The 115,343-nt window shown below is 42.2% G+C and carries 81 protein-coding genes, 1 tRNA gene and 1 pseudogene (2 of these 83 running past the window's edge); 39 read left to right on the top strand and 44 right to left on the bottom strand.

Translation table 11 applies throughout. From position 1 onward, the window contains the following. Together IPM47_07180 and IPM47_07175 are read left to right on the top strand one after the other, a co-directional pair. Window positions 1–1,374 carry the final stretch of a right-handed parallel beta-helix repeat-containing protein gene (locus IPM47_07180; protein ID QQS30704.1) on the top strand. It extends 1,923 nt beyond the left edge of the window, so 1,374 of the gene's 3,297 nt are visible here — the last part of the coding sequence; its start codon lies off the left edge, out of view; it ends in the stop codon at window positions 1,372–1,374. A gap of 86 nt (window positions 1,375–1,460) precedes the next feature. Next, complete coding sequence (locus tag IPM47_07175) at window positions 1,461–3,362, top strand: T9SS type A sorting domain-containing protein (protein ID QQS30703.1); 1,902 nt, start codon at window positions 1,461–1,463, stop codon at window positions 3,360–3,362. 256 nt (window positions 3,363–3,618) lie between these two features. Here IPM47_07175 and IPM47_07170 read toward each other — a convergent pair whose 3' ends face one another. Then, window positions 3,619–6,291 (bottom strand): valine--tRNA ligase, encoded by a 2,673-nt coding sequence (locus tag IPM47_07170; GenBank protein ID QQS30702.1) that lies wholly within the window; start codon window positions 6,289–6,291, stop codon window positions 3,619–3,621. Between the two features lie 245 nt (window positions 6,292–6,536). Here IPM47_07170 and IPM47_07165 point away from each other — a divergent pair. The 4 genes and pseudogenes from IPM47_07165 to IPM47_07150 all read left to right on the top strand — a co-directional run bounded on the left by IPM47_07165 (window position 6,537) and on the right by IPM47_07150 (window position 9,281). Further along, a pseudogene (locus tag IPM47_07165) lies at window positions 6,537–7,651 on the top strand (site-specific DNA-methyltransferase). Between the two features lie 92 nt (window positions 7,652–7,743). Then, on the top strand, window positions 7,744–8,169 hold the full coding sequence (locus IPM47_07160) for a hypothetical protein (GenBank protein QQS30701.1): 426 nt from the start codon (window positions 7,744–7,746) through the stop codon (window positions 8,167–8,169). A 92-nt stretch (window positions 8,170–8,261) separates the two neighbouring features. Continuing rightward, a complete protein-coding gene (locus IPM47_07155; GenBank protein QQS30700.1) occupies window positions 8,262–8,783 on the top strand; it encodes a DUF2480 family protein in 522 nt (173 codons plus the stop codon). A 72-nt stretch (window positions 8,784–8,855) separates the two neighbouring features. After that, entirely contained in the window at window positions 8,856–9,281 is a 426-nt protein-coding gene (locus IPM47_07150) for an SCP2 sterol-binding domain-containing protein (protein QQS30699.1), read from the top strand. A 94-nt stretch (window positions 9,282–9,375) separates the two neighbouring features. Here the strand turns inward: IPM47_07150 and IPM47_07145 are convergent, their stop codons facing one another. Both IPM47_07145 and IPM47_07140 read right to left on the bottom strand, forming a co-directional pair. Continuing rightward, entirely contained in the window at window positions 9,376–10,035 is a 660-nt protein-coding gene (locus IPM47_07145; protein ID QQS30698.1) for a hypothetical protein, read from the bottom strand. 57 nt (window positions 10,036–10,092) lie between these two features. After that, entirely contained in the window at window positions 10,093–10,884 is a 792-nt protein-coding gene (locus IPM47_07140) for an alpha/beta hydrolase (protein QQS30697.1), read from the bottom strand. A 246-nt stretch (window positions 10,885–11,130) separates the two neighbouring features. On the opposite strand from IPM47_07140, the gene IPM47_07135 reads away from it, so the two are divergent. Then, window positions 11,131–11,712 (top strand): sigma-70 family RNA polymerase sigma factor, encoded by a 582-nt coding sequence (locus tag IPM47_07135; GenBank protein QQS30696.1) that lies wholly within the window; start codon window positions 11,131–11,133, stop codon window positions 11,710–11,712. 2 nt (window positions 11,713–11,714) lie between these two features. Continuing rightward, window positions 11,715–12,380, top strand: a complete 666-nt coding sequence (locus IPM47_07130) for a hypothetical protein (protein QQS30695.1) — start codon at window positions 11,715–11,717, stop codon at window positions 12,378–12,380. A 192-nt stretch (window positions 12,381–12,572) separates the two neighbouring features. Here the strand turns inward: IPM47_07130 and IPM47_07125 are convergent, their stop codons facing one another. The 5 genes from IPM47_07125 to IPM47_07105 form a co-directional block, all read right to left on the bottom strand. Next, window positions 12,573–13,361, bottom strand: coding sequence for an alpha/beta hydrolase (locus tag IPM47_07125; protein QQS30694.1), 789 nt, complete (start codon window positions 13,359–13,361; stop codon window positions 12,573–12,575). A gap of 381 nt (window positions 13,362–13,742) precedes the next feature. Next, window positions 13,743–14,987 (bottom strand): ATP-dependent Clp protease ATP-binding subunit ClpX, encoded by a 1,245-nt coding sequence (clpX, locus tag IPM47_07120; GenBank protein ID QQS30693.1) that lies wholly within the window; start codon window positions 14,985–14,987, stop codon window positions 13,743–13,745. A 143-nt stretch (window positions 14,988–15,130) separates the two neighbouring features. Next, window positions 15,131–15,832, bottom strand: coding sequence for an ATP-dependent Clp protease proteolytic subunit (locus IPM47_07115; protein QQS30692.1), 702 nt, complete (start codon window positions 15,830–15,832; stop codon window positions 15,131–15,133). A gap of 320 nt (window positions 15,833–16,152) precedes the next feature. Continuing rightward, window positions 16,153–17,601 carry a hypothetical protein gene (locus IPM47_07110; GenBank protein ID QQS30691.1) on the bottom strand — a complete coding sequence of 483 codons (1,449 nt, stop codon included), beginning with the start codon at window positions 17,599–17,601 and terminating at the stop codon, window positions 16,153–16,155. A 109-nt stretch (window positions 17,602–17,710) separates the two neighbouring features. After that, window positions 17,711–17,795: transfer RNA gene (locus IPM47_07105), tRNA-Leu, on the bottom strand. A 273-nt stretch (window positions 17,796–18,068) separates the two neighbouring features. Here IPM47_07105 and IPM47_07100 point away from each other — a divergent pair. Genes IPM47_07100 through IPM47_07090 form a run of 3 tightly spaced genes read left to right on the top strand, consistent with a single transcriptional unit; the run spans window position 18,069 to window position 20,157 of the window. Beyond that, window positions 18,069–18,338: a hypothetical protein gene (locus tag IPM47_07100; GenBank protein ID QQS30690.1), complete on the top strand. Its 270-nt coding sequence runs from the start codon at window positions 18,069–18,071 to the stop codon at window positions 18,336–18,338. A 53-nt stretch (window positions 18,339–18,391) separates the two neighbouring features. Further along, window positions 18,392–19,177, top strand: a complete 786-nt coding sequence (locus IPM47_07095; protein QQS30689.1) for a diaminopimelate epimerase — start codon at window positions 18,392–18,394, stop codon at window positions 19,175–19,177. A gap of 17 nt (window positions 19,178–19,194) precedes the next feature. After that, window positions 19,195–20,157, top strand: coding sequence for a magnesium transporter CorA family protein (locus IPM47_07090; protein ID QQS30688.1), 963 nt, complete (start codon window positions 19,195–19,197; stop codon window positions 20,155–20,157). On the opposite strand, the gene IPM47_07085 is transcribed toward IPM47_07090, so the two are convergent. Then, window positions 20,149–21,612, bottom strand: coding sequence for a hypothetical protein (locus IPM47_07085; GenBank protein ID QQS30687.1), 1,464 nt, complete (start codon window positions 21,610–21,612; stop codon window positions 20,149–20,151). The two genes, IPM47_07090 and IPM47_07085, sit on opposite strands and share 9 nt — an antisense overlap. 283 nt (window positions 21,613–21,895) lie before the next feature. Between IPM47_07085 and IPM47_07080 the strand changes: the two genes are divergently transcribed. After that, a complete protein-coding gene (locus IPM47_07080) occupies window positions 21,896–22,390 on the top strand; it encodes a hypothetical protein (GenBank protein QQS30686.1) in 495 nt (164 codons plus the stop codon). Between the two features lie 106 nt (window positions 22,391–22,496). Here the strand turns inward: IPM47_07080 and IPM47_07075 are convergent, their stop codons facing one another. The 5 genes from IPM47_07075 to IPM47_07055 form a co-directional block, all read right to left on the bottom strand. After that, the gene (locus IPM47_07075) at window positions 22,497–23,117 is read right to left on the bottom strand and encodes a hypothetical protein (protein ID QQS30685.1); all 621 of its coding nucleotides are present in this window, start codon (window positions 23,115–23,117) and stop codon (window positions 22,497–22,499) included. Continuing rightward, window positions 23,114–23,728, bottom strand: coding sequence for a response regulator (locus tag IPM47_07070; GenBank protein QQS30684.1), 615 nt, complete (start codon window positions 23,726–23,728; stop codon window positions 23,114–23,116). Before IPM47_07070 ends, IPM47_07075 begins: the two co-directional genes overlap by 4 nt. 10 nt (window positions 23,729–23,738) lie before the next feature. Next, complete coding sequence (locus tag IPM47_07065; protein QQS30683.1) at window positions 23,739–25,865, bottom strand: sensor histidine kinase; 2,127 nt, start codon at window positions 25,863–25,865, stop codon at window positions 23,739–23,741. Continuing rightward, a complete protein-coding gene (locus IPM47_07060) occupies window positions 25,855–26,934 on the bottom strand; it encodes a DNA cytosine methyltransferase (protein QQS30682.1) in 1,080 nt (359 codons plus the stop codon). The genes IPM47_07065 and IPM47_07060 overlap by 11 nt, the downstream gene beginning before the upstream one ends. Before the next feature lie 130 nt (window positions 26,935–27,064). Then, the gene (locus IPM47_07055) at window positions 27,065–27,562 is read right to left on the bottom strand and encodes a hypothetical protein (protein QQS30681.1); all 498 of its coding nucleotides are present in this window, start codon (window positions 27,560–27,562) and stop codon (window positions 27,065–27,067) included. A gap of 382 nt (window positions 27,563–27,944) precedes the next feature. On the opposite strand from IPM47_07055, the gene IPM47_07050 reads away from it, so the two are divergent. The 3 genes from IPM47_07050 (at window position 27,945) to IPM47_07040 (ending at window position 32,742) form a co-directional block, all read left to right on the top strand. Then, window positions 27,945–28,142 carry a hypothetical protein gene (locus IPM47_07050; protein QQS30680.1) on the top strand — a complete coding sequence of 66 codons (198 nt, stop codon included), beginning with the start codon at window positions 27,945–27,947 and terminating at the stop codon, window positions 28,140–28,142. A 53-nt stretch (window positions 28,143–28,195) separates the two neighbouring features. Beyond that, window positions 28,196–29,587: a hypothetical protein gene (locus IPM47_07045; GenBank protein QQS30679.1), complete on the top strand. Its 1,392-nt coding sequence runs from the start codon at window positions 28,196–28,198 to the stop codon at window positions 29,585–29,587. A gap of 197 nt (window positions 29,588–29,784) precedes the next feature. After that, window positions 29,785–32,742 (top strand): PKD domain-containing protein, encoded by a 2,958-nt coding sequence (locus IPM47_07040; protein ID QQS30678.1) that lies wholly within the window; start codon window positions 29,785–29,787, stop codon window positions 32,740–32,742. Window positions 32,743–32,953: 211 nt separating this feature from the next. Here IPM47_07040 and recQ read toward each other — a convergent pair whose 3' ends face one another. The 6 genes from recQ to IPM47_07010 form a co-directional block, all read right to left on the bottom strand. Next, the gene (gene recQ / locus IPM47_07035) at window positions 32,954–35,170 is read right to left on the bottom strand and encodes a DNA helicase RecQ (protein ID QQS30677.1); all 2,217 of its coding nucleotides are present in this window, start codon (window positions 35,168–35,170) and stop codon (window positions 32,954–32,956) included. A gap of 352 nt (window positions 35,171–35,522) precedes the next feature. Beyond that, window positions 35,523–37,196, bottom strand: coding sequence for a urocanate hydratase (gene hutU, locus IPM47_07030; GenBank protein ID QQS30676.1), 1,674 nt, complete (start codon window positions 37,194–37,196; stop codon window positions 35,523–35,525). Window positions 37,197–37,236: 40 nt separating this feature from the next. Next, window positions 37,237–37,656, bottom strand: coding sequence for a hypothetical protein (locus tag IPM47_07025; protein ID QQS30675.1), 420 nt, complete (start codon window positions 37,654–37,656; stop codon window positions 37,237–37,239). A 136-nt stretch (window positions 37,657–37,792) separates the two neighbouring features. Then, window positions 37,793–38,374, bottom strand: coding sequence for a DUF4411 family protein (locus tag IPM47_07020; protein QQS30674.1), 582 nt, complete (start codon window positions 38,372–38,374; stop codon window positions 37,793–37,795). Next, window positions 38,371–39,528, bottom strand: coding sequence for an ImmA/IrrE family metallo-endopeptidase (locus IPM47_07015; GenBank protein ID QQS30673.1), 1,158 nt, complete (start codon window positions 39,526–39,528; stop codon window positions 38,371–38,373). The genes IPM47_07020 and IPM47_07015 overlap by 4 nt, the downstream gene beginning before the upstream one ends. Before the next feature lie 177 nt (window positions 39,529–39,705). After that, window positions 39,706–40,359 (bottom strand): hypothetical protein, encoded by a 654-nt coding sequence (locus IPM47_07010; GenBank protein ID QQS30672.1) that lies wholly within the window; start codon window positions 40,357–40,359, stop codon window positions 39,706–39,708. A 208-nt stretch (window positions 40,360–40,567) separates the two neighbouring features. Between IPM47_07010 and IPM47_07005 the strand changes: the two genes are divergently transcribed. The 4 genes from IPM47_07005 (at window position 40,568) to IPM47_06990 (ending at window position 45,503) form a co-directional block, all read left to right on the top strand. Further along, entirely contained in the window at window positions 40,568–41,593 is a 1,026-nt protein-coding gene (locus IPM47_07005) for an SPASM domain-containing protein (GenBank protein QQS30671.1), read from the top strand. Window positions 41,594–41,682: 89 nt separating this feature from the next. After that, a complete protein-coding gene (locus IPM47_07000; GenBank protein QQS31411.1) occupies window positions 41,683–42,279 on the top strand; it encodes a DUF3109 family protein in 597 nt (198 codons plus the stop codon). A gap of 296 nt (window positions 42,280–42,575) precedes the next feature. Beyond that, window positions 42,576–44,369: a gliding motility-associated C-terminal domain-containing protein gene (locus IPM47_06995; GenBank protein ID QQS30670.1), complete on the top strand. Its 1,794-nt coding sequence runs from the start codon at window positions 42,576–42,578 to the stop codon at window positions 44,367–44,369. Window positions 44,370–44,441: 72 nt separating this feature from the next. After that, the gene (locus tag IPM47_06990; protein ID QQS30669.1) at window positions 44,442–45,503 is read left to right on the top strand and encodes a PorP/SprF family type IX secretion system membrane protein; all 1,062 of its coding nucleotides are present in this window, start codon (window positions 44,442–44,444) and stop codon (window positions 45,501–45,503) included. 10 nt (window positions 45,504–45,513) lie between these two features. Here IPM47_06990 and IPM47_06985 read toward each other — a convergent pair whose 3' ends face one another. From IPM47_06985 to IPM47_06930, 12 genes are all read right to left on the bottom strand, one after another. Next, complete coding sequence (locus IPM47_06985; protein ID QQS30668.1) at window positions 45,514–46,254, bottom strand: hypothetical protein; 741 nt, start codon at window positions 46,252–46,254, stop codon at window positions 45,514–45,516. A 9-nt stretch (window positions 46,255–46,263) separates the two neighbouring features. After that, window positions 46,264–47,544, bottom strand: a complete 1,281-nt coding sequence (locus tag IPM47_06980) for an AAA family ATPase (GenBank protein ID QQS30667.1) — start codon at window positions 47,542–47,544, stop codon at window positions 46,264–46,266. Between the two features lie 129 nt (window positions 47,545–47,673). Then, entirely contained in the window at window positions 47,674–48,420 is a 747-nt protein-coding gene (locus IPM47_06975; protein QQS30666.1) for a methyltransferase domain-containing protein, read from the bottom strand. A gap of 114 nt (window positions 48,421–48,534) precedes the next feature. Continuing rightward, window positions 48,535–49,044, bottom strand: coding sequence for a transposase (locus IPM47_06970; GenBank protein QQS31410.1), 510 nt, complete (start codon window positions 49,042–49,044; stop codon window positions 48,535–48,537). A gap of 130 nt (window positions 49,045–49,174) precedes the next feature. Further along, window positions 49,175–49,555 carry a helix-turn-helix domain containing protein gene (locus tag IPM47_06965; GenBank protein QQS30665.1) on the bottom strand — a complete coding sequence of 127 codons (381 nt, stop codon included), beginning with the start codon at window positions 49,553–49,555 and terminating at the stop codon, window positions 49,175–49,177. A 151-nt stretch (window positions 49,556–49,706) separates the two neighbouring features. Further along, entirely contained in the window at window positions 49,707–50,393 is a 687-nt protein-coding gene (locus IPM47_06960) for a hypothetical protein (protein QQS30664.1), read from the bottom strand. A gap of 278 nt (window positions 50,394–50,671) precedes the next feature. After that, a complete protein-coding gene (locus tag IPM47_06955; GenBank protein ID QQS30663.1) occupies window positions 50,672–56,137 on the bottom strand; it encodes a PKD domain-containing protein in 5,466 nt (1,821 codons plus the stop codon). A gap of 284 nt (window positions 56,138–56,421) precedes the next feature. After that, window positions 56,422–57,726, bottom strand: coding sequence for a kynureninase (kynU, locus tag IPM47_06950; GenBank protein QQS30662.1), 1,305 nt, complete (start codon window positions 57,724–57,726; stop codon window positions 56,422–56,424). A gap of 102 nt (window positions 57,727–57,828) precedes the next feature. After that, window positions 57,829–58,347 (bottom strand): 3-hydroxyanthranilate 3,4-dioxygenase, encoded by a 519-nt coding sequence (locus IPM47_06945; GenBank protein ID QQS30661.1) that lies wholly within the window; start codon window positions 58,345–58,347, stop codon window positions 57,829–57,831. A 56-nt stretch (window positions 58,348–58,403) separates the two neighbouring features. Then, window positions 58,404–58,925 (bottom strand): hypothetical protein, encoded by a 522-nt coding sequence (locus IPM47_06940; protein ID QQS30660.1) that lies wholly within the window; start codon window positions 58,923–58,925, stop codon window positions 58,404–58,406. Between the two features lie 159 nt (window positions 58,926–59,084). Next, a complete protein-coding gene (locus IPM47_06935) occupies window positions 59,085–60,185 on the bottom strand; it encodes a tetratricopeptide repeat protein (protein QQS30659.1) in 1,101 nt (366 codons plus the stop codon). Window positions 60,186–60,278: 93 nt separating this feature from the next. Beyond that, window positions 60,279–60,815, bottom strand: coding sequence for a hypothetical protein (locus tag IPM47_06930; protein ID QQS30658.1), 537 nt, complete (start codon window positions 60,813–60,815; stop codon window positions 60,279–60,281). A 727-nt stretch (window positions 60,816–61,542) separates the two neighbouring features. Here IPM47_06930 and IPM47_06925 point away from each other — a divergent pair. Further along, complete coding sequence (locus IPM47_06925; GenBank protein ID QQS30657.1) at window positions 61,543–62,031, top strand: hypothetical protein; 489 nt, start codon at window positions 61,543–61,545, stop codon at window positions 62,029–62,031. 157 nt (window positions 62,032–62,188) lie between these two features. On the opposite strand, the gene IPM47_06920 is transcribed toward IPM47_06925, so the two are convergent. The 5 genes from IPM47_06920 to dprA form a co-directional block, all read right to left on the bottom strand. Beyond that, a complete protein-coding gene (locus IPM47_06920; protein ID QQS30656.1) occupies window positions 62,189–64,279 on the bottom strand; it encodes a PD40 domain-containing protein in 2,091 nt (696 codons plus the stop codon). A gap of 558 nt (window positions 64,280–64,837) precedes the next feature. Then, entirely contained in the window at window positions 64,838–66,298 is a 1,461-nt protein-coding gene (locus IPM47_06915) for a T9SS type A sorting domain-containing protein (GenBank protein QQS30655.1), read from the bottom strand. Window positions 66,299–66,360: 62 nt separating this feature from the next. Further along, complete coding sequence (locus tag IPM47_06910) at window positions 66,361–67,059, bottom strand: ComF family protein (GenBank protein QQS30654.1); 699 nt, start codon at window positions 67,057–67,059, stop codon at window positions 66,361–66,363. 154 nt (window positions 67,060–67,213) lie between these two features. Continuing rightward, on the bottom strand, window positions 67,214–68,029 hold the full coding sequence (locus IPM47_06905; GenBank protein QQS31409.1) for a 2,3,4,5-tetrahydropyridine-2,6-dicarboxylate N-succinyltransferase: 816 nt from the start codon (window positions 68,027–68,029) through the stop codon (window positions 67,214–67,216). Between the two features lie 51 nt (window positions 68,030–68,080). Beyond that, entirely contained in the window at window positions 68,081–69,193 is a 1,113-nt protein-coding gene (gene dprA / locus IPM47_06900) for a DNA-protecting protein DprA (GenBank protein ID QQS30653.1), read from the bottom strand. A 199-nt stretch (window positions 69,194–69,392) separates the two neighbouring features. Here dprA and IPM47_06895 point away from each other — a divergent pair, with 199 nt between their 5' ends. From IPM47_06895 to IPM47_06885, 3 genes are read left to right on the top strand one after another with little or no spacing between them, the layout of a single operon-like run. Then, window positions 69,393–70,829 carry a metallophosphoesterase gene (locus IPM47_06895; protein ID QQS30652.1) on the top strand — a complete coding sequence of 479 codons (1,437 nt, stop codon included), beginning with the start codon at window positions 69,393–69,395 and terminating at the stop codon, window positions 70,827–70,829. A gap of 39 nt (window positions 70,830–70,868) precedes the next feature. Beyond that, a complete protein-coding gene (locus tag IPM47_06890) occupies window positions 70,869–71,765 on the top strand; it encodes a hypothetical protein (GenBank protein ID QQS30651.1) in 897 nt (298 codons plus the stop codon). A 30-nt stretch (window positions 71,766–71,795) separates the two neighbouring features. Next, on the top strand, window positions 71,796–73,649 hold the full coding sequence (locus IPM47_06885) for a BamA/TamA family outer membrane protein (protein QQS30650.1): 1,854 nt from the start codon (window positions 71,796–71,798) through the stop codon (window positions 73,647–73,649). Between the two features lie 129 nt (window positions 73,650–73,778). On the opposite strand, the gene IPM47_06880 is transcribed toward IPM47_06885, so the two are convergent. Then, window positions 73,779–79,541, bottom strand: a complete 5,763-nt coding sequence (locus tag IPM47_06880; protein ID QQS30649.1) for a proprotein convertase P-domain-containing protein — start codon at window positions 79,539–79,541, stop codon at window positions 73,779–73,781. 93 nt (window positions 79,542–79,634) lie between these two features. Beyond that, on the bottom strand, window positions 79,635–80,036 hold the full coding sequence (locus tag IPM47_06875; GenBank protein QQS30648.1) for a hypothetical protein: 402 nt from the start codon (window positions 80,034–80,036) through the stop codon (window positions 79,635–79,637). Between the two features lie 427 nt (window positions 80,037–80,463). Here IPM47_06875 and IPM47_06870 point away from each other — a divergent pair, with 427 nt between their 5' ends. The 4 genes from IPM47_06870 (at window position 80,464) to IPM47_06855 (ending at window position 83,622) form a co-directional block, all read left to right on the top strand. Continuing rightward, window positions 80,464–81,621: a cytochrome-c peroxidase gene (locus IPM47_06870; GenBank protein ID QQS30647.1), complete on the top strand. Its 1,158-nt coding sequence runs from the start codon at window positions 80,464–80,466 to the stop codon at window positions 81,619–81,621. A 176-nt stretch (window positions 81,622–81,797) separates the two neighbouring features. Beyond that, window positions 81,798–82,379: a sigma-70 family RNA polymerase sigma factor gene (locus IPM47_06865; GenBank protein ID QQS30646.1), complete on the top strand. Its 582-nt coding sequence runs from the start codon at window positions 81,798–81,800 to the stop codon at window positions 82,377–82,379. Window positions 82,380–82,407: 28 nt separating this feature from the next. Next, window positions 82,408–82,836 (top strand): hypothetical protein, encoded by a 429-nt coding sequence (locus IPM47_06860; GenBank protein ID QQS30645.1) that lies wholly within the window; start codon window positions 82,408–82,410, stop codon window positions 82,834–82,836. Window positions 82,837–82,869: 33 nt separating this feature from the next. Beyond that, window positions 82,870–83,622, top strand: a complete 753-nt coding sequence (locus tag IPM47_06855; protein QQS30644.1) for a hypothetical protein — start codon at window positions 82,870–82,872, stop codon at window positions 83,620–83,622. Window positions 83,623–83,632: 10 nt separating this feature from the next. On the opposite strand, the gene IPM47_06850 is transcribed toward IPM47_06855, so the two are convergent. Then, a complete protein-coding gene (locus IPM47_06850; GenBank protein QQS30643.1) occupies window positions 83,633–88,609 on the bottom strand; it encodes a fibronectin type III domain-containing protein in 4,977 nt (1,658 codons plus the stop codon). 974 nt (window positions 88,610–89,583) lie between these two features. Between IPM47_06850 and IPM47_06845 the strand changes: the two genes are divergently transcribed. The 7 genes from IPM47_06845 to IPM47_06815 all read left to right on the top strand — a co-directional run bounded on the left by IPM47_06845 (window position 89,584) and on the right by IPM47_06815 (window position 100,529). Further along, window positions 89,584–92,382, top strand: coding sequence for a choice-of-anchor B family protein (locus tag IPM47_06845; GenBank protein ID QQS30642.1), 2,799 nt, complete (start codon window positions 89,584–89,586; stop codon window positions 92,380–92,382). A 65-nt stretch (window positions 92,383–92,447) separates the two neighbouring features. Further along, window positions 92,448–93,950, top strand: a complete 1,503-nt coding sequence (locus tag IPM47_06840; GenBank protein ID QQS30641.1) for a hypothetical protein — start codon at window positions 92,448–92,450, stop codon at window positions 93,948–93,950. Between the two features lie 88 nt (window positions 93,951–94,038). Continuing rightward, window positions 94,039–94,539, top strand: a complete 501-nt coding sequence (locus IPM47_06835) for a T9SS type A sorting domain-containing protein (GenBank protein ID QQS30640.1) — start codon at window positions 94,039–94,041, stop codon at window positions 94,537–94,539. A gap of 207 nt (window positions 94,540–94,746) precedes the next feature. Beyond that, window positions 94,747–95,703, top strand: a complete 957-nt coding sequence (locus tag IPM47_06830) for a DMT family transporter (protein ID QQS30639.1) — start codon at window positions 94,747–94,749, stop codon at window positions 95,701–95,703. A 50-nt stretch (window positions 95,704–95,753) separates the two neighbouring features. Then, window positions 95,754–96,791, top strand: a complete 1,038-nt coding sequence (locus IPM47_06825) for a DUF4340 domain-containing protein (protein QQS30638.1) — start codon at window positions 95,754–95,756, stop codon at window positions 96,789–96,791. A 12-nt stretch (window positions 96,792–96,803) separates the two neighbouring features. Beyond that, window positions 96,804–97,796: a hypothetical protein gene (locus IPM47_06820; protein QQS30637.1), complete on the top strand. Its 993-nt coding sequence runs from the start codon at window positions 96,804–96,806 to the stop codon at window positions 97,794–97,796. 117 nt (window positions 97,797–97,913) lie between these two features. Further along, on the top strand, window positions 97,914–100,529 hold the full coding sequence (locus IPM47_06815) for an AAA family ATPase (protein QQS30636.1): 2,616 nt from the start codon (window positions 97,914–97,916) through the stop codon (window positions 100,527–100,529). Window positions 100,530–100,626: 97 nt separating this feature from the next. Here the strand turns inward: IPM47_06815 and IPM47_06810 are convergent, their stop codons facing one another. From IPM47_06810 to IPM47_06795, 4 genes are all read right to left on the bottom strand, one after another. After that, the gene (locus IPM47_06810; protein ID QQS30635.1) at window positions 100,627–101,601 is read right to left on the bottom strand and encodes a M48 family metallopeptidase; all 975 of its coding nucleotides are present in this window, start codon (window positions 101,599–101,601) and stop codon (window positions 100,627–100,629) included. Between the two features lie 147 nt (window positions 101,602–101,748). Then, window positions 101,749–105,660 (bottom strand): fibronectin type III domain-containing protein, encoded by a 3,912-nt coding sequence (locus IPM47_06805; GenBank protein QQS30634.1) that lies wholly within the window; start codon window positions 105,658–105,660, stop codon window positions 101,749–101,751. 143 nt (window positions 105,661–105,803) lie between these two features. Continuing rightward, window positions 105,804–106,586 carry an amidohydrolase gene (locus IPM47_06800; protein QQS30633.1) on the bottom strand — a complete coding sequence of 261 codons (783 nt, stop codon included), beginning with the start codon at window positions 106,584–106,586 and terminating at the stop codon, window positions 105,804–105,806. A 19-nt stretch (window positions 106,587–106,605) separates the two neighbouring features. After that, window positions 106,606–107,769, bottom strand: a complete 1,164-nt coding sequence (locus IPM47_06795) for an aminotransferase class I/II-fold pyridoxal phosphate-dependent enzyme (protein ID QQS30632.1) — start codon at window positions 107,767–107,769, stop codon at window positions 106,606–106,608. Between the two features lie 211 nt (window positions 107,770–107,980). Here IPM47_06795 and IPM47_06790 point away from each other — a divergent pair, with 211 nt between their 5' ends. From IPM47_06790 to IPM47_06770, 5 genes are all read left to right on the top strand, one after another. Continuing rightward, window positions 107,981–108,454 (top strand): hypothetical protein, encoded by a 474-nt coding sequence (locus tag IPM47_06790; protein ID QQS30631.1) that lies wholly within the window; start codon window positions 107,981–107,983, stop codon window positions 108,452–108,454. Between the two features lie 58 nt (window positions 108,455–108,512). Further along, the gene (locus IPM47_06785) at window positions 108,513–109,175 is read left to right on the top strand and encodes a DUF2461 domain-containing protein (protein ID QQS30630.1); all 663 of its coding nucleotides are present in this window, start codon (window positions 108,513–108,515) and stop codon (window positions 109,173–109,175) included. A 237-nt stretch (window positions 109,176–109,412) separates the two neighbouring features. After that, entirely contained in the window at window positions 109,413–110,009 is a 597-nt protein-coding gene (locus tag IPM47_06780; protein QQS30629.1) for a DUF445 family protein, read from the top strand. 60 nt (window positions 110,010–110,069) lie between these two features. After that, the gene (locus IPM47_06775; GenBank protein QQS30628.1) at window positions 110,070–110,699 is read left to right on the top strand and encodes an ATP-binding protein; all 630 of its coding nucleotides are present in this window, start codon (window positions 110,070–110,072) and stop codon (window positions 110,697–110,699) included. Between the two features lie 648 nt (window positions 110,700–111,347). Beyond that, window positions 111,348–115,343, top strand: partial view of a choice-of-anchor J domain-containing protein gene (locus IPM47_06770; GenBank protein QQS30627.1) — the 5' portion only. The gene runs 102 nt beyond the window's last position; 3,996 of the gene's 4,098 nt are visible here — the first part of the coding sequence; the start codon lies at window positions 111,348–111,350; its stop codon lies off the right edge, out of view.

Raw genomic sequence — 115,343 nt, 5'->3', positions numbered from 1 at the left:
GCTTTTCCTAATGTCCATATCATCAACAACCAATTTATTGGTTGCAACACTGCCGTACAAACACAGGGCAGCAATGCCAGAGTATTTAGCAATACCATTAGCAATGGTAACGGGCTGTCAAGTGTAGGCATACTGATGATGGGGTCAGCTTACAGTATAGCCCGAAACAATCAATTGTCCAACGTTTCGCGCGGCATTGTAAATATAGATACCGATGTATTAACAGGGGTGATACATGGTAATACCATTCTAAATACTCAAGTTGCCATACCAAATATTGGAGATAATACAACGGTACAAATCCTATGCAACACATTGGGCAACTACCAACTTGCTGCCATTTCAGTCGCCCCTTGGTTGACTACCACGCAAACCGGTATTTTGGGTAACCAAGGTAATTGTCCACTTTTCGTTACTCCGCTCAACACTTTTATTCCGCCTGCCGGCGGGGTGCTGTTTAACGATATATATTTGTTTCCAGCCAATACCAATCTTTTTCAGTATAGCGAATATCCGGCTTTTCTGCCTGCCGGTTTCACCGCCTCTCCGGGAGTGTTAAATCCTTGTGGTGGTGGCACCCCTCCTGGTTGGGATCCAGTTGCGATTTGTACCCAAAGTTCGCCGCGCATTGCTGACCCGGAGAATGTTAAGCATCTCACCGACCAAAAAGAACAGGAAATGCAAACTGCCTTATGGATACAGCATTATGCAGACCAAGCCGATACGGCAGCACTTATTGATTTTCTGTCCGAATTAAACAACCGCGTTGCTTTGCGCTACCGCATTCAGAAACATGAACAAGATGCAAACAGTGCCGCCCTTCTATCCCTTCTAAATGCCTTGACCATAGAACGGGAAGAAGACGAGCATTACGAATACTTCTATCGCTTACTGCTATCGCTTCATGAAACTAACCGAACAATCTTTGACATAACTTCCGAAGAAGAAGCCCAATTGCTTATCGTTGCCCATAGCCGTACCGCTACCGCCTACAAAGCGCAAACGTTCCTGTATGTAACGCGCGGACATGAATTTGTCGTCAACCTGCCGGAATTAGATTTTATCAATTGGGACAATTGGCAGACGAGCTTTAAAACCCAGACCGGCACTACGGTTTCGAAATTCTATCCCAATCCGGCACAAAATGTCGTACAATTGAGCTACCATATTGCCGACCCTAATCATACCAACCCTACTGCCGGCATCTACCTGTACAATGCTGTGGGAAAAGCAGTATGGCATGGCGTTTTATCGGGGACAGGCGAGTTAACTCTGCGTATAGATGATTTCGAAGAAGGGCTTTATTACTACGAAATATGGAGCGATACAGAGCAAAAGTATTTGGCAAAAGACAAGCTCGTTATTATAAAATAGTGAAACTACCACTTGCCCTTACCTGTCGTGCTCAAATTTAAGTTTGGCAGGTAAGGGTATTTTTGCTAACGGTAAAAAACTATAACATGAAATCTGTTTCGATCTCCATATTTCCTGCTTGGCTGCTTTTGTATTGTTTGTTCAACTTCCATCCAATTTTTGCGCAAACCCCCAAATACTTTGCAAAAACCCCAATTTGGGAGAATAATTTAAACTGTAACGGCTACAGCATCAGCATGACAAACGACAGTACGTATGTCATAAGCGGTTCAACCTTGAGTCCCGATAATCTTAATTTCAGGATATTTTTAGCTCTGATTAACAAGTCGGGAAATTTCATCAATTTTAAGGAGTTTATAAAACCCGACACGGCCACTTATACGATGGGCATGGCAATCAACCATCCCTCCGAAAGAATACTTGTTGCAGGGGCAATTTCGGATACTGCCAATACAAGTTGGCAGGCCAATTACATACTCGCCGACTTTAATAGTGACGTATTCAAAGAAGGTATTGCAAGTAACGGATTGGCAGGATATGTAACGCAAGTTTATGCCGCATGTTCTGCTTCCGACGGGGGATATATATTGGCAGGGTACAGTACCCCGACCCCGTCTATTGGGATAAGCGGGGTGCCGTGGCATCCATATATGGTAAAATTGGATTCTTCAGGCAATCGGGAGTGGGAGCGTTTGTACACCGAATACGGACCGCCTTGGTATGCCTGGTTTTATGACGTAAAACCCGCCCTTGACGGCAGCGGATATTTTTTGGCAGGCGCCAACACAGCCGGTGCCTCGGTAGGTGATATTTTGGTCATGAAAACCGATTTAGAGGGAAACGAAATATGGACTTCCAATATTGATTTTACAACGGCGCCCGATGAATATTTAATTAAAGAATGGGGCATGTCTGTTTTACCGACATCTGACGGCGGGGCAGTTGTAACTGCCGCCTATGGCGATCCCGACCCGTTTGAAGGGTGCTGTTCTCCGTTTATTTCGGGCTACAAAGGCGTATTTTTAAAATTGGATGGTGCCGGCAATGTGCTATGGAATACAATCCGGCTAATGGAGAGCGATGAAAGCGATGAAATTATATCGTTTTTACCCGAAGCCTGTCTGGTCGAAACCACCGATGGTGATTATGTGGCAGCCGGGCATCGGTATCCTATGGTAGGCGATTTAGATGGCGAATTGGTGAAAGTTAGTAAAAATGGAGAAATACTTTGGCGGCGCACTTACGATGCTAACAATTTTAACGATTATTTTTACGATATGATAGCCACCCCCGATGGCGGCTTTATTGCCTGCGGCCGCAGCGAAACCTACCTCCCGCCCTGGGGCATGATAGCCCGTTTGTATATCGTCAAAACCAACTGTATGGGTCTGCTCACCGAGCCGGAGGCGGTCTTTACCTACTATCCCTTAGATAATCACGCGATACAGTTCATCAATCAAAGCCAGTACGTCTATCCCGACAGCATAGACGGGGGGCATTTTATCTGGGATTTTGGCGATGGTACTCCGCCTTTTGTTTGCGGACGGGGGTTTGCACCTTGTCCCGCAACGCTGACGCACCAATACGATGCAATCGGCAGTTATGCGGTAACCCTTACCGCCGTCGTTTGTTCCGATACGAGTACGATTCAGCAAACTGTAGTAACACAAACGGTAGGAAACCCGCCCCTGCCCCTCTCGAGAGGGGAAACAGCCGTATCAGTCTATCCCAACCCCGCCCGAAACACGCTGACCTTTGCAATTAACAACGGCTTAACTCCTCCTTCAGGGGGCTGGGGGGTAGAGGGGGATTTAGGGGTAAAACTCCTCTCCCTCACCGGTCAAACCGTGCTGCAAACAACGCTCGGTGCGGGGGAAACTCATAAAACCGTTTCGGTGGCGCATTTGCCGGAGGGGATGTATTTGTATTCCGTTGAGCATTCAGGCAGCGTTTTGGCACGGGGTAAGGTGGCGGTGGTTGGGAAGTGAAAAGTGAAAAACTAAAAGTGAAAAACTAAAAGTGAAAAACTAAAAACTAAAAGTGAAAAGTGAAAAACCCTGTATGTAGCTTTCTTTAAAACCTCATAGTTTTGGCAAAACTATGTGGTTTGACAAAGGAACACCGACAATAGCGGCAGTACCTTGTTGGTCTGGGACAAGGTGCCGGTGCTGCGATAGAAAAGCAGGAAAACAATTGGTTTTGCTGAAAAAAGTCAGATGCGACAAGACAAAATGATTTCAAAGCTTATCCCAGTTTGATAAGTGCTTCCTGAAGTGTGTTTAGTTTTTGTTCGGCATCGGCCAATTTTTGTTTTTCTTTGTTAACCACAGCTTCGGGAGCAGAACCTACAAATTTTTCATTGCCGAGTTTACCCATTACCGACCTTACAAAACCTTCAAAATAAGCAATTTCCTTTTGAAGTCGTTCGCGCTCGGCAGATGTGTCAATCTGATGTAGTGCTTCGACATAAAAAGTATCGGTGTCAATTAGAAACGACACTGAATTAGGTACGTCAGAATCGGTAAAGCTGAACGAAGACAAGCAGGCTTTTTTCTCAATCAATGCTACAAAAGAGGCGTAAAAGACTGTATCAGCCACCTTGGCATGTAGTGCTACGGGTTCGCGCTGTTTGAGTTGAAGATGGTTTCTGATATTGCCGATTTTATTGAGCAGCTCTTTTAATTTTTCCCCTTTCAATATATCGGTTTGAATGATGTTGCCTGAAACAGGGTAATTGCTGATGCAGATACTGTCTTTTTCACTTCGTGGAGCAAGGTGCTGATAAATTTCTTCGGTAATAAAAGGCATAAAGGGGTGGAGCAGTTTGACAAGCTGCTCAAAAAATCCGATGGTAGATTGAAAGGTATGCCGGTCAATAGGTTGTTCAAAATCCGGTTTTACTAATTCTAAATATACCGAGCAGAAATCATCCCAAACAAAACTATAAAGCGTTTTTAGGGCTTCCGACAACCGGTATTGCTCAAACAATGTGTCGAGGTCCTTAATGGTTTGATTCAGTTTGCTTTGAAACCAATCAATTGCAGGCTGTAGATTGGGGTTCTGCCCTTCGGCAATTTGCCAACTGCTGACGAGCCTCAGCGCATTCCATATTTTATTGGTAAAATTCCTGCCCTGTTCGCATAGTTTCTCATCAAAAGGCAAATCGTTTCCGGCAGGTGAAGAAAACAACATCCCCACCCGCACTCCATCAGCACTGTATTTTGCTATCAGTTCGAGTGGTTCGGGGGAATTGCCCAGCGATTTCGACATTTTTCGGCCTTGTTTATCGCGGACTATTCCGGTTAGATAAACATCTTTAAAAGGTCTTTTCCCTGTATATTCATAGCCCGATATAATCATGCGCGCCACCCAGAAAAACAAGATTTCGGGAGCAGTTACCAACACATCGGTGGGGTAATAGTAGTTTAAGTCGGCATTGGGAGCGGTAAACTGTCCGGATTTCAGGTCATATTCTTCAAATCCGTCAAAAACGGCAATCGGCCATAGCCAACTCGATGCCCAGGTGTCGAGAACATCCTCGTCCTGACGCAGGTTTTCCGGGGTTAAGTTCTGATTGCCGCTTTTGATTTTTGCAAGCGCAAGGGCTTCTTCATCCGATTCTGCCACTACAAAATCATTTTCCCCCTCGCCAAAATAATAGGCGGGAATGCGATGCCCCCACCAAAGCTGCCTGCTGATACACCAATCCCGGACATTTTCCATCCAATGACGATACGTGTTTTTGTATTTGGAAGGTATCAGTTGCACTTCATCATTTTCCACAGCGGCCAAAGCTCTTTGCGAAATATCTTTCATTTTGATAAACCATTGAAGCGAAAGTTTAGGCTCAACAACACTTCCGGTACGCTCAGAACGCCCAATTCGGGCAACGTAATCTTCCCTGCCAACGAGATGCCCTTTTTCTTCTAACTCTATGATGATGCGTTTGCGCACTTCAAAACGGTCTAATCCCACATAGTGAGGCAGTTCGCAAAGTTCATTGAGGGTGCCATTCAGGTTGATGGTATCAATGACCTGAAGTTGATGGCGCAATCCTATCTCATAATCGTTGGGGTCGTGCGCAGGGGTAACTTTCAGGCATCCGGTTCCAAATTCTATATCTACATAATCATCCGCAATGATTGGGATAGGACGGTTAATAAGCGGTACTAAGGCGGTTTTTCCAATCAGGTGGGTAAACCGTTCATCTTTGGGGTTAACCGCAATTGCCGTATCGCCCATAATAGTTTCGGGGCGTTGGGTAGAAATGATGATATATTCACCGGGGCTGTCTTTTACCTCATACCGGAAAGAATACAAAAAAGATTTTTCACCGTTTTCGGCATATTGAACCTCTTCGTTCGACAGGGCGGTCAGGGCTTCACAGTCCCAGTTGATCATGCGAAGTCCGCGATAGATAAACCCTTTGTTATACAAGTCAACGAACACTTTAATTACAGCGCGGTAATAGTTAGGGTCCATGGTAAAACGGGTTCTGGTCCAATCGCAGGAAGCCCCTAATTTTTCAAGTTGTTTCAAAATAATACCGCCGTATTTTTTGGTCCAATCCCAGGCATATCCAAGAAACTCTTCCCTTGATAGGTCTGACTTTTTGATGCCTTGTGTCCGGAGCATCTGCACCACTTTCGCTTCGGTAGCAATACTGGCATGGTCGGTACCCGGAACCCAAAGGGCATTAAATCCCCTCATTCGGGCACGCCGGATAAGGATGTCCTGAATCGTATTGTTGAGCATGTGTCCCATGTGCAAAACACCGGTTACATTGGGCGGAGGGATGACGATGGTAAAAGGTGGTCTGTCGTCAGGCTTTGAAATAAAATACCCCTGTTCATTCCATTTATCAACCCATTTTTGCTCTACATTTTCGGGAAGATAGGTTTTGCTGAGTTCCTGCATATTAAAAAAGTCGCTGATTAACTTTTGAAAATAGTTTTAAAAATTTCGCAAAGGTACAAAATGGATTGGGTAAAGCAGACAACTGCCTTCATTATTCCAGTATATGAAGCGACCGTCCGGGTTTCTTGGGATGGAGTTGTTGGTTCAAGCGGCTTATGCTTTAACCGTTTGCCGTTTTTTTCCCTATCTTTCAGGAAATTTTAAATCTCCCCTATATAACCGGAAATTTTTTTGTTACCTGAACTATGCCCGCTATTCTTCAACAATATATCAATCAGATTTTACAGGGCGATTGTATTCAATGGCTAAATCTATTGCCCGAAAATTCAGTTGACCTGATTTTTGCAGACCCCCCGTATAACCTGCAGCTTCAAAACGACCTGTACCGCCCTAATCAAACTAAAGTGGATGGGGTTTTTGACGAATGGGATAAGTTTGAGTCCTTAAAGGCCTATGACATATTTACTGAAAACTGGCTGAGTGCTTGCCGGCGGGTACTAAAACCTGACGGAACAATATGGGTCATTGGCAGTTACCATAATATTTTCAGAGTAGGCACAATTTTGCAGAATTTGGACTTTTGGTTGCTCAACGATGTGGTGTGGATAAAAACCAACCCCATGCCCAATTTTAAGGGTACACGATTTAACAACGCCCATGAAACCCTGATTTGGGCATCCAAAGACAGGCAGTCTAAATTTACGTTTCATTACAAATCGCTCAAAACTTTTAACGATGACCTTCAGATGCGTTCCGACTGGTATATCCCTATCTGTTCGGGTGCTGAACGGGTAAAGGTAAACGGACAAAAGGCACATGCCACCCAAAAACCAGAAGCCTTGCTCTACCGCATTATTTTAGCAACTTCAAACAAGGATAGCCTTATTTTAGACCCTTTCAGCGGAAGCGGTACCACTGCGGCAGTTGCAAAAAAACTGAATCGCAGGTTCATAGGAATTGAGCAGGATGAATTTTATGTGCAGGTTTCCCGCCAACGTTTGTCGGCAGTTATTCCTCTTTCAGATGAAGCGCTTGATTATGAATCCACTTATAAACAACCTCGTGTACCTTTTGGAACCCTGATAGAAACAGGTTTAGTGATTGCAGGTGAAACTTTGTTTTCAGAAAACCGGAAAAATGAAGCGATGACCCTTGCAGATGGCACTTTAGTTTGGGAGGATATTCGGGGATCTATTCATAAGGTCAGTGCTGCAATACTCGAAAAAGTGCCAACAACGGGTGGATGTTCTGGCATGTTGACCGTAACGGGCAATTGGTCAGTATTAACCAACTACGACAAGAATATTTAAAGGCTAACACAGGATTGCAAATCGGCAATTCTGCACTGTTTGACCAATAAAAAACATATCTTTGCCCAATACAACTTCTTCTAAAAAGCAGTTACCTGAATTCAAAAGGCTACCATAAACATTTTTCATTTTAGCATTCCTGATGACAACGAATACCCCTCAATCAGATAAATCCACGCCGACAAGTTCAATATATACCAAATTGCTGTTGTTTTCAGTAATGGTAGGGCTGGCAACAGGAATGCTTCATGTTACCGGAAAACTGGGTGATTATCCCGGTTTTGCATGGTTATGCTATGGGTTCTTTACGCTTTTGTCGTTTTTCATTATTTATCTGATTGCGATGACTAACCAAAGCAGCACACCCGGTCGTGCAGTCAATCTGGTTTTGGGAGCTATGGGGTTAAAATTTTTGTTCAGCATTCTCATGGTATTGGTCTATATCCTTGCAGCAAATCCGCAGACTGTCTATTTCATTATACCCTTTTTTGTTTTATATACCCTATATACGGTTGTTGAAACCCGTTTTTTGATGATGGTAGTCAACACCAAAAATAAAAAAAACTAATCAAAATTCACCTGCATTGACCGGGTTAAACATTTCCTTTGAAACCTTTGTTTCTAAGTCGTAATCTTAACCGTTCTAATACATTTTAGATCATGTCAGAACTTATTGTCAACCGCGTAGCCCAAAGCGGAATTATCACCCTCAACTTAGAAGAATTTTTACCTCAACAACCAATCGTTGTGTTTGACCTCAAAGAGTTTTTATTCCGTGGGTTAATTTTACGTGAAAAAGATTTTCGTCTTTCCATGAAGGAACATAACTGGGAAGTTTATTCCGGCAAACAGGTAGCCATCACTTGCAGTGCCGATGCAATTGTACCTAAATGGGCATATATGGTTGTAGCCAATTACCTTCATCCCATAGCCGACGGCTTTATTTTTGGAACCGAAGAAACCCTGCAAACCCATTTAATGCTTCAATCTTTATCTAAAATCAATCCGGAGGATTATAGCAACAAAAGAGTGGTGATAAAAGGATGTGGTGAAAAAGAAATACCTGTATCGGCTTATGTTGAAATTACCCGTTTGCTAAAACCGGTGGTTAAATCCCTGATGTATGGTGAACCCTGCTCCACCGTTCCTATTTACAAGCAAAAAGAAACAGATAGTCAATAGCAAATGTAAATTGTTGCCGGGCATAGGGCAACTTTTTAGTCATTACATATTCCTCTACAACCAAATTTCATTATGACCATTTTTACCCCCGAATGGATATCCGCTCTTCACCAAAGCCTGAACGACAATAAAGCCTATCAACAGTATGCAGCAACCTGGGAAGGTTCCCTGCTGATGGTGTTTATGCGAGAAGGGCAGATTGACCCGGAAAGCTCGCCTGCCGTATTTTTAGACCTTTTTCATGGTGAATGTCGTGATGCCAAAGTTGCAGGGCCTGAAGATTTTGAACAAGCCGATTTTATTCTTGCAGCCGGAGGTAAAGAATGGAAACAAGTATTAGACAGGGAGATAGCCCCTCTGATGGCCATCATGCGAGGCAAACTAAAACTTAAAAAAGGGAGTATAGTTACTCTTGCCCGTTATGCCGATGCAGCCAAAGAAATTGTCAATTCTGCAGCAGACTTAAATGCCCATATTCCCGACTTTTGGCTGGAATAATACATTTAAGAAATATAAATGGTAAATTAAAGTTCTTTCACTTTTAGTTTTTCACTTTTCACTTTTAGTTTTTCACTTTTCACTTAGTAAATGGTCAGTATTTGATATAATGATCCATTACTTTTCCGCCCGATTCCACGAAGTCCATTAAATTGTATTCCATCGTAATGGTATTTCCTTCTTTGACCGTAACCGGGGTAACTCCTTTAATTTTAGTCTTTTTGATTTTGGATGGAAAGTGGTAAACTACCCGGTATTTTGGTTTATCGGTCATTGAAAAAAGCTCCATGTATTCATCCATCCCATGTTCATCGTGAGCATCAGTTGCCGTAAACTCTGTTTGACGGTAAACTTTTCCTTTTTTAGCCTGATATTTTGTTGCCATTTTGCCCAACCCTGTTTCGCTTTCAGTATTTGATTCCAGCACTTTGTTTAATACATCAATACTCGAAAAATCATAAGAGATGGCATACTTGTATTCGTCCAACCGCTCAGAGCGGACATTAGAAATGCCGTTCATCTTGCTATATTTACTCATGTCGCCTCCCATAATTTGATTAACATCCATATTTTCCTTTACAGAGTCCGGCATAAACATGCTAAACATACTCATCATATTAGTCAAATCAACAGTGATGCGTGTAGTGCCTGAGCCATTCTTGTTAAATGTAATTTCTTCTGTGATGTCAAAACAGCCGCTAAAAATCAACAGGATTCCCAATAAAAAAGTAAGAATCAGATTTTTCATTTTCATACACATTTCTGCCGGTTTCGGCTTGTTAATTAAAAAGAATGAGGCAAGATACGTTTTTTAGACCATCTCATAACAGAACTGTGTAAATTCTTTGACCATCTTCAAGGTTTCAGCACTACGCTCAATCATGCCGGCATGACCAACATCAGACAAGATGTTTAATTTGCTGATTTGGGGCAAATAGCATTCTGACAAGGTGTTTTTCAGAGGTATTTGTTTGTCTATTTCGCCCGCAATAAAACCAACAGGGCAGGTTAATTCTTTCAACAAAGGGGTTCTGTCAGCCCGGCACATCATTGCTTTAAGGGCGCTGGTCAGCCCTGTTTCAGTAAACATAGCTGCATGGTCTGTAATTTTTTGGACAATTTCGGGAGATTGACCGGCAAACTCTTCGGTAAACATTTGACTTTGAACAAAATTTCTGACAAATGATTTTGCACCATTTGCTTTTATAGACTGAATTGCAAACTCCCTTTCTTTGTGTTTTTGTTCACAATCAGCCAGAGCGGTCGAATGAAACAACATTAACCCTTTAACTACTTCGGGATGCTTTTCAGCTAAAGCTAATCCTAAAACCCCACCTATTGAATGTCCTACAATCACTGTTTCAGTAATCCATGTTTTTTGCAGAACCTTACAGATTTCTTTAGCCATTTCTTCAATGGTATCAATGTTTTTATGCGTTGAATTGTTTAACCATTTCAAGTCAAGGGTTAATACAAAATAATTCTGGCTTAAATTTGAAAATAACGACTCCCAAACTCTTGAATCTGTAAACAAGCCATGCAAAAGTAAAAGAGTCGGGCCGTTTCCGGCACAATGAAAACCGTTTGAACTAATCTTTTTCATAAACAGGTATTATTGAGATTCAATTTTTAATTGCGGTTTATTAAAATTTGTATTGAACTGAATAGTATAAGTTAGATATTTACAAATCGCTTTTATTTTATAAAGTCTGTAAACTTCATAGATTGTTAGGGGGAACTATTCGTATTTTCTGAATTTTCTGATATTTTTGCATTTGATAGGTTTTTCAAGCTCAAAAGAATCCCAATACGAAAATCTTTAGAGGAGAAAAAATCTTTTTTAAAAATATTGACCATTCACACTAACATAACTACTACATTTAAGAGTATGGGTATTGGGGAAATTGCAGAAGGACTGCGTAACGGTGATAGTGATACTATTGTTTTTGTGTTTCGCAAGCTTTTGCCTAATATTGTAAGTATGTTATCAAAAAATAACGCTCAATCCTGGGCGGAAGAGTTGACATGGACAGGCATTTCAATTTACTGGGAAAAATGCCAAAATCCGGAATTTGTCATCCAAGGCTCACCCATTGCATATATATTTAGAATATGCCGCAATAAATGGGTTGACCATCTAAAATCAAACAATAAATTATTGGAAACCCTGGTAGTTGATTATCCAGAACTGCCTTTTAATTACCACAATCCCTTTGATGAGTACCCCGAATTGTGGGAATTAGTCGAAACTGAATTAAAACAAATGCGGAAATCTTGTCAGGACATTATTCGTTTAAGACGTGAAACCGATAAATATGACATAATTATCAGTCAATTGAACATCAGTTATGAAAACGCCCGTTATCGTTATTCAGTTTGTCTTGCTGAACTAACTAAACGAATTCAAAAAAACAAAAAAACAACAAATTAAACATGCTTTCTGTTGAAGAACAAATTCTAATAAACGACTATTTCAGCCATCAGTTGAGCGAAAATGTACGCTCATTATTTGTTGAAAAGTTGTTAGAAAATAACGGAAACAATCCTTTTGCCCGAGCTTTAAAACTGCAAAATACAGTAGCGCAAATCATTGAGCAAAATCCGGTGATGAAAGCCCGTATAATTGTGGAAAAACTGGGGTTAAACCAAATTGAGCATGAAAAGACTTCCACCTTCTCTAATGTTCTTAGTTCGGAAGAAGTAACTTATACATTGGAAGAGTTAAGTCAAATGTTTGCTCCAATTGCTGGTTATGAAGAAGTTGTTTTTACCCGATCTTATGCAGGCGGAGCCGTTGAAAACAAACTACAGGAAATTATAGTTTTACCGGAATCAGGAATTGATTGCAATGATAGTTTGTTTTTCGCTTTTGGTGAGCCGGTTAATTCAAGCCTGTTGTTGGGAATTTATGATAATAGCCAACATGGGGTTTTAAAAAAGGAAATTCCCCCTTTAGAACTGATGTTCGATTTAAAATTCACTTTGCCACCCGGGAGATACTATTGGAAACTAACCCCAACAGACCGAAATCTGCGCCGTCAGTTGGGAATAGCTACCGGAATATTGTTTGTCCATAGCCATTTAATGCCTCCTAACTGATTCCGAAACTAAAGATGTTGAATCCTTATGTCTTTTCACTGAACACAAAAATTTAATCTTGTTGTTTTGGGGAAACTGTCAAAAGGGCTGCCACAAGGAAAATCGCCCCTATAATCAGTGCAAAAAGTAATTTTTTCATAGTCGTTGTTTTAAAATTCTGTCTAAAAATGTTAAACAGAGGAGGTTAAAATTTTATGCAACTTCATAACAGAATTTTGTGAAATTGCTAACCATTTTTAGAGTTTCATCGTACTGCTCAAACATGCCTGCATGTCCGGCTCCACGAAGAATATGAATAACGCTGGTATCAGGATATGAACTTTCCTCAATTGTTTTCGACAAAGGCAAAAACTCGTCCTGATCGCCTGCTATAAATCCAATCGGGCAAGTTAAATGTTTTAACAGACAACTTCTATCTGGCCTTATCATCATTGCATTAATCGCATTGATAATGCCTTCAGCAGGAAGTTCCATCGTTCGGCTTTTTAACTCATCTTTTATTTTGGTAAAATTTGGGGTGTTATTTTCTCTGAACAGTTTATTAAAAAATCCGGATAAAAACGGACGGGTTCCATATTGCTTTATGGAACCAATCGCAGTTTCCCGATCCTTACGTTTCTGATCGCAATCTGACAATGAGGTGGAATGAAATAACATAAGACCTTTAATAGCATCGGGGTGCTTTTCTGCTAAGGCTAAAGCCACATAACCTCCCATTGAGTGCCCTACAACTACAAATTGGCTTGCCCCCATTTTTTGCAATACTAAACAGACCGAATCGGACATTTCTTCGATACTGCTACTTTTTAAGTATTCGGAATTCCCAAAACCAGGGAGGTCCGGAATAATTACGCAATAGTTACGACTTAGTTCAGGTATAAAATTGTTCCAAATTGTAGAATCTTCACAAAAACCATGAAGCAATAACAAGTTAGGTCCCTTGCCTGCAAATTGAAAATTGAGGATTGATTGTTGTAGCATTGTGTTTTGATTGTAGGAGGTGATTTTTTAACTTCTGCATAGTATATTTTCTAACTGTTTGGCTAAACTTGTTAAAAAGCGTTTTTTGTTTCGAGATTTATGAAACGCTACAACTTCTATATTCCTTTTTCCAGAAAAAAATCAGCTAAAATTGAGAATTTTTTTTGAAAATTTAGGAAATTTAACAATTACAGGCTGTGATAGGTATTAAACAGCGTTCTTAACATTGAATTAAGAATAAAAAACCTGATTAAATGAAAAAAATTTTTTGTGAGAAAGTGAAAAGACAAGGGTTTACCCAATAGAAAATGCCCGATAATTTAAATCATATCGGGCATTGCAATTTGTCAATAAAGGATTATAACCGTATATCGAAACTTTTCAGGAAGCGATGCGCAAAGTTTTAATTTTTTCCTGCGAAAGACGTTCTTCTACATATTTGGCAGTTACCTCAAAAGCTTTTATATTTGGTTCAGACGGTAGTTCAAACATGGCATCCGTCATAATGGCTTCGCAAATAGAGCGCAACCCTCTTGCACCCAACTTAAATTCTACCGCCTTGTTGACAATCAGGTCAATTGCTTCGTCGGTAAATGTCAGTTTAATGCCTTCCATTTCAAATAGTTTTTGGTATTGTTTGACGAGTGCGTTTTTGGGAGTTACCAAAATTTCATGTAATGCTTTTCTGTCTAAAGGTTCGAGATAAGTAACAATTGGTAACCGCCCGATTAGTTCCGGAATTAACCCAAAGGTTCTGATATCCTGAGGGCTGACATAACGGAGAAGGCTTTCGTCGGTTTCATTGCTGCCAATTAGCTGATCGCTTTTAAAACCAACAATATTTTTTTGTACCCTTCTGGCAATAATTTTATCGAGCCCTCCAAAAGCACCTCCACAGATAAAGAGTATTTTTTCGGTATTGATTTTAATCATTTTTTGTTCCGGATGTTTTCTGCCCCCTTGAGGTGGCACGTACACTTCGGAGCCTTCGAGAAGTTTAAGCAGTGATTGCTGAACACCTTCGCCCGAAACATCTCTGGTAATAGAGGGATTGTCTCCTTTCCGGGCTATTTTGTCAATTTCGTCAATATACACAATTCCTTTTTCGGCTGCTTCAGTGTCATAGTCGCAAACCTGTAACAAACGGCTCAAAATGCTTTCTACATCTTCGCCCACATAACCGGCTTCCGTAAAAACTGTGGCATCTACAATTGCAAAGGGTACGTTTAAGAAACGGGCAATAGTTCGTGCTAACAGGGTTTTACCTGTTCCGGTATGTCCAACCATGATGATATTGGATTTTTCTATCTCCACCTCCGAAGCAGAGGGTTGATTTAGCCGCTTATAATGGTTGTAAACCGCAACCGACAGAATTTTTTTGGCCTCCTCCTGACCAATGACATACTGGTCAAGGAATGCCTTTATTGCCATGGGTTTGAGCAGTTTAGGCAACTCGAATTTAAACTTCTTTTTGGTGTGTTTCAACTCATTTTCTATGATTTCCTGAGCTTGTTCAACACAGGATTCACAAATATTTGCTTCCGGCCCGGTAATCAGCATGATGACCTCCGATCTTTGTCGTCCGCAAAAGGAACAATGCTGTTCGTGTTTTTGACGTGGGGGCATGTTCTTAAAATAAACAGGTTAACAATATCTGAATAAACTCAGAATTTAAACAAATTAAGAATGGTTAATGTTTTCCGCCTTATGTTTCAGTAAGTCCTTAAGCGGGCAACATTAACCATTAATTATAAACTGCAATCGAAAATTTATTGCTCTTTACTTCTTTTTGATCGAATCAATACTTCGTCCACTATACCGTAAGCTTTGGCTTCCTCTGAAGTCATCCAACAATCCCGGTCGGAGTCTTTGGTAATCTGCTCATAGGTTTGTCCGGTGTGGTGGCTTAGGATATTATAAAGGTCTTCCTGCATTTTTTTAACAAGTTTGTACGAAATTTCCATATCGCTTACTTGTCCCTGCATACCACCCATAGGTTGATGTATCATTATACGGGCATGTTTCAAGGCTGTTCTTTTACCTTTAGTTCCTGCAGCAAGTAAAACTGCACCCATCGAAGCGGCCAACCCTGTGCATATTGTTGCTACATCGGGTAAAATATAGTGCATGGTATCATAAATTCCCAAACCGGCCGTAACTGAACCACCGGGACTGTTCATATACATATATATATCTCTCTGCGGGTCAGTTGACTCTAAAAATAACAACTGCGCCTGAACAATATTTGCCGTATAATCAGTTACCTGCACGCCAAAGAAAATGATGCGGTCCATCATAAGACGGGAAAACACGTCCATTAAGGCCACATTCATGTTTCTTTCTTCTATAATGTTTGGAGTAAAGTTTACGGGTAACCCGGCAAGTGAGTTTTCCATGTACTTTTCTACGTGCATGCCGCTTAAACCAATATGTTTAGTGGCATATTTTTTAAATTCGTTGCCAAAGTTCATAGCTTAATTCAATTTAATTGTTAAAAACAAACTTGTTTTGTGTGTAGTTTGATGTAAACACACTTTAACCCTCAAAGGTTGTGTTACCATTTCAGGGAGTATAATTTTAACAGTTAAAATTTATTTAGATTTTAACAGCAACACAATTTTATCAAAAACCATCTACTCAAAACCTGCCTCAATTTGATTGTGGTTTTGCAGATTAGCGTTTGTGAGGCTATTGAGAAGCTATTTTTCTGATGATTCTGAAGAATGGGTAAAAAAACAAAGGAATCCAGTGTTAAAAGGCTACTATCCTTTAAACTAAAACGTCTTTTACTCTATATATTTTCTTCAACAGCGGCAACTTCGGTAGTTGAGTTTGTTTCGTCAGATTCGGGATTAGTCAGAGGGTTTTTTCTGAACTTATACGTTTGCAACATAACGAAATATTCTTCTGTTGATATAGTTTGATTTTTTACAGGCAAAACACTTATCAGATAGTTTAATGCTTTTTCAGTTTTTATCTCTTGAACTAATGATTCTTTGAAATCCGGATTTTCGAGTTCTTTGTAGATTACCTGTTCAAGCAATTCTTCAGGTAAATTAATGTTGTAATCCAGATTATATTTCCGATAGATATATTTACGTGCCTTTGAAGCCAGGTCTTCATTAGAAACTTCCAGTTTTGTAACTTTTTCAATGGCCATCTGCCAAAACTGAAGTTTAAATGCTTCGTATGCTTTTATAAAACTTGCCAAATTATAGGTTTCTTTATCGTTTTGACCAATTAAGAACTTTTGAATATATTCAAAGGGGAGTTCTACATGATATGATTCTAAGGCTTTTTGTATATGATAGCGCAGTACCATATCACTTCCCAAGTTATAATAATCTTGTATATTCTTACGGATCAAATCTCTGAAAGCCTTTTCATCGGCGACCTCTTCATTCGGAAAAACCAGCTTAAACAGTTCTTCACCAATTGGCATAAGTTCAAGTCTCGATACTTCATTGATTGTAACTTTGTAACTGGAAGATAAAGCATCCGTATAATCAGACAATCCCAACAACTGTCTGGCAATTATATTTTTATCATGAGGAAAAGCATCAAATATGTTGATTATTGCACTTTCATTGAGCTGAAGTTTGCTTAGTTTATCATATTCTTCCCCTTTATTAAGTATATCTAAAGTAATTACCGTTTCATTTTTTATGCCATCACTAATTACAATACCCTCTGAATCAACTTCCTCAATGAATACTTTTAAAACATCCGTTTCTCCTATTGGAACAATTTCCTCCAATATAACAGTATTTCCTAATTTTCTTTGATAGGTTTTGATTTCGGAAGTAATAATTTCTTCATCTACTTCCGGAGTATATCTGACAAACTCAGTTTTGATATTGGTCAGTTCGTTGATGTCTAAATCCGGAATTATACCTGTTTCAAATACAAAAGTATAGGTTTTATTGAGGTCTTGTGGATCAATAGTTAATTCAACTTCATCTGCTAAAATAGGGTTCCCAAATAAATTGAATTCTGATACTGAAAATGATTCCTGATAGGCTTTATTTGCAATATCCAATAATTCATTTAACAAAATGCTTTTGCCGTGCATTTTTTGAAAGAGCGGAAGTGGCATCATTCCTTTTCTGAAACCATTCACTGTTGCCTTCTTAGCCATTTCTTTGAGACTTTTTAAGTATGTGGCTTTATAGTCTTCAGAATTGATAGTAATAGTCGTAAGGAGTGTAAGTTTTTCTGATTTTTCGCTTACAATATTCATAATCCGTTTTTGCTTGAAATAGATAAGACAATAAGACTAAGTGCTTTTCTTTGCAGGCTGACAGAAATATCCATTCAGAAAAAAAGCAATCAGGTCAATGAGCGCAGAATGGTGCGGGTGGAGGGACTCGAACCCCCATGCCTCACGGCGCCAGATCCTAAGTCTGGTACGTCTACCAATTTCGCCACACCCGCATCAAAATTTGAAGCGCAAAGGTAGTAGTTATTTTACAATAAAAAATTTTTTGACCAAAATACTTTCCCCTTATGCAAAATAAAAGTACTTCCTGAACGATAACAGCAATGCCTTGACTTACTATTGATTTAGTAAAGGTGATTTTTAGTTCAGGCTTCTATATTCAATGTTACAATATGTTGAAAAATAGAAAAAAATGTAGTTTGATAGCTTAATTTTGAGCATCGAAACCTATTGGGACCTGACCAATCAAATCAAATTGTTTGACTTATATGAATTCTCAGAATAATAAAGATGACTCCAACACCGGGCAAGGCAATATTTGGGGGTGGAAGTTTTCAATTTTTGGCTTTTTTCTGCTTGCAGCATTATTTGTGGTAGCCTTCATAATTGGAGAAGGGCCGGTAACAAACCATGGACAAACATTTTCTGAACCGGAGCAAGACATTGCTCTTGACAGTTCAGTAGTCTCTGATACCATTTTGATGCAGCATAAGGACAGTTTTAGGGTAGCCAAGGATAGTTCCGTTATTGAAAAATAGTTGAATAGTTTAGGAAGGTTAATCAGGATTTAAAAAAGAGACAGGTTAAAGTTATGCAAATCAGGTTTTATAAATATCATGGAACGGGAAATGATTTTGTAATGGTAGATAACCGAAACAATCATTTGATGCGTTATCAGCCGAAGTTATATGCTCACTGGTGCGACCGCAGGTTTGGTATTGGTGCAGACGGGGTCATTTTGCTGCAAAACAAAGAAGGGTTTGATTTTGAAATGGTTTACTACAATGCTGATGGTTTTGAGGGGTCTATGTGTGGGAACGGAGGAAGATGTGCGGTAGCTTTTGCTCACAAAACCGGTTTTTTTACGGGCAATTACACGCGATTTTATGCTGTTGACGGGGAACATGAAGCATATATAGACGAATTGGGAGAAATTTCGTTGTTAATGCAGCCGGTTTCAACGATTCATGAAGAAGGGGGTGATTTTATTTTAAATACAGGCTCTCCGCATTATGTTAAATTTGTAGAAAATGTGGACGGGGTTGATGTTTTGGGACAAGGCCGGGCAGTTAGATATAGCCCTGCTTTTTTAGAAAAAGGAATCAATGTTAATTTTGTCGAGCCTGTAGAAGGAGGGATAAAGGTTGCTACTTATGAGCGGGGAGTAGAGGCTGAAACATTTTCTTGCGGCACCGGAGTAGTTGCTTCGGCAATTGCAGTTGCGGTGAAAAATGGAAAGTTGGGGAATGTTAATATAGTTGTTCACACAAAAGGGGGAGGCTTAAAAGTAAAGCTTGTTAACAACCACCAACTATTTACCGATATTTGGCTACAGGGGCCTGCCGCTTATGTTTTTTCGGGTGAAATATCTCTTTAAATTACCGGATTACTGTTATGATTAAATACTACACAAAAGACAGGCACGAAAGACTCATAGAATTGGACAAGCCTGTCAAAGGTTCGTGGATTAATGTTTACCCTCCTTATACCCATGAAGAGTTGAAACAACTTAGTGAGGAGCTGGATATCTCTACCGATTTTTTTATAGACTCTCTCGATATTGATGAACGTTCCCGTTATGAGCAAGAAGATGGCGTGCGGTTTATTGTAGTTAATATTCCGATAAGAAACAGGCCCGACCACGAATCTGAAAACGACTATGATGCCTTATATATCACCGTGCCTGTCGGGATAGTGGAAGTAGATGATTATATACTGACGATTTCGGCGGTAAAAAACCTGGTGGTTGATCATTTTCTCACCGCCGAGGTTAAAAGTTTCGACACCCGCGACCATAGTTTGTTTGTTCTGCTGTTTTTTGAACGCACCGTTCATTATTTTCTTCATTTTTTGAAGAATATGAACCATCAGCGCAATCTCTATGAAAAAGAACTGTTTACCGCCATCCGAAATCAGGAGTTATCAAAGCTAATGCGTATCCAGAAAAGCTTAGTATATTTTGTTACCACCCTGCGCGATAATGAGTTGATGATGCTTAGAATGCAACGCACCGATTTTCTCAATGTCAAGGAGCGTGAAGAGGAAAAAGACTTTTTTGATGATATTATGGTAGATATGAATCAGGCTCAGGAAATGTCGCAGATTTACACCAATATTCTGAATGCCACCATGGAAGCGTTTGCCTCGATTATTTCCAACAATATGAACACCATCATGCAACGGCTTACCTCTATTACCATTATTTTAATGGTGCCGACCTTAGTAGCAAGTTTTTATGGCATGAACGTTCCGCTCGTAGGGCAAAATCATCCTTTGGCTTTTGGCGGAATTATATTATTTGCCACAGCACTGACCGCAAGTATTGTTTGGTTTTTCAGACGCAACCGCTTATTTTAAGGTGTCTTTTTGTGTGCTTAGGTAGATGTTTGCTTGTTGCAGCGCAGCAGAAAGCGACAAAGTGTCTTGCTTAAGTTTAAGATTACACAGGTTGATTTTTTCAACAATCCTCCGGTTATTTTGGTCGTATAACAAGGCTTCAAACAGTTGGTTGCGTGCTTGAATATAATCTTTAGCTTGCAAGAGGCTGTCAGCATTTGAGAGGCGACTTCTTTTTTCGTCTTCCATCAACTTTCCGACAACAGACAGGCGGTTTTTTAATTCATAATTTTCGGTGTCAATGTTAAAAGCCATATCGTAGCTTGATTTGGCTTCAAACCAATTGCCTGCTTCAAACAAGGAATCTGCATGAGTCATCATCATTTCCTGCTTCATTTTTTTTAGCAAAAACTGGGCAGTTTGAGTAAGTTCCGTATCGGCTGAATGAATGGCCATAGCTGCTTCAAGATCAAAGATTGCTCTTTCGTAATTTCCTTCGGCAGCCAATGCCTGAGCTTCGGAAATAATATTTGACAAAGCTCGCTGGGGTTGTTGCTGAACATGGCGATAAACTAAAAAACTACCGGCGGCAATGATGAGCAAAACAATTATCAAAATGCCAAGTTGCAGAATCAGATTTCTTTTTCCGGCAAAACCACGGGCAGGTTGCTCTGTAACGAGCAAATCTGCATAATCCGAAAAATTGCGATGACCCTGAACGTGATTGGCAGAAGTTGAAGACAAAATGGAATCTTCAATCCGCAGCATGAAACAAGCGTTTCCGTTAAACATCAGGGAGGCTGAACGGGCATTTATTCTGGAAGTTATGTTTTGAAATAGTTGGTCTGCAGTAGGGTTCTGAAAAAAAATTTGTTCCAGATATTGATTCCCGATTTGTTCAACCACCGAGGGCGTACAGAGCATAAAAATATCGTTGGTCCGGAGGTTGGTAATAGTGGAAAGACTTGCCCAGGCCGGTTCTGTGCCGTTAACAGCCCGTGGTATAATGTTGAGTTTGTTGTCCTGCAATAAGTTCGCTAAGTGGTCTTCGGTTTGATATAAAATTTTACCATTACGGATATGATACGCCCGGCAATTTCCAACCCAGGATAGGGCGATGCTTCCGTCTGTATTGATAAAAGCCAGTGCCATAACCCCATAAACATTTTTCAGCCTTGGATATTGGAGTAAGTAGTTTTGAATTTCCCGTTCCGCCTTGCGCAAAGTGTCGTTGACAAAAACCTGTCCCAGCCTTTGGGTTTTCAGGGCAGTCGCTGATGAAATGTTTTGTTGAAAAACCCGGCATAAAATCTGAGAAAAATGTCGCGCATGTTCCGGCTCGCCTGTTCCGGCACTTAAAATAAATAGTCTGCTGTTGAGGTTCATTTCGTTAGGTTCGGGAAACAAACTGCTTAGCGCAGCCGAATGTCCGGAGTTTCCGTCAAAAGCCATGGCGAAATTAAGCGTGGTATTCATTGGGGCAGTTTGGTAGAAATATCATGCAAAAGTAAAGAAAAAAAAAGGGGTGGAGGTGTTATTCCTTAAAACCATCGCCATTTAGAATAAATATCTGCTACAATTTACTTTTAAATAAGAATTTTAGTGTTTGGGGTATTTTAATGAATTAGCTTGATTTGTCACAGAGCAGTTAATTAAGGAGAATTAAAATATATAGGGGAAGCAACTTTTTCAACAAATTCTGCGTTTGCTTTTAAGATTACCAAATAATAATTTCTTTCACCTTTAAATTCATCAAAACATGCCATACCATGATATTGATGCCCTGTTTTCGCCTGCCGAGATAACCGCTGCTAACGGACACTTTGCCGGACTTAACACTATATTGTTAGGTAAAGTGGTCAATCTTACCCCTGATGAGCGTGGGCGTTTTTACAAAATGCACAACAAGCGGTATATGTTGGCTGTGCGTTGTTTAGACCACGCCACCAACCGTCCTGACCTTATTCCTCCTTACGCAAATCTTGCTGCTGCGCAAAAAGATTTTGATTTTTACCGACAACTACTCACCTTCATCAACTTAGCAACCGAGCTTTTGGAGATGATGAGCGACACACAAATGGCCGCCGGCTCGGAAGTGATGGTATTTTGCCGCCAATTTTATTTGAGTGTAAAAATGGCCGCACAAGCAAATGTTCCCGGAACAACCGGTATTTACGAAGATTTAAACGCATTTTTTGACCTTCCCGACAGACCGGAAGACGACACCGAAGAACCAGAACCCCCGACTGAATAATTCTCTTGTTTGTTTGGTAATCAACAGAACACCCCGCTAAAGTAGTTGCTTTGGCGGGGTGTTTTTGTTTTTGGGGCAAATTTACTATATTGAAAATTAAATTTGTTTAGGGTTCAAAATCTATGGTTGACAATAAAGTACTTGGATTACCTGATAATCTCAGCGAATCGCGATTTTTTCGCAAATTGTATAATAAAATAAAATCTCCTGTATCATCAAAAATATCAATATAATAAGTGTATTTGTCTTGCATTAACTTAATTGCGGTACCTATATTTTCACCATCAATCATAGACTGTAAAGCGAAGCATATACATTCTATAAAAACACATTCATAACCAACAACGTGATGAACCTCCTTGTCATACCCTAAAAAAGCGTGACAACCTTCATTGATTAACGCCTCTCCCAGTTCAATTGAAGCATGGCAAGCAAAGGTATAAACTATAGATTTTCCAAAGAAATAGGCGTTTTCGGTACAAATGAATCTTTCACTGTTATTAATTAGTGCATCGGGCAAACCATGTGAAAAGGCTATAAACAAAAAAGGAGATCCATTAAAATCGCTAATTTTATTTTCTATATTTGACCTATCCAATAAGTTGGCATCAAATTCATAAAGACAAGCAATTTCTTGTAATATTATTTTGCTCTGCAAAGCACATAATGCATAAAAAGTGCCGAGATCATCATCAGCGTTGTCATAAGCTAATAGCGTGTTTATCATGGCAGATTTCGTTTTCCTCGTAAGATTAAATCAATTGTGAGGCTCACAACATCTTTCATAAATGTTCGTCCGAATGGTGTTTTTAGTCTTACTTCATCCAAAATTTCGTTAATTGAGTAAGAACGGCCGCCTGCTTGAATTAACAAAGGTTCATCCAGATTTCTATTTTCTTGAATTTGCAACCATTCCTCCAAAGCATCTTCTATCAAACCATCAGCTTGGGTTACTAACAGCATTTCAGCTTCTTTTACTTTTGCCATAATAGTGTCTAAATCGGTGTCCTTTTTAATGAATGCAAAAACGTGATTATCAATAAAATCGCTTAAAGGCTCGTTATTTTCATTTACACCCGTAAAAAGAATAATGGGTATAAGTTTGGAATTTTCTCGAACTCTTGAACAGATAACATGCCCATTAATTTGAGGCATATTTATATCAAGAATAACAATCATTGGTTTATCAATGTTTTCTAAGATATAACTTAGCCCTTCATCTGGATTTTTAAAGAAGACAACTTCCTCGTACAATTCCTTCAAAGAGTCAAATAGAACCTCTTCCTTGTTCCTTTCGTCTTCGTCAATCCATATTATTTGTACATGGGACTTATTCATAGTAGAGTTTTTACTTTTTATTTAAAGGGAGTGAAATCTTGAATGTCGCACCTGTTGGTTTAAATTCATTTTCTACAACTTGTATTGTTCCTCTTAATGCCTCTATTCGGGTTTTTACAATATATAAACCAATCCCAGAACCTCCTTGATGTGCAGTTTGAGTGTAATAAATTTCAAAAATATTTTCCTCATCCCCTTGTTTAATTCCATAGCCATTATCAGAAAAATAGAGTACAAACTGATTGTTTTCGATTAATCCTGTGCAACGAATTACTTTATGACTTTGATTTTCTAATGCCTTGATTGAGTTAGAAATAAGTTGTTCAAAAATATCTTCAAAAAATTTGGGATTGCTATTTAAGAGTAAATCTTCTTCCATCTCAACATTTGCCTGAATATTTTCCAATTCAAATAAGGGATGGTAAGTAAAGTGAAATAAGTTTTGCAATAGATTTTTTACACTAAAAGTTTCTATGGGTAAGTCGCTTTTGGCATAACTTAACATAAAATCTAAAATACGAGATAGCGTATTAGTTTCATTAAAAATGTTTTCTGCATATTTTTTAAAGCGTTCTTCATAAAGGGGATTTGGGAAGTTTCTACTAAGAAATTCTGCAGGACGTTTAATTCTTCCGATTCCGATACGTAAAGCATGGGCTAAATGCATGGCATATTGTTGTAAGGACATCATGCTTAAATAGATATTCTCTTTCCGCACGAATTCTTTTTGTTGCTCTTCCTTATCCTTTATTCCCTTTTTAATAGCAATTTCGGCTTGTTTAGCTTGTTTTTCTAAGGGTTCTAAATAATTGCCAATCAGCGGATTGTCTTTTTTAATTTCTCGAATAGTTTTAGTAAACTCTTTTAAATCTTCATTTGCTTTGTTTAACTCTTGACTGACTTTTTCGCGTTTTTCTAACTTTCTGTCCTTAAGTGCTTTTTCCAACTCTATGATTTGTGCGATAATAAAAGTCTTCAAATTCCTATATGCCTCATTGTCAAGAAAATCTTGGCGATTGGTGGACTCTATGATATGTGGATTTTCATCTTTGCTGATATCAACAAAACCCATTAAGTCGCGAGAACTGACACGTTCAAAAAACCCAGACCATCTGCGTTTGTCAATACCTAAAATATCTCGCTGTTTATCGCGATTGTCTTCATATTCTACAAAAGGAGTGGCTAATAATCCATCGCGGTATATGCGAATTCCATCAATTTTGTTATCCATATCGGCATTAGCTTTTTTAAAACGCCCCTTTCCATTTTCGTCAAAATAAAATAATTTAAAATTAACTCCACCTAATACTGAATCGATTTTTTGTGTCTCAACAACTAATTTGCCTTTTTTATTTTTAATGACCTGTTGTGAGTTTTCCATTTTATCATACTCTAAAGAAATGGATTCTGTTGCAAAATCTACTGTATCGTTTTTGATTGGGGTTTTGTCAAACAGGAGTTTGCCGTCTGCATTTTTGTATTCGTTGGAAGATACAAAAATTCTAAAGGGTGGTTTTATCTCTGTGAAAGGCGAAATAAGTTTGCTAAATCTTTGGCAGGAGATAGTAATATCTTTATCTGTCCAAATTTCACGTACACCTTCAATAGTTAGAGTTGTACCCTTTTTACCAATTTGCGAATCAGTTTGTTCATATAAATTCTCTATATCTGTGAATAATGTTGGAGCGTTTTTTTGGCTTAGATCTTCATAATCACTCCATTGAATCACTACTTTCAATTCTTTAGTATCATTGGCGGTTTTTGTTTGCATCAGCAATCGGCTACCTAATTTATCTACTGCAAACCGTCCAATACCTTTTTCACCAATCACTCTCCTCTGACGAGTATCGTCTGCATAAAGCTGTGTCCGTTTGCTATTAGTGCCAATAACCATCCATTTATTTTGAACATCTTCGAGGGTCATGCCTACACCATCATCTCGAATAATAATTTTGCTGTTTTCAGATAATGAACCAACATTGTAGAATTCTATGTGTACTTCTTGCGCATTGGCATCATAGCAGTTCTTCACCAATTCAAATAGCGCAGTTATGCGATCGCTTATTAACTGTTGTCCCAATAACCGAAAGGTACTGACATCGAAACGCCATTTTAGTATTTTTGAATTACTGTCCATTTTTTTCACTACATTTAATAATGTGTTCAAATAAGGCCTTTGCTAACAAAGGTGGCACTGCATTACCGATTTGTTGTTGTATGTGCATTAGCGGGCCTTCAAACTTAAATGTATCAGGGAAGCTTTGCAAACGTGCGGCTTCTCTAACCGATAAACCTCTGTTCTCAAAAGGGTGAATGAGCATATTTTTACGATAATTAGAAATAACTACTGATGGTTCATCGGCTTTTAGGCGTTTGTAAATACCGCTATGGCAATGATAACCGTTTTTATAGTTTTGCATTAAATCATCCGGAATAGCACGCCAATTTTGCCCTTGTTTGATATGGCGATATCGTTCGATTACATAATCTTGATTTCTCGAAACATAATTTTGAGTTGAATATTCAGATTCTCCTCTCATCAAGCAAGAATACTCATTAAGGTTTATGTCCCTGTAAGGTAATTCTTCAAATATATCACCATTTTTTAAATAAGGTAAATCTCCAATAGCATCTAAAACTGTAACTTTATCCGCTTTGGATGTAGCTTCAGGAAATTTAAACTCAATTTGTAATCTATTGCCCACCATAAAGAACCGATTGCGTTTTTGAGGCACTCCATAATCATCTGCACAAAGTATTTCGGAGGATACTTTATAACCCAAATTTTCAAACTCTCTCTTAATTGTTTCATTCAACATTCCTTTTCCAAAACTTCTAAACCCTTCTACATTTTCAAATACAAACCATTGAGGCAGTAAAGCGGCAATCCATTTGATAAATGGAATATACAAATAGTTTTGAAAGTTTTTTTCGTTTCTTGATTTGGTATTTGATATTGAAAATCCTTGACAGGGTGGTCCACCGAAGATAACAAACAGGTTTTGATATGCTTCGTCTTTCGGAACTTCAATTTTAGAAATATCAGTTAATAAAACAGTTGTTTGAGGGTGGTTTTTTAAATAGGTTTGTAGTGCTGATTTATCATTATCTATCGCTAATACCGTAGTGATACCTGCTTCGGTCGCTCCCAAACTCATACCACCTGCACCACTAAATAAATCTATTGACTTTTTTATAGCTGCCATTTTTCAAAAATCTAAGTATGTGACTTATTTGTTTAGCGTAATTAGATATTCTCTTTATATTACAAAATGTGTAAAAATAACTAATTGTCCTTGAAGTTATTGCAATTCGCAACTTTTTTACCCACTTCTTTCATTTTTTTACTTCACTCTTCCCCTCCCCTTCTTTCTTCTTCCTCTTCTGATGTACTCCCGGCAGCATAGGCTGCAGGTCGGCTATGATGTGGTCGGTTCCCGGAACGTTTTGTTTGGCGGCATTTTTGGCCGATTTGTAGCAGGTCAGGGCGGCGGTCATGTTTTCCTGACTTAGGGCGATGATGGTGTCGTTTACCGCTTCTTCCAACGAGCGTATTTGCCTCAATAGCGATTCGAGGCGGGTTTGAACGGCATAGTCGTTTTCCCATGCTGCAATATCCAAATAAGGCACCCTGATTTCGGGATGATTGCGATAATGGTCTAAAGAACGATATATAAACGCTGCCGATTTTGAACCTAATTGTAAATTATTCTTCTTTTCTCTTGGGGTAAGATTGATTAAAAACGGCAATCGGTTAAGACATTCCGTCAAATCTTGTTTGGCAAGTAAGGCCTCCGATTCGGGAAATACGATGGTTAAGTCTGCGTATGGCATACCGGGTAATTTTGTTTGTTTTACTAAAACGCTTACTTTTTTGGTTTATTTTCTTCAATATTTACATTGTAAAGGTAAGCATTTATATTGACATGGTAAGCACTTGATTATTTATAGTAAAAACTTGCATATTCATTATAAGAACTTGCTTAATCGTGATAAACACTTACTTAAACATTGTAAACACTTACTTAATAATAGCAAGTACTTATTTAATAATAGCAAGCATTTATATAATCATTTCAAGTACTTACTTAGCCGTTGTAAATACTTACATAATTGTTTTAAACACTTACATCTGTATTATAAATGTTTACAAAAGTATGGTAAATAATGATAGTTTTTTGACCAAAATACAAATAATTTTGGCAAAAATTGATTTTTGAGAGTAGTAAATCGGATTTTTTATGGAGACGTTACAACGGAGTTGTTAAAACATGAGGAGTTTTTGGGCAATTCGCCGCATGGTTTTGGTGGATGCGGAAATGATTCGCATTTGCAAGTAATGGCTGTTTTCTACGGGAAATTGGAAAATCCGGAAAAAATCTCCCCTTTTTCCGGTTACGATTTAGCGGCTTGATGGACTAACCGGTAAACCAATTAAAAAATTAAACGCTTAAAATCAAACCTTCCATGAAAACGCTTCAATTTTTAACAGCTCTTGTTTTTTTAGTTTCTCTTCAATTTTCAAGGCCGGTATTCGGACAGATGTACTATGATGACGGCCGGTTGATTTGTTGTGGCAGTTCTGTTGCGGCATTGAGTGCAAATGCTGCTTTTGTCAATCCTGCCGGCTTAGGCGGTGCGACCGAAATCACGCAATCGCTCAATTTGTTACAGCCCGGATTTACGGCTTATGGCAATAGCATTAAACGCAAAGATGCGCTGAAATTTTTGTTTTCAAATGAAGAAATGACGGATTCTACCAAAGGCAGCATTTTGGGAAATATGGCCAACAACGGGCAAGGCAATTTTTTGTTCGATGGAAATGTAAACATGAATTGGATAGCGTATGCGTTAATTCATCCAAAATATGGAGGAATTACTTTTAACCTGACCGATAAAATTGCAGGTCGTACGAACCTTAACCCCGAAACTACCGATTTACTCCTGAACGGCAATGAACCCGATTCGGAAAGCCCGGATTTGCCTCAAACACCTTCAGTTCAGATGAGCAAAGGGTTTGGATTGGGCAACTCCGACATTTTTTACCACCATGTTCGCGAAGCTAACCTGGCTTATGGCAGGGAGATTGTAGCGACCGAAAATTTCAAGTTGAGGGCAGGTGCAACTATTACCCGGATTTGGGGCATCGGCCATTTGGATATTCAGGTGCAGGACTCTGTAGTTACAGGTACTTCTTCCTTTGCCGACCCGTATAACATTAACTATGGCGCTTTGGACAGTGTGTTGGGCAGTTTTTCTAAAAACCTGTTTAAAACAGCCGGACATGGCACAGCCTATAGTTTTGGTTTGCAATTAGGTTATAAAAAACTAAATGTAGGGGTAACCGCCGCACATGTGGGGGCTATTAAATGGAAACATAAAAGCAATATGACTACCGATGGTTCTGAATCTGCCGACAGTTTGAACTATGAAGGCATCAGTTCCTACAATTTCAGCAGTCAGACAGACGGCATCTATCAGTTGTTTGGTTTTCAGCCCGATCAGGCTTTTTCGGGCAAATCTAACGGTAAACTCCGGTTGAATGCAGACTACAGGATTATTGATCAACTCAGTGTTTTTTCTGATGTGCTGGTGTTTACCCATAAAAAAGCAGGGCGGAAACAACCCAACAACTATTTAGCCGGATTGAGCTATCAGCTTATTCCCGACAAATTTATTCTGACCGCCGGCGCACAATATAACCGCGATATTAAACTGCGCTATCCGGTAGGGATTGCTTTTTCAATCGGGAAAAGTGCTTTTCTAAGCATTTCGACCGGCGATGTTAAAACCCTGATTTCAAAAAAAGCAGACCCCTATAGTTCGCTTTCAGTTTCCCTGATCGGGGTTGCGTTTTAGGCAGTAACTGAATACTCGTTAAACAAGCGTTTTTATTTTTTCATACTTTACCGGTTCCTTTTTGCACATTGCCTCAACGGGCAGTGTGCTTTTTTAAAGCGCTAAAAATCTGAGTGATCTGTAAAAAAAATTTCGCTGAAAAAAGCTATATTTGTTCTGTACTCCTTCCAACATTCATTCTTTTATTTCAACAAGCCATGAAACACTATATCATTTATATTTTAGCCCAGGTGGTTTTAATTGTTTTTGCCCCCCATTTTGCATATCCCCAAAGTATAGTAATCCAGCAACAAGACGGCAATTATCTGCGGTTTTTACCCGACACTACGGGCAGCAATCTAAAGCCTAATCCTTTAGCCAAAATGCTCAACCAAACCCCATATTTTACTTATTTCTGGGATTTTGGGGATGGCAACTATTGCACCGAACCCAATCCGGAGCATGTGTATAAAGCCGCCGGCAATTATACCGTCATTCTCGAACTGACCGGAATTAAAAGCGACCCCGATGATGATGTGGTCAGAATTGTGAGTACGAATGTAAATGCCACGCTGCCTCCGTATAAAAACACGCTGTACGACAACTCGAAGTTCAGCCCCGCTTCAACCTGCAACCCAAACCTGAAAGCATTGGCCGATCCACAGAAAATCAGGTTGGGCTTTAACCGTCAACCCATAGTCAATCAACCGGTTACATATATCATCAGCTATGATATAAACGAGTTAAACCCATTGGTGTTTCAGTTTGAAACGGTTAAATTTGATTATATAGGCCATCAGATTTTTAATGGCGAAACCCCCGATCTAACCGAGTTGGGTTCGGGCAATCTTAAGTTTACGGCCAATCTCGCCTACACCGGCACCCGCCATATTTTTGTTACCCTTCAACCCAAAAACATAGCTTTTGGTCAATCTACAAGCTGTTCTTTAGGCCTGACAGGATCAAGCACCCTTACCACTACAGCCAACACCAAAAACACTGGAAAATCGTATGACCCGAATATCAAGTGGGTGCGCTCGGAAAATACCGCCATTTGGCAGGATATGGATGATTTTTGCATCAGTTCAACTGTTCAGGAAGACACCGTTTATTACCGCATTGAGTTTGAAAATATGGGAGACGGACCTGTTAAAAACATGAAAATTGTGGACTATCTAAGTCCGTACTTTAATATGGGAACCTTGCAGATTGTTTCTGCTCAGGTAGGAGATGTACCCATGATGCCTACCCTTTCGCTCCTGCCTGCTTTGGGCGAGGTGCATTTTTCGTTTTCCAATTTGCACAATGTCGTACCCTTGACCCCATTTGGAGGAATGCCGGGAACTTCTATGGCCGGTTTAGGCAGTTTGTTTCAGCAACAACATACCTGGGGGCATGTTACCTTTAGGGTCAGAATAGGAACTGTGCCTTTCCCTTGTCAGGACATTGACAATTATGCCGCAATTTATTTTGACAATAATCTTCCCGAACTTACCCCCAACGCCCCCATTTCCAGAAATCCGGTGTTACTTTCCTGCCAATCTCTGAGCAACTGCCAATCTTGTAAACTTTCTACCTCGGGAGACGTATCTATTGACAGTGGCGACTGCACCAACCTAAGTGCAACTCCCCATGTTTTCGGCCCCGATACAATCGTTACCAATATTTCCTATCTATGGTATCCGGGCGGACAAACCACTCAGGGCATAACGGTATGTCCCGATCAAAACACCGTTTACACGGTCGAAGCCCGATATATATTATTGGTCAATACCGCAACAGTAGTCTGCACAGGCAAACGAAGTCTTTCCGTAACGGTTAATCCTTGCGTTACTACTCCCCCTCCGGTTACTGTCTTAGCACTATCACCTGTACAGGTATGCCCTACCGGAACTGTTTTGCTGACTGCCTCTGGAATCACATCCGGCTATTCCTACCGATGGTATGTTGACGGTATCAGGCTTTGGGAGGAAGATGGCAACGCAACTATTTTTGCCGAAATATCGGGAAGTTATACCGTTGTTGCCTGGGGTGCATGTCCGCAAACCTCTGAACCAATTGAAATCACGGTATTCACCGTCTGCCCCTGCACAACAGGCGGCAGAACTACTTTGGGAGAATGGATAAACACCGTTTCGGTAAACGGCGCAATTAATACCAGCGGAAACAACAATGGATATTTAGCCCTTAGCGCTCCGTTTGTTACGCTCAACCGGGGGCAATTTCATCCCATTACCTTAAGTCCCGGTTACTCAGGAGGTACTAAAGATGAATTTTGGAGTGTATTTATAGATCTTAACCAGGACTTTATTTTTCAACCACAAGAAAAACTGTTTACCATCAACGGCATTGGCCCGCAAAGCGGTCAATTGTTCGTCCCCTTTTGGGCACAAACCGGTACCATGCGGATGAGAATTTCGATGCAACGGGATGTTTCTCCTGAAGCCTGCGACGACATCATTTTTGGTGAAGTGGAAGATTATTTCGTCATCATCGCCGATTTACCCTATCTCGTTGCTCAAATATCTGTCCGGTTAGAAGGGCCTTATTCCAGCATAACTGGAGGCATGAGCAATCTGCTCCGCACCTCCAATTTGCTTCCGACAGAACAACCCTTTAACACTTCTCCCTGGGAATATGCAGGTATGGAAAGTGTTGCCAAACCGGAAGACATTCCACTAAATGCGGTAGATTGGCTGTTGGTCGAAGCGTTGAAACCTGACGATTATACCTTGGCAGACCGTTCTGCTGTATGGCTTTTAACCGATGGAACTGTCCGCAATATGCTTGGACAAGAAGGGGCTTTGTTTTATCAGTTAAACAGTAATCAGCCATATATTTTAGTGGTCCGGTCGAGAAACCATTTAGCGGTGATGGGTTCAGGTTCTGTTGTGCTGACCAATGCCTTTTACGATTTCACATTGCCCGCCAATGTGTCAGGCGGAAGCGCTCAACTCAAACAAATTATGGCCGGTTTATATGCGCTTTACAGTGGAGATATCAACGCTGACGGGGTAATTTCGGTTGCCGATTACAATATTTACCAATCACAATCGGCACAAATCAATCAATACTTACAAGCCGACCTCCAGTTTAATGGCAGTGTAACCGTACAGGATTTTAACCTGTTGCGACCGAATATTTCGGTCATTGGAATGCCACAGGTGAGGTATTGAGAATTAGGAATTATTACCTTAGCAACCTGACAATACATATTATCGAAACCTTGTTAAATGATTATCAGAGCTTATTGAAGCTCCGAAGGAGTGACATGATAGCTGATAGGATAAGGTAATAAAGTTAAAAATCCGCATCATCCGCCTTTTATTGTTTTTAAGCACGGATGATGCGGATGCAAGCTATACGGAAAAAAAGATAAGCGTTATGTTAATGCGCAATTTCCGAGAGGAACTTAATACGCATCAATCTGATTTCTTCTTCGCTGTAAGTACCTTCTTTACTCAGTTCTCTCAAAACAGAATCGATATTGTCTGCTTCAGTTTGAAGGAAATAGTCAAAAAGTTCTTCCTGATCATCTTCGTCCAACAGGTCGTTCAGGTGGTAGCCGATATTGAGCGAAGTGCCGGAATCGACAATTTTTTCCATCTCGCCGATAAATTCAAACATAGACAACCCTAAATAGCTGGCGAGCGATTCGAGGGGGATTTGCTTGTCAATATTTTGAATGATATAGATTTTGTCTTTTGATTTCGAAGCGACTGATTTCATCACAAAATCTTCGGCGCGGGTGATTTCGTTGTCCTCCACATAGTTTTTTATGGCTTCAACAAAGGGTCTTCCAAACTTCATAAATTTTCCTTTGCTCACTCCGCTGATCCGCTCCATTTCTTCGGAGCTTATAGGATAGTAAGTAGCCATTTCTTCCAACGAACGTTCCGAAAACACAACATAAGTCGGAACATTTTGCTTTTTAGCTACTTCTTTTCGCAGATTTTTCAGCATTCCAAGCAATGCAGGGTCTAAAACAGCACCGCGCTGCATTTGAGCATCTGCTTCTTCGGATATTGCTGCATCTGATTCGTAAGACTGGTTAATCGCAATTTTAATGGAATAGGGGTTTTTCAAAAACTGCTCCCCTTCTTCGGTCATTTTGAGTAATCCATACTTTTCGATATCCTTTTTTAACAGGTTTCTCAATAGGGTTTGAGTAATTACCGATTTCCAGTACATTTTATCCTGTTGAGCACCGATGCCAAAATGTTTCAGATGGTCATGCTTAAAGTCGAGTAGTTCCTGCGATCTTTTTCCCATCAGGAATTTGAGGATATATTTGCTGTCAAAGTTTTCCTGAAGTTCAATTACGGCATTAAGTACGTGAATGATGCTGTCGCTTACCTCCATTCGATCTTTTGGCTGATTGCAGTTGTCGCATCCTTTTCCACATTTTCCTTCTTCGTAGTCTTCTCCAAAATAGTGCAATAAAAACTGTCGCCGGCAAGCAGCAGCCTCACTGTAATTAATCACCTCCGACAAGTGTTGACCTCCTACTTCACGCTCGGCAACCGTTTTGTCGCGCATGAATTTTTCTAATTTGGTCATATCGTCATAGGAAAAAAAGCCGATACATTTGCCTTCCATGCCATCCCTTCCGGCTCTTCCTGTTTCCTGATAATAGTTTTCAAGACTTTTAGGCATGTTGTAATGAATAACAAACCGCACATCGGGCTTATCAATGCCCATTCCAAACGCAATTGTAGCTACAATAACATGAATTTCTTCCATCAAAAACTGATCCTGACAATTTGAACGCACATGGGCTTCAAGTCCTGCGTGATAAGGGGCGGCTTTAATTCCGTTTGCGTTCAATACCTGCGCTATCTCTTCGGTAGTTTTTCGGTTCAGACAATAAATTATGCCCGATTTTCCATGATTTTCTTTAATAAACTTGGTGATTTGTCTGACAACTTCATCGCGTTTTCCTTTTGCCCTTACTTCATAATATAGATTGGGACGGTTAAAAGAAGAACTGAAAATATGTGGCGAGCGCAACTGAAGGTTTTTAATGATGTCATCCCTGACTTTTGGCGTAGCTGTGGCGGTCAAAGCCATAATGGGCACATTCATATCAATGGCATCCACCATTTTCCTGATTCTTCGGTATTCAGGTCTGAAATCATGCCCCCATTCCGAAATACAGTGTGCTTCGTCAACAGCGACAAAAGAAATTTTGATAGATTTAAAAAAGTCAATGGTTTCTTGTTTAGTCAGCGTTTCGGGTGCAACGTAAAGCATTTTGGTAATCCCGTTTGTCAAATCTTCCTTCACCTTCTTAATCTCAGTACGGCTTAGAGAAGAGTTTAAAAAATGGGCAATGCTGTCGTTACTGCTGTATCCGCGCATCAAATCAACCTGATTTTTCATCAAGGCGATTAATGGAGAAATGATCAGTGCCGTGCCTTCGCTCAAGATAGCGGGGAGTTGATAGCAAAGTGATTTGCCCCCTCCGGTTGGCATAATTACTAATGTGTCATTCTTGTCTAATGTGCTTTTTATGATAGCATCCTGATTGTCTTTAAAGCCTGTAAAACCAAAATATTCTTTTAAGGCCTTAATTAACTTATCTTCTGCAACAACTGTACTCATATTTTGCCGGTTGTAACTACAACAATTATTTTTTAGAGAACCATCCTCTTTGTGAGGCGCTGCCGGTCGTTGTTCAAACCGTAGAATGGCTCTGTTTTAAATGAATTTACTAATTTAGATACTTTTGCAGGAAATTTATCTTTCAAACAAAAATAAACCGATTTATTTTTTCTGGATGGTTAGTTTTTAAAAAGGACTGCGAAGGTAAGGAAAATTTTTAAAAATCGGATATTTTTAATGAAACTCATCAATGATTTGTATATGAAAGTACAAAGCAGGATAGAGTTGTAAAAATCTTTCCATTTTAAGTTTCTGGATAAGCTGAAAAGTGGCGTTGACAAAAGGACATTTTTTATTTCAACCGCTCTTTAATATCCAAACGATATTGGCGGGCCGTATCTTTGGCTATATCATAGCCGGCATCAGCATGACGGATAACTCCCATAGCCGGGTCGTTGTTCAGTACTCTTGCGAGGCGTGCAGCGGCATCTTCTGTACCATCTGCCACAATCACCATTCCGGCATGTAGTGAATAGCCCATTCCCACTCCACCACCGTGGTGAAAAGATACCCAGCTTGCTCCGCCGGCAGTATTAATCAGAGCATTTAATACCGGCCAGTCGGCAACGGCATCTGAGCCATCCAACATGGCTTCTGTTTCGCGGTTAGGAGATGCTACAGAGCCGGTATCTAAATGGTCGCGTCCAATAACTATGGGCGCACTAACCTTTCCGGAGCGCACTAATTCATTAAAAGCGAGGGCTGCTTTTTGACGCGCACCCATCGGCAGCCAGCAAATCCGGGCGGGCAGACCCTGAAATGCGATTTTTTGTTGCGCCATTTTTATCCAGCGCACTAACCCCTTGTCTTCCGGAAACAGATCTAATAAGGTTTGATCGCAGGTGTAAATATCTTGTTCGTTCCCCGAAAGGGCGACAAATCTAAATGGTCCGGAACCTTTACAAAATAAAGGTCGGATATACGCAGGAACAAATCCCGGAAAATCGAAGGCATTTTCAACACCGCGTTTGTCTTTAGCTTGTCCGCGCAGGTTATTGCCATAGTCGAAAGTAATAGCACCCCGGGCTTGAAGAGCAAGCATCTGGCGCACATGTTTTGCCATAGTGTCTAAAGAGCGGCTTCTGTATTCGTCAGGATTTTGCTCACGAAGCAGTTGGATTTGAGCGCCGCTGACACCTTCAGGAATATAACTAATATCGTCATGTGCCGATGTCTGATCAGTTAGGGTGTGTGGGGTAATACCCCTGTCTAATAATCGTTGGAGAAGCTCTACCGCATTGCACAGCACACCGATTGAAATTGCTTCACCTTGTTGAGCTGCAGACATAGCCATATCAATAGCCGAATCAATATCTATTGCTTTTTGGTCTAAATAACGGGTTTCGATACGCTTATCAATTCGCCACTCCTCCACTTCGGCGACCAATGCAACCCCTTCGTTCATGGTAATCGCCAAAGGTTGTGCTCCTCCCATTCCGCCAAGACCTGCCGTCACGTTCACCGTTCCTTTGAGCGAACCGTTAAAATGCAGGTCGGCCAAACTGCGGTAAGTCTCATAAGTTCCCTGAACAATGCCCTGCGTGCCGATGTATATCCACGAACCGGCAGTCATTTGACCGTACATCATCAGCCCTTTTTGCTCTAACTCGTTAAAATGTTCCCAGGTAGCCCATTTGCCCACCAAATTAGAGTTGGCAATCAGCACGCGGGGGGCATCTTTATGAGTAGGCAAAATCGCAACAGGTTTTCCGGACTGAATGAGCAGGGTTTCATCTTCGTTCAAATCTCTGAGTGCTTTGACAATGAGGTCAAATGCTTCCCAGTTCCGGGCGGCTTTCCCGCGTCCGCCATAAACCACCAAGTCTTCTGGTTTTTCGGCAACCTGCGGGTCTAAATTGTTGAGCAACATACGCAAAGCGGCTTCCTGTACCCAGCCTTTGCAGGATAGTTTGTTGCCGCGCGGGGCGGAAAGGGGGAAATGGGGGGTGTTGTTGGTTTGGGGCATAGGGAAAGGAAAATTTAATGTTTCACTATCAATTTTTTGTTTACAAAGTTTTGAGTATTTCGTAAAGTAAGTTTTCCCATTCTTCATTGAATTTTTTTAAAATAGTAGTTTCGGCTTCTAAAACAGATTGAGTTTGTACTATATTAAGGATATCACCATCATACCACTTTTGAGAAATAGCAATAAAACCTTTATAAATTTTTATATTATTAAATTTGGGAAGAATATTATACTTACTCTCAAGCTTTTGTATTGTTCTCTCTTCTTTTGAAAAAAGAGCAATACGATATTCATTTGATTTTGCTTTCAAATGAGTTCCTACGAATATATACAGGTCTTTATTATTATGTTCCATTAAAACTGAAGACCCGCTTGGTATTTTTTTAAATTCCGAATAAATTCTTGAAAACTCTCGAGCTAAACTATTATTTAACTTTAATAAATTAGGATCATTTGACATAAAGCTATGTTTTTTGTGGTTTTATTGTAAATACATTTTTTTTTAAAGAGAAATTAAGGATTATAATGTATTTTGTTTGTGAGGAAATCTAAATTGAGCTATATATAGCGCTGATTAATATTGGCTTGTAGTACAATTATTGCCATCTAAATTCCATGCCAATATCGTAATATTTTAATAATAGTTCGGGCAGGGTCAAGGTATTTATGTTCAATTCTTTGCAGATAGCGGGAATTTTTTTAAATAGTTTGTTGTCATTGCCGGCATCGGTTTCTTCTGTTACCAAGACAACATCTTGGTTGCCCTTATTCAAATTCAGACAAAGGATGATTTGCTTGATGTCGGCTCCGTTCAAAAAAACGTTCATTTGGTTTTCAAATTCTGCATCAGTCAGGTTGCGCAATTTTCTTATGGTTCCGTTCACAAACTGGTTTTCAACTTGTCGTATGAATTTTGCCGGTGAAGGGGCTAACAGCGTGTCTGTTTTATATGGGACCGACGATGATTTTAAAAATGTCTTGTCTTGCAGATAAGCAAGAGTCTTAATAACAACGCCTTGGGCGATGTAGGCACACTCTTCAAGAACTTTATCAATGATTATAATCTCATTTTTCTCAATTTTCTGCTTAAAGAAGCCAAACAGAATCTTTTTTTTATCGAATGGCAGGTAGTAACGAACCAACGACAATAGCGAGTTTGTATCAATGACCACTTTCACTGTATATACTTTTCCATTTTATCGGGCGATATATTCAAAGCCTTACAAAAATCATATTCATTGATAATTCCTTCGTAAAAAGCTGACTGTATGGTTGATACAAGAAGTGGCGAAATGATAGGTTTAGGGGTAGAACCGCCTGTTTTAATTCCTTCAAGTTTATCGGCTTCCTTTTGTTTGGTTACTGCTTCTTGGCGCGACCGGTATTCTTCGTCTTTGGCGGCCTTTATTTTATTGTAATTTGCCTGCGAAATTTTTTTTCTGAAAAGCAATCTGGTTAATAATGCTATTTCGCTTAGGTGCGTTTCTTTTGATATCTGTTCTATTTTATCAAGGCAGTAGTCATTGGTACTGTCTGCATTATCAATATCTTCAATTACCTTATCGAAACTACCTGCCAGAAAATAGTATGCGAAATCGTTACACCATTTTTCAATAGCAGAAAGTTTTGAACTTGCCAAATTCAGCACATTGAGTTGTTCGACTTCTTCTTCTTTCAACAAATAGTGTCCTAATTCGTGAATTAGGGTGAATATCTCTCTTCTGAAAGAAGTTTGCTGTCTTTTCAGAACGATGACGTTTGGATTTAGAAAGAACCCATCTATGTTTGCCTTTTCCTTTTTGTTCCAAGTTTCGACAAACTCAAAAACCAGAATATTATAGTTTGCAAGTTTGCCGATTAGCGCATTTAAAAACGCTTTAGGAGCAGGATGGAAGTCGGGATACAGGTCTGTCCGTAACCGGTTGGCGACTTCTTGCGGGTTTTGGTAAATGCCGAATACAGGCAATATTCTTTCCGTTTTAAGTTTAGCTAATTTTGCGATAGCCGAGAGTTCAATTTTATATTCTTCAAACCGGTTTACAATTTTTTTAGCCCCTATATTCAAATCCGTTCCAAACACAGGCTTTCTGAAAAAAATACTTGCGTCTTGATGAATTTCGGGATGCTTCGGGTTTAAATAGAAATGGAGTCCTTTGTTAAATACTTTGTCAACGCGCCTAAGGTAACTCAAACTAATTTCTTTTTTAAAAATATCGGTTTGGGTTAAAGGCTTTTTCAGTCCTGCATTGATTAGCTTCAATAACTCATCAGCTGACAGTCTGTATAAGTTCAGCAGGTAGTTGAGCCTTTCTATGTTTTGTTCTACTATCAAGAGGTCTGTTGTGTAATTGTTGAAGATCCGAGTATTTAAATCAGGTAGTTTGTCAGAGTATATAAAATGAAGTTTACCTGACACATTAATATATCTGGACTAAAAAACGGGAGGTTGTGTAAAGATACAAACACTCTTTAAAACAAGTTACAAATAACGGCAAAAGTCCGAAAGAGTTCAACGTTTCCAAAGTACAATTGTGGAAGTACTAAGTACGATGAAGATAGATAAGTTAAAACCTGCAACAATAGCCATACTCCCTATATGCTGAGGAAATAAAAGATATAACCCAACTGCGGCGATATAAATCAACAGGGGGTTTACCCATGCCGTCCATCTTGGGTAGTATGTGTTTTTGAAACGAATTAGGTAAAAAAGCCCTACAGAGATATAAACAAACAGAAAAAACAACAAATAACCTAATGGTTCGATGGTTGCTTTCAGATGTTGAAAGGTAGAAAGGGACAATTCAAGAGGTAAGGCAGCATTGGCCTGTAACCGCATATAAGCAGCCAACCCGGCCAGCATGGCATGATAGGCAACCCCCCAGATTGTTACCACCACTATGGGAAGCAAAACCGGAATCACCCATTTCCTGCCTGCAGGTTCAAGGGATTTATAAACTTGCCAAAAACCTGCAAGTTCAAATGGGATACACAACACTCCTATCAAATGACCCCAATAGATTCTTTCCGGAGAAATTTGGGTAAAAAACTGATAATCCCATTTTTCATAACCTCCATTAGGAACATATAACAGCAGCAAATCAGCGGTTATCCCTAACATAGCTGCAACAATGCCTATGATTCCGAAAAGCCTGAATGAATTCATAGATTTCTGATTATCAAGATTGAATTAAACTTACTGTGATGTTAGGGTACTTCAATTTCCTTATAAAAAAGTTAAGGTCAGGGTAAGTTGCCCGATAATATAGCATTTAGTTTTTGCGTGTAAATTACAAATATTGTAGTCCGGCAAGGGCTTTTCTATTACTTTTGTACCTGACTGACTTAGAAAACCTGATTTTTTTGTTAACAAGATGGACGGAAACTCAATCACCGATATACGACAGTTTATCAATACTCTGACTCTCAGGCGGATCTGGAATTTGGTAAAAATATTATCTTCCTATTATTTTTCAAAATTAACGGGTAAACCCTATCAATGGGGACTGCCATTTAATATTTCTATAGAACCGACCACCTCCTGTAACCTGAGATGTCCGGAATGTCCGAGCGGGCTTCGCTCTTTTACCCGTCCTACCGGTATGTTGCACAAAGACTTTTTCCGTTCTATGTTAGATGAATTGGGCGATACCTTGATTTACCTGTATTTTTATTTTCAGGGCGAACCTTATTTGAACCCCGATTTTCTGGAAATGGTGAGCTATGCCTCTAAAAAAGGGCTTTATACTGTAACCTCAACAAACGCACATTTTCTTAACGCTGAAAATGCCCGCCGGACTGTGGAATCCGGTTTAAGCCGCATCATTATTTCCATTGACGGGGCAACACAGGAAACCTATGAATCTTACCGGATTGGAGGAAAATTAGAAAAGGTTTTACAAGGTGCCAAAAACTTGGTGGACAGCAAACAAGCCCTTAAATCTTCGACCCCGCATATAATTTTTCAATTTCTGGTAGTTCGCCCAAACGAACATGAAATAGCCGAAGTACAGAGGATGGCTAAAGAGATTGGGGTGGATGAGGTTAAATTAAAAACTGCCCAGGTTTACGATTACGAACAGGGTAACCCGCTAATTCCAACTATTGAGAAATATTCTCGTTATCAAAAACTGCCCGATGGCACCTATACCATCAAAAACAAACTTCTCAACCATTGCTGGAAACTTTGGCACTCTTGTGTCATCACCTGGGATGGACGCATTGTCCCCTGTTGTTTTGATAAAGATGCACATCATCAGCTCGGCGACCTGAAACAACAAACTTTTGCAGAAATCTGGCAGAGTGAAGCCTATGTACGGTTCAGACGTTCTGTTTTAAAATCCCGCAAAGAAATAGATATTTGCGCCAATTGTTCGGAAGGCACTCAGGTTTGGGCTTAGTCCGGATGTCCGGAAATTGGTTTGGCCTGTCTATTCCGACAATTGGCTTATCTTTGTACCGTATTTATACTTACCAATATAAAATTGAAATGCTTATTATCGGAAATACGATCATCAGTGATGAGGTCGTGAAAGAGCAATTTGTTTGCAATCTCAATGTTTGTAAGGGCGATTGTTGTGTTAAAGGCGATGCCGGCGCAAAATTAGAGGATGAAGAACTTGGAATTTTGGAAGACATTTACCCGTTGGTTGAGCCGTTTTTGACCGATGAAGGAAAGGCTGCAATTGCCCGCGAAGGACTTTATGTTCACGATGAAGAATTGGGTTTTACCACCACCTTAATTCACGGGGCTGCTTGCGCTTATGTGGTATATGATCAGGCCGGCGTAGCACTTTGCGGAATACAGAAAGCTTTTGAGGCAGGGGTGATTGATTTTCCAAAACCAATTTCCTGCCACCTTTACCCCATACGAATTAGTAAATTCAACAATGATTATGAAGCCGTCAACTATGAACGTTGGAGTATTTGCAAGGCTGCCTGTAAATTAGGTAAAAAACTGAAAGTGCCTGTATATGTGTTTTTAAAAGAGCCGCTTGTACGCAAATATGGGGAAGACTTCTACCATCAGCTTGATGCCATGGCTCAACATCTGAACTCTCCGGCATCTGACAATGATGACCAGTAACCTGATTTTAAAGGTTTTATTTTCAAACAAATTTCAATTATCGGAATTTGAGCCCTCTCTTTGTCATAATTCAGTAACATATTATTTGTACATACTAAAAAGCATCATTTTTTGCACCGCAGGGTTTAATTTTGGGTATGAAATTTGCTTATTCTTCCTTACATCCAAAGTTCACCTGCAACAAACCTTTATCTTTAAAGCATTGCCGTTTCAAAACCATCTATGGAATATAAAAACTGATAGTCAAGCTATTCTATGGGTTACGGTTGTTTTCACTTGTAATCACCCTTATATTCATGAAAAAAATAGCGCTCTTAATTGCAGCATCTCTGATAACCCATATCTGCTTCGGACAATGCAGCATGACGCTTGGCGGGCAAAACCCACCCTTTTTTATTTGTACTGCTCAATTGCCCTTGCAATTGGCAGGAACACCTCCGGGGGGCAACTTCTCTCCTACTGCCGGAGTCATTGGAACAACCTTTAGCCCAATCACTCCCGGGTCTTATCCGGTTACATATAATACCCCTACGGGCGGAAGCTGTACGCAGATTGTCATTGTCAGTGCTCCCGGACAAACTGCACAGATCCTTGAGCCGTCCAATCCTTTTTTATGTCAGAACAGCAGCCCGGTTAACCTGACAGGAAATTTAGGGGCAATTCCGGGTGCCTCTTTTTTAATCAATGGCACCGTTTCGACCAATGTTTTCGACCCTTTAATATGGGGTGCCGGTATTCACCAAATTCAATACAATTATATAGATCCTGCAAACGGATGTGTCAGTTCAGACGAAATTACCCTGAATGTTTTACCCACCCCGAACATGGATTTTACCGGATGGCAGGCGCAATATTGCCTTACCGATGCCCCATCTTTGCTGATAGCCACAAACTTCGCCCCGGGAGATAGTGATTTTTCCGGTACGGGTGTTACCGGACTTAATACCTTCGACCCTGCCTTGGCCGGACCGGGATTTCACCAAATCACTCATTCTTATACCGATTTCTCGGGAATCTGCTCCAATTCACTGACGGTAACTGTGGAAGTGGTGGATGTAAACATAATCCCTGACTTTGTTTCTCTTAGCAGTATTTGCAATACTACTAATACCGATACGCTCGTATATACCGGCACACCAATACCGGCAGCCTTTAATCCGGTCTATAACTGGACACTTGCGGATGCTATCATCACTTACAATGGCGGCGATACCATGATCGTCAATTGGCCTACGCAAGGCAGCAAAGACATCAGTCTGAATATCACTAATGTTCCATGCCTCAATCAGACAGTTGATAAAACGATACAAGCAGCTATGGTGAATATTTCATTTTCACACCTGAATGCAGGAGGATGCTTAGGAATAAATGACACAATTGTCTATGATGGTGCAAGTTTGCCTACAGGGGCAATTCTGAACTGGACAGTAACAAACGGCAATATCGTTTCTGACAATGGCAATACCATCGCAGTTCAGTGGAATTCAGCCGGCACTCAGGATATCACCCTTCAAATTTCAGGTTTACCTTGTACGATACCCCCCCTTACCCAAACCACAGATATTGGAAGTGTTGAAGTTTCGACCATTTCCGATCAGATTATCACCCGAGGCAGCGAAGTAACATTACAGACTTCAGCCACAAGTTCAACCGGCAATATCAGCACTTTTACATGGTTAAATGCAGCTTCTTTAAGTTGTTCGGATTGTGAAAGCCCGGTTGCTGCTCCTCAACAGACCACATCATACACGGTGATTGCTGGGGACAACAACGGCTGTACCGGTTCGGATGAAGTTACAATCACAGTGATTGATGACCGGAATGTGTTTGTTCCGAACATATTTACGCCCAACGGAGACGGACGAAACGACAAGTTAGTCATTACAGGAGTGGGGATTGCGGCTATAGAATTAAACATTTATGACCGGTGGGGTGGGAAGGTGTTTTTTTCCACTGATATTTCTGAAGAATGGGATGGAACGGTAAACGGGGAAATGCTCAATTCCGGTGTTTTTGTCTATACGCTATTAGTCACCTATTTTGACAATCAAACCAAACTTTTCAGCGGCAACATCACCTTAGTACACTAACCGCAACATCGTTTTGTACCTGCACCCTTCTTTATGCTTCATCAACTTTGGCAAATCCTTAAAGAAAACATCATGTTACGAACCATATACAAACCATATCTGATACTCCTGCTCGCTTTGGCATTTAGTTTTAACAAAAAACTACAAGCACAGGACATTCATTTTTCTCAAAATTATGCGACACCATTGCTCATAAATCCTGGTATGACGGGTTTGATGAACGGAGATGTGCGAATTGCAGCGATATACCGAAATCAATGGGCTGCAATTATGCCGGGTGTTTCTTTCAGAACAATGAGTATTTCCGCCGATATGGCTTTCCCCGGTTTGTTTGAAAAAGACCGGTTTGCTGCCGGATTGGTACTGTATAATGACCGGGCAGGCGACCTGAACTGGAATACAAACTATGTGGATGCTTCATTGGCTTATAATTTAGCCCTTGCTACCGAAACATACCTTTCCTTAGGGGTGCAAGGTGGGATAAATCAACGCAATTTTGACCTGAATAATGCGCGGTTTGGAGACCAGTCTGACGGTTCAGGTTTTAATCCAAATCTGCCTACCTCTGATATTATTGAAGCACAAAACCGCACACGGCTTCACCTCGGAGCAGGGGCTGTATTCTACCGCGCTGTCAGTTCCCGAAAAAACATTTTTGCCGGTTTCGGCATGTATCATCTCAATAAGCCTGATATAAGTGTAAGCGAAGCGGAAGACCGTTTTAAAAATAAAGTTTCGGCACAAGTCGGTGGCAGTTTTCCGGTAGCGGCAAAATGGGACGTATTGCCCACAGCATTTTATATTCAACAAGGACCCTTGTTTAAATTAGATGTCGGCAGTTTTGCCCGATATATATTTTCAACCAACAGACAATCCGGGTTGGATAAGGCTTTTAATATCGGAGTATGGTTGCGTACTTCCAGAGATATCAATCGGGCTGCGGGACTGAATGCCCTGGTTGTTGCAGGCAAAGTGGACTACGAAAACTTCAGTCTCGGGGTTAGCTACGACATTACCTTGTTTACTGATCTGACCACGGCAAATAACGGAAGAGGTGGACCGGAAATCACATTTGTCTATACCGGCAGGGTAAGGTCTGTCCGTCAGGGGGCCATTAACTGTCCGAGGTTTTAAGTGGTGAAAATTACGTAACAGGCTGTTCCGTTATGTGGATATTGCGTTTTAGCATTACCTTTTCAAATAAAAATGCCAACAATCCGATAAATTCGGGATATGGGGGGCTTTTCTCTTTCAAGGCTTCGTATTTTTCGGTTAGTCTCTGATTAGAAAGCCCATTGAATTGGTATTGCAATTCTTTCCAAATAGCTGCTCTTTGGTGGATAAGAGAACCTTTGTCCGAAATATCTTTATCATCAGGCAAATATCTGTTTAATCTCAACAGGTCAAATGTATTTTGTAACAAATAAGCGCTGTAATGAGCAGGGCTATCGCCATAAGATTTAGCCATTGGCACAGCAATAAAGCATTTTCCGTCTTTCAACTCATAAACCGGATTTATACCTTTGTCGTTCTTTTTAAGCCCAAACGGTTTAAACCTCGTATCAAAAATATAAGGAGGTATTATGTGATTGGATTTGGCATTGTTGCAAGTGTTGCAGACAACAAACAGATTGAAATAGCTCAATTCTAATTGCGGGAAAATGCTTTGCGGTAGAAAATGTTCTATGGTTGCCGTAAAGACTCTTTCTCCGCCAACTTTCATATAAGCGCGCTCGCAATAGACACACAAACCTCCTTGTTCCTCAAGCAGAAGACCGATTATTCGTTCTCTCGGTTTGCCCTGCAACTCAGCGAAGGAAGTAATATCGGCCATAGCCTCAACAAACGATTCGGGAGTTTGAAGCTGTTTGCTAATGTAAATCATTTGGTAGGATTATAATGCCAAAAATTCTATCAGCGCATCGGCTTCTGAAAACAAAGGGTCTCCTTTTGGAATTTCGTCTGATAATTTTTTACGGATACGCAATGCTTCATCAGATTTACCGAGGCCATCATTTATAAGTTGAAAATACCGGTTAATTTCCGATAAATGGTTCGGGAGGCGTTCGTTTAAACCCATAAAAACCTCCAAAACATAAGAAGGCTTCATCCCGAAGAAACTGCCACATCGCTTTAATTTGTACTCATTCAATAAGAATACATTTGCTTTTTGCGAACTTAGTACAATGGGGCTGTGAGTAGTTACGACAAACTGTAAATTGGGGAAATTCTCGGTTAAGACATCTGCAATTTTCTGTTGCCATTTGGGATGTAAATGCAAATCTATTTCGTCTATTAGTATAATGCCTTTAGTTTTTTTCGGGGCATCCTCTTTCAAAAACGGGTTGATTGTATAACAGCGCCATGCTATTTCCAAAATTAGCCACAAGAAATTTCTATATCCGTCGCTCAATAATTTTTCGGGTATTATATCACCGTTTTTGAGTTGGAAAAACAACCCTTTATCGAGCCTGCTGTCTGTTTCCGGTTCATAGTAATAGATGTTTTGCCACTCCGTAAAATTTTGCAATAATAGCTTTTTTAACCCTTCAAGAGTGGAATTGGTGTAATCGGGATTTGTCTGCCGCATTTGGTACTGTTCAAACTCAGCATCTTTAAACCACAGTTGTATGTGCTTCTTTATGTTCGTAGCATTAAGGGCGTTATAATATGCACTAAGGCGGCCGATTGGTTTTTTTTCGCTTTCACGTCGAGGTACAAACAAGCGTTGTGTAGAAAAATAGGCAATCACAGGTAAATCGGTATTTTCACCATGTTGTACAATGCTCGCTGCTTTTGAAGATAGATCGGCCATTTCTTTGGCAAAAATTGATGTAATTCCACCTTCGATGGTATTTAATGTTCTCTTCCACGAAATTAGTTGCTTCATTACATATCCGGTTGCTTCTATCTCAACCGGCACCTGATATTCGGGCAAGCGGGAATTACTTGTGGCAAACAGCCGAATATCCGTTTTTTCTATATCCCTTTTTTCAACTTCAGACAACTTCATAAAGAAACTTCCTGCCGCTATCGAAATTGCCTCCAAAATGGCAGTTTTCCCAGATGCGTTTAACCCATAAACTATATTCATTCCGCTTTCAAGTTCAAAATTCAAATTTTGAAAACACTTGAAATTGGTTATTTGCAGCTTTCTCAAAAAAACTTCGTCCATAAAACTTATGCTTTGTTGGGCAAAATTACCTTTTTTATTGGTTTTCAAATTTATCTGGAAAACGAAAGAAACAGATACCCTGCTCTTTTATATTCAATAATCGGGATTAGACAGCTTATTCGGATTTACTTACCCTTTTTGCGCCAACAAAATCAATCTTTCAGAATCCTGGGGAGAATAAGGGTCTAACTCGTAATTACCCCATGTTTGGGTGAGAGTAAAACCCGTACTTGTTAGGGCTTTTTCGAACCAGGACAATGTAAGTGCCTGAACCCGCTCAACAAAGGTTGCTCTAAACTGATTAGACTCATCTATAACCGAAATCGTTTTGATGATATGATTAGCTGTTGCTCGCCGTGTGATGAAAAAGCGAACTCCTTCGACTTCTTTTTCTTCGTAAGCGACTAACTTGGCAATCACCCTATTAGTGTTAAAAAAATCAAGCACTAAATATCCCTTGTTTTTCAATTGGTGGAATATGGCATTCAGACATTGATAATTATCGTCAATATTTTCGAAGTAACCGAAACTGGTAAAAAAGTTAAAGATATAGTGAAAATAATCGGGATGAAATACCTCCCGCATATCATGAATATAAAACCGAAGGTTTTCTGATTCAAACTGTTTTGCCTGTGCAATACTTTCAGGGGAAAGGTCAATTCCGGAAACCTCAAATCCTTTTTGAGCTAAGTATCTTGCATGACGGCCTTTTCCGCAGGCTAAATCGAGGATAGTTGATTCGGGGGGGATTTGCAAATAATCGGACAGCCTGTCAATGAGATGTTGTGCTTCCGTGTCGTCTCTGTGTTGGTATAGCAGGTGGTAATAAGGTGAATTGAACCAGATTTCAAACCATGTTTCTTTTGCTCCTGTCATCCTTGAGTTGTATTATGTCAATTTAGATAAATATTGTGTGGTAAAGATAGTGAAATCTAAACATTCGCCCTCTTCAATAATAAAATCTAAATCCAGTTAAGTACTTGACCATATTTAGTTTGCATTAAAAGGGCTAAAATTGATTTTGAGATGATTGCCTATATTAGCCATACAACGATTGACAGCATAAAGGAGGCTATCTTTTTCGAGGTAATCTTCTGGAACAAGCCACTCACACTTTAACTTTCTCCACATCGTTTCGGCGATGTTCAAATGCGGCGAGTAAGTGGGCAGAAAAAAGACAAACAAGCCTCTGTTTTGCCAAATAGGCAGTAAGAGGTTCAATAATTTAGATTGGTGGACACTGGAATTATCCAAGACAACAACGGTATGTTTTCTGATGTTAAGCGATAATTTATCCAAATGATTGACAATAAACTTGGCATCTATATTCTGTTGGGTGGTTTCCCAATAGCATTGATTTGTTCTGCTAATCAAGCCAAATATATTGACTTTGTACCCTTTTTCTGTATATACAGCCACTTTCTCATCGGGGAATTGCCAGCCGTAGGGGACATATCCCTCGCTACTAACCCTGCTTTCATCGCCATAAAATAGGTCTATCTGCCCTTTTTGGACAACTTCTCCAATTCTTGCAAGTCCGATTTCTTCGACTGATAAATTTGCTCATCAGGCTTTCCTTTGCAACGCTTTCTTATACGTCTATATCGTCCCCAAGCTTTTTAAAAAACGTTTAAAAGTGCTCTTGCTTACTTCTTTTCCACTTGAAGCCTCCCATTCTGCCTTGGCGGTAGCTAATTTTTTGGCGATGCTGACTGACGGCTTCCAAGATAAGATGTTCATCCGATTTTTTATCAATAAGAGGCTTTTTGCCACGCCCCGGTTTGATGTATAAGCCTGCTATCCCATCTGATTTATACCGTTTTAACCAACTGTTCACACTCACATGACACATGCCTACTATGCTTCCTACATCTTTTGAATGCCGACCCTCAGCTTTTAACAAAATTGTCTGGCAGCGTTTTCGCAAACTATGGTTATCTGATTTTTTAAACAGTGTCTCTAACTCTTTTCGACCTGTTTCACTTAGTATCGGTGTGTTTACTCGTCCCATAGGCGCAAAAATACAAAATAATACAAACTATTTATGCAGTAATACTTATTTAGCAATAGTTGATGACCGGCTTTGGTTCCTGATTTATCTAAAACAAAAAAGGCGATGCCCATAACAAGCATCGCCTTTTCAAAGTAATAAGCACTAACTACTATAGCGGAGTAAGTACCATATCACAAGTTTCACCTTGTGGCGGATTGACATCGGTAAATAAAACGGTATAAGTTAGGGTGATAATTCCGGTAGCGTTGTCGCGGAAGCCCAAATTGTCAGCACCGGCTGCATCACCACTGCGGATTTGAAGGTTGCAAGCAGCGGGGGTTTGTTCTTGAACCAGGAAGTTGTCTGAATCGACCACTTTGGCGACAATATTAAACGGATTAGCCGGGCAATCGGGAGCAGCATTACCAAAACCGCCGAAACCTTGGATAATCATGTATTCTACACCCTGAGCAGAGGTTAAAATGCTGGCAGTGTAAGTATAGGTACCTGAAGGGCAAACATCCTGACCGCTATAGCTGGCGAAGTATTTGCTGCGGATTTCCTCGCTGCAGTCGCTACCTTCATAACCGGGGTTGCAGTAACATTCTCCATCTTCCGGATCGCATTCTGCGTTAGTGGGGCATTGTACATTATAGCACAAATCCTGAATTTCGCAATTGTCTCCGGAAAATCCTGCGGGACAGTCGCAGAAGCAGTTGCCATTGGCATCTTCTTTGCCTTCACCTCCGTTTTGACATTCCAAATCTGCACATTCGTTACAGGATGCCAAAAATAAGGCCATACTGAAAACCATGACCAGCGCCGATAAAAAGCGTGTTTGTTTGATCATTTTCATTTGTTACTTAAATTTAGTGAGATAATTATTTGTTAATTTTTGTATTGGGGCGCAAACCCCGCCGCAAATATCGGAATTAATTTTGTTCTTAAGAGTAAAATTAACAGACTTTTAAAACTTTCCTAAGTTTAACATTTGTTAGGACTTAGGTTTTTGAGGATGTTTAACGAAAAAAAAAGTGTTCCTATTGCCTGTCTGATATATGAATACCTAAAATTTAAAAAATGCCCTGACAGATTTTCAACCGTCAGGGCATTTTAGGTTTATCTACCTGAGTTCTAATGCAGTATGACTTTTTTAGAAATAAAGTCTTTGCCCGAACTAAGGGTAACGAAGTACAATCCGCGCGGTTTGTCGTTCATCTGAAGCGTTTGTTGATAGCCTCCGGTTGCATTTTGCTTGTCGAAATATACCTCTTTGCCAACGGCATCAAAAACACGAAGAGTAATTTGACGGGAGTCGGCAAACGGATAGGTAACATTAAATACCCCTGTTGTCGGATTGGGAGCAATCGTTAACAGACTGTTGTTCAGGGCACCTTCCATTCCAATATTGCTCACGACTTCCAATGTGCGGGTTCCGGTACGCACACAACCATTTGCATCTGTAACGGTAAGTGTTACGGTATAGAAGCCCAATGCCTGATAGAAAGTTACCGGATTTGCGATATTACCTACTGCTGTTTGTCCGTTTCCAAAATTCCATTGCCAGTAAGTGGCATTAGCAGTATTGTCATTAAACATTACCGGCGAGTTGATCTGAACAAAGTTGGGAACCGAAAAATCTACAAACAAAACACCATTAACAGTTACCGGTATGGTTATGGCATCACATCCTGCAATATTGCACGAAGCTAAAGTAACCTGATAGGTGCCACTTTGCTGATAAGAGTGCTGCGGATTTTGATCGGTAGATAAAGCACCACTGCCGTCTCCAAATTCCCAGGTCCATTCGCTGGGATAATTCATTGACAAATCGGTAAAGTCAACAATACCAAGGCAGGCATCAGTTACTTCATAACTAAAGTCAGGAGTAGGAGCTTCGTCAATAATTAAACAACTCCAGTTTAGCTCAAAACCTGTGTTGACCACCGATCCATCGGTATATTGCTGTAGCGTAATTGAGCCTCCGGTTGAAGTAACGATACCATCGCCGTTTGGAAGTGCCGGGCCTTTAAAGTTGCCAAGGAGTGGAGAACTTGTATTGGGACCATCATAGACACGTAAACCGTCGCAACAGTTTTCAAACTGGATATAGTTAAAGTTCAGGGTAATGGATAGTGCTCCCGGGGGGGCTATCGTTACAGTGCCGTTTTGATTATTGGCGTAATTGCCCGGTCCTCCACTGTCCTGCAAAACTCCGTAGCATCCGGTTAGCTGAAGGATACTGTTGTCGGAAGGCATGGGTATAGTGTCACAATAAGTTGATGTGAAATCTACTGTGATAAAATCGGTATAAGTAGCAGAGTTGCAACCAAGTGCATTGCAGGCCTCTAAACTTACAGTATAAACACCGCTATCAGTATAGGTATGGAGTGGGTTTTGAACGGTTGAACTGTTTCCGTCGCCAAAATCCCAGGTCCATGAACTGGGATTATTCAGAGTAGCATCGGTAAACTGAACTATGCCGTCGCAACTCAATTGGCTATCTACGGTAAAGGCAGCTTGCGGGAAGGCCTCAACTGTCAGGGTTATGGTTACGACCATGACCGGTTGTCCGGGTTGATTAGTGGCGATGAGTAAATCAAAGGTATAATCGCCTGCCAACATGCCGGTTGCATCAAAGTTTAATGACAGGTCGGTATTGTTGCCGGGCAGAACGGTGCCGCTTGTTGGAGAAACTGTTAACCAGGAAGGTAACTGACCGTTGGCATAACCAATAGCATTGGCAATCAAGGTTCCCAATGTAGCATCGCCGGAAGTCGAAAAGTTGTTTCCGAGATAGATGGCCTTACCGCTACCAATAGGTCTCACGGCAATGGCATCAACATTTGGCCCGAAACCGGGAGCTGATGCTACTTGTACCAAATCTGAGTCTACAAAATCGTAAGTAAAGGCCGCAGATGGCATAAGCCATGAAGAAGGTAGTCCGGCAGCAAGCGGATGAGTGGGGTTGGTAATCTGAATATTAGTGAAGGTCTGACCGGAGTAAGCCCCTGAAAACATACTGCCTGTGGTTACACAAACGCTACAGGTGCTGCCTACAAACACAACCGAACCGCCATTTTGTGCAAATGTATGCATTGCCGTTCCTAAATTGGCAATGGCAGTAGGATTTACCATTGCCGCATCTTGTTGCGGGATGAGCAATACTTGCTTTCCGACCAAGGCATTGGTCAATGCAACAGGGTTGGTCGTATTTATTTCTGTCAGGTTATAATCCGACACATAAGTGGTTAAGTAATTTTGCAGGGTAGTATAGTTGAAGGAATTGATGCCATAGGTAAGCGCCAGTATTTCAGCGGTTCCTGCTCCCGGAATGTTAAATTCGAGGGGACCGGCTCCGGTATTGCCTATGTTCAGTGTTTCAGTGGTGGAGTTTCCTGCTAATAACGTAACATTAAAAGAAGTCGGATTCAAAGTTGTAATCGGTGCGCCAACGCCGACACCGGAAACATCAATGGTAATAGGTGTTACATTATTGGTCAATGTAACCGTGCCTGTATAGGTTTGAATATTCGCAGGTGTGTAAGTAATCGTCAGGTTTGCGTTTTGAAGCGGAGGTATGATGATACTGCCTGCACTGGCTGCAAATTCCGGCAACGATGAAGAAATGTCTGTAATAAACAAAGTATCGGTGCCCGGGTTATCAATATTGATGGTTATGGCGTTGTTATTTCCAATAATAACATTTCCGAAGTCGAGGTTTGTGTCTGAAACTACAATTTGAGGTATTCCTATAACCGTCAGCGTTACCGGAACTGTAATCGTAGGATTGAGCGGGTCGTTTGTATTGATGATGAGTTCGGTTTGGTAGGTACCGCCCAGCAAATTGGTTGCGTCTAAGAAAACGTCAATCGTAGTTTCGTCCGGATAACCTACGTTTCCTTCTGTAGGATTATAGTCTAACCAAGGCACTACTGCCAGGCTTTCGGCCCATATCAGGGAGTTGGCTATAATTCTTTTGGCATTTTCGTCAGAACTGAAGTAGTCAAAGGCAATAGACACCACATAACCGGAACCAATTTGCGTGTAAGCCACTACTGACCCGCCACCACCAAATGGGCCTACGGGCTGAGAAACCAAAGTTACCACATCTGAGCCACTAAAGAAAATAGGGTAAGTTCCGTTCGATGGTGGGAAACTGGGAGAAATACCTTGGGTAATGGGGTGAGTATCGTCATCAACATTGACTGCAGTACCGGTATCAAAACCGGTTACTTCAACCGGCATCAATCCTGAATTAATGATGGGTAATGCGCTGGAAGTTCCGGCAAAAATGACGATTCCTCCGTTGTTGACAAAGGCTTGCAGTACCGGTGCAAAATCAATAAAAGGAGGAACTCCTGCTGAGGTTTCAATTTCCGGTACTAAGAAAACATCTTTGTCCAGCAACAGGGTAGCCAACTCTGCAGCACTGCTTGTATTGGTTTCGGTCAGGTTGTAGTTTGTATAATAGGTGTTGATAGCCGATAATGTGTTGGGATACTCTGTCGTAAAATCAACCCCATTGGTATAGGCCAATACTTGCAGCACCACTCCTAAATTTGAGGTATCAAATTGGTAATCAAGAGGGCCTAACCCTGAATTGGCAATCACCAAAGGAACAGTGGTTGAAGTGCCCGCATCAATTGTAACATTTATGGCAGGTGGTGTTACCGTTGTTACCGGAGCACCAACCCCAACTCCTGTTACTACGACAAAAAAGGTGCCTATATTGGTTTGGATGGTCAATGTCGCATTATAGGTTTGAATATCGGTAGGCGCAAAACTGATGACTACCTGTTGTTCTGCACCACCCCCATACAGCGAAAAGTTGTTGATGTCCACAGTGTATGCAGGGTCGCTTGAGGTAATATTGGTTATGTGCAGAGAATCTGTTCCGGGATTGCTAATGGTCAGCGTTTGTTGTACAACCAACCCCTGCATCAAGGTTCCAAAGTCAAAGTTAGCCGAAGAAAGGGCAAAACTCGGGGTACCTACAATGGTGATAACACATGGAACAATAATCTCCGGATTATCAGGGTCATTGGTATAAATAATCAGGTCTTGATAGTAAGTACCTCCATAAACATCGGTTGCGTTAAACTCTACATCAATGGTAGCATTTTCACCACCGCCCAAAAGCCCTGCATTTGAACTTATATACAGCCAACCCTGACTTTGAGCAGCCTGTGCTGCGTTTTGTACAGCATTGGCCTGAATTTTCTGCATATTTGAGTTGCTGTATCTGTAATCGTGCCCGATAAGGATGGCCTTACCGGCTCCAATGTTGCGGTAGCAAACCACATCATAATTGTTGTATTCAACCACTCTTACTACATCCGAATTGGTGATATCATAGTAAAAAGTAACTGAAAGGGCTTCATAGGGATTGGCTACCCCTTCAACAAGCGGGTCTTCAGGAAGGCTAAGATTGAGCGGTCCGCTGTAAAAGTTTTGATAAGTTCCGCTAAACAACCCAGTGTTAAAGATACAACTTGCCTGATTGGTGCCGTTCATCACAATAGTACCTCCGTTTTCAGCAAATGCCTGCAAAACAGGAGCAAATGCGGTAAAGGCGGCTGCATTACAGGTTTCCTGCTCGGGTATCAGGAGCACATCTTTGTCTTCCAAAGCTGCTTCCAGTTCGGCAGCAACGTAAGTAGTGATTTCCGTCAGTTGATAGTCTGTATAATAATTGTTAATGGCCTGCAAAGTAAATGCATATTCCTGAGCGAGGTCTGCACCGTTAATCAGGGACAACACCTGTAATTTTTTGGCCGATTGCAGAGGAGCCCCTTCGATACTGTACACGAGCGACCCGCTGCCGATATTGGAAATATTGAGCGGATAAATAATTGAATCGCCATAGTTAAGGGTAACATTAAAAGAGGTAGGATCAACCGTAACGCCGGCCAATTCCTGAACCAGAATCTCTGCACTGTAGGTGGTGGTTTCACCGGTACACCCGATAGCCGTTAACACAATAGTATAAGTACCGGGGGCAGTATAGCGATGATCGGGATTGTCTTCTGTTGAAGTGTTGCCATCTCCAAAATCCCAGCTATAAGAAGAAGCACCTGTAGAGCTGTTGATAAAATAGACCGGCCAATTGGCAGGAGGATTTAAATCTGAAACAACAAATGAAGCAGAGGGGGTTCCACTTCCCCCGCCGCCGGCAATCCAGTTGGCTACAAAACCATCACCTAATACAGAGCCGTCGGTTCTGAAACGCAAGGTCATCGAACCGCCGGTTGAAACGATAGGGCTTCCCCCGTTTGGCAGTGCCATTCCACCATACGTACCTATAAGTGGACTGGCGGTTGATGGACCGTCATATAAATCCACGAAGTCGCAACATGCTTCCGTGCTAAACACTGCAAAAGAAATCTGAACAGGTATGGTGCCTGGCGGATCAATCACCACAAAAGCATCTATGCCGTTTGTGTATTGTCCCGAACCGCCCGAATCGAGGATAGTACCTTCACAACCTGTTTCGGTTGGTGCCTGCCCTGATACCGGTAGGGTAACTACATTTTGGGCAAATGCCACTTGTATTGTGGCGAATATCAGCACGGTAAAAAAAAGTGTAAATTTTCTCATCATTAGTTTTTTTTAAGTTCAAGTGCATTTCAGCCTATAAAAGTAGGTTTTTTTGCGCAATAAGCATCGCAAAAAAAAGGTTTTGCAAAAAATGTCGTAAGCTATACCTTTATGGATAGGTAAAGAATGAGGCAAAGTTAGAAATTCTTAGGCAATTCTTTACCATGACAGCAAACACAGATAATTCTCTCCAAATTCAGTCAAAACAACTCTTTCGCTTTGGGTCTTTCATCCGATTTTAAATAAAACCGGTATCGGAAATAACCTACCCGTTTGGTGTAACGCTATGAAGTAACCTCTAACGCTTTTTGCAGGAGTTGGACAAAGCGGTAAGCATCTTCATACTTGTTGTAAAGCGGAGTGGGTGCTACTCTGATGACATTTGGGTTTCGCCAGTCGGCAATCACACCGGCTTGGGTTAGATGGTCAAAAATGGCACGACCTTGATTGCCGTTGAACATGATGGAGAGTTGGCAACCTCTTTCGCGGATATCTTCAGGTGTAATGATGCTAAACGGATTGTTGCCCACTTCGCTGTTCATTTTTAGGAGTAGTTGCTCTAAATAGCCTGTGAGTAAGATACTCTTTTGCCGAAGGTTATGGATGCCGGCTTGGTCGAAAATTTCGAGCGATGCCCGAAGTACTGCCATTGGCAATATCTGTGCATTACTTAATTGCCAACCCGCAGCACCCAACTGTGGCATAAAATCGGGGCGCATATCGAACCTCGTTTTTTCGTCATTTCCCCACCAACCGGACAGACGGGGGGTGTCAGGATTGTTAGCATGTTTTTCGTGAATAAACACACCGCTCACTCCACCCGGGCCGGAATTGAGGTATTTATAAGAACACCATGCTGCAAAATCTACTTCCCATTCGTGAAGTTCCATCGGCAGATTTCCGGCTGCATGGGCAAGGTCGAAGCCAACCATCGCACCGGCCTTGTGGCCGGCTTGGGTTATTGCGGGCATATCAAAAAACTGACCCGAGTAGTAATTTACTCCTCCAAGCAATACCAAAGCAAGTGAATCGCCCAATTGCTCAATGGTGTTCAAAATGTCTTCGGTTTGCAAATAATGCTCGCCGGCTCGTGGAGCTATTTCAATAATGGCATCTTTGGGATTCAGCCCATGCCATTGTGCTTGGCTGACTACGGCATATTTGTCGGATGGAAAAGCAGGCGATTCAATTAAGATTTTGTATCGTTTTGTAGTTGGGCGGTAAAAACTGGCCATGAGCAAATGCAGGTTGACCGTTAGGGTGTTCATCGCCACTACTTCGTGGGGCAACGCACCAACTAAACGGGCAAGACTGTCTGCAAGGAAATGATGGTAGTAAAACCATGCGTTTTTGGCTTTCAAATGCCCTTCTACTCCTAAACTTCGCCAATCTTCCAGTTCTTGTTCCACATATTGTTGCGCCGTTTTTGGCTGTAAGCCCAAAGAATTTCCACAGAGATAAATTACGTCTTCCCCATTTGCGGTTTTTGGAATAAAGAATAGGGAACGAAAACTTTTTAACCCATCTTCGGCATCCAAATCGGAATAGTGGGGCAAACCTGGATTTTTGGAAACGTCAATATCAGACATAAATGGATTGAATGGCTTTTTTATGGGTTAATCCGAACGTTTTAAATGGTAAGTGGGGGTTAATGCGCTATATTAGATAACCTTTCTACCTGAATACCGGTCTTAGTTTGGCTTTTGCATCACCGTTCCACAACTTTTGCAGGTGCGGAGTTCTTCAGAGCCATAAAACTCAGACATCACCTTGGGCAACTGAGTTTCAATATCGGTTAGGTCGAAATAGGTCTCGTGCATTTTTGCACTGCAGTTTTCACAATACCATAAGAATCCGTCTTTTTCACCCGGTTTGCGATAGCGCTCAATGACTAAGCCCACCGTGTTGGGACCACGACGGGGCGAATGTGGAACTCGTGGGGGCAACAAAAACATTTCTCCCTCACGGATATGGATATCAACAGGCTTGCCGTCTTCGATGATTTTTACGGTAATATCTCCTTCTACCTGAAAAAACAACTCCTCGCCTTCTTCATAATGATAATCCTTTCGGGAGTTGGGCCCGCCCACTACCATGACTATAAAATCGTCGTTGGCATGAAATACCTGTTTGTTTCCAACCGGTGGTTTGAGCAAATGCCGGTTTTCATCTATCCACTTTTGAAAATTAAAGGGTTTGGGAATAGCCATAATGTAAGAGTTTTAAGCTGATTAATTCATATTTTCTACTGATAACAACCGACCTATTATTTTTTCTTTTCGACCAATAATGCTTGTTTAATATCTATGCGTTTGCCATCCATTTTGGGTACAATAAACGCATCTTTAATGCCTAAATGCTGTATGTCTTTTTTAAAATTCACCGATTCATCATAAGTTCTGAATTTGGCAAGCGTGTATTTATCGAGGCTATCGGCAGCTTCGCTTTTCAGGTGGTCAAAAGCCTGCCGGTATTGATTGAGGTTAAAGTATTTAAATGCCCCGATTTGTACTTCATAATGTAGCCCTTCATCTTCAATATGCCCGCCGACTATGGGTTGAGGGGTGTTTTGCAAGATATCTATCCGCTGTTTCAGGCTATCGTTTAGCTGTTCAAGGTCTGCAATCTTTGCAGCAGCCTGACTGCCGATTTCACCATTTTGTCTGTTGGTGCCCTTAATTGAATAATCTGACAGCGTAGCTTTGTTGTAAATAGTATATCCCAACAACAGCAAAAACAATCCGATAAATATATAAAGCCATACGGCTTCGTTCTGATACCTCGACATTGTTTATTCTTTATCCAATCTCAAAAAATCAATCTTGCGGCAAAACATAAATCGTCCGGATAATCATCCGAATGGCCATGTGATCAAAATCGGTATTAAAAGTACCTTTTTTGCATGACTTGATAAGGTTTGGCACAAAGAAAAGCATTTTTAATGCAATCAGAGGTATTGCAAACGGAAAAAACGCTGATTTGGGTTTAGTTTTAAGGGGGAGTCCTGATACCACAATAAAAACCGCCGATAGGCTGACTCGTTGTTTTTCTTCCATTCTTCAAACTCATTGGGCTGCCCGCTTTTAAAGACCCAATAGGTATATGCTTCCAAATGCCCCGCGTCTTTCACCTTTTCCCACCAATCAAACAACAGATTAGGATATTGGTGTTTGAAAGCAGCAGTTGACCAGTTCTCAATAAAACGGACACGCAATTGATACAAAGCCTGTATGTTTTTGTTTGTCATTTCTGAAGTCAGGGCGTTGGTCATTGTTTCGTCAATAGCTACCTGAAACGGAGTTATCTCCCCTTGCTCAGCAGCGCCGAGCATGGTGTACATCCGGGCGCGTTCGCTGAAACAAACCCAGTTTTGCCAGCTCGAATTTGGATTAACCATAACAGCACTTTGGTACGTTTTGAACAGCAGGGAACTGATTTCGACCGTCCGTACCGTGTTTGGCTCAAGCATTAAAAACAACTCGCCATACAGTATGCCCCAAATTTTTTCAGAAGACAGGCAATATAGTTTCGATGCCCAGTAATAGTTGGAAGAATAGGAAGGATCATTCTGAATACCCATTTCCCAGTAATCTACTGCCAAATCGTTATTACCCGATTGATAGGCAGCGCCGCCTAATTCTAAATACAGTTGCCCCGCATCCGGAAAGCGCTTAATTCCTGCTTTATAAGTTGAAACAGCCTTATCCGGCTGTTTGTTAAGGTCATAAGCATTGCCCAGCATCTGATAAAAACGGGCATCGGGCGCTTTTTTCCCTCCGGCAAATGGTTTTAACTCCTTGATAACAAGGTCATAGTTTTTTTGCTGATAATATACATAGGCTGTTTCATAAGCAAAGTTGAGATTTTGAGGGTCCAGTTTTTTTGCCTGTGCCAATAACTGAATTGCATCAGTATATGCCTTATGCTTGTCGGCAAGTTCTATAGCTTGTTTTGCCAAAGACAATGCTTTTTGGTCATTCCCCACCGTTTGTGCATCCAAATAAGGATGCAGATACAATAAAATAGTAACCAAAAGAATTGCTCGCATACGTTTAAAAGGGGTTAGCCAATTAAAAACAAAAAGTCCGGCAAGTATATTGTAACTTTTCCGAACTTTCGTGTTAAAATTTGTCAATTGCTGTCAATTTGCTTTGTTGAGCCAAAAAACCAAACGTTTTAGCTGTGTCCATGTATCGCCTGAAAAATAATAGGCCGGATAACTGGTTTTGCTGATTCGGTCGTAAAAATAGTAACGATAGGCGAAATATGATTTATCTTCAATCGAATTGGTCGTTGGATTGATGATTTTTTTGCTGCCATAAAACAAGTCCCGTTTTAACACAAACCTGTAAACATTCATATCGGGATATACTTCATCAATTTTTACGGCAGGAATGGTGATCAGGCTTCCCTGATATCCCTTAAACAACTCTTCTAATTTTTGGTTGTCTTGTTCCAGACTTTCGTTGGCTTCGGTCAGGAAGTCTATTCTCTCATCTTCATACATCTCGTCAATATTGCTATATGCCATATTAGGATCCTGATACCTGAACCGTTCGACCAAAACAGTAGTACTTTTAATTCCCTGTGGAATCCATTGCGGTTGTTGGGCTTTCATCAGATTGGTGGCGATAAAAAAACCAACCATGAGGCTAATCACAAAAAATATTTTATTCATAAAAAAACGGAGTGTTTAAAACATGAGGTTTTTGTGCGCTTCCGGTGAGCTTGGATATACAAACGCAAAAAGGGTTTAAAAAAGTTTGAGGTAAAAGTAAATAAAATATGGAAACAGTAGAAAACCAATCTGAACTTATGTCCGGAAAACGAAAAACCAACGGCAGATTGGTCAATTATACTTACATAAAAACACATTTAACCCAGAGTTTACCAAAATTTCAGATTTTTTTTGCCTTCACAAAGACATGATGTCCCTCCACATCGCTTTTTTGTGCCCCTGCAATGACTTGTTGCACCCCTGCTTTAAGTTCATGTACCTCTGCAATGACTTGTTGCACCCCTGCATTAGGTTAATTTGCCCCTGCAATGACCTGTTGCACCTTTGCTTTAAGTTAAAGTACCCCTGCAATAACCTGTTGCACCCCTGCATTAAGTTAAAATACCTATGCAATGACCTGTTGCACCCCTGCTTTAGGTTAAAGTACCCCTGCAATGACTTATTGCACCCCTGCTTTAAGTCATTGTCAACCCTATTTTTTACCTCAATCTCGATTTTTTCACAATAAGTGTTTAGCAAGAAAGTTGAAACAGGCTGATCGTGTGGTACAATTCCGGCATTTTCATTAAAAAAATAAATCAGGTAAAAACCTTTGCACCACATAAGACGTTTGAAATGTATGGTCTGAATTTTAAAACCACTCCCGGCTTCAATAAAAATGTTTGAAATGAAATTAAGTTTGAAAAGCACCGGTTTTTGGATGGTCTGTATCCTCCTGTTGTCTGTATGGGTTTCATGCCGGCAAGACGGAAAAGCAGATGCCCAAACCGCAACCGGTCAGGGCAACTCAGAACAGCAAGAACCCGTATTTTCGCCCGAAAAAACGCTCAAAGCCTATTATGAATATTTGGTGCAGCATGATGTGTACAGGTTGCGATCGTTGTTATACGACCCATCGTCCGAATATTACCCCCCGCGCGGGTTGGTAATTAATACCTATCAGATTACCGGCAAAAAAACAATTACTAAAGAAGAAGCCGAATCTATAGATTTTATTCCACCCCTTCAGGCAAATGATGTCCAGTTAGAGGTCAGGGAAATCAGAAACGGAACCCCGGAAAAAGTAACCTATTGGTTCCGGCAAAACGAAGAGGAATGGTATATCTGCGGTTGGTCGCAGCAAGTAAACCCTGTTGAAGAAGAAGACGACTTTTAGTTTTAAATGAATGGTTGTAATTTTTTCTGAGATTTTTACCGGACTCCGGTATCTTCAACAAAAGATATTCTACTTCAGCTTCTTTTGTTTTTTCCCCATAGGGCAACTTTGTCTGAAAGGTGAGTTGTAACAATCCAAAAAATCAAAAAAGAACTGTTTATTTTGTCAACAATTTTTGAAGCACTTCTTCATACGTTTTTGTTGTTCGGACATTGTTGACATAAACGACAATAAAAGAGTCGAGGTATTTCATTTTAATCAGTTGATTGTAATAGGTAAAGGCATCAACCGGATTGTCGAAATTACCACTGACATACCTCGTTAGCCCGTTTGGTGAGAATTCTGTCTGTGAAGGGTGGGGCAGTTTAGTCAGAAAAGAATTGGTTTTCAACAGTGGCTTTTTAAAAGCACCTATTTGAATTTTAAAAGTTAAAGTTTCTTTGTCTGTTGCCGGTTCCGGAATGTAAGATACTTGGTCTTCTATAGGCTGAGGATTGTACAAAAGTGTATCAGGGTCCGATTCTACTACATTGTTTACTGGAACAGGTACAATCTCATCAGACCAAACAATCACGTTCATATAAATGCTGTCTTTATCTATATGGACAGTAGTGATGTCCATAGAATTATTGACCAGATTGTCGCTGTTCAGCACATCTATCTGGTATAATTTATCCCGCTGCAAAAGAAAATGAAACGAACCGTTTTCAGAGGTATTTGTTCTGCTGACTTTTTGTTTGTTGGGTAGAGGCAGTTTGTCTGTCAGAACGATGGTTTTTCCGTTCATCGGTTCATTGTAAATTTTGCTAAACAAAAAGCCTTTTAATATAATCGTGTTATTAGCCTGCTCATCAAAAGCAGCAGTGTCAGACACTAATATCACATCATCAGGATTAATTTCGGAACCGCTATTACTTACCTGTTTAATCGGTGTTTTGGGTGTACCTTCATCTTCAATATATATAACCGGCGGTTTCTCAATCAACTGCTCCGCTTTTTTGGGTTTAATTTCTACTTTATAAATGTCATCGCTCAGGCTACCCTCGCGGTTGGAGGCGAAATACCCCGTTCTTTTATCTTTGGTCAAAATAAGCCCAAAATCATCTTTGGAGCTATTTAACGGGAAGCCCAGATTTTTTATAACCCATGCGTTGTTTTCTTTGTTGGCCATGTATATATCCGTTCCTCCTAATCCGCCCCATCCGTCTGATGAGAAAAACAAACTGCCGTCATCCTGAATAGTTGGAAACATTTCATCGCCTCTGGTGTTGATTTCTGGCCCCAGATTTTCCGGTTCAGACCATTTGCCTTGTGTGTATTGGCTCATATAAAGGTCTTTCCCTCCAAAACCACCCGGAAAATCGGCGGTAAAATACAGGGTTTTCCCGTTAGGTGATAATGCAGGATGTCCGATAGAATAACCTTCTTTGTTAAATGGCAAGGCTTCGACATCCTGCCAACGGCCATTGGCCCATTTGGCCTGATATAATTTTAAAAAGGAAGTTCCTGTTTTTTTTAACTCGCTTTTTAGTTCGCTACGGTTAAAATACATGATGGTATTGTGAACATTAAATACTGCCGGACCTTCATGAGCCGGAATATTGGTTTTGCCTTCCAATACAACAGGGGTGTCCCAGCCATCTTTAAGTTCGGCAACATAAAACAGGTCTTGAAAAGATTCACCGGTCCAACCATCTTTAATATCAAAAGATGTTAATGTTCGGTTTGAGGTAAACACCAGCCCTTCTTTAAAAAAAGCCGGTGCATAATCAGAAGCCTTTGAATTAAACGAGGGTTTTGAGATGTTGTATTGTGCCGAATCCAACTGCAATCTATCGAAGTATTTACAGTCTTTGGCAAACACCCACCCCCTGTTGTCATAAGGAGCCAACTCCGTATAATTTATAAAAACGTCTAAAGCTTCTTTGTATTTTTGATTGGACATGAGCGCCTGACCAAGACGGAACACTAACAAGTGGTTTTCGGGATTAAACTTGATGGCTTTTTTATAGGCAGATTCCGCCTTTCGGGTATTACTGGTCAGGCGATAACACTCTGCCAGTTTTTCAAGTGCTTCCGCATTGTTTTTCTCTTTTCGCAACACTTGTTCGTAAAAACCGATTGCTTTGGAATATTCATACCTGTTAAACAATTCATTTGCTGTTTTCAAAGCATTGCTTTGCCCCAAAACCGGAATATTAATGCCCAAAAAAAGTACTGCTATTAACAGAACTAAGCACTGTTTCATAATTATTATCTTATTCGGCATCTGACTAATAAATTTTAATAAGGTTCAAACTTTTAAAAAAAACAGGCCTTTAGAATCTAATATATTAACTGCTTGGTTGTTCATCGCTTGCTAAGCTTGCACATTTGATTTTACATCTTTATGCTAATTGATTATAAAAAGCATGTGCAAATGTAGAAAAAAAACTTGCACAATTTGAAATTAAAATCCGAAATGTATTTTATTCTGACAAATAAATAAAGTAATTGTTGTGTTTTTACAGGTTAAAGGTAAAAATAAAGACGACTTGTTATACTTTTTGCTTGTTATTCTGCAATTTTCAGAAAATAATAGTACATATAAATTTAAAATTCTGCTTGGTTAAGCGATAATCATCCAAAAAAACAGGTGGTTTCAACGATACCTGATAAAAAATACAAATCAGATGATTTTCACATGCCGCGGTATCAGCTATTTGTTTTTATACGACACAAACTAAAAAGTCCGCCCAAAGCTTGCATCTTCAGGCGGACATGATATAGAAATGAACACTGTTTTTTACCTTTCGGCAGCAGCCTTCTATTTTACTAAAAGCTTAATTCGCTGAGTTTTACCTTCAATAGTAACTTCGGCAATATACATCCCGCTTTGCAACCCATCGGCACTTATGGTAAAATGGTGCGCCTGAACATCACTAAACGTGAGTACGGGCTTACCGGTTAAATCAAAGATGCGGATCTGGCTGATTGGGTATTCCAGATTCTTAACCATAAATGTAGTGTGTTGACCCATTGGGTTGGGATATGCCATGACGTTTTGCTTGTCGTTATCCATCAAGTCTGAAGTTCCGGAGGTGGTGCAGTCTTCTTTGAGAGAGTCGAACCAGTTTTTGGAAGCGAGGATAGCAGGCAAAATACAAGAGCCATGACCAAAAGAAGCACCTCTGCTAACGGCAGTTACATTCGTTGCACCATTGGCAATAAATGAGTTTTGGGCAACAATGGCGTTTTGATAATAAATAGATTGGTCACCTTCACAATAAGACATTTGAACAGGGGCAACAGGTGCCCAATCGTAAGCGTCATTATCGCGGAGTACAACCCGGAAAGGGTGGTCGGGATTGGATAAGAAATCGGCCAACAAATCAGGTTGAATCAAATCGGCAGGGTTAGTGGGCAACATGCCGTTCAACTCGCCCAAAGGTGTGTTAAAAGCGGTTAACCGGTTGTATAATATTGTATCGTATGGTGACTGGAACACTTCGTCAAACTCCCATTCAATCAGTTCGGGGTAAATTTCTTTAAAAGCCATTATGATGTATCCTAAATAGACATTCCCTTCATAATAATCATCGTCAAAAACAAAATCAGTTTGAACACCCGACATATCATAAGCACCGGAAAGCGGGGCACAGGCTGTAACGGTAAATTCATCGGCATAATAGGTTTCAATTTCTCGGTGTGCTGCCATAGCGGAATGTCCGCCCTGGGAATAGCCGGTAATGAAAATTTGACCGTTTAATTCAATACCTTTTCCGGCACAAAAATGACGGGCTGCCCTTAGCATATCTACATTAGCTGTTCCGGTAGATTTGGCATGTTGATAATTAGGGAAACCCGGACTATCGCCATATCCAACAAGATCTGGCAACACCCCGACATAACCTGATGCTGCATAACCTACTCCGAGCATGTGTTCGGTTCCGAGGTTAGAAGGCATGGAAGCGAGATCTGAAAAAGTGCCGTGGTTATATACCCCCAACGGTGCCGGACAAGTAATACCGACAGGAATAACTACTAACCCGGTTGCAAAAGTTGGTGAACCGTCTGCATCAATAGTCTGATAACTGATTTTGTATTCTTCCACTCCAAAATCTGAAGCAAGTATTCCCGGAGGGATGCCGTTCTGGGAATACAATACGTTTACCTCGGCAGCCGTAAAATTGGCCAGCAAAGTATCTGACAACAAGTCCCCTCGCTCCTGAGCTGACATCCAAACAAAAGCAAAGCAAAGAACTAAAAATGTTAAAATCTGTTTCATGTTTTTGTATGTGATTTAAAATGAAAATTCGAAATTGTTTTTGAAACCCATCCGGGTAACTTTTAATGTGAATGAGCCATGCCTACTGCACTGATTTGTGCGCTTCCGGCAGAAAACAGCGCTGAAGCACAGGCTTCCATCGTTGATCCGGTAGTAATTACGTCATCTACCAGCAACACATGCTTTTGTCTGATTAACTCGGGATTACCCACCTTGAAAATATCTCTGACATTCTCCCAACGCTCATATCTCGATTTTCGCCGGGTTTGTGAGGAGGAATTTATGAGTCTCTGCACCACATTATCTGACCATGGGATACCCAGGCTTTCGGACAATCCCTTTGCAAAATAATCACTTTGGTTATATCCGCGCTTTTTTTTCTTCTTGGGATGCAGTGGTACTGGAACAATTAAATCTGCAGTCCTGATTGTTTCCGATTGCGCCAAAAACTGTCCAAACAACCGGCCGGCTTTTTCCCCGATTTCTTTTTTCCCCTGATATTTAAACTGGTGGATGAGCCGCTGTACCCGACCTCCTTTTTGGAATATATATAAGGCAGCAACATTAGATACGCGGATACGACCCCAAAAAAGCATTGCAAGCGGGCTGTCGTGAAATAAATGAGCGTTGGTTTGAGGCAGGTTGTATTCACAAAAAACACAAAGAATGGTCTCGCTTTTACATAGTTTCTTACCACAGCAAGCACAAGACTGCGGAAAAAACAAGTTTAAAACATCTTGTAACCATTCAGCTAAATACATGATTCAAAAAAGGGGATAAGAAAAGACGGGTAAATATAGTGTTTACTTTCTAAATGCTGTAAAAGCATTTCAATTTTTTATAGGTTTATCCGGTTTATTCGATTTTTTCCGGTAGTTAACTGCCTGAAAAATTGAAAAAACAGCCTCCTGCCTTTTAAACAGCCACATTAAAATCTCTTAAAGCATCATTCAGTGAAGTTTTTTTATCAGTACTCTCTTTGCGTTTACCGATAATAAGAGCACATGAAACATGATAGCTTCCGGCCGGAAATTGTTTGGTATAAGCCCCCGGAATCACTACGGACGCAGGAGGTACATACCCCCTGTATTCTACAGGCTCATTGCCGCTGACATCTATGATTTTGGTAGATTGAGTAATAACTACATTGGCACCGAGGACAGCTTCGGCTCCTATCCTCACCCCTTCTACGACAATACACCGCGATCCGATAAAACAGTTGTCTTCAATAATGACCGGACTAGCCTGAACGGGTTCCAGTACCCCTCCAATTCCAACTCCCCCACTCAAGTGCACATTTTTCCCAACCTGCGCACAACTGCCTACCGTTGCCCAGGTATCAACCATAGTTCCACTGTCAACATAAGCACCGATATTGACAAAAGATGGCATCATGATGACCCCTCTTGCTACATAAGCACCGTATCTTGCAATGGCATGAGGCACTACCCTTACCCCAAGTTGCTCGTAATTTTGCTTGAGCGGAATTTTATCGTAAAACTCCAGCTCTCCCGCACGCATTGTTTGCATTTGAGCAATGGGAAAATATAAAATCACTGCTTTCTTCACCCATTCGTTAACACTCCATTGCCCAAACTCATCGGGTTGAGCCACTCTGAGCTCCCCTTTATCTAAAGCTGCAATCACATGTTTGATGGCTGCCTGTGTTTCAGGTTGTTGTAATAAAGTTCTGTCTGTCCATGCCTGTTCTATCAGTTGTTGCATTGCAATAAAATTAGTTTGATGTTAGTAAAATGATAATGATGAAAGCACTGCTTCCTGTTAACATAGCCTGTATATTTTACCCGGATAAGGACGAACCAAACCCTTAAATTCGAGCGAAATTAAAGCAGCAGCAGTCATCCCCGGGCTGAGTTGAGTCTGTGCCCACAGATTTTCGAGATGCAGTTCGTTGTTGTCGGCCTTTTTTAGTGTATTGACAATCAGTTCTTCATCAGGTTCCAGTTCTACAAACATTTGCTTTTGCGTTGATTCTGCTTTTTGAGAAGAATCTGGCCACATCATGTTGTCGGTGATGTCTTTGGCATATTCAACTAAATTAGCCAGATTTTTTTTAACCAGATAATTACATCCACTTGAAAATAAATCGGTAGTCCTGCCCGGAAAAGCAAAAACGCTTCGATTATATGAGTTGGCAATTTGGGCTGTGATCATGCTGCCGCCGGTTTGTCTTGTTTCCACAACAACAGTAGCATCAGAAATCCCTGCAATGATGCGGTTTCTGTTTGGGAAATTGACTTTATCAGGTTTAGTTTTACTTATATATTCGGTAATCAGTCCGCCATTTTCCAACATAGCACTTGCCAGCTTTTGATGCGCAGGCGGGTAAATACGATCCAATCCATGGGCTAAAACGCCCAGGGTCGGTACCTGATGTTGCAAACAAGCCTGATGCGCTGCATGGTCTATTCCATATGCCAACCCACTAACAACAACAACCTGATGACCGGCTAATTCCTCAATCAGTCTGTTGCATATTTTTTTACCGTAATCGGTAGCTTTGCGAGTTCCGACTATACTAATTATCCGATCCTGGTTTAGGTTGGCATTGCCTTTATAATACAACATAATTGGGGCATCCTGAATGGACTTTAACCGATACGGATAATCCTTATCTAAATAAAACATCGGACGGATTCCATGTTTTTGAATAAATTCAATTTCCTTTTCGGCTTTTTTCAGGGCTTCTTTGAAGTCGGTAATTGAACTGGCAATTTTCTCACCTATATTGGGAATTTTCAACAACTTGGATTTGGGCATTTTAAAAATCTCATTCACCCCTCCGCAATAGCTTATCAATGTTTTCGCAGTATAACTACCTACTTTGGGTATTAGTGTCAGTGCAATTTGATAAATTAGGTTGTCAGGTAACAAGGCAGTCAGTTAAGCTGTTGAAGATATATTTATTTGGACAAAGGTAAATCAATTTGTTTTTATTTAAGGTTCTTCTTTTCTCAGTCTGACAGTGTTATTACAGGTGTCTGTATTACAGAGCAGCCATTCATCCTGTTTAGGTAAAAATTAACCCCGCTATTGGCCAATTCCTTTTATTTTTGAACTAAAAATCAATTTTATGAGAGAGGTTTATGTGATTTCAGATTTACATATAGGAGGCGAACCTGCAGGCTCAAACGAGCTAAGAGGGTTTCAAATCAACACCCATACCCATCAGCTTGCAAATTTTATTAACCTGCTTGCCAGAAAATCAGATAAGTCTGTTGAGTTGGTCATCAATGGCGATCTGGTTGATTTCTTGGCCGAAACACCCTGGACGGCTTTTGAAAAGCATTTGCCCAATGTCTTAATCAAATTGAACAACATTTTCAGACGGGAGGCTCATGTGTTTAATGCACTAAAAACATTCCTTCAAAACTCAAAACATCGTTTGACTCTGCTATTGGGCAATCATGATATTGAACTGTCTTTGCCCCCCGTAAGAGCGATTTTGGAAAAAACGATAGGGGCAACATCTGCCAATTTCAGATTTTTATTTGATGGCGAAGCCTACTCCATCGGAAACGAAGTTTTAATTGAACATGGCAATCGCTACGATTCATGGAACAGTGTGGACGACAATCGTCTCCGGCAGTTTCGTGAAAAAATGTCGCGAAATGAAAAAGCAGATAGTTTTATTGCACCCAAAGGCAGCGAATTGGTTGAAAAAATTATGAACCCCATGAAGGTGAAATATCCTTTTGTTGATATGCTCAAACCGGAAACCGGAGCGGCTATTCCTATTCTACTGGCATTAGAGCCTCAAATCAGAAGTAAAATAGACAATTTGTTGCGCATCTACCTGAGCGACATGATCCCTGAAGGCTTGGGAATTCGCACTATCTCAACCGGAAGTAAAGGCAGCGAGTCTGTGGAGGAAAATCTGGTGAACAAAGAAATGGAAAAACTATTTAGTGATGCCGAATTACAAGAATTTTTAACCGCTACCGATGCCCTTCCTAACCCGGCCGAAGAAGCCGAAATATCAAGTGTTGACGGAACCACAGAAAAGACCCGCAGTTTTAGGTTGGTTCATAGCCTTTGGCAACTGTTGACTGCAAATAACAGACAAGCACTATACAAAAGGCTGCCTGCGCTACTCACTGCTTTAAAATCGCTTCAAAGCCCTAAAACTTTTGACCTGGATACCGAAACCTTTCCTGAATATTTACAAGCCGCTACTCAATTGTCTGAAAATGGGTTTAAGTATATTATTTTCGGACATACTCATCTTGCCAGAAGAATTAACCTGCCCAATGGGGGGGTCTATATTAACTCGGGTACCTGGGCAGATTTAATGAAGTTCCCAACAAACATTTTAGACCACCCCGACAAACATTATGCCTTAGAACAATTAGAAAGATTTATCGAAGAAATTACCGGTAAAGATTTAATCAAACACATCATTTTTAAGCCTACCTGCGTTTACATTGCTTTGGACGAACAAGAACACGTAACGGACATACACTTACAAACTTATGATGAACAGGCTATGCAACTCCGTTGGCTTGCCTGACCTAATTTGTTTTCTTAATTTTATGCAAAAACAATAATTATGAAACAAACAGTATTTTATATATGCGTCTTGTTTTCATCAGCAGTCTTTGCTCAAAATCTGCCTGATACCGATATCTTTCTGATACAGCTTAGCAAATCCATAAAGGGAAAAATAACTGTTTCCGGTCAACCGGAAAATCTGACAAACAGGAAGGGGTATGACAATCAACCCTGCTTTTTACCGGATGGAAAAGGATTGCTTTATACTGCTGCTGATGAAAGCGAAAAAACTGATATTTTTCGTATTTACTTTGACAAACAACCTCCACAAAACTTGACAAACACCCCAACTACTTCGGAATATTCACCTATTCCCTTAGAGGAGCATCAGGCATTTACAGTAGTCAGAGTTGAAGAAGATGCAAAAACCCAACGCCTTTGGCAGTTTCCATTATCGGGCAAAGGGGATGCAGTATATTATCAGCCTCATCTCACTCAGGTTGGTTACTACACACAAGCGCGTCAAAATGGAAAACTGGTTATGTTTATGGTTACTGACCCACCCACCCTTCAAACAGCTACTTTGACCGACACCTCCGGTTTTATTGCAGCAGTCAATATCGGGCGTTGTGTGGCGGCTATTCCGGGCAAATCGGATGCGGTAAGTTTTTTGCATAAACTCAACGACAACCAATGGCTGATAAAACGCCTTAAACCCGGAAACCTCGATACTAAAACCATCATTCAAGCCTTGCCCGGTTCAGAAGATTACGCTTGGCTGCCCGACGAAAACCTGTTGATGGCTAAAGACAGTCGTCTTTATTGGTTGCCAAAAGATGGGCAGGAATGGATTCAGATTGCCGATTTTACAAAGGACGGAATCAAAAACATCACCCGCTTGGCTGTGAGTGCAGATGGGAAAAAGCTGGCAATTGTGGCTACGGTGCATCCATAAACCTGCTCATAAAACCAAAAAGTATTTTTTTTGAACTTTATCAGACAAATAACCGGTAACAACACGGTCTTACTGGAAAACATGAGAAGTATTTGTGCTTTCGTTTTGATATGGGGATGCTTCCCTTCGGTACTGACAGCACAATCAACCTATCCATTGAAATTGACTTATGCCAATGTAACCGACTCGGTTGTTTTGGTAAAACTCACCGATTCCCAAACATTCTTTTCCAATGCCGAACAATGCCGGAATGTACTCACTGACAGGCTCGACAAGTTGCAAACATACGGTTATCTTGCTGCTTCTTTCGATTCGCTGAAGATAGATTCCCTGTCTGCGAAGGCTACGTTTTATTTGGGCTATCAATATAGCTGGGAAAGCCTTGATGTGAGTCAAATTCCCAAAAACATACTTGCGGCAAGCGGATACCGAAGCAAATCTTTTCAACAACAATCTTTCAACACTAAAGCTATCCTACGTTTACAGGAACGCATGTTGCGTTTTGCCGAAAACAATGGTTATCCTTTTGCGTCTTTGCGGTTATCAGATATTGACATAAAGGATACCGTTTTTAGCGCAAAACTCCAACTTGACCGGGGTAAACTTATCAGCATGGATAGTATTGTGGTATTGGGCGATTCAAAAATCAGCAAGGTCTATTTGCACAATTATTTAGGGATTAAACAAAAAAGCCCCTATAACGAAAGCGCCATAGAACAAATCAGCGGCCGAATTAAAGAACTTCCTTTTTTGCAGGAGGTTTCTCCGCCTAAAGTGATGTTTTTAGATACCAGAGCTAAAGTTAACTTGTTTTTAAAACGGAAAAAAGCCAGCCGTTTTAACCTTGTTTTAGGTGTTTTACCTAAACCGGCAACTTCAGGCCCTACGGGCAATTCCCGGCAGCGATTTGAAATTATCGGAGACGGGCAACTTTATTTGGTAAATGCAATTGGTGCCGGTGAAAAGTTAGAAATTGATTTTAAAAGCTATGTAAACAAACGTCGTGAGCTGAAAGTACATGCTCTGTACCCATATTTACCGCTCATACCCATAGGGGTTGATGCCCGTTTTGAATTGTTTATTGCCGATACGCTGTTTCGGGATGTCAAAACTTTTTTGGGATTACAATACAGCAGCAAAGGGAATAATTTTGTAAAAGCCTTTTTCGACCGGAAAAACTCGGTTTTACTTACGGTTGACAGTATTAAACTTACCGCTCAAAAACGGTTGCCCGAAGTATTGGATGTTAAATTTACCCTTTATGGAGTAGAGTTTAATCAAGAACATCTCGACTACCGGTTCAATCCCCGAAAAGGGTATTTGTTAAATCTGCTTGCGGGTGCCGGATTAAAAAAAGTAATTCCCAACCTTAACATTTTATCGGTTGGCGAAGCTTTAGAAATAGATTTTCAAAGCCAATATGACAGTCTCAACCAAAACCGGATTCAATACCGCCTTCAGGGTAAATTTGATAAATATTGGCCTATCGGCAAACTCAGTGTCATCAAAACCTCTGTTTCTGCTGCCTATTTAGGCAATAAACAGCTACTTCAAAACGAACTTTACCGCATTGGCGGAAACCGCCTCCTTCGGGGGTTTGATGAAGAATCTATCTGGGCCTCGTTATATACTGTAGCCTCTTTAGAATACCGGTTTCTTTTAGGACAAAATGCCAATTTCTTTGCTTTTTTTGATGGTGCTTTTGTTCAGAACCAAAGCCGCAACACCGACACTAAAGATTACCCTTTCGGATTTGGGCTTGGCGCTAATCTCGAAACTAAAGCAGGGGTTTTTGGGCTGATGTATGCGCTTGGAAGGCAACAATCCAACCCCATCAACTTCCGGCAAGGTAAAATCCATTTCGGATATGTTGCTTATTTTTAGGATTTATACTATAACTAAACAAACATCGGCAACCTTACCTTATAATGGGGTAAAGTTGCCGATGTTTCTTTTCTTTTAGGTCAAAAGTCTTACCACTGATAACCGGTTAGCTTATCTGACCGGAAACTGTTAATGCAAAACTGACAGTTTGAGTTGCTGAACCACTCCGTTATCGCCGGTTAGGGTAACCATATACAACCCGTTAGGCAGATGTTTTGCATCTAAGGATAAAGTATAAAGTTCGCCGGCTTCTGCAACGCCGTTAAACAATTGCGCCACTTGTTTGCCGTCAACACTGTGGACTGCTACTTTAGCATTGGCAGTTTGCATCATGCTAAACTCAATGGTAGTGAATTCGTTCACAGGGTTGGGATATGCGGTAATGGCTTCACCATCTGCCAGTTTGCCGCGTCCGCGGGATTCTTTCGGCACCCAGAACCAGCCATAGGTTTCCTCTCCGCTGCAGTCGGTTACCAATACGATATACCAACCGGAGGGCAACCCGCTTAGGTTAGGACTATTTGGTGGAACTCCCAACCAGTTTGCAGGCCCCGACCATGTATAGCTATAGCCCGGGCATGCAGGAGTACCACCTACTACCGTCAAAGCAATTGCGCCGTTGCTCGTACCATTGTCGGCGGTAATCAAGGCTGAGGTGATACTCAAGATGGGGCTTCCGGGGGCGTTGGTAAACACAAGCGTTTCGCCGCAACCCAAAGCGTCGTCTAAGGTTAGCGTCCATACCGCAGTTGCCTGATATGTCACATCAATGGTTGCACCGGGTGAATCGGCTGAGCCGTTATTGTCGGTGTCCACCAAACTATAGATAATAGTATAGCTGGCAAATCCTCCGGTAACTGTAAAGCTCAAATCATAAGGCAGATTTCCGCCGGCCACAATAATTTGGTAAACACTGTAGAACGTACCGCCCGAACCGTCAACTATAATTTCTTCTGAAACAACCTGTAAAGCAGGAGGCTCGGTTATTGTAACGGTTTTTGTACAGAGGCACCCGTTGGCATCGGTAACACTTACTGTATAGGTGCCTGCAACCAATCCGGTGATGTTAGCGCTTGTCGCTCCGTTACTCCAGTTATACGCGTAAGGAGCTACCCCGCCCGAAGCGGTAGCACTCGCAGTGCCGGTTGCCTCGCCATTGCATGCAACGTTGGTAGAAGTAGCATTGCAGTTAAGTGCCGGAGGTTGTGTGATGTTGACAAGCGACACCAAAGAGCAACCCTGAACGTTGGTAATTGTTACGAAATATGCACCTGCTGTCAATCCCGATGCGGTTGCACCGGTTGTGCCGTTGCTCCAGATGTAGGTATGACCTGTTCCGCCAACCGGCAAGGCTGTTGCCGAACCATTGTTTCCGCCAAAACAACTCACGTTGGTAACGTTGAAGGTAACGGTTATTTTAGCAACATTTACGGTAAAGGTGCAGGTGGTGGTTGCACCGGCATGGTCGGTAGCAGTATAAGTAACGGTGGTAATGCCGTTGGGGAATACCGAACCGGGGGTGTGGGTAGAAGTCAGAGTGGGTGTGCCACAACCATCCGGATCAGAAGCAGTAGGCGGAGTCCAGGTTGCCGTGTTGGCACAAGTTACAATGTTTGAAGGGCAGCCGGCTATACTTGGGGGAGTATTGGGGATTTCGGTAACGGTTATTGTTGCCGTTCCGGTAGAAGTGTTCCAACCGTCCATTTGCACATAATAGGTAACTCCGGGGGTTACGCAAACATTGTTGAGTGAAGCAGCCAAACCATTAAAGTCGTCGTTTGCCGCCAACAGGGTAGTACCTCCCGAAGTAACCGCCGCACAAGACGCGGCAGCATAGAGCGCTAACTGATTGTCGTAGCCGGTTGAGGATATGGTAACTTTACCGGATGGAGGTCCGACCAAGGTAAACCAAACGGAGTGACTGACTGTTTGACCGGCGCACCAACCGTTTTGCACATTACAGGCGATGCTTGGCGGAACAGGCTCGCCAAGTTCGGTGGTCGCTCCCACATTGGTATAGGGTGGGTTCACTCCCAACACTAAAGGTATAGCAGAACATACATTGTCGTTGGCAGGCGGAGTACTAAAGAGTACGCCGGTAGTATTGTTGCTGAAACTTCCGCTACAATCTTGACGGACAAAAACGCGGTATTGCGTTCCGGCAGTTAGCCCTACAAGCAGGGCAGGAGAGCCGGCAGAAACGACTACGGTACCGCCTACACCTGCTGCTGCGCCGGTGCCTGGAGTGGTAAAGCTTGCAGCAGGCCCGTATTCTACTATAAATGTTCCGGTGCAGCCTACACAAGTCCAATTGACCTGAGCAGTAGTTGCGGTTACCGGGGATACGGTTACACCTGTAGGTGTAGAGCAGGTTGTACAGGTAGAGTTCAGGGTAAAAGTACCTGTTGCAGTACTAAACCCTGTAATCAATATATAATAGGTGTTGCCGGCCGATGCAGTAAAAGATACTTGTGATTGAAGACCGCAAAAATCGTCGTTTCCAACAACACAGGTGAGTGCTCCGCAAGTACCGGTAAATACCCCTATTTTAGTATCATATCCGCTTCCACAAAGGCTTAGTACTACATCTCCGTTAAATCCGGGTAGTGAGTACCAGATACCCGGGGCAGTGCCGAGTGTTGTTGTACATGTACCAACGGCATCAATAGTAGCACCGACGGTAGTGGCGCTGACAGGTGTTCCGCAAGTAATGGGGATGGCATCTACACATAAATCATTGACCATTAAAGTGGTGAAAGATGTGGGTGCAGAGTTGGCAGTAATTGTACCACTACAGTTTTGTCTGACATATACCTGATAGGCAGTGGAAGCAGTTAATCCGGTAATCAGTTGGGGTGAGGTGGCGGGGTTTATGACCGTACCACCAACGCCGGCAGTTAATCCGGTTCCGGGTGTAAACCCTGTGGGGCCATATTCCAATATAAACGTACCGACACAACCGACACAGTTCCACCCGATAGTTGCTGAAGTGGGGGTTACTAAAGAAGCAACCAATCCCGTTGGCGGTAAACAGGTGGGGGTGTTTGAGCAGGTATAGAGGTGCAAAGTCCATGAGTCGAGGCTGCCTCCGTTAGCGGCAAGGTCATCGCTCACGGTGAGTGTCCATATCCCATTCGGGTCTTCCCCATAAAACGCTCCGAAAGCTTCTTCGGGAACAAGGGTGGGGGCGGTAACTAAGTTGGTATAAGTTCTATCGGTAACGATATTACTGCTCGTGTTGGGAGTGGCCAATGAAGAAAGCCCGCCCGGGTCGGCACTGTCGTCCCAAACTGTGCCGTTAAATACGTTATCTAAGGTTCCTCCGTTGTCAGAGGTAAGAGTCATGACAGTACCGGCGGGTGAAGTAAGCGTAATGTCCAGGTCGGCGCAGCTTGTATGGGTAAGAAAAGTGGTCATATTGATATCGGTCAAACTCGTTCCAACACCTGCAACATTAATGGTGGAGGTAATCACACCCGGCCCGGTGGGGATTGCCTGGGGCGTATTGTTGGTAAAGTTGTTGAGGTCTTGAAAATAGGGAAGCGCTACCCCGGTAATGTCCAATGTCCATGAGTTGATGCTTCCTCCGTCTGCGCCTGCATCATCGTTCAACGTCAAAGTCCATACCCCATTGGGGTCTTGCCCAATAAAGGCAGCCATTGCTTCTTCGGGAACGAGTGTTGGTTCAGGAACCAAATTGGTATAGGTATTGTCAACTACCCAGTTGAACGCGGCATTGGTTGCCGTAGCAAATGGGGCTGTATTGCCAGGGTCGGCATCATCGTCCCAAATGGTGCCATTAAATACATTGTCATTCCCTCCTCCATTATCGGTAGTAATAGTCACAATAGTACCATTGGGTGAGGTAAGAGTCATATCAATATCGCCGCAAAAAGTGTGGGTAATAAATGTGGTCAGGTTCAAATCGGTCAACACGCTTGGAGCACCGGCAACAGTGATGGTAGAGGAAACCTGTGCAATAACCGTTGGAATGGGTACGGGAGTGTTGTTAGTAAAAGAAGCCGTTACAGGGGTTTGCGAGCAGGGGGTAATTGCCGGAGTAGCGTAAACCGCTACATCATCCACAGCGATACCCGTAAAATTAAGTGTCGTATCTGAAACTAATCTGACCTTGAACCGGATGACCTTACCGGCAAAAGCACTGATATCCACATAGAATGTGCCCCATCCTGAAGATAGTGCTAAAGCAGTTGCCGGATTTCCAACTGAAGAAGTTTGAGTAGCACCATACCATTGATATAAGGTTTGAGTCATTAAAGTGCCGCCTACTTCTTCAATAGTAATCACAGCATAGTCGAAAGTGGCCGTTTCTATCTGATGCTTCATTGCCCACGAAACATAGATTGGTGCTGCATTATTGGTCAAGTCAATATCAGGAGATTCCAATAGCGCATTTGCACTTACATTATACGTATTATCTAAGTCTGTTTTCCAACAATTGACCCCGCTATTGGCAGTGGTTATCGGGGCAAAAGCAGGTGTACCCCATTCCCATTCATTTGCAGCACCGGATGAAGTAAATCCACCGTTGTTGGCTTCAAAGTCGGTCGAGAAAACAACAGGGGGCAGCGTAGGTACCGGTTCTTCCAATACGTCTAAAGACCAACCATTTAAGGTGCCGCCATTTGAAGCCAGGTCATCATAGACATATAAAGTCCAGGTGCCCTGTACATTCATTCCCCCAAAATAATCGAGCCAACTGTTATTTTCCGGCATAAATCCCATCCCGCTCACTACAGTATATAGCCCGGCAGGGATGGCATTGAAGTCAGACAAGGCAAAATTTAAATTAGGCTGTGTAGCGGCTCCGATATCATCAAACAGTTTGACCAAATTTCCGTTTGGAGACTGGAGCACCACATCAACGTCGGCCATTAAAGTATGGGTGATGTCCAAGCGCACTTTCAAATCTTTGATGAGTTTGTTGTCAGGTATTGTTAGCGTTGAGGTAACCAATCCGGGACCTGTAGGAATAGCGAGCGGCAACCCGACAGAAGCAGGGTAGTTTACATAACCCGGAGTTGCCGGAAATACAGCAACTGACAAATGATAGGTGCCAAAAGTAGTGCCTCCTGTAGGAAGATTAACCAAGATGGCATAGGTGCCTGCATCTTTTACGGTAAAAAACATGGCTTCGGCATCTGGTCCGGTTTGTCCGGCATCATTTACCACCAAAAACAACGGCGGGGTACCGAACTGGCCTAAACCCAATTGCATATTCCATTCAACATTGTCGCGCTCGGGGTCGTTGTCCAAACTCAAATATACGGTTTCTCCTGCATTCAGAGAAATGGAATACAAATCAATATCGGTTGTACTGCTTGTCGAGCCGCTCATCCATCCGTTTGCCGCTAATACCTGAGGAGTGGCATCATTTGGTTCGGTTTCTGCGGTAGCAGCGCCGCTGACTACGTTCAGGTACAGTTCATAAGGGCGCAATTGGTTTGCAGCCGAAAAGTGTTTCACCCGCAAATAGTATGTGCCGCTTGCAGGAATGGTAGCACCGGCTATAGCACTTGATAATCCGCCAAAAGAGCCGCTGTCGTCGTCAAACTCAATAGAGGTTGTGCCATCGGAAGCAAACAATTCCAACTGACTGTCGGTGCTGCCATTTGATGAAAAGGAAGTCATCGTTGCGGCATGTACACGATCACCGGCGTTGGCCGTAAAAGAAAAATAATCTAAGTCGCCATTAGGGAATATGTATCCCCTGATTTTAACCGGGTTTCCGCTTAAAGGGTTAGCAGTTGCAACAGTGCCATTCGGTTCTGATTCATAGCCCGGAATGTTTTGTGCAGATGCAACAAAACTACTCACTAATAAACAGACTACCAATAAGGTCAGTGAAGTGTAAAGTTTAAGTGTGTTCATAAATTTTAAAGTTTGGGGGAGAATAAATTTTTTTTAACATGGCCGTTTCTTCCGGAAAAAAATTTCCAGTATTGGTCATTGTGGAAAAACCGTCTATTTAACGATTTTGAACAGTTCGGGATGGGCATCAATATAGTCTTTCCGAGCTTGAGGCAGATTGACATAATCGGAGTAAGGAATTTCGGTAATCTGGACAGGAATACCCAATTCAGAAGCAGATTGAGTACTGACCGATTCCTGACTTTCCGCCCAGGCTTTGAAGCCTTCGGGGTCGTTGTTGTACAGGTCTTCTTTGGCTTTTGCATAGTTTGCCGCATCTACCTCGTTATTACCGGTAGGCGTAAAACCCGGCAAGGGCATAGGCTCTTTTTGTTTTTCAACGGATTCGGCAGACATAACCGTGTTCCCTTCCTTTTGGGCTTCTTTTGTTGCCGTTTGGTTGGTATCGGCTGTCTTTTTGCTGCATGAAACAGCCAAAATAAGCAGGATGTACATGATAAAAAAAGGTAGTTTTTTCCTCATACTCAACTATTTTATTGGTGATAACTTTTTAACAGGGAAGTTTAAATTGGCACATCAAAGGCAAAAGGCAAACACCATAAAACAGATGTATTTAACTTTTAAAAAACAAGTAAATTCTCCTGTAATCTGAATGATTGTCGTTATGATTACAATGCAACCGAAAGTTAGGATTTAGTATCAACTTTGCAACCGTTTTGTCAAAAAAATGTTAAAAAATTCTTTTACAGCAAATAAACTGAATTGTAGTTGAATACAGGCAAACAAAAACCGGTGGATCAAATCCAACAAATGGAGTAATCCAGCCTATATTTTATACAAAAACTATTTACCTTTGAGTGATGTAGCACGGCTCAAACAAGTATCTGATTATTCGTGCTTAAAAAAACTAAATCTGTAGGGGATGTTTTTTCGGAAAAATATATTTAATAAGTATAGCGTATTACTGTTGTTTTTTGCACTTCAAGTTAGTTTTTATAGTTCATGTAAAGATGATTGCATTGACCCTGTGGGAGAATGTGGCGTTGATTTACAAATAAACTGGGATTTGTATGCATATAACCCGACACCTTATGATTTGGTAATTCCGCCCACTTTGCCTCAGACAATGCCTATTCCGGCAAACAATCAATTGACCGAAGAGGGCGTACAATTGGGGAGAAAACTGTTTTATGACCCGATTTTATCTGCCGACAGCTCACAATCCTGCGCAAGTTGTCATAATATCGAATACTCGTTTACCGACAATGGCAAACGCTTCAGCACCGGTATTGATTTAGTTGAAGGCAACAGAAATTCGATGGCACTGATTAACCTTGCCTGGACCAACCGTTTGTTTTGGGACGGACGGTCGGGCAGTTTGGAGGAGCAGGCCTTTGAACCGGTCATCAATCCCATCGAAATGCACAATACCTGGGAAAATGCCATTTGCGACTTAATGTCGAGATTAGAATACCGGATAGATTTCTATCAGGCTTTTGGTGTAAAAGAAATTACCTCGACAGAAGTTACCAAAGCCATCGCTCAGTTTGAACGAACCCTCATTAGCGGAGGTTCAAAATTTGATTTGGCAAGCACACCGGGAACCGGCGTGTTCTTTACTGAACAAGAAGACTTAGGCTTCCAGTTATTTTACAGCGAAACCGGAGGCGACTGTTTTCACTGTCATGGAGATGCCGGGCGATTTTTTACCGATAATCTGTTCCACAACAACGGATTAGACAATATCCCCGCCGGTGGTCAGTTTCCGGATAAGGGTTTAGGTGGCGTAACAGGACTGCCTCAGGACAACGGGTTATTCAGAACAACCACGCTGCGAAATACGGCATTAACCGCCCCTTATATGCACGACGGACGTTTTGCTACTCTCGAAGAAGTGCTCGACCATTACAGCGATCATATCAAACCTTCTCCCACCTTAGACATCCTGATGATTACCGATTTCGGCGGCATCGGCAAACAACTCTCTCAGGAACATAAAGATGCACTTATCGCCTTCATTCATACCTTAACAGACACTGCATTTGTCAACAACCCCGCTTTTAAAAACCCGTTTGACTAATCCTGCTGTACTGTTGGCTTTAACAACCCAACCGCTTTTTTTAGTTTAGAACCTGTTGTTTTCAGCTTAATCAACAGACCACTTATCCGGTATCCCTGTTTGGATTAGATTTAATCCGTTTATTTGACTAAAAGGATTGGAATAAACCGGACTTTACTACTGTCTAATCTGAACAGATGGAATTGATGACTCTTCGTACCGATATAGAATTAGTCGAGTTGGCGCGCCACGGAAATCCGCAGGCGTTTAAATTGCTGATACTAAGGCATCAAAAACTCGTGGCTTCAACGGTTATCGGAATGTTGGGCAATACTATTGAAGCCGAAGATGTGGGGCAAGAAACATTTATCAGGTTTTACCGCGCACTCCCAAATTTCAGAGGCGACTCGGCAGTAGGTACTTACCTGACAAGAATTGCCATCAATTTATCCCTTAACGAACTGAAACGAAGGAAAAAACGCTCTTTTTTATCATTTTTTACCACCTCAAACCCCAAAAACAAGAACGACCATGAAATTGAAATGTCTATCCCTGATGAAACAGAAACCCCTGAAAAATACGATTCTAAAGAACTTGTGCAAAAAGCACTGAGTTGTTTAGACCCAAAATTCAGGAGTGTTGTGGTGCTGAGATTGGTCAAGGGCTATTCTTCGCAGGAAACAGCCGATTTGCTTGACCTGCCAATCGGCACAGTTTTATCGAGACTGGCACGGGCACAGGATAAACTCAAACAAATCATTGACCGTCTTCAAAATTAATTCTTAATACCCTCTATCTGTAATAACTATGATAAACTTAGAAAACGACAAATTATACCATCTCCTCCTCCGTTCTCTGGAAGAAGACCTCACATTGGAAGAGCAACAAATCCTGAATACAGCTTTGCAGGAACATGAAGCGCTAAAAAAAGAACAACAACGGTTGATCTCTAACCGGAATTTGCTGGCAGGTCAGGTTTTTGAATTCTCAGATGGGTTTGAAGATCGCGTTATGACTGCTGTTGGCCAAATAGAAGCAGCAAAAGGCAAGGCACGTCCGTTTGACTCCTCATTGGCAGTAGCTTTCAGAAGAGTTGCAGTTTCGGGAGTAGCCGCCATTTTGCTGCTTTTAGCATTGACCTATTACCATCATCAGTCCTTGTCTGTCAATGCTTTGACAGGACTTAGCAATCTCGAAGCCGAAGATCTGAACCTTTACTATTCGATTGAATTGTAAATTAAATACGCCCAACTTATAATCTTGTCATACATGAACCTAAAATCTACCGCCATCATTATATTGACATTGCTCATCGGCTTTGTGTTGGGGGCTTTGAGTACCGGACGATTCGTTGAAAGCCGCGTACATCATTTGCAACAACTGCGGGAATCTCCTATGCGGGATATCATCGGCACCATTGAACCGGATGAGGAACAAATGAAAATTCTGGAACCGTCAATCGAAAAGTATCAATCTGAAATATTAGCCATCAATCAGGAACACCGGTTACTGATCAGGTCAACCGTAGATTCGATGTTGCATGAAATAGATACGCTGTTGAACGAAACGCAAAGAGAAAAAATAGCCAAACGCAGACAAGAAGTCAAAGACCGCGAGAAAAAAGGGTTGCCCCCACCCCCTCCTCCTTTTAAGCTTTGGAAACGACATCGCATCATGAATTCTCCACTTTCACCAAAGCCAAACGACAGTTTGCCCGGTATTGATTCTATCCCCGATTTCCGTCCCGGAAAGCATCGGATGCCCCCTCGCCCCATGCCCCTCGATTCTGCTAAATTTCGAAAGCATATACACGAGCGACTGCAAACTCCTCCGGATACCGGCAAACTTAGAGAGTTACACCAGAAAAGGAAACAAGGCATCCCGTTTACCGCCGAAGACTCTGTACAATGGCAACTCATTCGAAGACATATCCGGTTGCACCGCCTTTATGGAAACGACAGTTTGCATCAAATGCCCCCGCCTCCACTGCGAAATCGTCCCAGATTGGGGCAGGATAACTAACCGCCTGCTCTCAATATCTTATATACACCACACCGATGGATGCAGCGTTTGGCAGATATAAATTGAAGTCGGACACCGAAACCGTCGAATCTAAATTTATATCGGCCGGATAATATCCGTTCAGGAAAGATGATTGTGACTGATACAAATTAAAATCTGCAACAGAAATAACTCCATCCCCATTCATATCGCCACCCATCAGGGCATAAGCTCCATTGGATAAGGGCTTTAGCTGACTTGCGGCAGACATGACGGTAGCCGGCTGCGTGAAATCTATAGTTGCACCATTGACTAATGGCAGCGCTTCGGCTGTCATTACAGCCAAATGGTTGCGATGACGAGCGACATAGAAATAAGGAACTCCGGCAATCAGTTGATAAAATTTAACCCCTGCACTTCCGTCTGCATCCTGAACATTGCTGTTATTGAGCAACAGTGCCGCCCTTCGTTCTACAACGAGATACGGATCTAATGCGTTTCTGGCTTCTATTAGCACCCAATCGGTAGCACCGGTCGGTATCTGGTCCAGATTTTCTGTGCCCGAATAATACCAGGGAGCATTATTGTAAGGATGGGAGGCGGGTAAATGCTCTCCTGTTGACAGGGAAGTGGTCATTAGTGCTGAAACCGGAAGATATGCCCCCTGAAGGTATAGTTTGAATTTCAGCAATGCAGACGGTGAGGTGGTGGTGGTAAAAAGGAGTGAAGTTGAAAAACTGCCGGTAGTGGTACTGCAAACTGAGGCGATCTGAACCTCATAGGTGGTGCCGGGATATAAGCCGTCCAATGGCAGATTCGTTTCTGTTTGACTGACCTGAAGCCAGGTTTCAGTGCCTTGTTGCCGGTAGCGAATCAAATATTGAGTGGCTTCGGCCACAGGGTTCCACACAACTGTTGCAGTTTGAAAGGTAATATCGTTTGCCGATATGCCGGAAGGAATATTGCACGGGCAGGGAACAGTGCTGCTGCTGCCGCCGCTGTTGTCGGTGGTAAAAGTAAACATCGGGGCATTATCCGTATAGATACCGTTACAGTTGGTTGCAAGCAGAACTTCGTAAGTTGTATTCGGCTGAAGGCTATTCAGGTTAATCGTGTTGCTTGTCGGGGAAAGAATACTCCAAACACCGTCTTCAGGGCGATACAACATATAGTATCCGGTAGCTGTTGGAACATCATCCCACTCAAGCGTAACTGATGTAAAAGTAAGGTTATAGGCTTCCAGTCCTGTTGGTATGGGGCAGCCGTTTGTATATCCGTTTGCGCCAATATTGGTATTGCAGTCGTTCAGATAGTTGGCAGTGGTAAAGCTAAAAACAGGAGCGTAATTGGAATAGACTCCATTGCAGTTGGCTGCCAACTGTACTTCGTAGGTGGTGAAGGGGACTAATCCCGTCAGTTGAATGGTATTAGTCGAAGGTTGGACGATTTGCCAGGCACCATTTACCGGACGATACAACAGGTAATATCCGGTTGCTCCTCCAATGGCTGTCCAGTTAAGTGTAGCATCGTTGGCATTTATTACTGTGGTTGCTATACCCTCCGGAATTCCGCATCCTGTTGAGCCGCCTCCATTTCCGTTTCCGCTACTATTGGCACATCCGTAGTTGATTTTAATGCGCTCGGTCGGGTCGTCTATGGGCAGGGCTAACATGATGGCATCCAAAACCTGCCCGAAATCGTATCGAAAAGAAATCGGTGCCCCCGCATTGATGGAATTAAAAACGGTCTGAACGGACGAAATGACCGAAGCAGAATTGACATCGGGATAAAGCGGGAAAATTCGGGAGAGGTAATGGTCCACATCTGCCCAACTTACAGGAGCATCGTAAAAGTTTTTAAAATAATTGAAAGGTTGTCCTGTTTCGGGATTGATATTACCCAACGAAGAGGGATTGAGCAACGCAGCCTGATTGTCTAACACAACGGTATAGTTGCTGATTTTTTGGGCATGGTCATAAGCAGTGGGTTCACCATCAAAAATGGTAAGCAAATCAGAAGTGGCAAGCGCTTCGTCCCTTTGGGTTGAAAAAATGTTCTGTACCAGATTAGACCAAAGCCCCCGGTTGTAAGCACCGGATATAGCCTTAATTCCTGCAAGGGGGTCGGTTGCATCTTCAAAAAATCCAAACGGATCCCATCCTTTACTGACTTCGAGAAAGCGGACGGAAAAAATATCATAGTAGGCTTTTGCTATGGCGGCTGTTTCAAAGTGGTCGCCGGCAATCAATTGGGCATGGCCTCCTTCGGGAAAGCGTTGCGGGTACATCGTCATCAACTCAGAATATGCCGAAGCGGGAGGCTCAATCTGAAAACAACCATCATTGACAGATAAGGGCTGAAATGTGAAGGGGAAAGGGTCTGCGGCATCGGTTTGTATGTCAGGATCGCAGCCGCAGAAGGACTCTTTTAGCGGAGTGGCAAAAAAGGTATTCATCGGCATGATGCCCGTATCGGTAACATTCGCAAAAATCTGATAGGCATGGGCAATGGCCATTGCCCAACTTGTTCGATTATCAGGTATTTCGGCATCGGCGCTTACTCCCCAAACCGGATTCAGGCGGGCTTCACCAATTTTAATTTCGCCTGCCTGCTTCAGATCGGCAGGGTTGATATAGTATGTTGTCGGCCGAGTGGGGCAGTTAGAGGGCGTTGACTGTATCGAAACGGCCAACGTTCGCGGAGTGCCAACACAGCTCCCGGAGGTGGTTTCGGTAACAGAAACCGTACCCCCCGTTTCACCCCAATTGACGGTTATCTGATTGGTTCCTTGTCCACTCGCAATCACTGCACCTGCCGGAACCGTCCAGTTATAGGTGCTTCCGGGTGTATTGACTACGCTGTAAATTACGCTCGTAGCATTGGGTGTGGTAGAATTTGCGCCGCTGATGGCAGAGGTGGTGGGCGTAATAGTAACGGTAACCTGGTCAGTTGCCGTACAACCGTTGGCATTGGCAACTGTAAGGGTATAGGCCGTAGTGCTGTTGGGGCTTGCCTGCGGGTTTGACACATTTGACGCACTCAACCCTGTGGAAGGAGACCATGAGTAAGTTGTCCCTCCGCTTCCATTAAGGGTAGTTGAAGCACCATTGCAGATACTGATATCGGAACCGGCGTTGGCAATTGGGTTGGGGTAAACGGTAATGTAAGCGTTTTTGGTTTCGGTATCACTGCCGAAGTCGTTAGAAGCAGTCAAGCTGACGGAATAAGTGCCCGGAGCGTTGAATGTAATTGTTGGATTGGCCACTCCTGAAACAGGTGGCGTGCCTCCGGCAAAAGTCCATGCCCAGATATCGGGCGAATTGGTAGCGAGAGAAGTAAACGTTATCTGCTGTCCGGAGCAAATAGCAGTGGCAGATGCGGTAAAGTCGGTAACCGGTGGTAGCGGCGGAGTGCTGATATTGAGTAAAACAGGATAGGTATTGTTGTTTTCATTGCTTTCGGTGATAAGATTGCCGTGATCGGCTACCAAAATCAGATACCAGGTTCCTGCGGCGGTAAAAGCCGGAATGGCAATGGGTAGGTTTACCGGAACTGAACTTCCGGTATTTAGAGCCGCTACTCCGGTTGTTGCCAGCAAAGCATCGGCAACATCGTAGGTATTGTCGGAGGATAGATAAAACCCCAGCACTGATGCGGGAGCATTTTCGCTTCCTGAATTGGCAATGGAACAAGTGATGTTGGTATTGCTGCCGGCAATCAGGCTGATGGGATTGGCGGATGCAGCAGGAATTGTTAAATCGGGCTTGAGAAGCGCAGCCCCGCAAAGCACGGCATTGAGCGTATCGGCAAGGGGGGTGCCGGCAATGATGCCCGAGCCGGGAGCGGTTTCGAGATAGTCGCCGGTGATCTCCCAAATAATGACCCCACGGGCATTGTTATCAACCGCATACTGTGCTTTAAGTGCAATGGATTCGGGGTTGTCGTAGCTCACAAAAGATTGCAAAACGCCGTTTCCGGTCAGGTAAGGCACTTCAGCCTGAGCATCCCAGTGCTGGTTAAACAAACCCATATTGCCGAGCACATTGTAATACTGAGGGCTGCCCTCATCTTGCCAGAAGGTTTGTGTGTCGGCTCCTGTATGCGGTTGATGCAATCCGGCACATTGCTTAAAACTGCGACCGTAAAATGCAACACCGATATTGACTTTTCCCGGCGGCACGTCGTAGGTTTCGGTCAGCATCAAAAATCCGGCATTCAGATTAAACGCCGGGTCGCCAACTGCCGGTGCATACAACGGTGAGTTGTGATTGCTCACCGGATCCCATGCGCCGAAATAGTCATAGCTCATCAGGTTGATCATATCCAGCAGCGGAGCAACATTTTCCCATTCCACATTGGCTGCGAGAGACGGAGACGATGATACGGCGGCGGTCAGCAAAAACTGTTTACCGATGCTTGTGCCATAAGTGTCAATAGCACTGCGAACTGCCTGAAGCAGCAGGGTAAAATTAACCTTATCTGCCGGTGTGCCGTTGTGCTCGGCATATCCCGGATATTCCCAATCGAGGTCTATGCCGTCAAAATTATAAGTCTGTAGCAGATTGACACAAGATTGGGCAAAGGTCTGCCGCTTGACCGCATCGGCAGCAATACCGGGGAAATTGTCCGACAATGTCCACCCACCTACCGAAACCAACACTTTTACGTTGTGGTTATGCGCCAAATCAATCAGCGAAGTATTCGGATAATAGGAGGGTGGCGTAGTACTCCAGTTAATCTGTCCCAATAACAGATTTTCATCGCCCCATGAATCGAAACCCGATATATTGCCATTGGCATCCGGAGCAAAAAAAACATAGTTAAGGATGGTATATTTGGAATAGTCTATTGTGGTAGGGCGCACCAACTGCGCCCGGTCATACCATTGCCAGCCCGGATAATAGCCCACCACCTCCTTGCAGGGTTGGGCATCGGCATTTTCCGAACAGGTCAAAAAAACATACACCCATAAACATATTACAGGTATTTTTTTTAATACTGACAACATATAGATAAGATTAGAGTTGCAGATAAATTTTTTTTTGCGTGCAAAAGTAATTCATTACCCTAAAAGCAGTAAGCCTGTTTCGATAATGTTAACCTAAGGTTGGTTGTTTTGCTTTTCTACGGACATTTAGCCCCTTCGGGTTTTTAAGACCACCCCATCAGCTCAGATAAATTAACACAAGTATGGACGTGTCTCGTTTTTTACCATCATTCATTAAAGACCCGTTTCAAGCCACTATTGAGAGGTTAGTTTAAAAAAACCATACCCTTCCATCAAAAACTGCACACTGAGTATTGCAAAACCGGCAACCGTAGAACAAAAAACACCTGCCAAGTATCGAAAAGCATTGCTAACCTTACCGCTGATTATTTCAAAAAAACAGGATTTGGGGTATAGAATAGGGTTGTCATTAAAGTTTTGCAGGGGGACATTGGCTTATTGCAGGGAAACTTTGTTTTAATGTATAGGTGCAACAAGTCATTGCAGGGGTACTTTGAGTTATTGCAGGGGTGCAATGAGTCATTGCAGAGGTGAATTAAGCTAAAGCAGGGTTGCAATAACCCTTTGCAGAGGCACATTGAGTTGATGAAAGGGTGCAATGACCTTATGCAGGGGTACTTTGAGTCAATGCAGGGGTGCAATGGTCTTTTGCAGGGGTACTTTAAGTCAATGCAGAGGCGCAGTAAGTCTTTGCAGAGGGTCAAAATATTAATCTCCGTTTTAAAACATTGAGGCTTTTCAAAACAGTTTCACGAAAGCAGAAATTCAAAATATATTGTATTTTATATTTATATTCTGTTTGAATTTTGTTTTATCCGGTCAAAAAACCAAAAATTAGCAGATAAATCAGATTTTTAATTATGTTTTTACAAAACAATGGCATGATAAAAGCAGAAAAAACAAGAGGTTCTCAAATTGTTCTTAACTTTGTGATGCTATTTTCTTGCCAATTTTACAATCCGGATTTAATTAAAATGAAATCAACAGCAATTACCTGCCTTCGCTTTTGTGTTTTTGCTTTCTTGTTAATTTCCAGTTTTACCTACCCCCCTTCCGTTGAGGCTCAAACCAATATCAACCTTGCCACACATATTACTTATCCGGATGTGATGAGCAGTGTTTGGGGGTTTACCAAAGGTGGACACGAATACGTGCTTGCTTTCAGACGCACCGGTACTTCGATTGTGGACATTACCAACCCTGCTGCTCCTGTCCAGGTATATTTTGCAGCGGCGGTGGTCAATTCAGACTGGCGCGAAGGGAAAGTTTGGGGAAACTATGCTTATATTACCAATGAAGGTGGCGGTGGGCTGCAAATTATCAATTTCAGTGCGCTTCCTTCAGGAAACATTACCTCCGCAAATGTAACCAACTGGACAGGCGGCACTTTTAACAGCCAAACCATCAGTTTTACAAAATCGCATACTATTTGGATTGACGAAAACGGCATCGGCTACATCTATGGTACCAACTATGGCAACGGTGGGGCAATTATGGTGAATCTGGCTGCCAACTCCACAAACCCGCCAATAGTTGGTATTTACAATCAAGAATATGTACATGACGGCTTTGTTCGAGGCGACACGCTTTGGGCAGCACAAATTTATGAGGGTAACTTCCGGGCCATCAATGTAGCTAACAAAGCCAATCCGGTAGTGATGGCAACCCAAAGCACTACCCGAACTTTTACCCATAATACATGGCTCAATAATGCCGGAACAGTCGTGTTCACCACTGACGAAACCAGCAATTCGAGCGTAGAAGCATATAATATTACAGACCTGAGCGATATTCAACTTATCAGCAAATTTAATGCTACCGGCAGCAGCGCTATTCCCCACAATGTTCATGTCAAAAACAACTTCCTGGTCATTGCCTATTACCGCGACGGGGTGGTGCTTGCCGATGCCACCCATCCTGAAAAAATGATTCAGGTTGGAAATTACGATACTTCCCCCTCCTATTCAGGCAGTGGCTACAACGGCTGCTGGGGAGTTTATCCTTATTTCCCTTCCGGAACCATAGCAGCAAGCGATATTGAAACCGGACTCTATATTTTAACCCCGAACTATGTTCCTGCCTCCTATCTAAAAGGAACTATCACGAATGCAACCACTAATGCGCCAATTGCTAATGTGAGTATTCAGGTACAGGGTTTGTCTTCGGCTAACACGACTTCCGGCTTTAACGGTGGCTATATTACCGGCATGGCGGGTAATGGAACTTATACGGTAACTGTTTCATCATCCGGCTATATCACCCAAACCTTTACCGTCACTTTTGTCAACGGAACAACCCAAACCCTTAATGTGGCGTTGGTGCCCAATATTCCGTTTTCTGCTTCCGGAACCATCACAGATGCACAAACCGGTCTGCCTGTTTCCGGTGCTTCGGTGCTGTTTGGGGATGGACTGAACAACTATACGGCCACTGCTAACGCATCCGGCGTTTATACTGTTTCGCTGCCCGGATCAGGAGTCTATACTTGTTATGCCGGAAAATGGGGGTATCAAACCCTTCAGTTTACCGATATGAATTTAAACCCCGGTAATTCTACGGTCAACTTCTCCCTGCGCAAAGGATATTACGACGATTTTCTGTTCGACTATGGCTGGCCTGTCAGCGGAGACGCTTCTGCCGGAGCATGGGTACGCGCCCAACCTATCGGCACAACTTATGATAACCTTCCAAGCAATCCCGATGTGGATGTTTCCACCGATTATGGAACTCAATGCTATGTAACCGGAAATGCTTCCGGAGCCGCAGGCAATGCCGATGTGGACAACGGAACTACCATCCTTACTTCTCCGGTTTTTGACCTCAGCACCTCTCCCAATGCGCAAATCAGTTATTACCGTTGGTTCAGAAACACAGGCGGTAGCGGCACTCCTAACGATCAAATGCTGATTAAAATCTCCAACGGAACGAATACGGTAACCATTCAAACACTGACTGTTTCTGACCCTAATCAGGCGCAATGGGTACCCAACACTTTTAATGTGTCCGATGTAATTACTCCCACCAACAATATGAGGCTGATAGTTGAAGTAAGTGACCTCGGCACTCAGCATCTTGTAGAAGCAGGGTTAGATAAATTTGAAGTAACCATCCCGCCGGTCGTCTTTCAGGCAACCGCCTGGCTCAGTGGTGCTTTTTCAGGCTTACAGATGAATACGACCCTGCGCACCAACGGGTTGCTGCCAAACCAACAACCCTATAACCGTCCTCCCTGGAACTACGCCGGAACCGAATCTCTAAATCCGCTTCCCACTAATGCAACAGATTGGGTCTTGGTTGAGCTTCGGCCCTTCTCCAACCCCATCCTGATCACAGAACAACGGGCTGCTTTGATTCTGAACAACGGAAATTTAGCCGATATAGACGGCACTAACGGAGTTAAATTTTATAACCTTGGTCAGGGAGGCAGCTATTTTGTCGTGTTGCGCCATCGAAATCATTTGGCAGTGGTCAGCGATTCACCGGTCAGCCTTCCGAATTTATCGAGCTTCAGCTTTAAAACAGCGACCAATGTTGGCGGAGGCGCGGGTCAGTTATTCCTGCTTAATGCAGGCAACTACGGACTGATACCTGCGGACTTCGATTCTAATGGCATTATTACAGTTACTGACTACAACTATTTTACCACCCAAAGCGGACTAATCAACACCTATTCGGATGCAGATGTAACCTTTGACGGCTCAGTTACGGTGGCCGACTTTAACGTATTTGGAATATATGCCGGAAAAATAGGGATGGGTTTGGTGAGGTATTAACACATTTAATGTCCTTGCAGTTATATCAATTATTGTTTGTCAGCCTGCTTTAGCAAATACCTGAAATGAGAAACTATTCTGCGATTTGTTGTCTGTTGTTAAGCCTGAAATTGTTTCCGATTCAAGCTCAGGTTACATATTTTACCACCGTTTTCGGCAATGATACAATGAATCAAAAAGCGGTTGCCATCAGGCAATTGCCGGATGGAAGTATTTATACCGCAGGAACCGCAGTATCCGGAATTATCGGGCAAGCGGACCTAACTTTGTCCAAAATGACCGCAAACGGCGAGGTGGTATGGACTAAATATTACGGAACTCCTCTGAACGACCAATGCGGTTATATGATTGTTTCAGCAGATGGCAACATCGTAATGACCGGCGATACCGAAACTTCCCCCGGCAATACAGACGGATGGCTGCTAAAAACCGATACCGCCGGCAATGTGATATTTGCAGTAACTACTCCTGAATCAGACCTGACCGAATCGCTTTCGCACGTACAGCAAACTTCAGATGCAGGCTATATTGCTTTGGGCTTTAAAACCAATACCCTGAGCGGAGGGGTGGGCAACAACTGCTATCTGGTCAGGTTCGACCAATTTGGCAACGTTCAATGGGAGCAGACTTATGGCGGACAGCATAACGATGTGGGATATATGGTGCGTCAAACTCCGGATGGGGGATATGTCTTTACCGGAGATGCTCAAAGTTTTAACGAAACCAATAACGTAGATATTTGGGTGGTTAAAACCGATGCTGAGGGCAATCCCGAATGGGATTTGGTGATTGGTGATGATTGGGCAAACGGTATCAAAAGCATCATGGTAACTGAACAAAACGACTATTTTCTGACCGGAGAAACAGTCATTGATACAACCGGTCTTTTTGATATTGTGCTGGCAAGGGTTTCGGTTGAAGGTGAATTAGAATGGTACAAAACCTGGGGACTGTCCAACAGCACCGAAGCCGCTTTTTCGGCACTCCAAACCGACGAGGGTAATTTCATGATTACCGGCTATAGCAACCGTTTCAGACCGGGTGACCCTATTCATATCCTGCTGCTGCATGCCGATGCCAACGGCAATGAAATTGGGGTAAATTATTTTGGCGGCAACTCCATAGATTTGGGATACGATATTCAACCCTCTGTTTACGGCGATTTCCTGCTATGCGGGATGAGCTATATGGGTGGAGGAGGAAAGTATTATGTGCAATATACCGGAGCACCCGAAGCGACTTTTATTACCGAAAACGTAGCAGCGGTGCAATTTGGTTTATCGCTTTTGCCCAACTACGGTATCAACCATTCCCCGTTATTCGTAACGCTAAAAACCAACCAATCCTGTACTGTTGAGGTAGAACTCTACTTTGTTTCAGGGCAAAAGTTAGTTGCTTCCGGCAATATACAACTCCCCGGTGCCGGTAATTATCTGCACAACATCTATATAAACCCCTACACAACGTTGACTTCCGGGCTTTATCTCTGCACTGCCCGTTTTATATTACCTGACGGTCAGATATTCACAGACACGCAAAAATACCTGATAACCGGTTCTAACCACTAATTAGGATTGTAATATAAATTTTATACACTAAAGATAAGGGCTGATGGGATTTTAATCAGGACTGTAATAGCTTTGTTGTCCATATCTTATGCCCGTAGATAAGGTATCCAGTTACAGCATTTGCAATCATCGAATCTATCTCATTGCATCGGGCGGCAACTCCTGTTCATGGAGCAGTCCCGGTTATACCGGTAGCGGCAGTATTGTGTATAGAACTCCGCCTGTAGATGGAACATATACAGTTACTAATTCAGGCGGCTGCACCGCTTCGGCAAGGGTTACAATTTATTGTGGAGGTACTGAAAAAAATGCAGGCGATTTCGCTATGCAAACGCTCATGTCATTCCCAAATCCTGCCAACGGAGTAAGTACGATTAGCTTTATGGGCCATGGACAAGAACAAGTGCAGTTGTCCGTTTATTCGATAGATGGCAGAGCAGTAGCTGAATTCTTTAACGAGCAAACAGAAAAGGATAGGTCCTGTCAGTTTGCCTTTGATACTTCTAATTTGCCCGAAGGCATTTATTACGCTATTTTACAAAGATCCGGTGGTGTTACAGAACGGTTGCCTGTAATGGTGGTGAAATAGTATATCAGTACCAACTTCAGCAAAAAGTTGACAATCTGATAAAATCTAACAAAGTCCTCCTGTGTTTTGAGTACAGGGGGGCTTTTAGTTTAATTGCCATTCGTGGTAGGAGCATTTACATTGTTTGCCCATTACAATCGGTGCAAATTCAAACCATAAATAACTGCAAGTCGAAAACAGGGTCAATTTTCCCTATCTTTGCGCCCCATGAGCAGTACAGTCAAAGCGCATATCGCCTTAGCAATAGTCAATATCATTTATGGCGCAAGTTATGTAGTGGCAAAGGAAGTAACCCCGCTATATGTCAAACCATTCGGACTGATATTAATCCGGGTCAGCATGGCCAGTCTCTTATATTATGCTTTTTTCAAACTGCTCAGTGCAGGATCTCACGCAGAATCCCGGTTGCATCATCCGGTAAAAAGGGCAGATTGGGTGCGGTTGATTTTATGCGGATTGTTTGGTGTGGCTATCAATCAACTGCTCTTTTTTAAGGGTCTTTCTATGACTTCTCCCATCAGTGCCTCCCTGATCATGATTACCACTCCTATTCTGGTGTTGCTGATTGCTGCATTTATGCGGCATGAGCGGCTGACATGGATCAAAATTATAGGAGTGCTAATGGGGGCAACCGGTGCTGCGGCAGTGATTGCAGGTGGTAAATCGGGAAGTGACGGAAGCAGCGCATTGGGCAATTTGCTGGTGTTTATCAATGCCGCATCCTACGGGCTATACTTAGTGATAGTCAAACCTCTCATGCAACGCTATCACCCCCTGACCATCATTATGTGGGTATTTGTTACAGGCTTGTTTTTTGTGGCTCCGGTCGGGTATTCAGAACTTATGGCTGTTGATTGGCATACCCTGACACCGCTAATATGGGGTTGCATTGTGTTTTTAGTGCTGGCGACCACATTTTTAACCTATCTGCTCAATATTTATGCCCTCGAAAAAGTCAGCCCTTCCATCGTTGGGGTTTATATTTATTCTCAACCCCTGATTGCCACTTTGCTGGCAGTAGGTTTTGGGAAAGACGAGCTTTCCGTTATAAAAATAGCGGCTGCTTTGCTTATTTTTACCGGAGTTTTTTTGGTCAGCAACCCGCCCGGAAAAACAGTGGTTAAATTTACTGCTCAAAATACTGCTGCAAAACCGGAACCTTAAATAATAAATATTCAAGTCAGGCTATGTTAATTCACCCTAAATAAATTTCCATGAAAAACAGTAAAACCTATATTATCGTGCTCGGTCTGTTGGCGGCAATTGCCGCTATTTTGTATTTCAGCAAAACATGGAGCACAACCGACAACACCGAAACAGCATTTTCTTATGCCGACACCGGAGCGATAACTCAGGTCATTTTGACTGACAATCAGAAACGCAAACTGAAACTAACACGGAAAAATGAAGATACCTGGTTGGTCAACGACGGTTATAAAGCTCGCCCGGATGCCATAAATACCTTGTTAAGCACCTTTGCTCAATTGCGGTTGGAACGCCCAATCAGCAATGCCGCCTATCCCAATGTGATTAAAATGTTTGACGACCCCCAAAGAACGGTTCAGATATTTACAAAAGACCCCGGTAATCCGGCACATGAATACTATATTGGCGGCGTTACCAATGACAAAATGGGAACCTATATCATGCTCAAAGGAGCTTCAAAACCCTATATCGTTACCATACCGGGACTTGAAGGCAATCTGCTCAGCAGGCATTTCACCCTTGCCGAAGAATGGCGCGACCGTTTGTTGTTCAATTTGCATTATGCACAAATAGCCGAAGTTAAAGCCGAATATCCCGAAAATCCGGAAAATGGTTTTCTACTTACTGTCATGGAAAAAGACTCTTTTACTGTAGAGCCTGTTGATGCATCTGCTAAAATTTCTAACCCAAAAGCCATACTCAACAAACCTCTTTTGATGAGTTATCTCAACTCTTTTAAAGAACTATATGCAGAGGCTTTCGAAAACGGCTATCCCAGAACCGACTCACTGCGAAACACCCTCCCCTATTGCAAGTTAAGCGTTACCGATAAAAACGGGAAAACCAAAGCCATTCAGATACATTACCTGCCCAACAACCGGCGAAGTAAAAGACAGGTCAACGAAGACGGTACTCCCATACTTACTGACCCCGACCGTTATCTGGCTTTTATAAACAATGGCGGAGATTTGGTGATGATACAGCAATTTGTGTTCGGTAAATTGTTCAGACGATACCAGGATTTTATCATCATCCCCAAATCATAACTCCATAATCAGGTGATATCTCTGCTTAAAGACGTAAGAATGCCCTTTTCAGTGTTGCTGCTGGCCTACGCTTTGCTGCTCAATGTCAACCTGTTGCTGTTTCCCAACCAAATTGTATTTTCTTCTACCGCTCCTGTCAGCAAGTTGGTTTTATCGCTGCTCGAAATGTTGACTGCCGGCAACCAAACTTTTTTAGCGCTCATATTTATCGGAATGGTTTGGATTCAGGCATTGGCCATCAATGCAATCTGTAATAATCATCGGCTGTTTGAATCTGTATCAGGACTGCCGGCACTTTTTTACATCCTCCTGATCGGTTTGTTCAATCAACATTTATATCTAAGCCCTCCTTTTTTTGCAAATTTCGCCATTATATATACCCTGTTCATCATCTACAAATGTTACAACAGCGATAGCTTTGTACATTATTTCGATGCAGGGTTTTATATCTCTATCGCTTCGCTTTGCTACCTTCCGGCACTTTTGCTTTTAATTTTTGTATTTATCGGAATTACCATAACAAAGATTATCCGATGGCGACAATGGATAGTGGTCATCCTTGGAGTTTTAGTGCCCTACCTCCTGTTTTCTACCTTCTATTTTCTGAATGACGAATTACGAACCTTCTTAACCGGACATTTTTTGCATATCACCACCACAGTTGTTACTGAGCCTTTTGAAATCAGCCATTGGTTGGTGCAACTTGGCATTTTTATTGGGTTAACCTCAGTTTCTTACCTCATCACGAGTCAGCGGCTACTATTTAGTGTGGTAAAAATTAAAAGAATGACCAGTATTCTCGGATATTTACTGCTCATCAGTGTGTTGACATTCGCCTTTATCGAGCGATATACGCTTGCACCCATCACCTTTCTGGCAGTTCCGGTTTCGGTTTATATGGCTTTTTGGTTTCAGGGAATTAGCAGAACTATCTTTGCAGAATTGTCGCATTTCTTACTGCTTTGTATGGTATTTTACTTTCAATATTCAAAATATATTCTTTGAGGCGGCAACTTAATCTGAAAAAACCTACCTTTACGTTTCTTAGATGTATCTTTTGCCGGTAATATTGCCGGCAAGATTTTTAAAATTTATTATTTAAATGTTCCAAAATCCAACCTGATGTTTGATAAAAAGAATAGTAAAAGGGAATATTTTAAATTTAAAGAGTTGCGAGTTTATGGCTCGTTAGAAAGTTTGTTTCAGGGTGCGCGCCGATATCGCTTTGTTTTTGACGAAACAGATGCCAGTTATGTAAACATAGAACTCTCTTTTTACAACCTGTTGTATGCCGAAGACGACTGGGAGGCAGATGTCGTGCTTAGGATAGTGGATTACCACACCAACAAAGAAGTAACCAAGTTAGAAAAAAAAGTGCCGGTGAGTAAAGAAACCAACATAGTGAATGTTCACGATGGTTGGGGAACTCCGGAACCGGGTTACTGGAAAAAAGGCATTTATAAATGGGATGTTTTGGTGGATGGCACTAATGTCGGAGAATCGTACTTTTATATTATGAACAACGGTACTGTTTCTTCCACTCATAATCCCTATTTTGATATCAAAAGCATCAAATTATTTGAAAGCCCTTTTGAAGGGACTCCAATTGAATCGAGGGTTTATCTTCAGGCTTTTGGACAGGACAAGACCCGATATGTCAATATAGAACTTGTCTTAGACAATAAAATGCAAAATGAAGCTTATTTCCCGCTCGAACTTCAGTTTTATATACACACCAGCAACAATCTGGTAAAAGCCTATATGTCTTACTTCAAGTACATATCGGACAAGCCGCAGCAAATCGTTTTAGACAGCGGTTATGGCACCAAAAGCCCCGGGTTTTGGGTAACCGGAAACTATTCGCTTTATGTCCTGTTTATGGACCGGGTTATCGCTGCCATTCCTTTCGCCGTCGGCAGCAGCGATGAAGAATTTTCGGGTAGTTATGCTACAGCCGTATCAGGTCAACAAACCACTTTTCAACAGGTTACAGATGCCCCTCCAATAACTTTTGAAGTAGCCAAAGCCGAATTGGATGAGTTAATCGGGCTGGGCGAAGTGAAAAAACAACTGAATGAGTTTTCCACATACCTGCAGTTTACACAGATTCGCAAGCAAAAGGGATTTAAAGAGGCCGATAATTTTAGCCTGCATACCGTCTTTTTGGGAAACCCGGGTACCGGAAAAACTACGGTTGCACGAATGTTGGGCAAAATTTACAAAAGCCTTGGAATGCTTTCCAAAGGAGAAATCCACGAAGTGGGGCGCGGCGATTTGGTGGCTGAATACATCGGTCAGACCGCACCTAAAACGAAAAAAGCGATTGATGACGCAAAAGGTGGCATCTTGTTTATTGACGAAGCCTACGCACTGACTAACCGTGGTGATGATGAAAAAGATTTCGGCCGGGAGGTACTCGAAGTGCTGATTAGAGAAATGGAAAACACAAAAGACCTTGCCATTATCTGCGCCGGTTATACTCAGGAAATGGAACAGTTTCTGGCCTCTAATCCCGGACTTGCCTCAAGGTTCCAACATATTGTGAAGTTCCCGGACTATACCCCGAATGAACTGTTGCAAATTGCCGCTTATACTGCAAAGAAAAAGGACATCGTGATTACACCGGAAGCCATGAGTATGATTGAACTGAATGTAGTGGAAGCTTACCGCAACAGAGACCGAACTTTTGGCAACGCCCGTTATGTCAACGGCATTATTGAAGAAAGCAAACGGGTTCTTGGATTGCGCATCATGAGCAACCCTGAATTGGATGTCGAGAAGCTAACAGAGACCGACCTGTCTACAATCACCGAGGAGGATGTCTTAAGGGTATTTGAGAAAAACAAAAAAGAGATTGTTCTGTTGCCGATAGATAATCCCTTGTTAGAAGAAGCACTCGGCGAACTGAACAGCATGATAGGATTGACCAAAATTAAAAACGATGTTCATGAAATTGTAAAATTAGTCAAATTCTTCCGCGAAACCGGACGCAACCTGCAAAACAGTTTCAACCTGCATACCGTTTTTACAGGCAACCCCGGCACCGGAAAAACCACAGTTGCCCGTATTTTGGTTAAAATTTACAAAGCACTCGGTATTCTCGAACGAGGACATTTAGTCGAGGTTGATCGAAAGTCGCTGGTTGCTCCTTATATTGGTCAAACTGCCTTAAAGACCGCCGCAGTCATCGAACAGGCAATGGGAGGCGGGTTATTTATAGATGAAGCGTATTCTCTTGCTGTCGGTGGTGGAAATGACTTTGGTCGCGAGGTGATTGAAGTTTTGCTGAAACGCATGGAAGACGATCGGGGCAAATTTATGGTTGTAGTGGCAGGCTATACCAAAGAAATGAAAAACTTCCTCGATTCAAACCCAGGGTTAAAATCACGTTTCGATAAAATATTCTTTTTTGAGGATTATACTGCGGATGAGCTGATGTCTATCGCCTTATACATGTTTGCTTATGAAAGGTTAGAACTCGAAAGTTCAGCAAAAGCATATTTAGAGAATTTTATTCAAAACCTGACATTGAAAAAAGGAAAAAATTTCGGCAATGCCCGTGTGGTGCGTCAGATTGTTGGCGAAGTTATTAAACGCCATCACTTAGCTTTGGCCGAGTTACCAACTGAACGAAGAAGCGAACAAATGCTAAAAACCATTACCTTGGATGTTATACGCATTTTAGACAGCAACATGTCACTTATAAACCCGGACGAAAACAAGGGGATAGGTTTTTAAAAATCAACCCTTTTCAAAAAAACCCTTATGCAGATATGATATCTGCATAAGGGTTTTGTTTTTTCAGTTGTATTTCAGGCTTTAACCTGATTTTGATTTACTTAGGCACTTTGTTTACCTTGATTCTTTGTGGTTTTGTGTTGTCTTTGTTGTTGGGCGCTATCGTTGCCGGATCATTTGTATTTGTATTCGTGGTTTTGTTGGCAGGTTGCTTACCCGAATTGTTGGTCGTATTGTGGTTGGTGGTTTGGTTGGGCTTAATGTTCGGGGATTTCTTATAGTATTTCATTGCCGTAGGCATAAAATCCTGAAGGTTTTTGATACGGGTGGCATCGCTTGGGTGGGTACTTAAAAATTCCGGGGGTTTAGCGCCACCCAATTTGTTCATTCTCTGCCAAAACGGAACCGCAGCCTGTGGGTCATATCCGGCCATTGCGGCAAAGACCAACCCAAGTTTATCGGCTTCTGTTTCATGGTTGCGTGAAAAAGGCAACATTACACCTACTGTTGTACCAATACCATAAGCCTGCATAAACAACTCCTGGGTTTGAGCCGGTTTATTTTGAAGCGCAACTGCTAAACCGATAGCACCTACTTGTTGAATCAATCCTTGGGTCATTCTCTCGCTACCGTGTTGAGCGACTGCATGTGCAATTTCATGCCCCATTACCACGGCCAGTCCATTTTCGTCCATGGTAGTTGGCAAAATACCGGTATAGACGGCTACTTTTCCTCCGGGCATACACCAAGCATTGACATCTTTGCTCTCTATGAGGTTAAATTCCCATTTGAATCCTTTGACGGGGTTGTCTTTTTGTTTGGCAAAATAAGAGTCAACGGCTTTAGAAATGCGTTGCCCCACATCTTTAACCAAACTGGCATCGGCGGTTCCGGTAACAACTTTATTTTGTCCCAAAAAACTGCGATATTGATCATTGCTAAGCTGATTGATAGTGGCATCCGGAATAAGGCTGAACTGCTTCCGTCCGGTAATTGGCACCTTTGAACAGGCGGCAATCAAAAACAAGGCAGTTACCGCCATTAAAGCTGCGACACGAATTGGCTGTTTCATAATATTGAATTTTCAAATTGTGAAGTATAATAAAACAAACGTTAGTGCAAGATATTTAGTTTATTTATTTCCGTCTTGATAAATATCCGTTCAAATCACGTTAGACTGCCATAATTTGGTTTTGTAAACAGCATACCCCTTGAAAACCTATTCATTTACCACGAGGCTTACTTGTCCGGCTTCTGTGCCACTCCATTGAACTGTAATTTGGTGAGTCCCCTGACCTGTCAGAATAGCACCGCCGGTTACTGTCCATAAATAGCTGACATTAGGGTAAAAGGTTGCCGTATAAATTTGAGTTCCGGCAGGCAGACAAATATCAGTCGAACCGGAGATGATGGGATACAGGTAGTTGCCGGTGGTAAATTCAACAGAATTGCTGAATGCGCCGGTCTGAGCTATACAAACAGCTTGAATTTGTATTTCGTACTGAGTACAGGGACTAAGGTTGTTTAAAACCGTGGTCGTCATGTTTTCAGGAATTATCAGGTTCGACCAGGTTGCTTCTCCGACCGGTTGATATTGAAGATTATATTGTACGGCATTTTCGACAGATTGCCAGTTTACTTGTACCGAAGTTGGACTCAAATCTGTGATGTTCAGGTTTTGAGGACTCATACACGGAAGTTGAATGGTAATTCCATCTGAAGAGGACATGCTGAAAAGTCCGGCTCCGTTGACAGCCCGGATGTTGATGAAACAGGTCTGTCCATCCATAAGGTCAAGCCCGGATTGGGTAAAATTAGTAGCCATCCCATTGAACGTCCAATCGAGCAGGTCGGTTGATCCGGGAATACTGCCAATGGCATAGAAATAGCCTGTAATGTCTGAATGACTATCCACAGTTGAAGTCCAATTGGCTGAAAGTTGGGTTGCAGAATCGGTAAAATCGGAATCTGCTCCGCTTCCATCATTAACCATAACAGGAATTGGAGGAGTAAAATCAATATTGACCAATGTTGAACTTTCATTCGACCAGCCATTGAGGTCTCTAATGATAGAAGTTATTTTACCTGCCTCCTGATTGGAGTTTGGATTTTGTTGATTCAACGCATCGGACGGGGCATTTCCAACACTGACTACCACTGAATTGTCAGGCCTCGAACAAAAAACCTGCAAGAAATCGTAAAACGCTGTGCAATTTCCTGTTCGCAACGAAACATAGCTACCTGAAATGTACGGAGATGGATCAGTCCAGCTACTTACAAGGGTATTGTTGACATAAGCGTTGATAACTCCGGTAAGGGGATTATAGGTGATTTTGAAATCATACCAGATGTTCGGATCAATGACCACATCGTTATCGGTCTGCAAACTCCAGACATCATTATTGACACGGTAAATCTGAGCTTTGTCGTTATCGGCTCTGAAATACACAAAATAGGAATTGCCGAGATTTGCTCCATTGGCATCGGAACCGAAGAAATGAATTCCGGCCCGGCGGTTATTGCCGCTCCCTCCTATTCTCCCCCTCCAGTGATAAAGCCAGGTTTTCCCTGAAGTTTGAGTTAAAGCAGTATAAATTTTAGTATTGCCGTTGGCTTCATCAGTTTGCTGAATACTGCCTGAGCCGGTGTTCATGCTCCAGATTCCTGCAGCAGGAGTCCAATCGGGGTGAATAACAGATTGGTTAAAATCGTCTTTCAACTGTCCTGCCAATGGGTTTCCTCTCCATTCATTACCGTTAAGGCCAGTTGCATTGTAAAATCGCTCAGTTATTGGGGTTTCGCAAGGGTTTAAGTCGGTAAAGGTGGCTGTAAAATCATCGGTTTGCCAGAGAGAAGCCGGTATATTGACTTCGGTAATCAACATACAGTTTATCTGACAAGTCCAGTTGGCAGCCCAGCCGCTTTGATAAACGCTGCCGTCCGAAGTAAAACGGATAGTTAGTGCACCTCCTGATGAAGTGATAGTGCCGGGGGATGTAGTTCCCGAATAGCTGCCAATGAGTGGTGCTGCCACCGAACTGCCATCATAAATATTCAGGAAATCGTACCCGGCTTCGGTGTCAAACTGAGAAAAAACAAGGGTAACCGTTGCTGCATTTTCAGGGGCTATGGTATATGTCCAGTTTTCATTATGCGCATAATTTGCTATCTGCCCACCAGAATCTAAAAAGGTCCCTTCACATTGGTTATTAACATAGCTGCCTGTACTTGTGGTTGTAGTACCAATATCGGACGAAACAAACGAAGAACCGGCATACCCTGAATAATCCATCCCGCAATCGGCTCTAACCCGCCATTGGTAAACCGATCCGGCAATCAAACCTGAAACTGACAGAGAAGGGATGCCGGTTGAATAGGTCATCCACAAATTGTCTAAATCCCTTTTTATATCCACTTCATAACCCGTTGCTTCATCAACAGGACTCCAGCTAAGTTGTGCATTTAAAGCAAAAGCGTTAGCGAGCAGACCGGTAGGCGGAGGGCAGCCGGGTGGGGTAACTGAGGCGGTGTAAGTAGCTGCCCAACCAGGTGCTGTGGTGCTGCAATCGGAACGAAATTCCAGATACACCGCACCGGTGTAGGCTGTAATAATTACGGGTGAAGTTCCGGAATACACTCCAATCAATGCGTTGTTTGGACTGTTTCCATCATAAATCCATAAGTAATCCCAGCCGTTTTCTAAGCTGTATGTGGTAAAGTTAAGGGTGATGGAAGTTGCACCGGATGGTTGAATCAGGTAGGTCAAGCGTTCTTCGTTCCCATAATTGCCCGAAGGTCCGCCCGAATCATAAACCGTTCCGGTCAATGAGGTGTAAAGAGTGGGGGGTGGCAGGTCATTCAGGAGTTGATAATACCGGTACCAGTTCCATTGCGGGCCGGGGTCTGTATGGGTGTTTTCGATATAGTGCTGATGTCCCTTGATTTTGTAACAGGTATGGCTCAATGGCATTAACCCATCAGTTGGCGGTCCGTCGTAAGTTTGTAGTTTGTTGATGCCCAGGTCATCGCTGATAAACCTGCTGACCATTGCCGAACTTTGGTAAAGGGCATTGGTGTACCAGGTTGTGCCTTGTTCTATCCATCCTTCATGTTCAATGCCTACTGCAAAGGAATTTTGAGAACCCACATGCCAGGCTCTGTTGCGGTGGCAGACCATTTGGGTTACCTGTCCATCAAAAGAACGGATTACGTAATGGGCAGACACACTGGCCGAGGGATTTTGAAACCATGAAATACATCCTGCATAAGAGCCTTGAACGGTATGGACAGCAATGGTATAAGGCGTTATGGAGTAGCTGCTGTAATTGGCACTGTTGGCAGGATTCCATAAGGCATTGGAATATTCGGCCGGACCGGAGGGCATCGTGCAGTTGCTACCTGACCATCCGGCTGTTTCGGGCACATCGGGTGTTGTAGATAGGTTGGATTTTTGTAATCCTGAATAACCGGTCTTCATCTCTCCGCTTAGATCTAAGAAAGGAGCACAGACCAAACGATACATTGCTTCACCTAACACATGCCTGATATTCACCCTGTCCGAATCAATGCCGTATTGCTCCCTGAAATTGGGTTCATTGAAGAAATACAGCACTGAGTATAAAAATGAATTTAATGCGAAGTCTGTCCGATAGGTTTCGGGTGAATAGGGTAATTCGCTCAAGGCAATCAACGCAAAAATCTGTGCCGGTATGTCGTTAATTTTTTCTGTTTTTTTAAGTTGCATCACCTTGTCAAAAGCGGCTGCATAAGCCAGAATACTGAATCGGGGAGTTTGGCAGATTTGCCGGATTTCTGTTCCGGAAAGTTTGGACACAACCGCTAAATTATTTCTGAAATAGCCTTTACCATCTGCCACCAAACCCATAACCCCATACACTTGCGGCATATCCATACAACCCGGCTGCATGGATTGCGGTACAATATGGTTCATACGGGTATTGGTATATGCTACTGCCTCTAAAATACCTTTTGGCAGGTCAGGGTAAAACTGATAGGCTTCTTTGAAATAACCGGAGTACAGATGAGGGTATTCCTTTGCTGAAAGCTGTAAACAAGGTTGTAAACAGGCTGTTATACCCAAAAGCAATATCAGTATCAATTTTCGCTTCATTGGCGATATAAATTGCTGAAACATAGCTAAATCCAACAAATATAAGCCTGAAAACGGAAAACCCGAATGTTTTAAACTTACCAAAAACCTTTGTCCGTTCGTTTTGAAAATCTTTTAAGCCGGTTTTTATTTTGAACGGCTACTCATGGTATTAGTGTAAACTCATCGGCATCCATATAAGCCGGAAATTGTTGGCGAAACTGATGCAGGTCTGTTAATGAAATGGAATGGGTATATACTGCAACCGATTCGGGTAATGTCTGTATTTCTTCGCCCTTGAAATTTATCAATGCGCTGTTTCCGCTGTGGTAAATTCCCGATCCATCGGTACCTATCCGGTTTACTCCGGCTACGTAAGCCAGATTTTCAATGGCGCGCGCTCTCAATAACTGCTGCCAGGGGTAATTTCTAACCTGTGGCCAGTTGGCTACATAAATAAGCAAGTCGTATGGCTGTTGTGGGGTTTGGCGGCTCCAAACCGGAAATCTCAAATCGTAGCATACCAAAGGCAGGATTCGCCATCCTTTCAACTCGGGCATTATTTTTTTGATTCCGGCCGTATAAACGATCTCTTCACCTCCCAGTATGAACAGGTGGCGTTTGTCGTAAAAGTAAATATGGCCGTTGGGCTGTACCCATACCAATCTGTTAAAATAACGGTTGTTTTCGGCGATTACCAGACTTCCGGCAATCACAAAGTTGTTTTGCCGTGCTTTTTCTGTCATCCATTGCAAGGTTGGGCCGTCCATGCTTTCGGCAACAGACGTAGGATTCATGGTAAAACCGGTGGTAAACATTTCGGGCAATATAACAAGATCGGAGGTAACACCATCGAGCAATTGGTCATAAACCAACCTGTTAGCTGCGTTGTTTTCCCAGATAATATCAGACTGAACCAATGTTATTTGAAGCGTATCTGAAGTCATATAGTCGTATTAAAAAGGTTTAAACTTTCAACAATTTTTCGGCTGCCTGTTCGAGCGTTTCATTTTTTTTGGCAAAACAAAACCGCAAAACTCTCTGAGTAGCTTGTTCGGGTTTGCTGTAAAACACAGAAACCGGAATTGCAGCAACACCATTTTCTTTGGTCAGTCTGACCGCAAAATCGGTGTCTTTTTCGTCTGAAATGGCATCGTAGTGCAGCAATTGAAAATAAGAACCGGAAGCCGGAACATAGCTAAACCGGCTGCCGCTAAGAAGCTGAAGGAAATAATCGCGTTTTTGACGATAAAATTCAGACAGGCTGAGATAATGTTCGGGGGTTTGCAAATAATCTGCCAATGCATACTGAAAAGGAGTATTCACCGAAAATACAATAAACTGGTGCGATTTTCGGAATTCGCGGGTCAGATAATCGGGCGCAATGGCATATCCTATTTTCCAACCGGTGTTGTGAAATGTTTTTCCAAATGAAAATACCACCACACTCCTCTCCCTGAGTTCGGGATAGAGCAGCATGCTTTCATGGCGCAATCCGTCAAATATGACATGCTCATAAACCTCATCGCTGAGCAAAACAATATCCGTTCCGGTAACCAAACGCTGAAGTTCCTGCAAGTCGGAAGCATCGAGGACAGATCCGGTAGGATTATGGGGAGAGTTGAGCAGGATCATGCGGGTGCGGCTGCTGATCATCTTTTTGACTAAGTCCCAGGGAATCCGGTAGTTGTTTTCCTGTAACGGAATATGGACAGGAATTGCCCCGCAAAGCCTGATGGCAGGTACATAACAATCATAACAAGGTTCAAAAACCATCACCTCATCTCCCTCATTGACCAAAGCCGTAATTGCTGTATAGATGGCTTGAGTGCCTCCTGCGGTGATGGTGATGTCTGTTTCCGGATTTGGATAAAAATGATAAAGTTTGTCTGTTTTTTGCGCTATCTGTTCCCGTAAACCGGGTAAACCGGCCATTGGAGCATATTGGTTATATCCTTTTTTCAGGTAAAAGCTGACCAAATCTGTCAGATCGGACGGGCAGTCAAAATCGGGAAAACCTTGTGAAAGATTGATAGCACCATGCTCATTGGCAAGCGCAGACATGACTGTAAAAATGGTCGTCCCAATATTTGGCAGTTTTGACCTGACCCCTACCCTGTAATTTGACATAAATCAACAAAAATACAATAGATGAACGAGTTTTTAAACCCAATAAGGCTTGGCAGTATTTCAATAATCTGTTTAACTTTGTAGGGCATTTAAACCCAGAGCCGTTTCCGGTTGCTTTTTCGGCCACAAAGTACTACTTTCTGACCGATGTAATGAAAATTACACTTAAAATATTTTTTGTTTTTAACCCTGCTTCAAAAGAAAATCTGCCATGAAATCCCTCCTCCTTTCTTCATTGGTTTTGATTCTTTTTTGTGTTCTGCTCACTATATCTTCTGCCGCTACCGGTTTTGCACAAAACACAGACCGAAAAACCACAGATTCGCCCCTTTCAAAGACAGTATTGCAAAAAATGGATTCTGTCAAAACTGCTGCAAAGCACAAACTCCAACATTTACAAAATGAGTTGAAAGGCATGGATGTTGAAGTGGAAGAAGGCAACTTGGTTGTGGACGGCAAATCTATTGACTTTGTTTCTCCGATGAGTGATGTTATTTCGGGAATTGAGCAATGCGCCAAAGCTTTGGGCTGGAAAGAGGGTTCGTTAGACCCACTCAGGGAGCAGGTTAAGGAAGTCCCCCAAATGATGAAAGATGGCCTCGACTTTCTCAGAGATTCAGACTGGGGATTAGAAACCCCGCCACAGGATAACACAAAACCAAACCATACTTCCAAATTAAAATAACAGTTTGCTGTCAAACTATTTAGTTTCTTTTCTACTCACACCAAATCCTTTATACATTATGTTGCAAGCAAGTACGTTAGAATTTTTGCGTTTGCTCAAGTTAAATAACAACCGCGAATGGTTCAATGCAAATAAACCTGCTTATGAACAAGCCAAGGAAGACGTTGAACAATTTGTCGCCAAGCTGATTCCCAGGTTGGCAAAATTTGATCCGTCTGTTGGTCAGCTCAAAGCCAAAGATTGCCTGTTCAGAATTTACAGAGACGTGCGGTTTTCGCCCAACAAAGAGCCATACAAAACCAATATGGGAGCATGTATCACCGGAGGTGGTAAAAAATCAATGGATTGTGGGTATTACCTTCATATTGAACCGGAAGATCAAATCTTTTTAGGCGGAGGCTCTTATGTGCCGCCTTCCCCACAATTAAAAATGATTCGTCAGGAAATTGATTACCATACTCCCGAGTTTTTAGCCATCCTTCAACATCCCGACTTTGTCAAACAATTTGGGCAATTAGACGATTACAAACTCAAAACCGCCCCTAAAGGTTATCCCAAAGATCATCCCTACCTCCACTTACTGCAATATACAAGCTATGTGGCATCGAGAATGTTTACCAATGCTCAGATAACTCAGCCTGACTTTTTAGACCAAATCGAAGCCTCCTGTAAGGCATTAAAACCTTTGAACGATTTTTTAAACAGAGCAATGAAAGCATAAAAAGCACCTTATTTCAAGCCACAGTCTGACTATACCATTGTAATATCCCGTCAATACGGAGTACAAATAATCAGATTTGTGTTCAAAATTCACTATGATCAGGTTTCCATCATAAGTGCCGGCTAATTTTACAAACATATATGACCTCCTAATGTAACTGATTAAATCGGCTTCGTCATTATTCAGACATCTGACCATCCTGAATTAGGAAGGTGATTAAATTAATCAAACCCGAAAATGATCTATACGCTTCCGTTTATTGCGGCTTTTATTGGTTGGTTGACCAATTGGATAGCCGTCAAAATGTTGTTTCACCCTAAAGAAAAAGTAAAATTTTTGTTCTTTGAGTTTCAGGGGGTTTTTCCTAAAAGAAAACTGCTGCTTGCCGAACGCTTAGGGAGTATTGTGTCGAAAGAGTTGATTTCTTTTGATGAGATTAAATCAAAACTGACTGATCCTCATACTTTGGTGGATGTAAAAGATGCGGTTAACAACAAGTTGGATGAGTTTTTATGGATTAAATTCCCGACTTTGTACCCAATGATCTCAATTTTTGTTACCGAAAAAATCAAACATCAGTTTAAAATAAACGCCATGGCCGAAATAGATGAAGTAGTGCCGCGGCTAATTGATGCTTATATTTCCAAAGCCGAAAAAAATCTGAACATCGAAAAAATTGTTTACGACAAAGTTGCTAATTTTTCAAACGACAAATTAGAATCTATTTTGTTTAATATTTTGTCAAAAGAGTTCAAGTTTATTGAGTTTGTGGGGGGCGTTCTTGGGTTCCTCATAGGACTGGTTCAACTCTTGCTCACGCATTTCTCTGTTTAAGAATACCCAAACAACGGTCTTGTTTGGTACGATTTTGTGAAACTGTCATTCTTTCAAATCATGGTAACCCGAAAACAAATCACACAGTGGCTGACTGAGGGCGAGGGTCCGTATCAGGATTTTAAACAATACATCACCTCTCCACCCAAAATAGCCCGTGCCATTGTTGCTTTTGCCAATAGCAGAGGCGGCAGGTTTTTGGTAGGGGTTGGCGACAAGGGGCATGTTGTCGGAGTTGACCCTGACGGCGAAATATATTTTCTGGAACAAGCAGCCTCCCAATATTGTAATCCTCCTATAGAAATTTCTTATGACGATATTGAAATCAATGGTAAAACCCTGTTGATTGCGTATGTTGAGGAAAGCTCTCAAAAACCTCATTACGCCATTGACAAAAACGGACAACAGCAAATCTATGTGCGAATTGCCGATAAATGCGTAACTCCCTCTCCTCTGATTATCGAAGCGTTAATGAGCGGCGAATTGAACGGACTCAAAAGGAGCAGTCTGTACGAACAGCGAAAAACAGAACTGCGTCAATACCTGACAGAAAATCCGAGCATTACTCCGGCAGATTATGCCCAGTTTTGGAACACTTCTGAGCGAAACGCCCGCCGTTCTTTGCTCGATTTTATGTTTGATGGGGTTGTTATTCTGCAAAACGACAATGCGTTTGTTGCCGCAGATTAACTTTGCCCGAAAAAAACCCCGTTCCATTGTCCAACTCAAAGAGCGTGTCTCATAAAAGCCGGTAACCCTATTTTCACTACCGGTTCTGGTCAAGGGCATTTTTAGCCCGGAAATATACTTTTTTTACCACTGCATTATATCATAGTCCCCCTGCATTGCTTGATTGCACCCCTGCAATGAATTGTTGTGCCTTTGTAATAAATCAATGAATCCCCGCAAAGGCTTCATGCACCCCTGCTATGGGTTACTGCATCCCTACATTGACTTAATGTGCCCCTGCAATGACTTTAAGCACCTCTGCAAAGACATCATTCACCCCTGCATTAGGTTAATGCAGGGGTACATTGACTCAAATTGCCCCTGCATTGACTTAATGCACCTCTGCAATGACTGAATGTGCCCCTGCAATGAGTCATTGTCAACCCTTTCCTTAACTACTTTGCTTCTTTTTATTCCGTCATGCCTTAAATTAGAGTAACTCCATTTTAAGATAAGACATTGTTAGGTTTTTGTTGTAATTTTAACCTATCAACCCCTAATGCCGGCTTTACCATGATTGTTGCCCGAGATCTGAGAACCAAATTATTTTCCGGACTATTGTTGCTCTTGCTTATATCTCCCCGAGCATCAGGGCAGCAAAATCGTCAGATGAATCACCCGGCAACATGTCTGACCGATTCTGTTCATCAACTTCTTCTTCATTCTGATGGCCAATACGCCAAAAATGTCCGCCAATCTGAAGATGAAATTTACAGGATTTTGACGAAACAGAGAACAACACCTACTCCCAATTCCTATCGCAGCAATGCCGGCAACTGCAACCCTGACCAGGAATCCTGGAGCATACCGGTTGTTGTTCATATAGTACATAGAACCGGTATTCCGGTTGGCACTGCCGAAAACCTGACGGATTCGCAGATTACCGATGTAATTGAACTGACCAATAATTTATATGCCCATACCGGCGGGGCTACTTTTCCCAACCCATTTAGCGGAACAGACGTGGGAATACAACTATGCCTTGCCGCACGCGACGAATCGGGAAATCCAACCGGTGGCATTGTCCGGCACGAAAGCAACAGTTTAAGTACAAACAATTTCACCACTTATAATACTCAGAATGCCCTGTACTGGAATACCACGCAATATCTGAATATTTATATCGTCTATGATATTACCGGAGCTACTGCATCGGGGTACAGCAGCTTAGCCTCTGCCCATGGTCAAACCTACGATGGAGTTGTTATAAAATATGACAGTTGGTGGGAAAAACTGCTGGCACACGAAACGGGGCACTATTATAACCTCTATCACACGTTTGAAGGGGGATGCCCCAACAACAACTGTCTGACAGATGGCGACCGTGTTTGCGATACTCCCCCCAAAGGAGTTGCGGGTGGTACATTCTTCCCAACCTGCTCCCCTTCCAACTCATGCCCTTCAACAGATGATGACGATACGAGTGTCAATAACCCGTTCAGACCGGTTGCTTTAGGAGGTTTGGGCAATCAAAACGACTCTAACGAGAACTATATGGACTACTCCGGCGGGTGTTGGGCAGCTTTTACCCAAGCCCAGCGCTCCCGTATGAGAGCCTCCCTGAACAGCATCAGAAGCAGCTTACTCAATACAGAAACCTGTATGCCGTTTGCCAGTGATAATGCCGGTATTCAAAACATTGTATTTCCTGTCTCCTGGGTTTGCAACACTACCTTTGCTCCCGTTGTTACTTTGGTCAATGCCGGAACCAATTCCCTTACTTCTGCCACCATTTCCGTCGAAACAAACGAGGTCCTTCAATACATTTTCCCATGGACAGGCAGTCTTCTCCCCGGTGCTGCGCTCGATATTATTCTTCCTGAAATTACAGTACCTGCCGGAGAGCATACGCTAACAGTTTATACCCAGCAACCCAATGGCAATACTGATGCTTACCCGGCTAATGACGAAAAATGTATGCAGTTTGCCTATCAGTCTCCGATTACAGACCTACCTTTTTGCAACGATTTGGAAAATGGGGTTTTGCCTGAAACCTGGCAATATCAGAATCAGGACGGACAGGTTACATTTGATGCCTTATTGTTGAATAACTGTGCTCAAAACGGCAATTATGTATTGCGCTATAATAGCTTTGGATACAATATCGGCAACAACGGTACGACCGACCGTTTTCTCCTTCCTCCGGTGGATCTCGGTAGCTATGAGTCTGCGCTTCTATCGTTTGACCGTGCATACATACAAACTTTTGCCAACCTGATTACCACCCTTACCGTCGAAGTTTCAACCGACTGTGGTCTGACATATACTACGGTTTATCAGGCAGCAGAATCTGCATTAGCCTCTGTAGCCGGAACAGAAACTACCTCGTGGCAACCTTCGGGATGCAGTCAATGGGCGGCTCAAAACATAGACCTTACTCCCTATACCGGTCAAATAGCTGTAATACGGTTTGGCGTTACGCTTTCGGGGGTTTATGGACAAAATCTGTATTTAGACAATATCTGTATTACCGGTGTGCCTGCCTGCCCTCCCCCGCCGCCCACTATTTCCCCGCTATCTGCTCAAATCTGCTCAGGTGGTTCGTCTTTACTGACGGCATCGGCCATTCCCTCCGGGTTTGACCAATACAACTACCGTTGGTTCCTGAACGGCAACTTGCTGGTTGGCGCTGTTCAGCAAACATATACCGCCACAGAGCCCGGAAATTACACTGTGCAACTGTTCAGTGAAACATGCCCTGAAGTTATTTCAGCAACAACGGTACTTAGTCTGTATCAAAACGGTGTTTTGCCATATTCCAATACTTTTTCAGCAGGCACCGGCACCGGAAATTTCACCGTTCAAAATCCCAATCAGGGCAGTATCGGATGGGCTTCAGGAAGCAGTTCCTGTAATGGCGTTTCAGCCCTGTTTGCAAACTTTAATCAAAACTTCACCGGTCAGGAAGATTATCTGGTGTCTCCTTTGTTCAACTTGTCAAACTTTGCTTCCATTACTCTTGGCTTCGATATTGCTTATGCCGCATACAGTCCCGTTCAGTTTGATGCCTTGCGGGTAGAAGTTTCGACAAATTGCGGACAATCCTTTACCACCGTTTATTCAAAATCGGGCAGTACCTTAGCCACCTCTCCCAACTTAACGACTTCCTTTACCCCTGCCAACTGCTCCTATTGGAGGTCAGAAACCGTTGACCTCAGCAGTTTCAACAGTGCGGAAGTAATCTTTCGCTTTGTGAACGTAAACGGAAACGGAAACAATCTGTATCTGGACAATATCTCCCTGAACGGCACTTTGCCCTGCACCATTCCCCCCGCACCCGTTGTTTCCCCTGCAACAGCACAGATATGTGCCGGAGGTTCGGCATTGCTGACTGCATCTGCCATTCCTTCCGGGTTTGAACAGTTTGGCTACCGTTGGCTGCTGAACGGCAACCTGCTCAACGGCGCTACGCAACAAACCTATACCGCTACAATTCCGGGAAATTATACCGTGCAACTTTTTAGTGAAAATTGCCCGCCCGTCAGTTCGGACATTTCCTCTTTAAGTCAATATCAGGCAGCCGGTCTGCCCTATTCCAATAATTTTTCAGGAGGCATCAACTCCGGAAATTTTACCGTTCAAAACCCTGATCCCGGCAGTATGGAATGGGCTTCAGGAAGTACTTTCTGCCATGGAATTTCAGCCATGTTTGCCAATTTTAACCAAAACGATACCGGACAGGAAGATTATCTGGTATCCCCTCTGTATAATCTGTCTGCATACACCGCTCTTTCGCTCAGCTTCGATATAGCTTACGCCGCATACAGTTCGGTTCAATTCGATGCACTGCGGGTAGAGGTCTCGACCAATTGCGGACAAACTTTTACTTCTGTCTATTCAAAATCGGGAAGTACCCTGGCAACTGCCCCTAACTCAACGACTGCCTTTATTCCTGCCAACTGTTCCCTTTGGAGAACCGAAACCATTGACCTCAGCAGTTACGCAGGTTCGCAAATATTGCTGCGTTTTGTCAACCTCAACGGAAACGGCAACAACCTGTATTTGGATAATATCTCTCTAAATGGTGTTTTTTCTAATAACGGCACTCGTGCTTATGCTCGTTTATGGTTGGAGGGTCCTTACAATTCTGCCAATATCAGCATGTTCACCCAATTATCTGAAAACGGATGGATACCCAACCTTCAGCCCTTTAACCGGTGGCCCTGGTGGTATGCCGGAACAGAACAAACTCTTTCCATACCTGCCAACACAGTAGATTGGATACTCCTCGAAGCCCTCGATATTTCCTATAACATTGTTGCAAGACGGGCAGCCTTGCTCAGAAATGATGGTTATATCATTGAAACAGATGGTACTGAAGGGGCTTTGTTTACTCAGGGAGTAGTGAGCGGAAATGCCTACCGCCTTCGGGTAGTTCACCGCAACCATATCAGCGTAGTCAGTGCTGCTTTGGCTTCGTTGCCCAATACCGGTAGCCCCTATCCGTTTACTTTGCCCGCATTTGTAGTTGGTGGACAACATCAGTTAACCCTGACCCCAAACCTGACCTTTGCGCTCCGGTGTGCAGATGCACATCCCAACGGCATCATCAATTATATGGATTATGCCCCGGTTTTTCAGTTTTGGGGAGGTGTAAACGGTTAT

The sequence above is a fragment of the Sphingobacteriales bacterium genome, assembly GCA_016700115.1.
Taxonomy (GTDB): domain Bacteria; phylum Bacteroidota; class Bacteroidia; order Chitinophagales; family UBA2359; genus UBA2359.
This window is presented reverse-complemented; position numbering and strand designations above follow the sequence as displayed.

What these genes read in the sequence shown, in the direction of transcription:
- IPM47_07045 (QQS30679.1), top strand. Translation starts at nt 28,196, where the DNA reads ATGAAAACGCTTCAATTTTTAACAGCTCTTGTTTTTTTAGTTTCTCTT.
- IPM47_06880 (QQS30649.1), bottom strand. Translation starts at nt 79,541, where the DNA reads ATGAACACACTTAAACTTTACACTTCACTGACCTTATTGGTAGTCTGT.
- IPM47_06790 (QQS30631.1), top strand. Translation starts at nt 107,981, where the DNA reads ATGAAATCCCTCCTCCTTTCTTCATTGGTTTTGATTCTTTTTTGTGTT.
- IPM47_06870 (QQS30647.1), top strand. Translation starts at nt 80,464, where the DNA reads ATGTTTTTTCGGAAAAATATATTTAATAAGTATAGCGTATTACTGTTG.
- IPM47_06915 (QQS30655.1), bottom strand. Translation starts at nt 66,298, where the DNA reads ATGAAACAGATTTTAACATTTTTAGTTCTTTGCTTTGCTTTTGTTTGG.
- IPM47_06975 (QQS30666.1), bottom strand. Translation starts at nt 48,420, where the DNA reads ATGACAGGAGCAAAAGAAACATGGTTTGAAATCTGGTTCAATTCACCT.
- IPM47_07010 (QQS30672.1), bottom strand. Translation starts at nt 40,359, where the DNA reads ATGAATTCATTCAGGCTTTTCGGAATCATAGGCATTGTTGCAGCTATG.
- IPM47_06785 (QQS30630.1), top strand. Translation starts at nt 108,513, where the DNA reads ATGTTGCAAGCAAGTACGTTAGAATTTTTGCGTTTGCTCAAGTTAAAT.
- IPM47_06960 (QQS30664.1), bottom strand. Translation starts at nt 50,393, where the DNA reads ATGAAAATGATCAAACAAACACGCTTTTTATCGGCGCTGGTCATGGTT.
- IPM47_07075 (QQS30685.1), bottom strand. Translation starts at nt 23,117, where the DNA reads ATGATAAACACGCTATTAGCTTATGACAACGCTGATGATGATCTCGGC.
- IPM47_06840 (QQS30641.1), top strand. Translation starts at nt 92,448, where the DNA reads ATGAGAAACTATTCTGCGATTTGTTGTCTGTTGTTAAGCCTGAAATTG.
- IPM47_07115 (QQS30692.1), bottom strand. Translation starts at nt 15,832, where the DNA reads ATGAACTTTGGCAACGAATTTAAAAAATATGCCACTAAACATATTGGT.
- IPM47_06850 (QQS30643.1), bottom strand. Translation starts at nt 88,609, where the DNA reads ATGTTGTCAGTATTAAAAAAAATACCTGTAATATGTTTATGGGTGTAT.
- IPM47_06810 (QQS30635.1), bottom strand. Translation starts at nt 101,601, where the DNA reads ATGAAACAGCCAATTCGTGTCGCAGCTTTAATGGCGGTAACTGCCTTG.
- IPM47_07055 (QQS30681.1), bottom strand. Translation starts at nt 27,562, where the DNA reads ATGCCATACGCAGACTTAACCATCGTATTTCCCGAATCGGAGGCCTTA.
- IPM47_07150 (QQS30699.1), top strand. Translation starts at nt 8,856, where the DNA reads ATGACCATTTTTACCCCCGAATGGATATCCGCTCTTCACCAAAGCCTG.
- IPM47_06795 (QQS30632.1), bottom strand. Translation starts at nt 107,769, where the DNA reads ATGTCAAATTACAGGGTAGGGGTCAGGTCAAAACTGCCAAATATTGGG.
- IPM47_07100 (QQS30690.1), top strand. Translation starts at nt 18,069, where the DNA reads ATGAATTCTCAGAATAATAAAGATGACTCCAACACCGGGCAAGGCAAT.
- IPM47_06945 (QQS30661.1), bottom strand. Translation starts at nt 58,347, where the DNA reads ATGGCTATTCCCAAACCCTTTAATTTTCAAAAGTGGATAGATGAAAAC.
- IPM47_06910 (QQS30654.1), bottom strand. Translation starts at nt 67,059, where the DNA reads ATGTATTTAGCTGAATGGTTACAAGATGTTTTAAACTTGTTTTTTCCG.
- IPM47_07090 (QQS30688.1), top strand. Translation starts at nt 19,195, where the DNA reads ATGATTAAATACTACACAAAAGACAGGCACGAAAGACTCATAGAATTG.
- IPM47_07155 (QQS30700.1), top strand. Translation starts at nt 8,262, where the DNA reads ATGTCAGAACTTATTGTCAACCGCGTAGCCCAAAGCGGAATTATCACC.
- IPM47_07170 (QQS30702.1), bottom strand. Translation starts at nt 6,291, where the DNA reads ATGCAGGAACTCAGCAAAACCTATCTTCCCGAAAATGTAGAGCAAAAA.
- IPM47_07080 (QQS30686.1), top strand. Translation starts at nt 21,896, where the DNA reads ATGCCATACCATGATATTGATGCCCTGTTTTCGCCTGCCGAGATAACC.
- IPM47_06985 (QQS30668.1), bottom strand. Translation starts at nt 46,254, where the DNA reads ATGATTTACATTAGCAAACAGCTTCAAACTCCCGAATCGTTTGTTGAG.
- IPM47_06930 (QQS30658.1), bottom strand. Translation starts at nt 60,815, where the DNA reads ATGAATAAAATATTTTTTGTGATTAGCCTCATGGTTGGTTTTTTTATC.
- IPM47_07175 (QQS30703.1), top strand. Translation starts at nt 1,461, where the DNA reads ATGAAATCTGTTTCGATCTCCATATTTCCTGCTTGGCTGCTTTTGTAT.
- IPM47_06875 (QQS30648.1), bottom strand. Translation starts at nt 80,036, where the DNA reads ATGTACATCCTGCTTATTTTGGCTGTTTCATGCAGCAAAAAGACAGCC.
- IPM47_07130 (QQS30695.1), top strand. Translation starts at nt 11,715, where the DNA reads ATGCTTTCTGTTGAAGAACAAATTCTAATAAACGACTATTTCAGCCAT.
- IPM47_06845 (QQS30642.1), top strand. Translation starts at nt 89,584, where the DNA reads ATGAAATCAACAGCAATTACCTGCCTTCGCTTTTGTGTTTTTGCTTTC.
- IPM47_07085 (QQS30687.1), bottom strand. Translation starts at nt 21,612, where the DNA reads ATGAATACCACGCTTAATTTCGCCATGGCTTTTGACGGAAACTCCGGA.
- IPM47_06775 (QQS30628.1), top strand. Translation starts at nt 110,070, where the DNA reads ATGGTAACCCGAAAACAAATCACACAGTGGCTGACTGAGGGCGAGGGT.
- IPM47_07025 (QQS30675.1), bottom strand. Translation starts at nt 37,656, where the DNA reads ATGTCAAATGATCCTAATTTATTAAAGTTAAATAATAGTTTAGCTCGA.
- kynU (QQS30662.1), bottom strand. Translation starts at nt 57,726, where the DNA reads ATGTCTGATATTGACGTTTCCAAAAATCCAGGTTTGCCCCACTATTCC.
- IPM47_06855 (QQS30644.1), top strand. Translation starts at nt 82,870, where the DNA reads ATGAACCTAAAATCTACCGCCATCATTATATTGACATTGCTCATCGGC.
- IPM47_06800 (QQS30633.1), bottom strand. Translation starts at nt 106,586, where the DNA reads ATGACTTCAGATACGCTTCAAATAACATTGGTTCAGTCTGATATTATC.
- IPM47_07040 (QQS30678.1), top strand. Translation starts at nt 29,785, where the DNA reads ATGAAACACTATATCATTTATATTTTAGCCCAGGTGGTTTTAATTGTT.
- IPM47_06995 (QQS30670.1), top strand. Translation starts at nt 42,576, where the DNA reads ATGAAAAAAATAGCGCTCTTAATTGCAGCATCTCTGATAACCCATATC.
- IPM47_07000 (QQS31411.1), top strand. Translation starts at nt 41,683, where the DNA reads ATGCTTATTATCGGAAATACGATCATCAGTGATGAGGTCGTGAAAGAG.
- IPM47_07125 (QQS30694.1), bottom strand. Translation starts at nt 13,361, where the DNA reads ATGCTACAACAATCAATCCTCAATTTTCAATTTGCAGGCAAGGGACCT.
- IPM47_06865 (QQS30646.1), top strand. Translation starts at nt 81,798, where the DNA reads ATGGAATTGATGACTCTTCGTACCGATATAGAATTAGTCGAGTTGGCG.
- IPM47_06935 (QQS30659.1), bottom strand. Translation starts at nt 60,185, where the DNA reads ATGCGAGCAATTCTTTTGGTTACTATTTTATTGTATCTGCATCCTTAT.
- IPM47_07070 (QQS30684.1), bottom strand. Translation starts at nt 23,728, where the DNA reads ATGAATAAGTCCCATGTACAAATAATATGGATTGACGAAGACGAAAGG.
- IPM47_06955 (QQS30663.1), bottom strand. Translation starts at nt 56,137, where the DNA reads ATGAGAAAATTTACACTTTTTTTTACCGTGCTGATATTCGCCACAATA.
- IPM47_07145 (QQS30698.1), bottom strand. Translation starts at nt 10,035, where the DNA reads ATGAAAATGAAAAATCTGATTCTTACTTTTTTATTGGGAATCCTGTTG.
- IPM47_06830 (QQS30639.1), top strand. Translation starts at nt 94,747, where the DNA reads ATGAGCAGTACAGTCAAAGCGCATATCGCCTTAGCAATAGTCAATATC.
- IPM47_07005 (QQS30671.1), top strand. Translation starts at nt 40,568, where the DNA reads ATGGACGGAAACTCAATCACCGATATACGACAGTTTATCAATACTCTG.
- clpX (QQS30693.1), bottom strand. Translation starts at nt 14,987, where the DNA reads ATGCCCCCACGTCAAAAACACGAACAGCATTGTTCCTTTTGCGGACGA.
- IPM47_06805 (QQS30634.1), bottom strand. Translation starts at nt 105,660, where the DNA reads ATGAAGCGAAAATTGATACTGATATTGCTTTTGGGTATAACAGCCTGT.
- IPM47_06835 (QQS30640.1), top strand. Translation starts at nt 94,039, where the DNA reads ATGCCCGTAGATAAGGTATCCAGTTACAGCATTTGCAATCATCGAATC.
- hutU (QQS30676.1), bottom strand. Translation starts at nt 37,196, where the DNA reads ATGCCCCAAACCAACAACACCCCCCATTTCCCCCTTTCCGCCCCGCGC.
- IPM47_07110 (QQS30691.1), bottom strand. Translation starts at nt 17,601, where the DNA reads ATGAATATTGTAAGCGAAAAATCAGAAAAACTTACACTCCTTACGACT.
- IPM47_06825 (QQS30638.1), top strand. Translation starts at nt 95,754, where the DNA reads ATGAAAAACAGTAAAACCTATATTATCGTGCTCGGTCTGTTGGCGGCA.
- IPM47_06980 (QQS30667.1), bottom strand. Translation starts at nt 47,544, where the DNA reads ATGGACGAAGTTTTTTTGAGAAAGCTGCAAATAACCAATTTCAAGTGT.
- recQ (QQS30677.1), bottom strand. Translation starts at nt 35,170, where the DNA reads ATGAGTACAGTTGTTGCAGAAGATAAGTTAATTAAGGCCTTAAAAGAA.
- IPM47_07065 (QQS30683.1), bottom strand. Translation starts at nt 25,865, where the DNA reads ATGGACAGTAATTCAAAAATACTAAAATGGCGTTTCGATGTCAGTACC.
- IPM47_06815 (QQS30636.1), top strand. Translation starts at nt 97,914, where the DNA reads ATGTTTGATAAAAAGAATAGTAAAAGGGAATATTTTAAATTTAAAGAG.
- IPM47_06965 (QQS30665.1), bottom strand. Translation starts at nt 49,555, where the DNA reads ATGGGACGAGTAAACACACCGATACTAAGTGAAACAGGTCGAAAAGAG.
- IPM47_07140 (QQS30697.1), bottom strand. Translation starts at nt 10,884, where the DNA reads ATGAAAAAGATTAGTTCAAACGGTTTTCATTGTGCCGGAAACGGCCCG.
- IPM47_07160 (QQS30701.1), top strand. Translation starts at nt 7,744, where the DNA reads ATGACAACGAATACCCCTCAATCAGATAAATCCACGCCGACAAGTTCA.
- IPM47_06860 (QQS30645.1), top strand. Translation starts at nt 82,408, where the DNA reads ATGATAAACTTAGAAAACGACAAATTATACCATCTCCTCCTCCGTTCT.
- IPM47_07095 (QQS30689.1), top strand. Translation starts at nt 18,392, where the DNA reads ATGCAAATCAGGTTTTATAAATATCATGGAACGGGAAATGATTTTGTA.
- IPM47_06990 (QQS30669.1), top strand. Translation starts at nt 44,442, where the DNA reads ATGTTACGAACCATATACAAACCATATCTGATACTCCTGCTCGCTTTG.
- IPM47_06940 (QQS30660.1), bottom strand. Translation starts at nt 58,925, where the DNA reads ATGTCGAGGTATCAGAACGAAGCCGTATGGCTTTATATATTTATCGGA.
- IPM47_07060 (QQS30682.1), bottom strand. Translation starts at nt 26,934, where the DNA reads ATGGCAGCTATAAAAAAGTCAATAGATTTATTTAGTGGTGCAGGTGGT.
- IPM47_06780 (QQS30629.1), top strand. Translation starts at nt 109,413, where the DNA reads ATGATCTATACGCTTCCGTTTATTGCGGCTTTTATTGGTTGGTTGACC.
- IPM47_06925 (QQS30657.1), top strand. Translation starts at nt 61,543, where the DNA reads ATGAAATTAAGTTTGAAAAGCACCGGTTTTTGGATGGTCTGTATCCTC.
- IPM47_06920 (QQS30656.1), bottom strand. Translation starts at nt 64,279, where the DNA reads ATGAAACAGTGCTTAGTTCTGTTAATAGCAGTACTTTTTTTGGGCATT.
- IPM47_06895 (QQS30652.1), top strand. Translation starts at nt 69,393, where the DNA reads ATGAGAGAGGTTTATGTGATTTCAGATTTACATATAGGAGGCGAACCT.
- IPM47_06890 (QQS30651.1), top strand. Translation starts at nt 70,869, where the DNA reads ATGAAACAAACAGTATTTTATATATGCGTCTTGTTTTCATCAGCAGTC.